This is a genomic window from Aquipseudomonas alcaligenes NBRC 14159 (assembly GCF_000467105.1).
Taxonomy (GTDB): Bacteria; Pseudomonadota; Gammaproteobacteria; order Pseudomonadales; family Pseudomonadaceae; genus Aquipseudomonas; species Aquipseudomonas alcaligenes.
The window spans coordinates 1-109,668 of record NZ_BATI01000008.1 but is presented as its reverse complement, the minus strand read 5'-3'; the positions used below and the strand labels follow the sequence as shown (position 1 = coordinate 109,668).

The 109,668-nt window shown below is 66.0% G+C and carries 113 protein-coding genes and 2 tRNA genes (1 of these 115 only partly in view); 65 read left to right on the top strand and 50 right to left on the bottom strand.

The window, feature by feature from the left end:
- The 3 genes from mutM to PA6_RS06010 all read left to right on the top strand — a co-directional run.
- Positions 1-717: the 3' portion of a bifunctional DNA-formamidopyrimidine glycosylase/DNA-(apurinic or apyrimidinic site) lyase gene (mutM, locus tag PA6_RS06020; protein ID WP_021700001.1), read on the top strand. It extends 96 nt beyond the left edge of the window; the window shows 717 of its 813 coding nt (coding positions 97-813); its start codon lies off the left edge, out of view; it ends in the stop codon at positions 715-717.
- A 38-nt stretch (positions 718-755) separates the two neighbouring features.
- Positions 756-1,334: a lysophospholipid acyltransferase family protein gene (locus PA6_RS06015; protein WP_021700000.1), complete on the top strand. Its 579-nt coding sequence runs from the start codon at positions 756-758 to the stop codon at positions 1,332-1,334.
- 84 nt (positions 1,335-1,418) lie between these two features.
- On the top strand, positions 1,419-1,757 hold the full coding sequence (locus PA6_RS06010) for a multidrug transporter (protein WP_043216332.1): 339 nt from the start codon (positions 1,419-1,421) through the stop codon (positions 1,755-1,757).
- Between the two features lie 60 nt (positions 1,758-1,817).
- Here PA6_RS06010 and ggt read toward each other — a convergent pair whose 3' ends face one another.
- From ggt to PA6_RS05980, 6 genes are all read right to left on the bottom strand, one after another.
- Positions 1,818-3,491 carry a gamma-glutamyltransferase gene (gene ggt / locus PA6_RS06005; protein WP_021699998.1) on the bottom strand — a complete coding sequence of 558 codons (1,674 nt, stop codon included), beginning with the start codon at positions 3,489-3,491 and terminating at the stop codon, positions 1,818-1,820.
- Positions 3,492-3,559: 68 nt separating this feature from the next.
- Positions 3,560-3,811, bottom strand: coding sequence for a YfhL family 4Fe-4S dicluster ferredoxin (locus tag PA6_RS06000; protein WP_021699997.1), 252 nt, complete (start codon positions 3,809-3,811; stop codon positions 3,560-3,562).
- A gap of 124 nt (positions 3,812-3,935) precedes the next feature.
- Complete coding sequence (coaD, locus tag PA6_RS05995; protein ID WP_021699996.1) at positions 3,936-4,415, bottom strand: pantetheine-phosphate adenylyltransferase; 480 nt, start codon at positions 4,413-4,415, stop codon at positions 3,936-3,938.
- A gap of 148 nt (positions 4,416-4,563) precedes the next feature.
- Entirely contained in the window at positions 4,564-6,156 is a 1,593-nt protein-coding gene (locus tag PA6_RS05990; protein ID WP_021699995.1) for a GMC family oxidoreductase, read from the bottom strand.
- 67 nt (positions 6,157-6,223) lie between these two features.
- Entirely contained in the window at positions 6,224-6,769 is a 546-nt protein-coding gene (locus PA6_RS05985) for a hypothetical protein (protein WP_021699994.1), read from the bottom strand.
- A gap of 9 nt (positions 6,770-6,778) precedes the next feature.
- A complete protein-coding gene (locus PA6_RS05980; protein WP_021699993.1) occupies positions 6,779-8,209 on the bottom strand; it encodes a coniferyl aldehyde dehydrogenase in 1,431 nt (476 codons plus the stop codon).
- Positions 8,210-8,352: 143 nt separating this feature from the next.
- Here PA6_RS05980 and PA6_RS05975 point away from each other — a divergent pair, with 143 nt between their 5' ends.
- A complete protein-coding gene (locus PA6_RS05975; RefSeq protein ID WP_021699992.1) occupies positions 8,353-9,015 on the top strand; it encodes a TetR/AcrR family transcriptional regulator in 663 nt (220 codons plus the stop codon).
- On the opposite strand, the gene PA6_RS05970 is transcribed toward PA6_RS05975, so the two are convergent.
- Positions 9,012-9,995 carry a hydrolase gene (locus PA6_RS05970; RefSeq protein WP_021699991.1) on the bottom strand — a complete coding sequence of 328 codons (984 nt, stop codon included), beginning with the start codon at positions 9,993-9,995 and terminating at the stop codon, positions 9,012-9,014. The genes PA6_RS05975 and PA6_RS05970 overlap by 4 nt on opposite strands.
- Positions 9,996-10,195: 200 nt before the next feature.
- On the opposite strand from PA6_RS05970, the gene PA6_RS05965 reads away from it, so the two are divergent.
- Positions 10,196-10,600, top strand: a complete 405-nt coding sequence (locus PA6_RS05965; protein ID WP_021699990.1) for a hypothetical protein — start codon at positions 10,196-10,198, stop codon at positions 10,598-10,600.
- Positions 10,601-10,647: 47 nt separating this feature from the next.
- Here PA6_RS05965 and rsmD read toward each other — a convergent pair whose 3' ends face one another.
- The 4 genes from rsmD to PA6_RS05945 form a co-directional block, all read right to left on the bottom strand.
- The gene (rsmD, locus tag PA6_RS05960) at positions 10,648-11,256 is read right to left on the bottom strand and encodes a 16S rRNA (guanine(966)-N(2))-methyltransferase RsmD (protein ID WP_021699989.1); all 609 of its coding nucleotides are present in this window, start codon (positions 11,254-11,256) and stop codon (positions 10,648-10,650) included.
- A complete protein-coding gene (locus PA6_RS05955; protein ID WP_021699988.1) occupies positions 11,256-12,731 on the bottom strand; it encodes a M16 family metallopeptidase in 1,476 nt (491 codons plus the stop codon). The genes rsmD and PA6_RS05955 overlap by 1 nt, the downstream gene beginning before the upstream one ends.
- Positions 12,728-14,092: a M16 family metallopeptidase gene (locus tag PA6_RS05950; RefSeq protein ID WP_021699987.1), complete on the bottom strand. Its 1,365-nt coding sequence runs from the start codon at positions 14,090-14,092 to the stop codon at positions 12,728-12,730. The genes PA6_RS05955 and PA6_RS05950 overlap by 4 nt, the downstream gene beginning before the upstream one ends.
- 106 nt (positions 14,093-14,198) lie before the next feature.
- Positions 14,199-14,633 (bottom strand): BLUF domain-containing protein, encoded by a 435-nt coding sequence (locus PA6_RS05945; RefSeq protein ID WP_021699986.1) that lies wholly within the window; start codon positions 14,631-14,633, stop codon positions 14,199-14,201.
- 332 nt (positions 14,634-14,965) lie between these two features.
- On the opposite strand from PA6_RS05945, the gene ftsY reads away from it, so the two are divergent.
- From ftsY to PA6_RS05915, 6 genes are all read left to right on the top strand, one after another.
- Complete coding sequence (gene ftsY, locus PA6_RS05940) at positions 14,966-16,381, top strand: signal recognition particle-docking protein FtsY (RefSeq protein ID WP_021699985.1); 1,416 nt, start codon at positions 14,966-14,968, stop codon at positions 16,379-16,381.
- Positions 16,378-17,046 (top strand): cell division ATP-binding protein FtsE, encoded by a 669-nt coding sequence (gene ftsE / locus PA6_RS05935; protein ID WP_021699984.1) that lies wholly within the window; start codon positions 16,378-16,380, stop codon positions 17,044-17,046. The genes ftsY and ftsE overlap by 4 nt, the downstream gene beginning before the upstream one ends.
- Complete coding sequence (gene ftsX / locus PA6_RS05930) at positions 17,046-18,056, top strand: permease-like cell division protein FtsX (RefSeq protein ID WP_021699983.1); 1,011 nt, start codon at positions 17,046-17,048, stop codon at positions 18,054-18,056. Before ftsE ends, ftsX begins: the two co-directional genes overlap by 1 nt.
- 115 nt (positions 18,057-18,171) lie before the next feature.
- Positions 18,172-19,026, top strand: a complete 855-nt coding sequence (gene rpoH / locus PA6_RS05925) for an RNA polymerase sigma factor RpoH (RefSeq protein WP_021699982.1) — start codon at positions 18,172-18,174, stop codon at positions 19,024-19,026.
- A 59-nt stretch (positions 19,027-19,085) separates the two neighbouring features.
- Positions 19,086-19,688, top strand: a complete 603-nt coding sequence (locus tag PA6_RS05920; protein ID WP_043216331.1) for a hypothetical protein — start codon at positions 19,086-19,088, stop codon at positions 19,686-19,688.
- A gap of 90 nt (positions 19,689-19,778) precedes the next feature.
- Positions 19,779-20,465: a lysoplasmalogenase gene (locus tag PA6_RS05915; RefSeq protein ID WP_021699980.1), complete on the top strand. Its 687-nt coding sequence runs from the start codon at positions 19,779-19,781 to the stop codon at positions 20,463-20,465.
- Here the strand turns inward: PA6_RS05915 and mtgA are convergent.
- Entirely contained in the window at positions 20,407-21,144 is a 738-nt protein-coding gene (mtgA, locus tag PA6_RS05910) for a monofunctional biosynthetic peptidoglycan transglycosylase (RefSeq protein ID WP_021699979.1), read from the bottom strand. The two genes, PA6_RS05915 and mtgA, sit on opposite strands and share 59 nt — an antisense overlap.
- Before the next feature lie 65 nt (positions 21,145-21,209).
- Between mtgA and PA6_RS05905 the strand changes: the two genes are divergently transcribed.
- The 5 genes from PA6_RS05905 (at position 21,210) to PA6_RS05885 (ending at position 24,906) form a co-directional block, all read left to right on the top strand.
- A complete protein-coding gene (locus PA6_RS05905; RefSeq protein WP_021699978.1) occupies positions 21,210-21,587 on the top strand; it encodes a DUF423 domain-containing protein in 378 nt (125 codons plus the stop codon).
- A gap of 79 nt (positions 21,588-21,666) precedes the next feature.
- Positions 21,667-21,867 (top strand): sulfur carrier protein ThiS, encoded by a 201-nt coding sequence (gene thiS, locus PA6_RS05900; RefSeq protein WP_021699977.1) that lies wholly within the window; start codon positions 21,667-21,669, stop codon positions 21,865-21,867.
- Between the two features lie 17 nt (positions 21,868-21,884).
- A complete protein-coding gene (locus tag PA6_RS05895) occupies positions 21,885-22,676 on the top strand; it encodes a thiazole synthase (protein ID WP_021699976.1) in 792 nt (263 codons plus the stop codon).
- Positions 22,677-22,685: 9 nt separating this feature from the next.
- Positions 22,686-23,405: a tRNA (guanosine(46)-N7)-methyltransferase TrmB gene (gene trmB, locus PA6_RS05890; RefSeq protein ID WP_021699975.1), complete on the top strand. Its 720-nt coding sequence runs from the start codon at positions 22,686-22,688 to the stop codon at positions 23,403-23,405.
- A 157-nt stretch (positions 23,406-23,562) separates the two neighbouring features.
- Entirely contained in the window at positions 23,563-24,906 is a 1,344-nt protein-coding gene (locus tag PA6_RS05885; protein WP_370453123.1) for a DUF1329 domain-containing protein, read from the top strand.
- A gap of 61 nt (positions 24,907-24,967) precedes the next feature.
- On the opposite strand, the gene PA6_RS05880 is transcribed toward PA6_RS05885, so the two are convergent.
- Positions 24,968-25,432, bottom strand: coding sequence for a hypothetical protein (locus PA6_RS05880; protein WP_021699973.1), 465 nt, complete (start codon positions 25,430-25,432; stop codon positions 24,968-24,970).
- 143 nt (positions 25,433-25,575) lie between these two features.
- Positions 25,576-26,238 carry a GMP/IMP nucleotidase gene (gene yrfG / locus PA6_RS05875; RefSeq protein WP_021699972.1) on the bottom strand — a complete coding sequence of 221 codons (663 nt, stop codon included), beginning with the start codon at positions 26,236-26,238 and terminating at the stop codon, positions 25,576-25,578.
- 92 nt (positions 26,239-26,330) lie between these two features.
- On the opposite strand from yrfG, the gene nudE reads away from it, so the two are divergent.
- From nudE to PA6_RS05860, 3 genes are read left to right on the top strand one after another with little or no spacing between them, the layout of a single operon-like run.
- Positions 26,331-26,897: an ADP compounds hydrolase NudE gene (nudE, locus tag PA6_RS05870; RefSeq protein WP_021699971.1), complete on the top strand. Its 567-nt coding sequence runs from the start codon at positions 26,331-26,333 to the stop codon at positions 26,895-26,897.
- Positions 26,894-27,715, top strand: coding sequence for a 3'(2'),5'-bisphosphate nucleotidase CysQ (cysQ, locus tag PA6_RS05865; protein WP_021699970.1), 822 nt, complete (start codon positions 26,894-26,896; stop codon positions 27,713-27,715). The genes nudE and cysQ overlap by 4 nt, the downstream gene beginning before the upstream one ends.
- A complete protein-coding gene (locus PA6_RS05860) occupies positions 27,715-28,161 on the top strand; it encodes a YiiD C-terminal domain-containing protein (RefSeq protein WP_021699969.1) in 447 nt (148 codons plus the stop codon). Before cysQ ends, PA6_RS05860 begins: the two co-directional genes overlap by 1 nt.
- 117 nt (positions 28,162-28,278) lie before the next feature.
- On the opposite strand, the gene PA6_RS05855 is transcribed toward PA6_RS05860, so the two are convergent.
- From PA6_RS05855 to PA6_RS05770, 18 genes are all read right to left on the bottom strand, one after another.
- The gene (locus tag PA6_RS05855) at positions 28,279-30,162 is read right to left on the bottom strand and encodes a beta-ketoacyl synthase (protein ID WP_021699968.1); all 1,884 of its coding nucleotides are present in this window, start codon (positions 30,160-30,162) and stop codon (positions 28,279-28,281) included.
- 171 nt (positions 30,163-30,333) lie between these two features.
- A complete protein-coding gene (gene arcC / locus PA6_RS05850; protein ID WP_021699967.1) occupies positions 30,334-31,260 on the bottom strand; it encodes a carbamate kinase in 927 nt (308 codons plus the stop codon).
- Positions 31,261-31,399: 139 nt separating this feature from the next.
- The gene (locus PA6_RS05845) at positions 31,400-32,410 is read right to left on the bottom strand and encodes an ornithine carbamoyltransferase (protein ID WP_021699966.1); all 1,011 of its coding nucleotides are present in this window, start codon (positions 32,408-32,410) and stop codon (positions 31,400-31,402) included.
- A gap of 106 nt (positions 32,411-32,516) precedes the next feature.
- The gene (gene arcA / locus PA6_RS05840; RefSeq protein ID WP_021699965.1) at positions 32,517-33,767 is read right to left on the bottom strand and encodes an arginine deiminase; all 1,251 of its coding nucleotides are present in this window, start codon (positions 33,765-33,767) and stop codon (positions 32,517-32,519) included.
- 15 nt (positions 33,768-33,782) lie between these two features.
- Positions 33,783-35,207, bottom strand: coding sequence for an arginine-ornithine antiporter (arcD, locus tag PA6_RS05835; RefSeq protein WP_021699964.1), 1,425 nt, complete (start codon positions 35,205-35,207; stop codon positions 33,783-33,785).
- 339 nt (positions 35,208-35,546) lie between these two features.
- Positions 35,547-36,908: a sigma-54-dependent transcriptional regulator gene (locus PA6_RS05830; protein ID WP_021699963.1), complete on the bottom strand. Its 1,362-nt coding sequence runs from the start codon at positions 36,906-36,908 to the stop codon at positions 35,547-35,549.
- Positions 36,905-38,713, bottom strand: coding sequence for a sensor histidine kinase (locus PA6_RS05825; protein ID WP_021699962.1), 1,809 nt, complete (start codon positions 38,711-38,713; stop codon positions 36,905-36,907). The genes PA6_RS05830 and PA6_RS05825 overlap by 4 nt, the downstream gene beginning before the upstream one ends.
- 94 nt (positions 38,714-38,807) lie before the next feature.
- Positions 38,808-38,883 (bottom strand) — tRNA-Thr (locus tag PA6_RS05820).
- A 305-nt stretch (positions 38,884-39,188) separates the two neighbouring features.
- Positions 39,189-40,394, bottom strand: a complete 1,206-nt coding sequence (locus PA6_RS05815) for a methyltransferase (protein ID WP_021699961.1) — start codon at positions 40,392-40,394, stop codon at positions 39,189-39,191.
- A 69-nt stretch (positions 40,395-40,463) separates the two neighbouring features.
- Positions 40,464-41,153, bottom strand: a complete 690-nt coding sequence (locus PA6_RS05810) for an ABC transporter permease (RefSeq protein ID WP_021699960.1) — start codon at positions 41,151-41,153, stop codon at positions 40,464-40,466.
- Complete coding sequence (locus tag PA6_RS05805) at positions 41,153-41,845, bottom strand: ABC transporter permease (protein ID WP_021699959.1); 693 nt, start codon at positions 41,843-41,845, stop codon at positions 41,153-41,155. The genes PA6_RS05810 and PA6_RS05805 overlap by 1 nt, the downstream gene beginning before the upstream one ends.
- Before the next feature lie 55 nt (positions 41,846-41,900).
- Positions 41,901-42,653, bottom strand: coding sequence for an ABC transporter substrate-binding protein (locus PA6_RS05800; RefSeq protein ID WP_021699958.1), 753 nt, complete (start codon positions 42,651-42,653; stop codon positions 41,901-41,903).
- A 13-nt stretch (positions 42,654-42,666) separates the two neighbouring features.
- Positions 42,667-43,440: an ABC transporter ATP-binding protein gene (locus tag PA6_RS05795; protein WP_021699957.1), complete on the bottom strand. Its 774-nt coding sequence runs from the start codon at positions 43,438-43,440 to the stop codon at positions 42,667-42,669.
- A 263-nt stretch (positions 43,441-43,703) separates the two neighbouring features.
- A complete protein-coding gene (locus PA6_RS05790) occupies positions 43,704-44,354 on the bottom strand; it encodes a DedA family protein (RefSeq protein WP_043216330.1) in 651 nt (216 codons plus the stop codon).
- 87 nt (positions 44,355-44,441) lie between these two features.
- Positions 44,442-44,517, bottom strand: a tRNA-Phe gene (locus PA6_RS05785).
- Positions 44,518-44,641: 124 nt separating this feature from the next.
- Complete coding sequence (locus tag PA6_RS05780; RefSeq protein WP_021699955.1) at positions 44,642-44,914, bottom strand: oxidative damage protection protein; 273 nt, start codon at positions 44,912-44,914, stop codon at positions 44,642-44,644.
- Positions 44,911-45,978 (bottom strand): A/G-specific adenine glycosylase, encoded by a 1,068-nt coding sequence (gene mutY, locus PA6_RS05775; protein WP_021699954.1) that lies wholly within the window; start codon positions 45,976-45,978, stop codon positions 44,911-44,913. Before mutY ends, PA6_RS05780 begins: the two co-directional genes overlap by 4 nt.
- Complete coding sequence (locus PA6_RS05770; protein ID WP_021699953.1) at positions 45,975-48,197, bottom strand: AsmA family protein; 2,223 nt, start codon at positions 48,195-48,197, stop codon at positions 45,975-45,977. The genes mutY and PA6_RS05770 overlap by 4 nt, the downstream gene beginning before the upstream one ends.
- A gap of 275 nt (positions 48,198-48,472) precedes the next feature.
- On the opposite strand from PA6_RS05770, the gene PA6_RS05765 reads away from it, so the two are divergent.
- Together PA6_RS05765 and PA6_RS05760 are read left to right on the top strand one after the other, a co-directional pair.
- A complete protein-coding gene (locus PA6_RS05765) occupies positions 48,473-48,913 on the top strand; it encodes an Hsp20/alpha crystallin family protein (RefSeq protein WP_021699952.1) in 441 nt (146 codons plus the stop codon).
- 101 nt (positions 48,914-49,014) lie between these two features.
- Positions 49,015-50,229: a sterol desaturase family protein gene (locus PA6_RS05760; RefSeq protein WP_021699951.1), complete on the top strand. Its 1,215-nt coding sequence runs from the start codon at positions 49,015-49,017 to the stop codon at positions 50,227-50,229.
- 32 nt (positions 50,230-50,261) lie between these two features.
- Here the strand turns inward: PA6_RS05760 and PA6_RS05755 are convergent, their stop codons facing one another.
- Positions 50,262-50,660 (bottom strand): acetyl-CoA sensor PanZ family protein, encoded by a 399-nt coding sequence (locus PA6_RS05755; protein ID WP_021699950.1) that lies wholly within the window; start codon positions 50,658-50,660, stop codon positions 50,262-50,264.
- Between the two features lie 146 nt (positions 50,661-50,806).
- Between PA6_RS05755 and hisB the strand changes: the two genes are divergently transcribed.
- From hisB to PA6_RS05715, 8 genes are all read left to right on the top strand, one after another.
- A complete protein-coding gene (hisB, locus tag PA6_RS05750) occupies positions 50,807-51,400 on the top strand; it encodes an imidazoleglycerol-phosphate dehydratase HisB (RefSeq protein ID WP_043216328.1) in 594 nt (197 codons plus the stop codon).
- Entirely contained in the window at positions 51,401-52,039 is a 639-nt protein-coding gene (hisH, locus tag PA6_RS05745) for an imidazole glycerol phosphate synthase subunit HisH (RefSeq protein WP_021699948.1), read from the top strand.
- Entirely contained in the window at positions 52,040-52,297 is a 258-nt protein-coding gene (locus PA6_RS05740; RefSeq protein WP_021699947.1) for a DUF2164 domain-containing protein, read from the top strand.
- A 36-nt stretch (positions 52,298-52,333) separates the two neighbouring features.
- Positions 52,334-53,071 carry a 1-(5-phosphoribosyl)-5-[(5-phosphoribosylamino)methylideneamino]imidazole-4-carboxamide isomerase gene (gene hisA / locus PA6_RS05735; protein ID WP_021699946.1) on the top strand — a complete coding sequence of 246 codons (738 nt, stop codon included), beginning with the start codon at positions 52,334-52,336 and terminating at the stop codon, positions 53,069-53,071.
- 11 nt (positions 53,072-53,082) lie between these two features.
- Complete coding sequence (gene hisF / locus PA6_RS05730; RefSeq protein ID WP_021699945.1) at positions 53,083-53,841, top strand: imidazole glycerol phosphate synthase subunit HisF; 759 nt, start codon at positions 53,083-53,085, stop codon at positions 53,839-53,841.
- A gap of 101 nt (positions 53,842-53,942) precedes the next feature.
- Positions 53,943-54,677 carry a substrate-binding periplasmic protein gene (locus tag PA6_RS05725; protein ID WP_021699944.1) on the top strand — a complete coding sequence of 245 codons (735 nt, stop codon included), beginning with the start codon at positions 53,943-53,945 and terminating at the stop codon, positions 54,675-54,677.
- A 227-nt stretch (positions 54,678-54,904) separates the two neighbouring features.
- Positions 54,905-55,660 (top strand): substrate-binding periplasmic protein, encoded by a 756-nt coding sequence (locus PA6_RS05720; protein WP_021699943.1) that lies wholly within the window; start codon positions 54,905-54,907, stop codon positions 55,658-55,660.
- A 144-nt stretch (positions 55,661-55,804) separates the two neighbouring features.
- Positions 55,805-56,563, top strand: a complete 759-nt coding sequence (locus PA6_RS05715) for a substrate-binding periplasmic protein (protein ID WP_043216348.1) — start codon at positions 55,805-55,807, stop codon at positions 56,561-56,563.
- A 57-nt stretch (positions 56,564-56,620) separates the two neighbouring features.
- On the opposite strand, the gene PA6_RS05710 is transcribed toward PA6_RS05715, so the two are convergent.
- The 3 genes from PA6_RS05710 to gpmI all read right to left on the bottom strand — a co-directional run bounded on the left by PA6_RS05710 (position 56,621) and on the right by gpmI (position 60,859).
- The gene (locus tag PA6_RS05710) at positions 56,621-57,934 is read right to left on the bottom strand and encodes a S41 family peptidase (protein WP_021699941.1); all 1,314 of its coding nucleotides are present in this window, start codon (positions 57,932-57,934) and stop codon (positions 56,621-56,623) included.
- A gap of 37 nt (positions 57,935-57,971) precedes the next feature.
- The gene (locus tag PA6_RS05705; RefSeq protein WP_021699940.1) at positions 57,972-59,216 is read right to left on the bottom strand and encodes a murein hydrolase activator EnvC family protein; all 1,245 of its coding nucleotides are present in this window, start codon (positions 59,214-59,216) and stop codon (positions 57,972-57,974) included.
- Positions 59,217-59,323: 107 nt separating this feature from the next.
- Complete coding sequence (gene gpmI / locus PA6_RS05700) at positions 59,324-60,859, bottom strand: 2,3-bisphosphoglycerate-independent phosphoglycerate mutase (RefSeq protein ID WP_021699939.1); 1,536 nt, start codon at positions 60,857-60,859, stop codon at positions 59,324-59,326.
- A gap of 140 nt (positions 60,860-60,999) precedes the next feature.
- Here gpmI and PA6_RS05695 point away from each other — a divergent pair, with 140 nt between their 5' ends.
- Genes PA6_RS05695 through secB form a run of 3 tightly spaced genes read left to right on the top strand, consistent with a single transcriptional unit; the run spans position 61,000 to position 62,177 of the window.
- Positions 61,000-61,413, top strand: a complete 414-nt coding sequence (locus tag PA6_RS05695) for a rhodanese-like domain-containing protein (RefSeq protein WP_021699938.1) — start codon at positions 61,000-61,002, stop codon at positions 61,411-61,413.
- A gap of 1 nt (position 61,414) precedes the next feature.
- Positions 61,415-61,669, top strand: coding sequence for a glutaredoxin 3 (gene grxC / locus PA6_RS05690; protein WP_021699937.1), 255 nt, complete (start codon positions 61,415-61,417; stop codon positions 61,667-61,669).
- Positions 61,670-61,703: 34 nt separating this feature from the next.
- Entirely contained in the window at positions 61,704-62,177 is a 474-nt protein-coding gene (gene secB, locus PA6_RS05685) for a protein-export chaperone SecB (RefSeq protein ID WP_021699936.1), read from the top strand.
- 45 nt (positions 62,178-62,222) lie between these two features.
- Here secB and trmL read toward each other — a convergent pair whose 3' ends face one another.
- A complete protein-coding gene (trmL, locus tag PA6_RS05680) occupies positions 62,223-62,684 on the bottom strand; it encodes a tRNA (uridine(34)/cytosine(34)/5-carboxymethylaminomethyluridine(34)-2'-O)-methyltransferase TrmL (RefSeq protein WP_021699935.1) in 462 nt (153 codons plus the stop codon).
- A gap of 102 nt (positions 62,685-62,786) precedes the next feature.
- Here trmL and PA6_RS05675 point away from each other — a divergent pair, with 102 nt between their 5' ends.
- The 18 genes from PA6_RS05675 to PA6_RS05595 all read left to right on the top strand — a co-directional run bounded on the left by PA6_RS05675 (position 62,787) and on the right by PA6_RS05595 (position 80,816).
- On the top strand, positions 62,787-63,701 hold the full coding sequence (locus tag PA6_RS05675; RefSeq protein WP_237046195.1) for a type IV pilus biogenesis protein PilM: 915 nt from the start codon (positions 62,787-62,789) through the stop codon (positions 63,699-63,701).
- Entirely contained in the window at positions 63,701-64,309 is a 609-nt protein-coding gene (locus PA6_RS05670; protein WP_021699933.1) for a PilN domain-containing protein, read from the top strand. Before PA6_RS05675 ends, PA6_RS05670 begins: the two co-directional genes overlap by 1 nt.
- Entirely contained in the window at positions 64,302-64,973 is a 672-nt protein-coding gene (gene gspM / locus PA6_RS05665) for a type II secretion system protein GspM (RefSeq protein WP_021699932.1), read from the top strand. Before PA6_RS05670 ends, gspM begins: the two co-directional genes overlap by 8 nt.
- Complete coding sequence (locus PA6_RS05660; protein WP_021699931.1) at positions 64,966-65,280, top strand: hypothetical protein; 315 nt, start codon at positions 64,966-64,968, stop codon at positions 65,278-65,280. Before gspM ends, PA6_RS05660 begins: the two co-directional genes overlap by 8 nt.
- A gap of 5 nt (positions 65,281-65,285) precedes the next feature.
- Complete coding sequence (locus PA6_RS05655) at positions 65,286-66,881, top strand: pilus (MSHA type) biogenesis protein MshL (RefSeq protein WP_043216344.1); 1,596 nt, start codon at positions 65,286-65,288, stop codon at positions 66,879-66,881.
- Positions 66,882-66,885: 4 nt separating this feature from the next.
- Entirely contained in the window at positions 66,886-67,818 is a 933-nt protein-coding gene (locus tag PA6_RS05650) for an ExeA family protein (RefSeq protein WP_021699929.1), read from the top strand.
- On the top strand, positions 67,815-69,167 hold the full coding sequence (locus PA6_RS05645) for a tetratricopeptide repeat protein (RefSeq protein ID WP_021699928.1): 1,353 nt from the start codon (positions 67,815-67,817) through the stop codon (positions 69,165-69,167). Before PA6_RS05650 ends, PA6_RS05645 begins: the two co-directional genes overlap by 4 nt.
- Positions 69,164-70,903 (top strand): GspE/PulE family protein, encoded by a 1,740-nt coding sequence (locus PA6_RS05640; RefSeq protein WP_021699927.1) that lies wholly within the window; start codon positions 69,164-69,166, stop codon positions 70,901-70,903. Before PA6_RS05645 ends, PA6_RS05640 begins: the two co-directional genes overlap by 4 nt.
- Positions 70,904-71,078: 175 nt before the next feature.
- Positions 71,079-72,314 (top strand): type II secretion system F family protein, encoded by a 1,236-nt coding sequence (locus PA6_RS05635; RefSeq protein ID WP_021699926.1) that lies wholly within the window; start codon positions 71,079-71,081, stop codon positions 72,312-72,314.
- Complete coding sequence (locus tag PA6_RS05630; RefSeq protein WP_021699925.1) at positions 72,311-72,829, top strand: hypothetical protein; 519 nt, start codon at positions 72,311-72,313, stop codon at positions 72,827-72,829. The genes PA6_RS05635 and PA6_RS05630 overlap by 4 nt, the downstream gene beginning before the upstream one ends.
- Before the next feature lie 17 nt (positions 72,830-72,846).
- Positions 72,847-73,362, top strand: coding sequence for a prepilin-type N-terminal cleavage/methylation domain-containing protein (locus PA6_RS24420; protein ID WP_021699924.1), 516 nt, complete (start codon positions 72,847-72,849; stop codon positions 73,360-73,362).
- 22 nt (positions 73,363-73,384) lie between these two features.
- On the top strand, positions 73,385-73,852 hold the full coding sequence (locus PA6_RS24415; RefSeq protein WP_081693946.1) for a type II secretion system protein: 468 nt from the start codon (positions 73,385-73,387) through the stop codon (positions 73,850-73,852).
- Between the two features lie 36 nt (positions 73,853-73,888).
- A complete protein-coding gene (locus tag PA6_RS05620) occupies positions 73,889-74,290 on the top strand; it encodes a prepilin-type cleavage/methylation domain-containing protein (RefSeq protein ID WP_280000733.1) in 402 nt (133 codons plus the stop codon).
- On the top strand, positions 74,287-74,742 hold the full coding sequence (locus PA6_RS05615) for a prepilin-type N-terminal cleavage/methylation domain-containing protein (RefSeq protein ID WP_021699921.1): 456 nt from the start codon (positions 74,287-74,289) through the stop codon (positions 74,740-74,742). Before PA6_RS05620 ends, PA6_RS05615 begins: the two co-directional genes overlap by 4 nt.
- Entirely contained in the window at positions 74,742-75,623 is an 882-nt protein-coding gene (locus PA6_RS05610; RefSeq protein ID WP_021699920.1) for a PulJ/GspJ family protein, read from the top strand. The genes PA6_RS05615 and PA6_RS05610 overlap by 1 nt, the downstream gene beginning before the upstream one ends.
- Positions 75,613-76,029, top strand: coding sequence for a hypothetical protein (locus tag PA6_RS05605; RefSeq protein ID WP_021699919.1), 417 nt, complete (start codon positions 75,613-75,615; stop codon positions 76,027-76,029). The genes PA6_RS05610 and PA6_RS05605 overlap by 11 nt, the downstream gene beginning before the upstream one ends.
- 2 nt (positions 76,030-76,031) lie before the next feature.
- Positions 76,032-79,847 (top strand): DUF6701 domain-containing protein, encoded by a 3,816-nt coding sequence (locus PA6_RS05600; RefSeq protein WP_052520119.1) that lies wholly within the window; start codon positions 76,032-76,034, stop codon positions 79,845-79,847.
- Positions 79,848-80,081: 234 nt separating this feature from the next.
- The gene (locus PA6_RS05595) at positions 80,082-80,816 is read left to right on the top strand and encodes a substrate-binding periplasmic protein (protein ID WP_021699917.1); all 735 of its coding nucleotides are present in this window, start codon (positions 80,082-80,084) and stop codon (positions 80,814-80,816) included.
- Here the strand turns inward: PA6_RS05595 and PA6_RS05590 are convergent.
- Genes PA6_RS05590 through PA6_RS05580 form a run of 3 tightly spaced genes read right to left on the bottom strand, consistent with a single transcriptional unit; the run spans position 80,797 to position 84,375 of the window.
- Positions 80,797-82,053 (bottom strand): diguanylate cyclase domain-containing protein, encoded by a 1,257-nt coding sequence (locus PA6_RS05590; RefSeq protein WP_021699916.1) that lies wholly within the window; start codon positions 82,051-82,053, stop codon positions 80,797-80,799. The two genes, PA6_RS05595 and PA6_RS05590, sit on opposite strands and share 20 nt — an antisense overlap.
- Before the next feature lie 14 nt (positions 82,054-82,067).
- Positions 82,068-83,441, bottom strand: a complete 1,374-nt coding sequence (gene dbpA, locus PA6_RS05585) for an ATP-dependent RNA helicase DbpA (RefSeq protein ID WP_021699915.1) — start codon at positions 83,439-83,441, stop codon at positions 82,068-82,070.
- 46 nt (positions 83,442-83,487) lie between these two features.
- The gene (locus PA6_RS05580) at positions 83,488-84,375 is read right to left on the bottom strand and encodes an acyltransferase (RefSeq protein WP_021699914.1); all 888 of its coding nucleotides are present in this window, start codon (positions 84,373-84,375) and stop codon (positions 83,488-83,490) included.
- Between the two features lie 143 nt (positions 84,376-84,518).
- Between PA6_RS05580 and PA6_RS05575 the strand changes: the two genes are divergently transcribed.
- The 3 genes from PA6_RS05575 (at position 84,519) to creB (ending at position 88,272) form a co-directional block, all read left to right on the top strand.
- Positions 84,519-85,766 carry an HD-GYP domain-containing protein gene (locus PA6_RS05575; RefSeq protein ID WP_021699913.1) on the top strand — a complete coding sequence of 416 codons (1,248 nt, stop codon included), beginning with the start codon at positions 84,519-84,521 and terminating at the stop codon, positions 85,764-85,766.
- Positions 85,767-86,252: 486 nt separating this feature from the next.
- The gene (locus PA6_RS05570) at positions 86,253-87,365 is read left to right on the top strand and encodes an HAF repeat-containing protein (RefSeq protein WP_147289516.1); all 1,113 of its coding nucleotides are present in this window, start codon (positions 86,253-86,255) and stop codon (positions 87,363-87,365) included.
- 220 nt (positions 87,366-87,585) lie between these two features.
- On the top strand, positions 87,586-88,272 hold the full coding sequence (gene creB, locus PA6_RS05565; RefSeq protein ID WP_021699911.1) for a two-component system response regulator CreB: 687 nt from the start codon (positions 87,586-87,588) through the stop codon (positions 88,270-88,272).
- Positions 88,273-88,314: 42 nt separating this feature from the next.
- Here creB and PA6_RS05560 read toward each other — a convergent pair whose 3' ends face one another.
- Together PA6_RS05560 and PA6_RS05555 are read right to left on the bottom strand one after the other, a co-directional pair.
- On the bottom strand, positions 88,315-89,475 hold the full coding sequence (locus tag PA6_RS05560; protein WP_021699910.1) for a hypothetical protein: 1,161 nt from the start codon (positions 89,473-89,475) through the stop codon (positions 88,315-88,317).
- Between the two features lie 30 nt (positions 89,476-89,505).
- Positions 89,506-92,136: a BTAD domain-containing putative transcriptional regulator gene (locus PA6_RS05555; RefSeq protein ID WP_021699909.1), complete on the bottom strand. Its 2,631-nt coding sequence runs from the start codon at positions 92,134-92,136 to the stop codon at positions 89,506-89,508.
- A gap of 227 nt (positions 92,137-92,363) precedes the next feature.
- On the opposite strand from PA6_RS05555, the gene creC reads away from it, so the two are divergent.
- The 7 genes from creC (at position 92,364) to PA6_RS05520 (ending at position 97,872) form a co-directional block, all read left to right on the top strand.
- Positions 92,364-93,788 (top strand): two-component system sensor histidine kinase CreC, encoded by a 1,425-nt coding sequence (gene creC, locus PA6_RS05550; RefSeq protein WP_021699908.1) that lies wholly within the window; start codon positions 92,364-92,366, stop codon positions 93,786-93,788.
- Positions 93,789-93,897: 109 nt separating this feature from the next.
- Positions 93,898-94,332 carry a CBS domain-containing protein gene (locus PA6_RS05545; protein ID WP_021699907.1) on the top strand — a complete coding sequence of 145 codons (435 nt, stop codon included), beginning with the start codon at positions 93,898-93,900 and terminating at the stop codon, positions 94,330-94,332.
- A 97-nt stretch (positions 94,333-94,429) separates the two neighbouring features.
- On the top strand, positions 94,430-95,779 hold the full coding sequence (gene creD / locus PA6_RS05540) for a cell envelope integrity protein CreD (RefSeq protein ID WP_021699906.1): 1,350 nt from the start codon (positions 94,430-94,432) through the stop codon (positions 95,777-95,779).
- A gap of 50 nt (positions 95,780-95,829) precedes the next feature.
- Positions 95,830-96,132, top strand: a complete 303-nt coding sequence (locus tag PA6_RS05535; protein ID WP_043216340.1) for a hypothetical protein — start codon at positions 95,830-95,832, stop codon at positions 96,130-96,132.
- 118 nt (positions 96,133-96,250) lie between these two features.
- Positions 96,251-96,529 carry a hypothetical protein gene (locus PA6_RS05530; RefSeq protein WP_021699904.1) on the top strand — a complete coding sequence of 93 codons (279 nt, stop codon included), beginning with the start codon at positions 96,251-96,253 and terminating at the stop codon, positions 96,527-96,529.
- Positions 96,526-97,047, top strand: a complete 522-nt coding sequence (locus PA6_RS05525; protein WP_021699903.1) for a hypothetical protein — start codon at positions 96,526-96,528, stop codon at positions 97,045-97,047. The genes PA6_RS05530 and PA6_RS05525 overlap by 4 nt, the downstream gene beginning before the upstream one ends.
- Before the next feature lie 81 nt (positions 97,048-97,128).
- Entirely contained in the window at positions 97,129-97,872 is a 744-nt protein-coding gene (locus tag PA6_RS05520; RefSeq protein ID WP_021699902.1) for a PA3715 family protein, read from the top strand.
- On the opposite strand, the gene PA6_RS05515 is transcribed toward PA6_RS05520, so the two are convergent.
- The gene (locus PA6_RS05515; protein ID WP_021699901.1) at positions 97,873-98,490 is read right to left on the bottom strand and encodes a glutathione S-transferase; all 618 of its coding nucleotides are present in this window, start codon (positions 98,488-98,490) and stop codon (positions 97,873-97,875) included.
- A 113-nt stretch (positions 98,491-98,603) separates the two neighbouring features.
- Positions 98,604-99,164 carry an NADPH-dependent FMN reductase gene (locus PA6_RS05510; RefSeq protein ID WP_021699900.1) on the bottom strand — a complete coding sequence of 187 codons (561 nt, stop codon included), beginning with the start codon at positions 99,162-99,164 and terminating at the stop codon, positions 98,604-98,606.
- 207 nt (positions 99,165-99,371) lie between these two features.
- On the opposite strand from PA6_RS05510, the gene PA6_RS23325 reads away from it, so the two are divergent.
- Positions 99,372-99,530, top strand: a complete 159-nt coding sequence (locus tag PA6_RS23325) for a hypothetical protein (RefSeq protein ID WP_021699899.1) — start codon at positions 99,372-99,374, stop codon at positions 99,528-99,530.
- On the opposite strand, the gene PA6_RS05505 is transcribed toward PA6_RS23325, so the two are convergent.
- Positions 99,527-100,420 carry a LysR family transcriptional regulator gene (locus tag PA6_RS05505; protein WP_021699898.1) on the bottom strand — a complete coding sequence of 298 codons (894 nt, stop codon included), beginning with the start codon at positions 100,418-100,420 and terminating at the stop codon, positions 99,527-99,529. The genes PA6_RS23325 and PA6_RS05505 overlap by 4 nt on opposite strands.
- A 140-nt stretch (positions 100,421-100,560) precedes the next feature.
- Here PA6_RS05505 and PA6_RS05500 point away from each other — a divergent pair, with 140 nt between their 5' ends.
- Entirely contained in the window at positions 100,561-101,634 is a 1,074-nt protein-coding gene (locus PA6_RS05500; protein WP_021699897.1) for a polyamine ABC transporter substrate-binding protein, read from the top strand.
- Between the two features lie 49 nt (positions 101,635-101,683).
- Positions 101,684-102,640, top strand: a complete 957-nt coding sequence (speB, locus tag PA6_RS05495; RefSeq protein WP_021699896.1) for an agmatinase — start codon at positions 101,684-101,686, stop codon at positions 102,638-102,640.
- Here the strand turns inward: speB and PA6_RS05490 are convergent.
- Entirely contained in the window at positions 102,637-103,530 is an 894-nt protein-coding gene (locus PA6_RS05490) for a LysR family transcriptional regulator (protein WP_021699895.1), read from the bottom strand. The genes speB and PA6_RS05490 overlap by 4 nt on opposite strands.
- Positions 103,531-103,628: 98 nt before the next feature.
- Here PA6_RS05490 and PA6_RS05485 point away from each other — a divergent pair, with 98 nt between their 5' ends.
- Positions 103,629-105,416, top strand: a complete 1,788-nt coding sequence (locus tag PA6_RS05485; RefSeq protein ID WP_021699894.1) for an alkyl/aryl-sulfatase — start codon at positions 103,629-103,631, stop codon at positions 105,414-105,416.
- A gap of 268 nt (positions 105,417-105,684) precedes the next feature.
- On the opposite strand, the gene PA6_RS23320 is transcribed toward PA6_RS05485, so the two are convergent.
- Both PA6_RS23320 and PA6_RS22670 read right to left on the bottom strand, forming a co-directional pair.
- Complete coding sequence (locus PA6_RS23320) at positions 105,685-106,110, bottom strand: hypothetical protein (RefSeq protein ID WP_021699893.1); 426 nt, start codon at positions 106,108-106,110, stop codon at positions 105,685-105,687.
- Between the two features lie 50 nt (positions 106,111-106,160).
- Positions 106,161-106,877, bottom strand: coding sequence for a dTMP kinase (locus PA6_RS22670; RefSeq protein ID WP_021699892.1), 717 nt, complete (start codon positions 106,875-106,877; stop codon positions 106,161-106,163).
- Between PA6_RS22670 and PA6_RS05480 the strand changes: the two genes are divergently transcribed.
- Positions 106,877-107,629 carry a hypothetical protein gene (locus PA6_RS05480; protein WP_081693943.1) on the top strand — a complete coding sequence of 251 codons (753 nt, stop codon included), beginning with the start codon at positions 106,877-106,879 and terminating at the stop codon, positions 107,627-107,629. The genes PA6_RS22670 and PA6_RS05480 overlap by 1 nt on opposite strands.
- Here PA6_RS05480 and PA6_RS23315 read toward each other — a convergent pair.
- On the bottom strand, positions 107,622-109,112 hold the full coding sequence (locus PA6_RS23315) for a hypothetical protein (protein WP_147289517.1): 1,491 nt from the start codon (positions 109,110-109,112) through the stop codon (positions 107,622-107,624). The two genes, PA6_RS05480 and PA6_RS23315, sit on opposite strands and share 8 nt — an antisense overlap.
- Positions 109,097-109,668 (bottom strand): hypothetical protein (locus PA6_RS23720; RefSeq protein WP_021699889.1); only part of this gene is annotated, 572 nt, incomplete at its 5' end. The genes PA6_RS23720 and PA6_RS23315, both read right to left, overlap by 16 nt.

Sequence of the window (109,668 nt, the reverse complement as noted above, 5' to 3'; positions counted from 1 at the left end):
CTGCGCTGGCCGATCCCCGAGGAACTCGATGTGCGCCTGTCCGGCCAGCGCATCCAGTGCGTCGAGCGGCGCGCCAAGTACCTGCTGATCCAGGCCGAGAGCGGCACGCTGATCGGCCACCTGGGCATGTCCGGCAACCTGCGCCTGGTGCCGGTGGGTACGCCGGCGGCCAAGCACGAGCATGTCGACATCGAGCTGGAGTCGGGCCTGGCGTTGCGCTACACCGACCCGCGGCGTTTTGGCGCGCTGCTGTGGAGCAGCGATCCGCTGCGTCACGAGCTGCTGGCGAAACTGGGGCCTGAGCCGCTGACCGCGGCTTTCGACGGTGAGCGCCTGTTCCAGCAGTCGCGCGGGCGCAGCATGGCAGTCAAGCCCTTCATCATGGACAACGCGGTGGTGGTCGGCGTCGGCAATATCTATGCGACGGAAGCGCTGTTCGCGGCCGGCATCGATCCGCGCCGCGAGGCCGGCTCCATCTCGCGGGCGCGCTATGTGAAACTGGCTGAAGAGATCAAGCGCATCCTCGCCTATGCCATCGAGCGCGGCGGCACGACCCTGCGCGACTTCATCGGTGGTGACGGTCAGCCGGGTTATTTCCAGCAGGAGCTGTTTGCCTATGGTCGTGGCGGGGAGTTCTGCAAGGTTTGCGGCACGACCCTGCGCGAGGTGAAACTGGGCCAGCGCGCCAGCGTGTACTGCCCGAAATGCCAGCGCTAACGCTTCACCCAGAATAAGAACAAGCAGTAGGAACCAGGATGTACGGCAATTACCTGCCGCCCAACCCGCTCGCCGAGTGGATCGGGCGCACCGCGCTGAAGCTGATGGGCTGGCGCATCGAGGGCGAGCTGCCACGGCTCGACAAGTTCGTCGCCATCGGCGCCCACCACACCTCCAACTGGGACTTCGTGATCTTCATCGCCCTGAAGTTCGTGCTGCGCCTGAACGCCCGCTGGTTCGGCAAGCACAGCATTTTCCGCTGGCCCTTCGGCGGGCTGATGCGCAGCTGGGGCGGCATTCCGATCCAGCGCCACCTCAGCTTGAACATGGTGGAGCAGGCGATCCAGGGCTTTCGCGACAACCGCGAGTTCATTCTGGTGCTGTCGCCGGAAGGTACGCGCAAGAAGGTCGAGCGCTGGAAGATGGGCTTCTACCATATCGCCCTGGGCGCCGGCGTGCCGATCGTGCCCGGGGCGCTGGACTTCGCCAACCGCCGCGTGGTGATCGGCGCGCCGTTCCAGCCGACCGGTGATGCCGAGGCGGATTTGCAGGCGCTGCTGGCATTCTTCCGCCCCTATGTGCCGAAGAAGCCGGAATATGCGTTCTACGGCGATTGACAGGGTTCACGCTGACAATTGCGTGAGCGCTGTTATAGTTAGCTGCAACGCTCTGCCATAACTACATAAATGAAGGACCGCGCCATGAACCTGTTTCGCACTACCGCCGCTGTGTTGGCTCTGACCACTGGCCTGCTGGCACTGCCGGCGCAGGCGGAAGTGGTTCAGCAGAATGCTAGCGGCGACCCCATCTATACCGCCAATGCTCCCAAAGGCTACGCCATGGCGGGTGACCTGCTCATCGCGCGTCCGCTGCTGATTGCGGGTACCGTGATTGGTGCCGGTATGTTCCTGGTCAGCCTGCCGTTCACCGCTGCCGGTGGCAACGTCAAGGAAGCTGGTCAGGCGCTGGTGGTCGAGCCGGGCATGGCTGCCTTCGTGCGTTGCCTGGGCTGCACCGAAAGCGGCTACAAGAAGGACTGATCCTTCCTCGCAGAAACACAGAAGCCGGTCTGATGACCGGCTTCTGTGTTTCTGCGGCGGTTATTTCCACAGTTCGGCTCGCCCCAAGCCACGGGGGTCGCTGGCGGCCTCTACCCGGCCGCTGTCCTTGCGCCACAGCAGCACCTGCTGGTTACCATAGCGGCGCTCCACCCGCTTGAGCCGGTGGCCGCGCATCTCCAGACTGCGCAGCTGGCTGGCGCTGAAGGCGTCGGGCTCGTACTCGACCACATCCGGCAGATACTGGTGGTGATAGCGCGGCGTGGCCGGCCATTGCTGCACCGGCTTGCCATCCAGGTAGTCGAGCGCGGCCAGCAGCACCATGCTGGGAATGCGGCTGCCGCCGGGAGTGCCGAAGGATGCCAGCTCGGTCTTGCTTTCGATGAAGGTCGGACTCATCGACGACAGCGGCCGCTTGCCCGGGGCGATGAGGTTGGCCTGGCTGCCCGTCAGGCCGTAGGCATTGCTGCCACCGGGGTCGGCGGCGAAGTCGTCCATCTCGTTGTTCAGCAGCACGCCGGTACCGGGCGCGGTGAAGGCTGCGCCGAATGGCAGGTTGATCGACAGGGTGGCCGCCACCGCATTGCCCTCGGTGTCGAGCACGGTGAAGTGGGTGGTGTGATCGCCCTCGCGCCAGCCTGGTGCCGGCGGCAGGCTGGTGCTGGGCGTGGCATGCTGCAGGGCAATGCCCTTGGCCAGGTTCTCCAGATAGTCGGGGGCGAGCAGCCTGGGCAGCGGGTTGCGCACCTGGTCCGGGTCGCCCAGCAGGCCACGGTCGCGATAGGCGCGGCGCAGGACCTCCACCACATAGTGGCTGCGCTGCACGGCGCCGGCTTTTTGCCAGGGCAGCTCCTGCAGCATCAGCAGGCTTTGCGCTAGGGCTACGCCGCCGGCCGAAGGGGGCGGTGCAGTGATCAGCTCGCGGCCGCTCTTCAGGCTGATGCGCAGCGGCTGACGCTCGACCACCCGGTAGTCGCGCAAGTCGCGCGCACTCCATACGCCACCGGCGGTTTTGACACCCTCAAGCAGCAAGCGGGCTGTCTCCCCGGCATAGAAGCCGGCATGGCCATCACGCGCCAGGCGTTCCAGGGTGCGCGCCAGCGCCGGCTGGCGCAGCAGGCCGTGCAGGGGAGGAACTTGCCCCTGATCAAGGAAGATGGCCGCGCTGGCCGGGTCCTGCTGCAGTGCCTGCAGGCGCCATTCGGCCCGCTCGCGGTAGACCTGATCGATCCCCACGCCATCGCGCGCCAGGCGGATTGCGGGGGTCAGCGAATCGTTCAGCGGCAGCTTGCCATAGCGCTCGGCCAGATGTGCCAGGGCCGCCGGCAGGCCGGGGATGGCCGCAGCCAGCGGGCCGTTCAGCGACAGCTCGCGCTGTACCGTCCCGTTACGCCGATAGAGGTCCGGGCCGGCCGCCAGGGGCGCGCGCTCGCGGGCATCGACGAAGCGGTACGCGGGTTTCTCGCCGGCCTGGCGCAGCAGGAAAAAGCCACCCCCGCCCAGGCCCGAGCCATAGGGTTCGGCCACGGCCAGCGCGGCCGCGATGGCGACGGCGGCATCGAAGGCGTTACCGCCGTGGGCCAGGGTTTCCAGGCCGGCAACGGTGGCCGCCGGATGGGCGGTGGCGACGGCGGCCTGCTGCGGTTTGGGCGCTGCTGCCTGGGTGGCGAGCGTGCAGGTCAGCAGCAGGCAGGCGAGAAGCGTCTTGTAGGGCATGAGCTCGTTCCGTGCTGGGCAGGTGCATAGCCTAGCGAAGATCGAAGCCTTGCGGTGTGGCGGGCGACTCAGGCCTTGCCGGTGATGCGCCGGTACTTCTCCATCAGCTGATCCTTGCTCTCGACATTGGCGTCATCGAGGGGGATGCAGTCGACCGGGCAGACCTGCTGGCATTGCGGCTCGTCGTAGTGGCCGACGCATTCGGTGCACAGGTTGGGGTCGATCACGTAGATCTCCTCACCCTGGGAGATGGCGCCATTCGGGCACTCGGGCTCGCAAACGTCGCAGTTGATGCAGTCGTCGGTGATTTTCAGGGACATCGGGCAACTCCTGCCAGGCCCGACGGGCATGGCACTTCCAGGCATTCAATGGGCGAATTGTGCCGGATTGCCGGACATCACGCCATGCACGGGCGACTGGGGCGCCCGTGCCGGGGTGTGGCATTCAGCGCTTGAAGCGCTCGGCCAGGGCGTCGGCGACTGCCGGGTGAACGAACTTGCTGATGTCGCCACCCAGTGCGGCGATCTCGCGCACCAGGGTCGAGGAGATGAAGGAGTACTTCTCCGACGGGGTGAGGAACATGCTCTCCACGTCCGGCGCCAGCTGGCGGTTCATGTTGGCCAGCTGGAACTCGTACTCGAAGTCCGACACCGCGCGCAGGCCGCGCAGCAGGATGTTGGCGTTCTGTTCCTTGACGAAATGCGCCAGCAGGGTGGAGAACCCGACCACTTCTACGTTGGGCAGGTGCGCGGTGACTTCCTGAGCCAGTGCCACCCGTTGCTCCAGCGGGAACAGCGGGTTCTTCTTCGGGCTGGCGGCCACGGCGATGATGACATGGTCGAACAGGCGCGAGGCGCGCTCCACCAGGTCGCCATGGCCCTTGGTGATGGGGTCGAAGGTGCCTGGGTACAACACTCGATTCATCGCATCGTCCTGCTCGGAGCGGTTGGGGTGCGCGGATGGTAGCGCAGCGTTTCCCCCGGGGAAAACCCTCAGGCAGTACGCTGCCGCCCAGACGGGGCCTCGGTCGGCACCTCAGGCCCCGTTCTAGAGCGCCGCGAGGCGGCGCACGTCAGGCCTTCAGGCGTTCCGCCAGCAGGGTCGCGAGCTTGGCGGTGAGGCCGTAGATCGACAGCTGCGGGTTGGCTCCGATGCTGGTGGGGAACAGCGAGCCGTCGTGGATCGACAGGTTCTCCAGCTGGTGATGACGGCCGAGGCTGTCGGTCACCGCGCTCTTCGCGTCCTCGCCCATGGCACAGCCGCCCATCACGTGGGCACTGCCCAGGCGGGTCTGGAACAGGCGCAGCTCCAGTCGATCGATCAGGGCCCTGGCCTCGGCCGGGCTCTTCACGTACTCGGCCGCGGCATGGATGGGCAGCACGGCCTTGGCGCCGGCGGCGAACTGGATCTCGGCCATGCTGTGGAAGGCCCGGCGCAGGCCGTCCCAGGTGTAATCGGTCATACGGTAGTCGAGCACCGGCGTGCCATCGCCGCGCAGTTCCACGCGGCCTTCGGCGCTGTCCGGGTGGAAGCCGTCACGCATCAGCGCCAGCATCACGTTGGTATGCGGCAGCTGCTCCATGCGCAAGGCGTTGTCGACACCGAAGCGGCCGAGCAGGGTGGCGGCCAGGGCCGGCTGCATCGGCGGCACCTCGAGCTTGTAGGACATGCGTCCGGCGGTGCCGTCATCCCACTGGAAGTGGTCGGAATAGACCGACTGCGGCGCGCCGTAGAAGGGGTTGATGACCTGCTCGAACTGCGCCGCCGAGAAGTTCACCAGGTGCAGGAAGGTGCGCTTGCCGACCCGGCCATGCGGGTCCGGCGCCTGCGAGCGCAGCAGCAGCGCCGGCGAGTTGATGCCGCCGCCGGCCAGCACGTAGTGGCGGGCCTTGACCATGATGCGCCGGCCGTTGGGGGCAACCGCGCGTTCATCCATGCCCAGGCATTCCAGGCCGGTCACGCGATCGCCGTCATGGATGAGGCGCTCGGCACGGGCCAGGTAGAGCAGGGCGCCGCCCTTGTCGAGGGTGGCCGGAATGGTTGTGACCAGCATCGACTGCTTGGCGTTGACCGGGCAGCCCATGCCGCAGTAGCCCAGGTTCCAGCAGCCGCGCACGTTGCGCGGGATGATCTTCCAGGCGTAGCCGAGCTGCTCGCAGCCGTCCTTGATCACCTGGTTGTTGGCGTTCGGCGGCATGGCCCAGGGGGCGACACCCAGGCGCTGCTCCATCTTCTCGAACCAGGGCGCCATGTCGGCGGCGCTGTGCCCCTTCACGCCATGCGCGTCGGCCCAGTGCTGCAGGGTCGGCTCCGGCGTGCGGAAGCTGGAGGTCCAGTTGATCAGCGTGGTACCGCCCACGGCGCGGCCCTGCATGATGGTGATGGCGCCGTCCTTGCTCATGCGGCCGATGCCTTCCTGGTACAGCTGCGGGTAGGCATCGGACTCCTGCATCTTGAAGTCGCTGCTGGTCTTCAGCGGACCTTCCTCGATCAGCAACACCTTCAGCCCGGCGGCGCTGAGGATTTCCGCCGTGGTACCACCCCCGGCACCGCTGCCGATGATGGCCACGTCGGCCTCCAGCAGCAGATCCTTGTCCAGGCGCGCGCCGTTGTAGGTGGTCCAGCCGCGGGCCAGGCCGTCGCGGAAGATATCGGGTACAGGCATGTTCAGGCTCTCATTCTTGTCATTCTGCCCGGCGTCAGGGGCGAGCGTGTTGGCCGCTGGCCGTTGATCAGAACTGCGGCGGACCGGGGTAGCCGCAATGGGCCCAGGACTGTGGCCGGGCGTACCAGGCCATCAGGATCAGCTGCAGCAGCGAGGCATGGCCCATGCGCAGCAGATCCAGCGAGCTGTGTTCCCAGCGCTTGAGGAACTGCTGGATGTCGGCCTGGGAAGCATTCTCCCAGCTGCCCCAGATACCGGTCAGCGGCCCGCGGGTGACGGCCATGGCCAGCACGTCGAACAGCTGCTGGGTCAGCTTGAGCAGCTCCGGCGAGAGGTGCTGCAGGTTGTTGTCGACGCCCAGCAAGGTCGCGTCCACCGCCGCCTGCAGGGCTTCTGGGCGTACCGCGCCTTCCAGCATTACCGGGATGATTGCACGCAGGCTGGGCAGATCACTGGCGCGCAGCACCTGGTAGCCAGCCGCCGGGACGCTGGCAGAGCAGCCGCTTAGGCTGGCGGTGACCCCGGCGGTGGCGAGGAAGGCGCCACCGAGCAGGCCGACCTTGAGCAGGCCGCGGCGCGACAGCTGCGGCGCGGCGTTGGCGATATCGTTCATCGGCAGCCCTCAGCGGATAAACAGTTTCTGGATCAGCTTCTGGATCGTCGTGCCGTAGGGTGGGTAGATCAGCCGCGCGGCATTGAAGCGCTGCTTGATCAGCACGCCCTTGGCCTTGCTGAAGGTCAGGAAACCCTCGTGGCCATGGTAGTGGCCCATGCCGGAGGGGCCGACGCCGCCGAACGGCATGTCGTCCTGGGCCACGTGCAGCAGGGTGTCGTTGAGGCACACGCCGCCGGAGTGGGTCTCGTGCAGCACGCGCTGCTGCTCGCCCTTGTCATAGCCGAAGTAGTAAAGGGCCAGTGGGCGCGGGCGGTCGTTGATGTAGGCGAAGGCCTCGTCCAGGCGCTGGTAGGGCACGACCGGCAGCAGCGGACCGAAGATTTCTTCCTGCATCAGCTTCATCTCGTCGCTGACGTTGAGCACCAGGCTGTGCGCCAGGCGCCGGCCCTGGTCGCCGGGGAACAGTGGCACCAGTTGTCCGCCCTTGGCTTCGGCATCTGCGATGTAGCCCTTGAGTCGGCCGAGCTGGCGCTCGTTGATGATGGCGGTGTAGTCCGGGTTGTTTTCCAGCTTGGGGTAGAAGCGCTGCACGGCGGCACGGTAGGCGGCGACGAAGCCTTCCAGGCGATCCTGCGGCACCAGCACATAGTCCGGCGCCACGCAGGTCTGCCCGGCGTTCATGGTCTTGCCGAAGGCGATGCGCTCGGCGGCGTCTGCCAGCGGCACATCGGCGGAAACGATGGCCGGCGACTTGCCGCCCAGCTCCAGGGTTACCGGCACCAGGTTCTCGGCGGCGGCGCGCATCACATGCTTGCCGATGCTGGTGGCGCCGGTGAATAGCAGGTGGTCGAACGGCAGGCGGGAGAAGGCCTGGCCAACCTCGGCCTCGCCCAGCACCACGGCGACCATGTCTTCGGGGAAGATGCGCGCCAGCAGCTCCTTGACCAGTTGCGAGGTGGCCGGGGTCGATTCGCTCATCTTGATCATCACCCGGTTGCCGGCGGCCAGGGCGCCGATCAGCGGGCCGAAGGCCAGGTACAGCGGGTAGTTCCACGGCACGATCACGCCGACCACGCCAAGCGGCTGGTACACCACCTTGGCCGCGGCCGGCTGGAAGGCCAGGCCGACGCTGCGCCGTGACGGTTTCATCCACTTGCCCAGGCGTTTGCTGGCGTAGTCGATGCCATGCAGGCTGGGCATGATCTCGGCGAGCAGGGTTTCCTCGGCAGCGCGGTTGCTGAAGTCGCGGGATACCGCCTCGATCAGTGCCTGTTTCTCGCCCAGGATCAGCTCACGCAGGGCCTTGAGCCAGGCGCGGCGCTGCTCGGCGGAGGGCATGGGGTTGGCGCGGTAGGCGGCGCGCTGGGCGGCCAGCAGCGGCTCCAGAGCCTCTATCTGTTGTTGGTTTTGTTGGAGATAGGCAACGTCGGCGACCATGGTGGCGTCCTCTCGGGGAGCGGCGGAATGGAGTGGAATGACTTTTAGAGTAATTGCTCTAAACTGTCAATCGAGGCCTGCGCCGGTCGTCAGATCGGGCGCTTCCCTGTACTTTTAGCCCTTTCCGAGCGCCGAGCCGAACCATGGCCCCGAAGAACAAGACCCGCGACCGCATCGTCGAAGCCAGCCTGGAGCTGTTCAATGCCCAGGGCGAACGCAGCGTCACCACCAATCACATCGCCGCGCACCTGGGGATGTCGCCGGGTAACCTGTATTACCACTTCCGCAACAAGCAGGCGATCATCGCCGAGCTGTTCGCCCAGTACGAAAGCCGCGTCGACGCCTTCCTGCGCCGCCCCGAGGGACGCGCGCTGACCGTGGCGGACAAGACCTTCTATCTGGAAGCCCTGCTGGCGGCCATGTGGCACTATCGTTTCCTCCATCGCGACCTGGAGCACCTGCTGGAGACCGACGAGCAACTGGCCGAACGCTATCGCGCTTTTGCCGCGCGCTGCATGCAGGCCGCCGCCGAGATCTATCGTGGCTTCGCCGCCGCCGACATCCTGGCGATGAACGACCAGCAGATCGAGGCGCTGGTGCTTAACAGCTGGATCATCCTGACCTCCTGGGTGCGCTTCCTGTGTACCGTGCGCAGTAACCCCGGAGACCTCAGCGAGGAGCTGATGCGCCGCGGCGTATACCAGATCCTGGCGCTGGAGGGTGGCTACGTCACCGACTCGGCGCGTCCGGCGGTGCAGGCGCTGTTGCAGCGCCTGCATGTGCCCATGGCGGCGATTACCGGTTAGTCAGCGGCGGCCAGCCAGGCCGGAATGCGCTCTTCCAGGTAGAACCTGGGCTGGCGCGGCGAGCCACCGATGAAGCCGACATGCCCGCCGCGGCTGTGCAGCTCCAGGCGGGTGCAGGCGGAGAGCTCGGCGGCGGTCGGCACGCTGTGTGGAAACACGAAGGGGTCGTCGCTGGACTGGATGATCAGCGTGCGCGTGCGGATTTGCCCGAGGAAGTAGCGGCTGGAGGCGCGCCGATAGTAGTCCTCGGCGTCGGCATAGCCGTGCAGCGGCGCGGTGAAGCGGCCGTCGAAGTCCCAGAAGGTGCGCATGCCCTGCAGCGGGCCGAGCTGCTGCAGCAACGCCAGGCGTTCGTGATGGCCCTCATCGGTGAAGCGTTGCTGCTTGTCACGCACATAGGCGACCAGCGCGCGCATGAAATGCGCCTGGTAGACCTTGGAGAAGCCGCGGTCGATGCGCTCGGCGCAGTGGTCCAGGCGAAACGGCACCGACACCGCCACCGCGGCCTGCAAGCCCGAGGCATCTCCCGACTCGCCCAGGTACTTGAGCAGCACGTTGCCACCCAGCGAATAGCCCACCGCATAGAGTGGCGCCAGCGGTCGTTGCGCCTGCAGGTGGCGCACCACGCGGAACACGTCTTCGCTGACACCGGAGTGATAGCCGCGCGGCAGCAGGTTGGGCTCACCCGAGCAGCCGCGCCAGTTCAGTGCAGCGCTGGCCCAGCCGCGCGCGGCCAGTTGCTGCTGCAGGCCCAGCACGTAGTGCGAGCTGGAGGAGCCGGTTAGCCCGTGCAGCACCAGCACCAGCGGCGCTTCGGCCTCATGCGGGCCATGCCAGTCCAGGTCGAGAAAATCGCCATCGTCCAGCCACAGGCGTTCGCGCCGACGCTGCAGTTCGGGTGCGGTGCGGCACAGCGAGCCCCACAGGGTCTGCAGGTGCGGATTGCATAGCCACCAGGCGGCGTGGAAGGAGTTGGGCATGACGGGCTCGATAACAGCAGGGCTCATGAATTCAGGCTAGAACCTGGATGCGGCAAAGAGAAGCACTATGCATGGATTGAATGCAGCGCTCTGGCTCTCGATCTGGCCCGACGTCTATGTCTTAAGAGATATGGTCAAGCCGCCGGCAGTGGTTACAGTGCAGGTTGTGCTCAACTTTTTGCCCTCGGGAATGCCATGCGATGAATATCACCCAGTTTGCCGATTTGCTCAGTGCTGCCCGGGGGCAGGTGGAACCCCAGCGTCTGCTTTTCGTGTTCGTGGCCGCGCAATTGCCGGATGATGCCACGGAGGCGGAGCGCCAGCGTTTTCAGGAGGGCCAGGGCGGTTCGCTGCAGCCGGTGCTGTGCGTCGACAAGCTGCCGGAGGAAATCGACGACTTCGCCGCCCTGCTGGGCGAGTCCGGGCGTACCGGCATCGCCTGGGATCTGCTATTTGCCGCCTGCCTGTCCGGGCTTGGCGGCATCGCGCCGAGCGCCGGCGAGGCCGAGCAACCGCTGAAGATGATGGTGGGCGCCATCGAGAGCGGCAGCATCGGCAACTTCCTGGCCTTCGACCGGGACGGCCAGGCGGTCGCCTTCTACTGAGGGGAGGGGCGAACGGATCACCGGCCCTGCTGCGCCCTTCGGTTTTTTCACTGCCCCTGAGCGGCGCCGCGCTGCCACAGCGCGTAATACACCTGCCCGGCCTTCTGCTCGCGGTGCAGGCGCCAGTTGCCGGGCATGGCCAGGGTCGAGGGGGCGGTTTCGCTTTCGGTGTAGATCCAGGCGTCCTTGGCCAGCCAGCCTTTTTCTTCCAGCAGCGCACAGGCCGGGGCCAGCAGGTCCTGACCGAAGGGCGGGTCGAGGAACAGCAGGTCATAGGGCGTGGCCGGCTGGCTTTCCAGGTACTGCAGGGCATTGGCCTGCAGTACCTGGCCGTTGCTGCACTTCAGCGTGGCGAGGATCTGGCGCAGGCTGGCCACGGCGTTACTGTTGCTGTCCAGTGCCAAGGCGCTGCTGGCGCCGCGCGACAAGGCTTCGAGAAACAGCGCACCGCTGCCGGTGAAGCAGTCCAGCACATGGGCGCCCTCGACATAGGGCGCCAGCCAGTTGAACAGCGTCTCGCGCACGCGGTTGGGCGTCGGGCGCAGGCCCTGGGCCATCGGGAAGCTGAACTGGCGGCTGCGCCATTCGCCACCGATGATGCGCAGCTGGCCGCTGCCGTTGTGTTCCGTGGGTTTCTTGCCTGGGGACTTGCGCATCAGTGCTCCGGCGGGCCGACGGGTTGCTCGGCCGGTTTGTCGGTGGGAGGTGGCAGCGGCTTCTGCGCGACGCTGGGGCCGGCGGTGACGATCACCAGTTTGTCGACATCCAGGTGCCTGGCCATGGCAGCCTTGACCTGCTCCACGGTGAGGCCCTGCACTTCGCTCATGAAGTCGTCCAGGTAGGTCAGCGGCAGGTCATAGAAACCCATGCTGCCGAGCTGGCCGACGATATCGGCATTGCTCGCGGTGGTCAGCGGGAAGCTGCCGACCATCTCGCGCTTGGCGTCGTCCAGTTCCTTCTGGGTCGGGCCGTTGGCCAGGTAGTCGCGCAGGATGTCCTGCACCAGCTTGAGGGTGCCTTCGCTCAGCTCCGCACGGGTCTGCAGGTTGATCATGAACGGGCCGCGCGCCTGCATGGCGCTGAAGCCGGAGTACACTCCGTAGGTCAGCCCGCGTTTCTCGCGCACTTCCTCCATCAGGCGGGTGCCGAAACCGCCGCCGCCGAGGATCTGGTTGCCCAGTATCAGTGCGGCATAGTCCGGCGCGCGGCGATCGACGCCGAGCTGGGCCAGCAGCAGGTGGGTCTGGTTGGAGGGGAACTCGATATGGCTGGGACCGGCCTTGGGCTCCTCGGGCTGGGCGATGCGCGGCAGTGCCGGGCCCTTGGGCAGGGCGGCGGAGACTTCGGCGGCGATGGCTTCGGCCTCGCTGCGCGAGAGGTCGCCGACCAGGGCGATCACCACGTTACCGGCGGCGTAGGCCTTCTGGTGGAAGGCGTGCAGCTGTGCGACCGAGATGCCGGGAATGGATTGCTCGGTGCCTTCGCTCGGATGCGCATAGGGATGCTTGCCATACAGGCGCTCGAACAGCTGCAGGGCGGCAAGCTTGCCGGGGTTCTGCTTCTGGTATTCGAAGCCGGCCAGCAGCTGGTTCTGGATGCGCGCCAGGGCGTCGGCGGGGAAGGTCGGCTGGCCGACCACCTGTTCGAACAGCTTGAGTGCCGGCTCGCGCTGCGCTGGCGCGCTGAGGCTGCGCAGGCTGGCGATGGCCATGTCGCGGTAGGCGCCGTTGCCGAACTCGGCGCCCAGGCTTTCGAAGCCCTCGGCGATGGCGGTGACGTCCTTGCCGGCCACTCCTTCGTTGAGCATGGCATTGGTCAGGGTGGCCAGGCCGGGCACGTCGTCGTGGCTGCTGCCGGCGGCGAAGGTCAGACGCAGGTCGAACATCGGCAGCTGGCGCGCCTCGACGAACAGCACGCGGGCGCCTTCGGCGGTCTGCCAGCGCTGGATGTCCAGGGTGCGCTTGCTCGGCGCCTGGCCCTCCAGCGCGGCCAAGGATTCCAGCTGGGTCGATGCCGGCGCATTGGTGGTTGGTGCCTGCGCGGTGCGCGTGGCGATGAATGTCAGCAGCCCGACCAGCAGGATCAGGCCGAGGCCGAGCAGGCCGTAGCGCAGGCCGTTACGCTCGCTCATGGCTGGGCTCCTTCAGCAGGGTTCTCGGGCAGGATATGGGCGACCGCCAGGCGCGAGCGGGTGAAGAAGGTCTGCGCGGCTTTCTGTATATCGGCTGGTGTGACCGCTTCCAGGGCGGCGAGGTCCTGGTCCATCAGCGTCCAGGACAGGCCGACGGTCTCCAGCGCGCCAATGGTGGTGGCCTGGCTGGTGATCGAGTCGCGCTCGTAGACCAACCCGGCAATCACCTGGGCGCGTACCCGTGCCAGTTCGGTGGCGCTCGGCGGCGTCTTCTGCAGGGTCTCCAGCTGGCGCCACAGGCCGGCTTCGGCCTGCTCCAGGGTCTTGCCCTTCTGCACATTGGGTGTGGCGGAAAGCAGGAACAGGCTGTCGCCGCGCTGGAAGGCGTCGTAGCTGGCCGAGGCGCCTGACCCCAGCTCCTCTCCACGCTCCAGGTTGGCCGGCAGGCGGGCGCTGTAGCCGCCATCGAGCAGGGCGGCGATCAGGCGCAGCGCTTGCACCTGGCGGGCATCGGCGCTGGTGGCCAGGCCGGGCACGTTGAAGCCCATCAGCAGGCTCGGCAGCTGGGTCTTCACGTGCAGCGTGAGGCGGCGTTCGCCGGGCTCGGCCAGCTCGCGCGGGAGCTTTGCCGGCGGCACGTCACGCCGTGGAATGGCGCCGAAGTACTGCTCGGCCAGGCCGCGTACCTCGTCCTTGGTCACGTCGCCAACCACCACCAGGGTGGCGTTGTTCGGTGCATACCAGGCCTGGTACCAGGCGCGCAGTTCCTCGACGGTCATGCGCTCGAGGTCGGCCATCCAGCCGATGGTCGGGGTGTGGTAGCCGCTGGCCGGGTAGGCCATGGCCTTGAAGCGCTCGTAGGCCAGCGAGGTCGGCTTGTCGTCGGTGCGCAGGCGGCGTTCCTCCTTGATCACCTCGATTTCGCGGGCGAACTCGTCGGCCGGCAGCTTGAGGCTGGCCAGACGGTCGGCCTCCAGCTCGAAGGCCACGGCCAGGCGATCACGCGACAGCACCTGGTAATAGGCGGTGTAGTCGTCGCTGGTGAAGGCGTTTTCCTCGGCGCCGAGGTCGCGCAGGATGCGCGAGGCCTCGCCGGGGCCGAGTTTGCGGCTGCCCTTGAACATCATGTGCTCGAGGGCGTGGGACAGGCCGGTCTGGCCGGGCGTCTCGTAGCTGGAGCCGACCTTGTACCAGAGCTGCGAAACCACCACGGGGGCGCGATGGTCTTCGCGGACGATGACCTTGAGGCCGTTGTCCAGGGTGAACTCGTGAGTCGGCTGGGGTTCGGCGCAGAGGGCAGCCAACGGGATGCCCAGTGCGCCAAGCACCAGGCTCAGGCCATAGCGAACAGCAGAATTCATTGATGATCAGTCCTGTCAGAGAGTCGGGGCGACGTTGACGGTGGGACATCAGAATACCCGATCCGTATCCCGAAGCAGCGAGACTCTCTGCGGCCGAGGCGCCGTGCTAGTCGATCAAGGGGGGCTTGATGGCACTGACGTTGTCCTCCAGTTCCAGCAGCAGCCCGCGAATTTGCTCGGCATGCATGCTGAACGGATCGAAGCGATCACTGCAGGAGTACTTCAGGAACAGCTCCCGGTTGGACTGCTTAGCTCCGGCCCAGCCCATGCTCCAGTTGGCGTAACGGCGGGCGCTGATTTCCGCATAGTCGAGGATGGTCAGGTCCTTGTGGCGATGATCATCGGCTAGCCGGGTGTACAGCTCGTTCACTGCCGCGCGCGGCCCTTCCAGAACCTGCAGGAAGATTTCCGCATTGCAGCAGAGCATGCCCGTCAGCCCCTTGGCAGGGTTGTTGCGCTGAGAGCTGTCGAGGATGTCGCGAATCAGCTGCGAAGAGACGCCATTGGTTGCGCGGCTGGCGTAAGTAAGGCGAATGAGCATGGGGTCACCTGGCGTTGCGAAAGTTAAAACAGTGCAATTCTGCGTTGTTGTACAGGTTTATGTACAGAATTAATGCTGGCGAAGTGGCGCATCGGCCATGACGGCCATCGGATTCCCGTCTCGACGCAGGACGGCGAACGCTGCCCGGTGGCAGCCTAAAGTGATAAAGTCGCGGGCACATCGTGTGTGCTGGTCTCTTCGGTACGTCCATGCAGGCGCCCCGCCATCCCCTGGGCTGCAGAACAGGCACCGAAGTCCGGCAAAGTGAGTGGCTAGCTATTTCGGGGAGAGCCAAGCGCTACGCGGGCGCCTACCCCCTTTGAGATGACCCCATGTTTGGTTCCCAAGACGACAAGCCATCGCCGGAGCAGTCCGGCGAGAAGAAATCCCTGTTTGGCTGGCTGCGCAAGAAGCCGGAGGCTGCTCAGGTAGCGGCCGAGCAGGCCCAGCCTGCGCCGACACCTGAGGCGCCGCCGGCGGAGCCGGTTGCCGCTGCGCCGGCTGCCCCAGTCGAGGCCCCGGCTCCGGCCGTACCCACCGAGGTGGTCGTGGTGCCTGCCGTTACCGAGCAGGTGCCGGTGACCGAGCCCGTGCCGGTTGCGCCTGCCATTGTGGAGCCCACAGACACTGCCCCGCCGACCGTTGCCGTGGATGAGACACCGCGCCCGGCCTTCTCGCGCTTTCGCATCAATGCCGGCACCGCAGTCACTCATCCGGTGCACGAGCAGCCGCTGCCGGTCGAGGTACTGCCCGAGCCTCAGCCGGAGGCCGAAGCCGCACCCGTGCAGGCCGAGCAGAGCAAGCCCGGTGACAACCAGGGCGGCTGGTTCGCCCGCCTCAAGCAGAGCCTGTCGAAGACCAGCGCCAGCCTGGGCGAGGGCATGGCCAGTCTGTTCCTTGGCAAGAAGGCCATCGATGACGACCTGCTCGAAGAGCTGGAAACGCGTCTGCTCACCGCCGACGTCGGCGTCGAGGCCACCGGCGCCATCATCGGCAGCCTGACCAAGCGCGTGGCGCGCAAGGAGCTGGCCGACAGCGGTGCGCTGTACAAGGCCCTGCAGGAAGAACTGGGCGCGCTGCTCAAGCCGGTCGAGCAGCCTTTGCTGATCGCCGCCGAGAAGCAGCCCTACGTGATCCTGGTGGTCGGCGTGAACGGCGTCGGCAAGACCACCACCATCGGCAAGCTGGCCAAGAAGCTGCAGGGCGAGGGCAAGAAGGTCATGCTCGCCGCCGGCGATACCTTCCGCGCCGCCGCCGTCGAGCAGCTGCAGGTGTGGGGCGAGCGCAACAACATCGCGGTGATCGCCCAGCACACCGGCGCCGATTCCGCTTCGGTGATCTTCGATGCGGTGCAGGCGGCCAAGGCGCGCGGTATCGACGTGCTGATCGCCGACACGGCCGGACGTCTGCACACCAAAGACAACCTGATGGAAGAGCTGAAGAAGGTCCGTCGGGTCATCGGCAAGCTGGATGAGACGGCGCCGCACGAGGTGCTGCTGGTGCTGGACGCCGGCACCGGGCAGAACGCGATCAACCAGACCAAGCAGTTCAACCAGGCGGTGGCCCTTACCGGCCTGGCCCTGACCAAGCTGGATGGCACCGCCAAGGGCGGCGTGATCTTCGCCCTGGCCAAGCAGTTCGGCCTGCCGATCCGCTATATCGGTGTCGGTGAAGGCATCGACGATCTGCGCACTTTCGTTGCCGAGGACTTCGTCCAGGCGCTCTTCGCGGAGAAGGAACAGGGATGATTCGATTCGAGCAGGTCGGCAAGCGGTACCCCAATGGCCATGTCGGGTTGCACGAACTGAGTTTCCACGTGCGCCGCGGCGAGTTCCTGTTCGTCACCGGCCATTCCGGTGCCGGCAAGTCCACTTTGCTGCGTCTGCTGCTGGCGATGGAGCGGCCGACCAGCGGCAAGCTGCTGCTGGCCGGCCAGGACCTGTCGCAGATCACTACCGCGCAGATTCCCTTCCTGCGCCGGCAGATCGGCGTGGTGTTCCAGAACCACCAGCTGCTGTTCGACCGCAGCGTGTTCGACAACGTCGCCCTGCCGCTGCAGATCCTCGGCCTGTCCAAGCCGGACATCGCCAAGCGGGTCGGCGCCGCACTGGAGCGAGTGTCGCTGTCGGATAAGGCCGAGCAGTATCCGGCTGACCTCTCGACCGGTCAGCAGCAGCGCGTCGGTATCGCCCGCGCCGTGGTGCACCGCCCGGCCCTGCTGCTGGCGGACGAACCCACCGGTAACCTCGACCCGCGCCTGGCCGCGGAGATCATGGGCGTGTTCGAGGACATCAACCGCCTCGGCACCACCGTGCTGATCGCCAGTCACGACCTGGCCCTGATCGCGCGCATGCGCCACCGCATGCTCACCCTGCAACGCGGCCGATTGATCGGCGATGGGGAGGCCGGCTGATGAGCGACAAGCAACGCAATATCAAGGCTGCCGAGCGTGTCGGCGCCGTGCAGAGCAAGGCCGACAAGCCGATCAAGCAGGGCCCGGACTTCTCCCATCTGTTCGCCGCCTGGGTCGAGAGCCATCGTGCCAGCCTGGTCGACAGTCTCGGGCGCCTGGTCGGTCAGCCGATCGGCAGCTTCTTCACCTGCCTGGTGATGGCCGTGGCGCTGTCGCTGCCCATGGGCCTGGCCCTGTTGCTGGACAACGTCGAGCGTCTCGGCGGCTCCTGGCAGAAGGCGGCGCAGATTTCCCTGTACCTCAAGGTGGAGGCCGGTGATGACGCCGGTCTGCAGTTGCGCGACGAGATCGCCGCGCTGGATGACGTCGCCGAAGCCGAGTTCATCGGCCGCGAGGCCGGTCTGGCGGCGTTCGAGCAGCAATCCGGGCTCGGTCAGGCGCTGCGCGATCTGCCGGAGAATCCGCTGCCGGCGGTGGTGGTGGTGACGCCCAAGGAAATCGACAAGCCGCGCCTCGAGGCCCTGCGTCTGCGCCTCAGTGAAATGCCGGGCGTCGATCAGGCGCAGCTCGACCTGCAGTGGGTGGAGCGTCTGACCGCCATCCTCGGCCTGGGTGATCGCTTCGTCTTCGGCCTGACTCTGCTGCTGGTGATGGCGCTGCTGCTGGTGATCGGCAATACCATCCGCCTGCATATCGAAAACCGCCGCAGCGAGATCGAGGTGATCAAGCTGGTGGGCGGCACCGATGGCTATGTGCGTCGTCCTTTCCTTTATATGGGCGCGCTCTATGGCCTGGGCGCCGGGCTGCTGGCCTGGGGGCTGCTGGCCTTCGGCCTGGACTGGCTGAACGATGCGGTGGTGCGCCTGGCCGGCCTCTACGGTAGCGACTTCGCCCTGGATGGCGTGCCGGTGGCCGATGGTCTGTCGCTGCTGTTGGGAGCGCTGTTCCTCGGCTATATTGGCGCCTGGCTGGCTGTGGCGCGGCACCTGAGCGAGCTTGCACCACGCTAGCAATCCCTTGATTTCGATCAAAAATTGAACATCTGTAAGGGAACTTTTCCACCGGTTCCCTGCTCAGAATCGGCAGTGCTAGACTGCACCAGCCCTGTAATACCGGAGGTTTTTGATGACCACTGCCCTGCAACCTGTCCATGCCCTAGTCCCAGGCGCCAACCTGGAGGCCTACGTGCATGCGGTGAACAGCATCCCGCTGCTGACCGTCGAGCAGGAGCGCGAGCTGGCCGAGAGTCTCTACTACGAGCAAGACCTGGAAGCCGCGCGCCAGATGGTGCTGGCCCACCTGCGTTTCGTCGTGCATATCGCCCGTAGCTATGCCGGCTATGGCCTGTCCCAGGCCGATCTGATCCAGGAAGGCAACGTCGGCCTGATGAAGGCGGTCAAGCGCTTCAACCCGGAAATGGGTGTGCGCCTGGTGTCCTTCGCCGTGCACTGGATCAAGGCCGAGATCCACGAGTTCATCCTGCGCAACTGGCGTATCGTCAAGGTCGCCACCACCAAGGCGCAGCGCAAGCTGTTCTTCAACCTGCGCAGCCAGAAGAAGCGTCTGGCCTGGCTGAGCAATGACGAAGTCCATGCCGTGGCCGAGAGCCTGGGCGTGGAGCCGCGTGAAGTGCGCGAGATGGAGAGCCGCCTGTCCGGTCAGGACATGGCTTTCGATCCGGCCGCCGATGCCGACGACGACACCGCCTACCAGTCGCCGGCCCACTACCTAGAAGACCATCGCTACGACCCGGCGCGCCAGCTGGAAGATGCCGACTGGAGCGACAGCTCCAGCGCCAATCTGCACGAGGCGCTGGAAGGCCTGGACGAGCGCAGTCGCGACATCCTCTACCAGCGCTGGCTGGCCGAGGAGAAGGCGACCCTGCACGACCTGGCCGCCAAGTACAACGTCTCGGCCGAGCGTATCCGCCAGCTGGAGAAAAACGCCATGAACAAGCTCAAGGGCTCGATTCAGGCGTAAGCTGCAGCACCCCGCAAAGCCGCACCCAGGTGCGGCTTTTTTCTGTCCGGAGCCTTTTCGTGAGTCGTCGTCCGCCTGCCTTGCTGTTCACTATCGTCGCCCTGGCCAGCTGCCTGCTTGGCTACTGGTGGCTGCTGCCGCGGGCCGAAAAGACCGCGCCGCTGCCCTGGTGGAGCGAGTGGCAGGCGGGAGTGCTGCAGCCACTGGCCGAAGACCGCCTGACCCTGGGCCAGTTGAAGGCCCGGCTGCCTGCGGCCGAGCTGTGGCTGCAGCCACGTCTCGATGGCCCGCGCCTGGTGCTGCGCGATAACCAGTCCCTGGCTTCGGGCACCTGGGCACTGGAGGCCGAGCTGGCCCTCAGCGATACCCAGCGCAGCAGCCTGGCGGCCGCCAGCGGGGTGAAGCCCAATGATGCGGAGCTGCCGCAATCGGCACAGATGCTCGAGCAGTTGGCCGGGCAGCGCATCGAGGCGCTCAACCTGAAGCCGCAGCAGGCCGTCCCCGCGGCGGGCCTCAGCGCCAGTCTGGGCGAGCCGCGCCTGCGCCTGCAGCTGCAAGAGGGAGAAGCCTGGGTCTATCCGCAGCTGGGCCTGACCGCGCACCTGCGCGGCGAACAGCTGCAGTTGCTGCGAGCAGTGCCGCGACGATTGCTCAGTCGCTGACGTCCTCGGCATTGGCGGCTGGCGTGTCCGGTGTGGCGGGGCAGGGCGCCTTGCCGGCAGGATCCTGTATCCCCCGAGCGAGTGCCCTCCATGTCCGTCTCCCAGCGTTGTTGTTTTATTCTCGCCATCGGCCTGGGCCTGCTCTATCTGGCCCTACTGCCGTTCAAGCCCTACCCCCTCGGCTGGCTGCTCAAGCCGTTGCCCATGCTGCTGTTCGCCTGGCTGGTCTGGCGTGCCTTTCCCGGTGCGCCCGGCCGCTGGCTGGCGCTGGGTTATGGCGCGGCGGCGGCCGGTGACTTCTTTCTCGATTTCGGTGATCGCGACGGCCTGTTCATCCAGGCGCTGCTGGCGTTCCTGGTCAACCAGATCGCCTTTGCCATCGCCTTCATCTTGCTCGGTCGCGGTCGTTGCTGGTCCTGGCCGCGGGTGGCGCCGGTACTGATCTATGGCCTGACGGTCGGTGCCTGGCTGTTGCCAGCCGCTGGCACGTTGCAGGTGCCGGTGGCGATCTACCTGGGGAGCCTGTTGCTCATGGCGCTGCTCGCCACGCGTCTGGAGGCGAAGCCAGGTCCCTTGTGGCTGGGGGCCATGCTGTTCGTGGTGGCGGATTCGCTGATCGGGGTGAACAAGTTCGTCCAGCCGTTCCCGCATGCCGTGCTGGTGATCGTCTGCTGTTACTTCAGCGGCCAGGCGCTGATCGCCTGGGGGCTGGTGCGCCTCAGGGCAGCGGCGGCCACTGCGGCCACCAGTCCGGCGCCCGTCGCGACAGCTGGCTGATGTAGTGGCTGCCGCCGAGCTGGTAGCTCTGCTGGCGGATCCAATTGGCCCGCCGCTGGATGCGCGGCCCCGGGCGGCTGGCGCTCCAGGCGCGCGGATTGGGTAGCACGGCGGCTAGCAGGCTGGCCTGCTGGCGTGACAGGTAGGGCGCGGCGACCTTGAAGTGGTGGCGCGCGGCCGCCTCCGCGCCAAACACACCGTCGCCCCATTCCACGCTGTTGAGGTACACCTCGAGGATGCGCTGCTTCGGCCAGAGCAGCTCGATCAGCCCGGTGAACCAGGCCTCCAGCGCCTTGCGTGGCCAGCTGCGGCCGGACCAGAGGAACAGGTTCTTCGCCACCTGCTGGCTGATGGTGCTGGCGCCGCGCAGGTTGCCACCATCGGCATTGTGCGCCAGGGCCTGACGGATGGCGCTGACGTCGAAGCCCCAGTGCTCGGCGAATTTCTGGTCCTCGGCGGCGATCACCGCGATCTTCAGGTCGTTCGGCAGTTCGTGCCAGGGGCGCCAGGTGCGCTGCAGGTCGATCGGTTTGCCGTCGACCCAGGACTGTACCTTGCGCTCGACCATCAGTGCCGTGCCGGGTGGGTCGATCCAGCGCAGCGCCAGCACCAGCACGGCGCTGAGGGCGGCGAACCACAGCAGCAGTTTGGTCAGGCGGCGGAGCAGGTTGCGCAGCATGGCTTGGCCCGGTTGGAGGGAGCGGCCATTATAGCGGCCGCATTGAATCTGTCTGGGGAGCAATGATGTTACGAGTCTTTCTGCTGCTGGCGGCCGTGGCCGGTTTCTTCGGCGTGGCGCTGGGCGCCTTCGCCGCCCATGGCTTGAAAGGCCAGCTGAGTGCCGAGTACCTGGCGGTGTTCCAGACCGGCGTGCACTACCAGCTAGTGCACGCGCTGGCGCTGTTCGGCGTGGCGCTGCTGGCCGAACGTCTGCCGGGGCGTCTGGTGAAGGCCGCCGGCAGCCTGTTCGCGCTCGGTATCCTGCTGTTTTCCGGCAGCCTCTACGCCCTGACCCTGAGTGGCCTGAGCAAGCTCGGCATGATCACTCCGTTGGGCGGTGTGAGCTTCCTTGCCGGCTGGCTGTGCCTGGGGCTGGCCGCGCTGCGGGGCGGGCGGGCCTGACCGATGGTACGCACGTACCTTGGTCGATCCGGTTGATCGGGCTAGAATGCCGACCCTTTCATGTTCTGACCGCCCAGCCATGCACATCCAGTTGAACGGCCAACCCTTCGAGCTACCCGACGGCGCCACTGTCGCTGACCTGCTCGTGCGCCTGGATGCAGCCGGCAAGCGGGTGGCGGTCGAGCTCAACCTGGACATCGTGCCGCGCAGCCAGCACGGCACCACCGTCCTGCATGACGGCGACCAGCTGGAAGTCGTCCACGCCATCGGCGGCGGCTAGTCGCCCGAGGAACTGCCATGAGCGCCATCATCGACAAGCCCTTTACCCTGGCTGGCCGCACTTACGAGTCGCGCCTGCTGGTCGGTACCGGCAAGTACAAGGACCTCGAGGAAACCCGCCTGGCCATCGAGGCCAGCGGTGCCGAGATTGTCACCGTGGCCGTGCGCCGGACCAATATCGGGCAGAACCCGGGCGAGCCGAACCTGCTCGACGTGATCTCGCCGGACAAATACACCATCCTGCCCAACACGGCCGGCTGCTATAACGCCGAGGAAGCGGTGCGTACCTGCCGCCTGGCGCGCGAGCTGCTCGACGGCCACACGCTGGTCAAGTTGGAAGTACTGGCCGACCAGAAGACCCTGTTCCCCAATGTGATCGAGACCCTCAAGGCCGCCGAAGTGCTGGTCAAGGAAGGCTTCGACGTGATGGTGTACACCAGCGACGACCCGATCATCGCCCGCCAGCTGGCCGAGATGGGTTGCATCGCGGTGATGCCGCTGGCCGGCCTGATCGGCACTGGCCTGGGCATCTGCAACCCGTACAACCTGCGCATCATCCTCGAGGAGGCCACCGTGCCGGTGCTGGTCGATGCCGGCGTGGGCACCGCCTCCGATGCCACCATCGCCATGGAGCTGGGCTGCGAGGCGGTGCTGATGAACAGCGCCATCGCCCACGCGCAGAACCCGATCCTGATGGGCGCGGCGATGAAGCACGCGATCATCGCCGGGCGCATGGCCTACCTGGCCGGGCGCATGCCGAAGAAACTCTATGCCAGCGCGTCCTCGCCGCTGGATGGCCTGATCAAGTAAGAGAACCCCATGAGTGAAGTCATCGAGCCGGTAGACGAAGGCGCCGACGAGCGCCCGCGGCGCGGCATCAAGAGTTTCGTCATGCGCTCCGGGCGCATGACCGAGGGCCAGCAGCGCGGCCTCGATCAAGGCTGGCCGAAATACGGCCTGGAGCTGGCCGACGGCCTGCGCGACTTCGATCAGGTGTTCGGCCGCAGCGCGCCGCGCACCTTCGAGATCGGCTTCGGCATGGGCCATGCCACCCTGGAGATGGCGGCCGCCGCGCCGGAGCAGGACTTCATCGGCGTGGAAGTGCACAAGCCGGGCGTCGGTGCCCTGCTCAACGGCATGCTCACGCAGAATCTTTCCAATATTCGTGTGTATAGCTGCGACGCCCTGGAAGTGCTGCGCGACTGCGTGGCCGATGCCAGCCTCGATCGCGTCCTGCTGTTCTTCCCCGATCCCTGGCACAAGGCCCGCCATCACAAGCGCCGCATCGTCCAGCCGGCGTTTGCCGAACTGGTGCGCAGCAAGCTGAAGATTGGCGGGGTGCTGCATATGGCCACCGATTGGCAGCCATACGCGGAACATATGTTGGAGGTAATGTCGCTGGCGCCGGGCTACCATAATGTGGCGGGTAACGCAGGTTATGTGGAACGGCCGAGCGAGCGCCCGGTGACCAAGTTCGAGAAGCGCGGCGAGCGCCTCGGGCATGGTGTGTGGGATCTCAAGTTCCAACGCTGCGAGTAAAGATTCGACGCTCCGCAGGATGCGGGGCCCAAACGACCGGGTCCACCCGGCGCCAGGAAGGCCAAGCCTCACCCACCGGCAATCTGCATGCGCGACCCGAATGGGTCGTACGAATAAGAACAGCGGCGCCTGAGCGTGCCGCGAGGAGAAAGCTGTGCTGAGAACTATTGCAGTCCTGTCGCTGGCCGCCGCCGTCAGCCTGCCGGCGCATGCCCGCGTCGACGCCGCCCAGGCCGCGCGCCTCGGGCAAGACCTGATGCCGCTGGGCGGCGAGCGTGCCGGCAATGCCGCGGGCACCATTCCGTCCTGGGAGGGCGGTTTGTCCACGCCACCGGCCAACTACCAGCCCGGCATGCACCATCCCGACCCCTACGCTGCCGATCAGGAGTTGTACCGCGTCGACAAGAGCAACATGGCGCAGTACAAGGCCCTGTTGACCCCGGGTTACCAGAAGCTGCTGGAAAAGAGTCCGGACTATTACCTGCGCGTGCTGCCCAGCCGCCGCAGTGCCGCCTCGCCGCAGCGCATCTATGACGCCACCCGCTACAACGCCACCAACGCCGGCCTGATCGCCGGTGGTAACGGCATCGAGGGCACTGCCGCCGGTATTCCCTTCCCGATTCCGCAGAGCGGCCAGGAAGTGATCTGGAACCACATCACCCGCTACCGCGGCGAGCAGGTGCGCATGGTCACCAACCACGCCGCCGTGCTCAAGGGTGGCGACTACGTGCTGGTCAAGCGCGAGCGTGACCTGATGTTCATCTACGGTCGCGAAGGCCTGACGCCGGCGGACCTGGACAACACCCTGTTCTTCTACAAGTACGTGGTGACCGCGCCGAGTAAGCTGGCCGGCTCCGCACTGGTGGTGCAGGAGACCCTCGACCAGGTGCTGGCGATCCGCAAGGCCTGGCGTTTCAACCGCGGCGAGCGTCGCGTGCGTCGCCTGCCGATGCTGGCCTATGACGCCATGCAGCCGGACACCAACGGCATGGCCACCGCCGACGTGGTGGATGCCTACAACGGTGCGCCGGACCGCTACGAGTGGACCCTGGTCGGCAAGCAGGAAATGCTGGTGCCGTACAACAGCTACGCGGTCCACCAGAAGGGCATTGCCTACGAGAAGATTCTCCAGGCGAAGCATGTCAACCCCGAGCTGCTGCGCCATGAGCTGCACCGCGTGTGGGTGGTCGATGCCAAGCTGCGCAAGGGCTTCAGCCATCCGTACGGCGCGCGTCGCTTCTACCTGGACGAGGACAGCTGGCAGATCCTCGCCGTCGACCTGTACGACAAGAACGGCGAACTGGTCGGTCTGCAGGAAGCCCACCCGATCAGCTACTACGACATCCCCATGTTCCTCAGCACCCTGGAGACCATCTACGACTTCAAGGGCGAGCGTTACTTCGTCGACGGCCTGGACAACAACGAGCCGATGTACGACTTCAACGTACAGCTGAAGAAGAGCGACTTCACTGCCGCCGCGCTGCGTCGCGAAGGCATCTGATCGCGCAAGGTTTCAGCGCCGCATAAACACAAGGCCCGCATCATGCGGGCCTTGTCGTTTCTCAGCGGTGCTTCTTGTGCCACCTGTCCTTCTTGTGGCCAAGGGCGCGGCCCGGGTGGCCGTCGTGGTCACGGTAGTAGCCATCGCGATAGCGGCGGTCGTCATCGTCATCATCGCCGCCATAGGCATTGCCGAGCGCGCCGCCGGCGCCACCGCCGACCGCTGCACCGATGACGCCGCCAGTGCTGCCGCCAACCTTGCTGCCGATCACCTGGCCGCCTGCCGCGCCGATGCCGCCGCCTATCGCCGCCTCGGTGCGGCTGCCCTTGTCCGCGCCCACGGCGCTACCCGCCGCGCCGCCGACGCCGGCGCCGATGGTTGCGCCGGTGCTGCCGCCAATCTGCTCTCCAACCACGGTGCCCAGCGCGCCGCCCAGGGCGCCACCGACACCGGCCGAGGTATTGCCGGCGAAGGCGCCAGCACTGGCCAGGCCCAGAGAAAGCAGGAGCAGGGAGGAATACTTCATGGACTACAGACCTCGATGGTTGGATGGCTGCACATGCTGCCAGCGCCGCCGCGCCGGGCAAGAGGCAGATTGCGCTGCTGCGAGGGCGTTCACGGCCTGTGCAAAAAATGGCGCAGAGGGCGAACCGTCGTGCCGGGCGGCTGTCAGGTCGTGGGCACGAGCTGGCGGTAGTCTTCGACCGCAGCAAACTCCTCGGTGTCCTTGGCCTGTCCGCGGCTGTCCGGCTGCCGTACTGCCAGCAGATGGGCCACGCCATAGCGACGTGCGCTGCGCAGGATCGGCAGGCTGTCGTCGATGAACAGGCTGCGCGCAGGCTCGAAAGGGAAGTCCTGCTGCAGGGCGAACCAGAACTGCTGGTCCTCCTTGGGGAAACCGTAGTCGTGGGAGCTGATCAGGCGGTCGAAGTAAGGCGCCAGTTCCACGCGCTCCAGCTTCAGCGACAGCGAATCGCGATGCGCGTTGGTGATCAGCACCACGCGCTTGCCGGCGGCGCGCAGGGCCTTGAGGAAGGTGTCGGCGTCCGGGCGCAGGGCGATCAGGTGCGCTACCTCACGCTTGAGCTCGCGCACCGAGAGCTTCAGCTCGCGGCTCCAGAAGTCCGTGCAGTACCAGGGCAGGGTGCCGGCGTGGGCACGGAACAGCGGCAGCAGCTCGGCATCGGCGGCCGCGCGGCTGATGCCGTGCAGTTCGGCATAGCGCTGCGGCAGGTGTTCCAGCCAGAAATGATTGTCGAAATGCAGGTCGAGCAGGGTGCCGTCCATGTCGAGCAGGACGGTATCGATGTCGGCCCAGGGCAACTGATGCATGGCAAAGTCCGGAAACAGACGGAGAGCGAATATCCGGCGCGGATATTTCGGGGCAGCGGGGTATGATACCCGTTCGAATCAAGGAGCGAGTGATGCGTGAGAAACCCCAGGTGCTGGCCCGCGAGATAGTCGCCAGCAGCCGCCTGTTCCGCGTCGAAGAGCTGCAGCTGCGCTTCGCCAATGGCGTCGAGCGCACCTATGAGCGTCTGGTCAGCAAGGGTTCCGGCTACGGTGCGGTGATGGTGGTGGCGATGCTCGATGCCGAGCATGCGGTGCTGGTCGAGGAGTACTGCGCCGGCACCGACGATTACCAGCTGTCGCTGGCCAAGGGCCTGATCGAGCCGGGCGAGGACGTGCTGGTGGCGGCCAACCGTGAGCTCAAGGAGGAGGCCGGCTTCGGCGCCGAGCGCCTGGAGCTGATCGCCGAGCTGAGCCTGTCACCCGGCTACATGAGCCAGAAGATCCAGGTGGTGCTGGCGCGTGATCTGTACGCGGAGAGCCTGCCGGGCGACGAGCCCGAGCCGTTGCGCGTGGACAAGGTCAACCTGCGCGAACTCAGCGCCCTGGCCCAGCATCCGCAATTCACCGAGGGCCGCGCCCTGGCCGCCCTGTATCTGGTCCGCGACCTGCTGACCCAACGTGGAGAGTTCAAACCGTGAGTCATCCCTATCTGCCGGCGGTGATCGCCCTGGTTCAGCGGGCCGGTCAGGCCACCCTGCCGTACTGGCGCAACGACGTGGCCGTGACCGAGAAGGCCGATGCCTCGCCGGTGACCGCCGCCGACCTGGCCGCCCACGACATTCTCGCCAGCGGCCTGCGCGCGCTGGCGCCGGAGATTCCGGTGCTGTCTGAGGAGGACGCCGGCATTGCCTTTGCCGAGCGCGCCGAATGGCAACGCTGGTGGCTGGTCGACCCGCTGGACGGCACCAAGGAGTTCATCTCCGGCAGCGAGGAGTTCACCGTCAATGTCGCGTTGATCGAGCGCGGGCGTGTGGTCTTCGGCGTGGTTGGCGTACCGGCCAATGGTCGCTGCTATTTCGGTGGCGCCGGCCTGGGCGCCTGGCGTCAGGAGGCCGTTGGCGCGCCCGAGGCCATCGCGGTGCGCCTGGCACCGGCCGAGGCCTTTACCCTGGTGGCCAGCAAGCGTCACTCCAGCCCGGCCCAGGAGCGCCTGCTAACCGGCCTGTCCGAGCGTTTCGGCGATCTGCAGCTGGCCAATATCGGCAGCTCGCTGAAGTTCTGCCTGCTGGCCGAAGGCAATGCCGACTGCTACCCGCGCCTGGCGCCCACCTCGCAGTGGGACACGGCCGCGGCCCAGGGCGTGCTGGAAGGCGCCGGCGGTGAGGTGCTCGACCTCAAGGGCGAAGCCCTGACCTACGAGGCCCGCGAGAGCTACCTCAACCCGTCGTTCCTCGGTCTGCCGCAGGCGGCCGAGTGGCGCGCCGAGTTGATCCAGCTGGCGCGTGCGCTGGACTGATGAATGATCGCGCCTACCTGGAGCAGCTGCTGCACCAGGACATCCCGCTGACCCAGGCCCTTGGCCTGGGTGTGCTGGGTTGGCGCGACGGCGAGCTGCGCCTGGGCCTGCCGCTGGCGGCCAACCTCAATCACAAGAGCAGCATGTTCGGTGGCAGCCTGTATTGCGGCGCGGTACTGGCTGGCTGGGGCTGGTTGCACCTGAGCCTGCGCGAGGCTGGGGTGACGGATGGCCATATCGTCATCCAGCAGGCGCAGATCGACTATGCCGAACCGGTGCTTAGCGATGCGCTGGCGGTATGCACGGCGCCCGCCGCTGCGGAGTGGGACAAGTTTCTTGCCCTCTACCGGCGCCGCGGCCTGGCGCGTCTGAAGCTGCACAGCCGCATTCTGGTCGGCGACATCGAGGCGGTGCGCTTCAGCGGGCACTACGTACTGCACCGCTGATAGCGCCCGCCTGTCTCGGGTAGCCCGGATGCAATCCGGGAGCGGAGCTGCCTGCCCCGGATTACATCCGGGCTACCTCTGAATCAACCCTCTCCCGGAGGGAGAGGAAGCCAAGCGTCACAGCATGTCGCTGTAGCGCTCATCCCTCCGGTACAGCAACGGCTGGGCGAAGCCCGGCACCTGGATGCCCTCGGCGCTGAAACGCAGTTGCTGGTCGTCGATCAGGTCATGTCCGAAGTTGTAGAGGATGTCGAACTGGCCGCGCAGGGCCTGCTGGTCGTAGCTCGCCGCCGCGGCGCGGGTTGCCTCGCGCTTGGCTTGCCAGGCGCTGAAGGCGGCTTCGCCGTGGCGCTTGCGCAGCATGCGTTCGACCACCTGAGGGGCCAGCAGCACGCCGGTGGCGTTGTTGCCGCCGAAGCCCTTGGAGTTGATGAAGCACACTTCCAGGCCCGCGACCGCACGATCTCGAGTTTCCAGGCTCAGGTGCTGGCGATGCACATCGTCGGCGACCCGGTCGATGGTTTTCAGGCCCGGCAGCAGGCCGTGGCGGAAGGTGCCGAGGGCGGCGATGACCTGGTCGCCGCTGGCGGTGGCCAGTGAGTGGCCGAGGAAGGCCTTCACGGCGGTGATCGGCCACTGTTCGATGCCGAAGGCGGCCGCCACGCGGTCCAGCAGCTCGGACTCGGTGACCCGGTTGGCCGGCGTGCTGGAGCCGTGGGCATGCACGAAGCTGCGCTGGCGCACGGCGTCCAGGCCAACCAATTGCACGGCGCTGGCTACGGCCTTGGCCAGCGTCAGGTAGTTGCCCGGGCCGGGGGCCGAGATGGACTTCTTGAAGCCGTCGGCATTGATGAACACGTCCGGTACCGCGCCGTGGATATCGGCGCCCAGCTCCAGGGCCAGGGCGTCGTCCATCAGCACCAGGAACTGGCAGGACTCGGACAGGGTAAAGCCGCAGTTGTCGCCGAACGGCCGGCTGGCACGCTGGAAATCGACCTCCTCGCGGCCCTCGATCTTGCGCAGGCCTTCCTCAGTGGCCAGGGCGCCCATGGCGCCGTAGCCGTCGATGATTTCCGGGGTGATCGGTGCTTCGGCGTTACCAACCAGGGCCACGCGCGCCTTGCCGCTGGCGATCTGCTCGGTGGCCTTCTGCAGGTTGTAGAGGAAGGTGGCGCAGGCGCCGGTGACGCTGCCGGTGGTGCCGACGCTGCCCAGCACATAGGCGTTGATGAAGTCGGCCGGCATGGTGTTGAGGCCCAGCGGGCACTGTTTGGCGGTGACGCGACCGCCCTTGAGGCGCGACTGCAGCATGCCGCCGAAGCCGTACTCGTCCAGCTGGCTCATGATGCTGCCGGCGAACACCGCGACTTCGTCCGGCTGCACATGATCCTGGATGGTGCGCCAGTCGATGCCGGTCGAGCGCAGTGCATCGGTGGCGCCCGTGACCGCCAGCTGCAGGCCGCGCGGATGGAAGTGCGAGTGATACAGCTCGCCCGGCTCGAAGCCGCTGGGCAGCTGGCCCGCGGACTTCACCGGCAGGGCGCGGTAGCTGTCGACCTTGAACTCGCAGCTGTCATTCAGGGTAACGCGGACCTGTTGCTCGTCCAGCGCCTCGATCGTCCAGCTGGCCGGCAGCGGTTCGGGCAGGTGCTTGCGCAGGGTGGTGAACTGGGCGCCGCTGACGGTGAGGTTCTTCTGCCAGTGGGCCGCATCCACGTCCAGGTGGCGCTTGTCGATGCGCCGCACCAGGGTGCCGGCGAGAATCTCGGCGCCGTAGCGTGCCTCGATCTCGGCGGGTGTCAGGGGCTGGTCGGCATGGCTGCGAAACTGGCCGTCGACCACCTGCACCAGCTTCATCATCACGGCCAGGCCGGCCAGGGTTTCCTGGCGGCTGGCGGCATCCAGCGATTCCTGGACGATGCGCCGGAAGCCATGGTGGAACGAGCTCCTGCCAGCAGCGTTGTAGCCGCCGAAGCCGACGATGACGGGAAGACGAGACATCACGCAGAACTCCTGAGGGTCGCATCGGGCAGGCGGGGATCGGCCGGCTGCGTGCAGCGGCAACGGTTATCCAGCCGGGGGCATTGCCGGAGGCGACTCGAAATGAATCGGAATGTCTGAATGACGCAGGTCGTGACCGTCAGGTCACGACCTGGATGCGGCGGACTGACTTCAGCGGTAGCTGAGGCCGGGTTCGGCGGTGCTGATGCGGGTGCCGGATTTGCCCTGCACGATGGCCTCGATATTGGCCAGAGAGCCGATGACCGCGACATTGCCGGTGTTGCGGGCGAACTCGCAGGCGGCCTGCACTTTCGGTCCCATCGAGCCGGCGGCGAAGCCGAGGCGTTCCAGTTCATCCGGATGGGCCTGGGCGATGGCCTTCTGGGTCGGCTTGCCCCAGTCGATATAGGCGGCATCGACATCGGTGGCGATCACCAGCAGGTCACTGTTGAGCTGCTCGGCCAGCAGTGCCGAGCACAGGTCCTTGTCGATCACCGCCTCGACGCCGCGCAGCTTGCCGTTCTCGTACATGGTCGGGATGCCGCCGCCGCCGGCGCAGATCACCACGCTGCCCTTTTCCAGCAGCCACTTCACCGGGCGGATCTCGAAGATCCGCTGTGGCCGGGGGCTGGCCACCACGCGGCGGAACTTGTCGCCGTCCGGGGCGATGCTCCAGCCTTTCTCGGCGGCCAGGCGCTCGGCGTCTTCCTTGCTGTAGACCGGGCCGATCGGCTTGGTCGGCTTTTTGAAGGCGGGATCACCGCAGTCCACCTCGACCTGGGTGAGGATGGTGGCGAAGGGCACCTCGAACGGCAGCAGGTTGCCCAGCTCCTGTTCGATCATGTAGCCGATCATGCCTTCGGTCTCGGCGCCCAGCACATCCAGCGGATAGGGGTTGCTCGGGTCGTAGGCGTTGCCCTGCAGGGCCAGCAGGCCGACCTGCGGGCCGTTGCCGTGGGCGATCACCAGCTCGTTGCCCGGCGCCACCTTGGCGATCTGCTCGCAGGCGATACGCACGTTCTCGCGCTGATTCTCCGCGGTCATGGCCTCGCCACGCCGCAGCAGGGCGTTGCCGCCCAGGGCTATGACTAGTCGCATGGTTCGTTCTCCTTGTTTGTTCTCCCCTCGCCCTTTGGCAGAGGGAGTGGGGGGGAGGGGCTGCCCGTCAGCATCGAATGGCCGGCAACGCCCTCACCCTGAGCCTCTCCCGGAGGAAGAGGGGACTGTCCGCGCGTGGTCAGATATCGGCCAGGGTCGAGACCAGGATCGCCTTGATGGTATGCATGCGGTTTTCCGCCTGCTCGAAAGCGATGTTGTAGGGCGACTCGAACACGTCTTCGGTGACTTCGATACCGTTCTTCAGGTTCGGGTACTGTTCGGCGATCTGCTTGCCGACCTTGGTCTCGCTGTTGTGGAAGGCTGGCAGGCAGTGCATGAACTTGGCGCGCGGGTTGCCAGTGGCCTTCATGATGTCCATGTTGACCTGGTAGGGCAGCAGCTCCTTGATGCGCTCGCCCCAGGCTTCCACCGGCTCGCCCATGGATACCCAGACGTCGGTATGGACGAAGTCGACGCCCTTGACCGCAGCCTTGGCATCTTCGGTGAGGGTGATGCGTGCGCCGCTTTCCTCGGCGAATTTCTTGCAGGCGGCCACGTGCTCGTCGCTCGGCCACAGGGCCTTGGGCGCGGCGATGCGCACATCCATGCCGAGCTTGGCGCCGATCAGCAGCAGCGAGTTGCCCATGTTGTTGCGCGCGTCGCCGAGGTAGGCATAGCTGATGTCATGCAGCGGCTTGTCGCTGTGCTCGCGCATGGTCAGGACGTCGGCGAGCATCTGCGTCGGGTGGTATTCGTCGGTCAGGCCGTTGAACACCGGCACGCCGGCATAGCTGGCCAGTTCCTCGACGATTTCCTGCTTGAAGCCGCGGTACTCGATGGCGTCGTACATGCGCCCGAGCACGCGGGCGGTGTCCTTCATCGATTCCTTGTGGCCGATCTGCGAGGAGCCCGGGTCGATATAGGTGACGTTGGCGCCCTGGTCATAGGCGGCGACCTCGAAGGCGCAGCGGGTGCGGGTGGAGGTCTTCTCGAAGATCAGCGCGATGTTCTTGCGCTGCAGGTGCTGCTGCTCGGTGCCGGTGTACTTGGCGCGCTTGAGGTCGCGCGAGAGGTCGAGCAGGTAGCGCAGCTCGCGGGTGCTGTGGTGCATCAGGCTGAGCAGGTTGCGGTTGTGCATGTTGAACGCCATGGTTCTTTCTCCTTGGCACTGATAGAGGGAATGGCCTTCGTCTTGCGGCAGAAGGCGGCTCGCGTTGGCGCGAGCTGCCCCTCCCGGTTGGGAGGGGCGTGATGGATCAGTAGTCGATCGGGTCGCGGATGATCGGGCAGGTCATGCAGTGGCCACCGCCGCGGCCGCGGCCCAGTTCACTGGCGCTGATGGTCACCACCTCGACCCCGGCCTTGCGCAGCAGGGTGTTGGTGTAGGTGTTGCGGTCGTAGCCGACCACCACGCCCGGTTCCAGGCAGACCACGTTGTTGCCGTCGTCCCACTGCTCGCGCTCGGCCTCGAAGCTGTCGCCGCCGGTTTCCACCACGCGCAGTTTCTTCAGGTTGAGCGATTCGGCGACCACGTTGATGAAGGACTTGTCCTCGCGGCGCACGTCGATGCCGCCGGGCTTGCTTTCGTCCGGTCGCAACACGAAGGGCACGATGTTGTAGGCCACTTCCGGGAAGACCGTGACCAGGTCGCGGTCACAGAAGCTGAACACGGTGTCCAGGTGCATGGCGGCGCGGGACTTGCCGAGGCCGGCGACCACCACTTTCTCCGCGGCGCCCTTGGCGAACAGGGCCTTGGCCACCTGGCCGATGGCCTGGTGCGAGGAGCGCTCGCCCATGCCGATCAGCACGGTACCGTTGCCGATCGGCATCACGTCACCGCCTTCGAGGGTGGCCGAGCCGTGATCCTGGTCCGGATCGCCGTACCAGATTTCGAATTGTTCGTTGATGAAATCCGGGTGGAACTTGTAGATCGCGGTGGTCAGCAGGGTTTCCTGGCGGCGCGCCGGCCAGTACATCGGGTTGAGGGTCACGCCTCCGTAGATCCAGCAGGTGGTGTCACGGGTGAACTGGGTGTTCGGCAGCGGCGGGAAGAGGAAGCTGGACTCGCCCAGGTAGGCGTTGAACATCTTCGCCGCCTCGGAATCCTTGTGCTTGGCCAGATCGGCTCCGGACACGCCACCGATCAGGAACTCGGCGACCTTGCGCGCTTCCAGCCCCTCGATGAAGGAGCGTACTTCGCTCTGCAGGCCGAGACCGACGCTGTTGGCGGTGATCTTGCGGTCGAGGATCCACTTCAGGGCCTCGGGATTCTTCACCGTCTCCTCGAGCAGGTTATGCATCTCGACCACTTCGATGCCGCGTTCGCGCATCTTGGTCATGAAGTCGAAGTGGTCGCGCTTGGCCTGGGAGACCCAGATCACGTCATCGAACAGCAATTCGTCGCAGTTGTTGGGGGTCAGGCGCAGATGGGCCAGACCCGGCGAACAGACCATCACCTTGTGCAGCTTGCCGGCTTCGGAATGAACGCCTAGGGCTTTCTTGGACATGTCGAACTCCTTCTCTTACAGACTGAGGAAACCGTCGTACAGCCCGTAGGCGGCAATGGCGGCACCAATCAGCACGGCGACGAAGATGATCTTCTCGACGCCGGTGAATACGGGTTGCCCCAGTTCGCGCTTGGCCTTGGCGAACAGGATGGCGCCCGGCGCATAGAGCAGCGCGGACAGCAGCAGGTACTGGATGCCGGCGGCATAGACCAGCCAGATGGCGTAGATGGACGAGATCAGCGCGATCAGCAGGTCCTTGTTGCGCTCGCCGCCGGCGTTCTCGTAGGTCTCGCCACGCACCGCCAGCAGTACGCCGTAGGCGCTGGACCAGAAGTAGGGCACCAGGATCATCGAGGTGGCCAGGTACAGCAGGCTCAGGTAGGTGGAGCTGTTGAACAGGGTGATGATCAGGAACAGCTGGATCAGCCCGTTGGACAGCCACAGCGCGTTGGCCGGAACGTGGTTGACGTTCTCCTTGCGCAGGAACTCCGGCATGGTGTGGTCGCGGGCGCTGGCGAAGAGGATCTCGGCGCACAGCAGGGTCCAGGACAGCAGGGCCCCGGCCAGCGAGACGATCAGGCCGATGGAGATCAGCTGGGCGCCCCAGGGGCCGACCACGTGCTCAAGCACGCCGGCCATCGAGGGGTTCTTCAGCCCGGCCAGTTCGGCCTGGGCCATGATGCCCTGCGACAGCACGTTGACCAGCACCAGCAGCAGCACGCCAACGAAGCCGATCACGGTGGCCTTGCCCACATCGCTACGCTTCTCGGCGCGCGCGGAGAAGATGCTGGCGCCTTCGATGCCGATGAACACCCAGACGGTGACCAGCATCATGTTGCGCACCTGGTCCATCACGCTGCCCAGTTCGGTATTGCCCGCACCCCAGAAGTCACTGGTGAATACGTCCATCTTGAAGGCGATGGCGGCGATCACGATGAACAGCACCAGCGGCACCATCTTGGCGATGGTGGTGATGGTGTTGATGAAGGCGGCTTCCTTGATCCCGCGCAGCACCAGGAAGTGCAGCAGCCACAGCAGTACCGAGGCGCAGATCACCGCCGGCAGGGTGTTGCCCTCGCCGAACACCGGGAAGAAATATCCCAGGGTGGAGAACAGCAGCACCATGTAGCTGACGTTGCCGATCCAGGCGCTGATCCAGTAGCCCCAGGCCGAGGAAAAGCCCATGTAGTCGCCGAAACCGGCCTTGGCGTAGGCGTAGACCCCGCCGTCGAGCTCGGGCTTACGGTTGGCCAGGGTCTGGAAGACGAAGGCCAGGGTCAGCATGCCCACACCGGTGATCAGCCAACCGATCAGGGTGGCGCCGGCGCCGGCGCTGTTGGCGATGTTCTGCGGCAGGGAGAAGATCCCGCCGCCGACCATCGAGCCGACCACCAGGGCGATCAGTGCGCCCAGTTTGAGTTTGTTTGCCGAGTCGGACATCTAACACCTCCAAATGGTGTAGAGAAGTTGAGAACCATTGGGCTCTCTCAGGGAGGAGGGGGTATTGATCTTGATCAATAGCCTGCTATCCATCGATTCGTCTTACTGTCCCTGTACTGCGGATGTCGCTCAGGGCCACCCCAGTGATTCGCAAGCGCGCCGATCCAGAGGGCTGCGTCAGTGTTTTCGATGCGGCGTGGAGGAAAAGCTAGTTGAGCTTTTATCGCTTGCAAGTTGCAGAAGTAAGACGCTTATTCGTAATGGCTCAATGCCGTTGCAGCATTGGCGAATAGCTCTTGGGCTGAATATTTCGAATGGGTATAGGCGGGTAGCGAGTACCTAGTCGTCTTCGCCGCCCGAGTCCAGCCCATGCTTGCGCAGCTTGTCGTGCAGGGTTTTGCGTGGCAGGCCCAGCGCTTCGGCCAGGCTGCGCAGGGAGGTATGCCCTTTGGCCATCTCGGCGGCGATCAGCGCCTTTTCATAGGCTTCCACGCGTTCGCTCAGGCTCTGCTCGCCGGCGTTGCTGGGCGTTGCACCGGGCGGCAGGTCCAGGCCCAAATCCAGGCCCATGGCGAAGCGTTCGGCGGCGTTCTGCAGTTCGCGCACGTTGCCCGGCCAGGCGTGGCTGAGCAATTGCGCGCGCTGGCCGTCCTGCAGTTCGCGGATCGGCAGGCCATGGCGCTGTGCGGCGGCCTCGGCGTGGTGGCGGAACAGCAGCAGGATGTCGGCACCGCGCTCGCGCAGCGGCGGGATGCGCAGGGGCGCCACGTTGAGGCGGTAGTAGAGGTCGGCGCGGAAGCGCCCCTGGTCGGCGGCCACGCGCAGGTCTTCCTTGGTCGCGGCGATCACGCGGATATCCAGGGGGATCAGCTGGTTGCCGCCAAGGCGCTCGACCACCCGCTCCTGCAGCAGGCGCAGCAGCTTGACCTGTACGCCCGGGCTCATGCTCTCGATCTCGTCGAGGAACAGGGTGCCGCCGTTGGCGAACTCGAACTTGCCGATGCGGCGCTTCTGCGCCCCGGTAAAGGCGCCCGGCTCGTGGCCGAACAGTTCGCTTTCCACCACCGACTCGGCCAGCGCGCCGGCGTTGATCGCGACGAAGGGGCCCTTCTTGCGCGCCGACAGATCGTGCAGGGCGCGCGCCACCACTTCCTTGCCCGCGCCGGTTTCACCGAGGATCAGCACGTCGGTGTGAATCGCCGCCAGTGCGCCGACCTGCTCGCGCAGGCGCAGCATCGGCGCGGACTGGCCGATCAGGCGCGCGCTCAGCTCATTGCGGTCGGCCAGGGCCAGGCGCAGGCTGCGGTTCTCCAGCACCAGGCGGCGCAGCTCCAGCGCGCGATGCACGGCATCGAGCAGTGCCTCGCTGGCAAAGGGTTTCTCGAGGAAATCGTAGGCACCGGCGCGCATCGCCTGCACCGCCAGCGGCACATCGCCGTGGCCGGTGATCAGCAGCATCGGCAGATCGGCGTCCTGCTGGTGCAGCTGCGCCAGCAGCTGCAGGCCGTCGATGCCGGGCATGCGGATGTCGCTGACCACTACGCCCGGCCAGTCCGCGGTGATGCGTTCGGCCACGCCGCGGGCATCGGCCAGGGTCTCGACGCGCAGGCCGGCCAGATCGAGGGTCTGCGCCAGGGCCTGGCGCAGGTGCTCGTCGTCGTCGATCAGCAGGACCTGGGTGCGGGCATCAATGGCCGTCATGAAAACTCCTCGGGCGGTTGCAGGTTGGCACCTGGGGTGCTGTTGCGCAGTCGCAGGGTGATCAGCGCGCCGCCTTCCGGGTGGTTGGCCAGCAGCAGCTCGCCGCCCAGGGCGCGCATCAGGGTCTCGCAGATGGCCAGGCCGAGGCCGAGGCCCTGGGTGCGTGTCTTGGTGGTGAAGAACGGCTCGCGGGCATGTTGCAGCGCCTGTGCGGAAAAGCCCGGACCATTGTCGCGCAACTGTAGATCGACGCCCTCGGCGGTGACTTCGGCACTGATCCAGATACGTCTTGGCGGCGCCTTCTCGCTCAGGGCATCGAGGGCATTGGCCAGCAGGTTGCCAAGTACCTGGCGCAGGCGCGTTTCGCCGGCCTGTACCCAGAGGGTGGCATCCGGCAGGTCGCGGACCAGTTCCACTTCCAGGGCGCGCCGGCGTTTGGCCAGCAGGGCCAGGGCGTCGTCGATGGCCGGCTGCAGCGCGACGCTCTCCGGCGCATGCCGGTCGCGCCGGGCGAAGGCGCGCAGGTGCGCGATGATCGAGGCCATGCGCCCGGTCAGTTCGCTGATCTGCTTGAGATTGCCGCGCGCATCGTCCAGGCGCTGGTGGTCGAGCAGCACGCCGGCGTTGTCGGCATAGCTGCGGATGGCCGCCAGGGGTTGGTTCAGCTCGTGGCTGATGCTCGCGCTCATGGTGCCCAGCGCCGTGAGCTTGCCGGCCTGGACCAGCTCGTCCTGGGTGCGCACCAGCTCCTGCTGGGCATGCTCGCGCACCAGTACCTCGTCTTTCAGGCGGTTGTTGAGCATCTCCAGGTCGCGGGTGCGTTCCAGCACGCGCATTTCCAGCTCGCGGCGGGCTCGGGCATCGAGGGCGATGCGTTCGATGTAGTGACGGCGGCGTTGCAACAGCAGGCCGAGCAGCAGCAGGCCGACCAGCAGGGCGGCAGCGCCGATCACCAGCGTGGTGCGTACCTGGCGGTCGATCAACTGGCGAGGGGCGAGGATGCTGGCGGTCAGCCCGGCTTCCTGCAGCTCGCGGCTCTGGGTCAGCCAGGCGCGCTCGTCCAGGCGCAACGGCGCGGGCGCCTGGGTCGGGTAGGGCTGGTTGGCAGCGATGGCGGTGCGTTCGGCGTTGTCCAGCTCGCGGGTGGCGCGGAAGCGCCAGTCCTCGCGCGAGGAGATGATCACCACGCCGTTGCCGTCGGTAACCATCAGCTGTTCCGGCGTGTTGCCCCACAGGGCCTCGGCATCGTCGAGGTCGACCTTGACCACCAGGATGCCGACTACCTGCGTGCCATCGCGCACCGGGCTGGAGAAGAAGTAGCCGCGCTTGCGCGAGGTGGTGCCGAGGCCGAAGAAGCGTCCCGGCTTGCCGGCCAGGGCCTCGCGGAAATAGGGGCGGTAGCTGAAATCGCGATCGACGAAGCTGTCGGCCTGGTCCCAGTTCGACGAGGTCAGGGTGAGGCCTTGCGGGCTCATCAGGTAGATCACGTCGGCGCCGGTTTCCCTGCGCACCTGGGCGAGCAGCAGGTTGGCGCGGTTGCGCAGATCGCCGTCGGCCGGCGCGGCGAGCAGGGCGCGCAGCGGTGGCAGCTCGGCGAGGATGTTCGGCAACACTTCGTAGCGCTGCAGGGTACCGAACAGCGTGGCGACGTACAGGTCGAGGGTCTGGCGATTCTGTTCGAGCAGTTCCTCGCGGTAATAACGTTCGGCGAAGAACTGCAGCGGCCACAGCAGCGGGGCGAGCAGCAGGGCCAGCAAGGCCAGGCTGCGCCAGCGCGGGCGGTGGGGAGTGGGAGCTGCGGTCATGCTGCGATCTGCGCCAGGGGAGTCGCCCTAGTATGCCAGCGCACAGGCTGCAGAAACGACAAAGGCCCGCATCGCTGCGGGCCTTCGTTTTGTATGGTGCCGGCACCAGGAATCGAACCCGGGACCTACTGATTACAAGTCAGTTGCTCTACCAGCTGAGCTATACCGGCAAGGGGCCGCCATTATAGCCATTGCTTCGACCCTGTAAACCGAGGCGTGCAGTCTGTTTTGAACCCGCTGGGCACGGGCCCGGCTATCAGCAGCCTTGTGTTTATGCACAAAGAAGAGCTGGGCGTATGGCGTGCTGCACGGATTTTGTGCGCTGTGCCCTTGTTTCGCATAACAATCTGTTTTTTATAGATTTTTTATCTTTGATCAAAAAATCGGCAAGCGCTTGCGGAGTAGACGGAGTCCGCTTTGCAGCGAGTTCTGCAGAAACTGCGCACAGAGTTATCCACAGCTTCTGTGGATGAGCTCAGTCCCGCTCGGCGAGCAGTAGCAGGTTGCGCGGGGTCAGCTCATGGGCGCAGAACGTACCCAGGCGCACCTGGTAGCCCTGCTCTTCGAGGAACAGCGCGCGGTCGAGCAGCAGCCACAGTTCCAGCGGGCGACGGAACAGGCCGCGGACCAGCTCGAGGTTGCGCACCTGGGCCAGGCGTTGCCAGCCGGCGTCTTCCAGCGCAGGCCAGTCGACCGGGCCTGACACCGTCACGCCCCGCAGATCGGCCAGGTCGCGGCAGTAGCTGGCGAAGTCCTTGTCCAGCCAGCTGGTCGGTAGCGAGGGGGTTGGCAGGTAGTCATCCACCCCGCGCTGCTGGCGCTGCAGCAGGTCGAAGGCCAGGCGCCGGGCCATGGACAGGTCGCGTTGGCGGCGCATGCGCTGGCCGGCGGTGACGGTCTCGGCCAATGGCAGGCGCAGATCATCCCGCGACAGTTGCAGGGTCGAGGCCCGGGCAGGCGCCGACAGCGCCTGGTAGTGCTCGGCGGCGATGCGGTTGTAGCAGCAGGGCGCCACCGCCAGTTGGGCGCAACCGGCCGCGCTGGCCAGGCGCAGCAGGCGCACGTGCAGGTCGCCGCAGGCGTGCAGGGCCACCGGGCTGTGCTCGGCAGTGAGGCGCGTGCCGGCATCGTCGGCCAGCACGTCCTGCTGCAGGTGGCTGGCGGCCAGCTGCAGGCGCTCGCTCAGGCGCTGCCCGGCCTCTACCAGCTGCGGGTCGTATTCCAGGCAGGTCAGGTGCTGGCCGCCCTGGGCCAGCAGGCGGCCCAGATGGCCCTTGCCCGAGCACCAGTCCAGCCAGTGAGCCGGTGGTCGCTGGAACTGCAGGCGTTCGGCGAAAGCGCTGATCTGCTGCCACTTGCGCCCCGGCACGTCGACGCTCAGGCGCTCGGGCAGCGGGCCAAGTTCACGGCTGGGCAGCTGGTCCAGCGCGGAGAACTCGGCGGCGCGCCGCGCCAGTGCCGGGAAGGGGGCTGGTGCCGGCAGTTCTGCGGGCTGATTGTGCTCGGCGTCGGCCTGCGCCAGGCTGCGGCGGCGCAGCCAGGCGGCCAGCTCGGCATGCTCGGCCTCCCAGGGCAGCACCGGACAGGTGAAGGGCTTGGGGCGCCACAGGGACTGATGACTGACAAGGAAGTCGTCCAGGGCCTGAAAGCGTTCGCGCAGGGCGTGGCCGGTGAGGATCATGCGGGCAGTGGGGTCTGGATGGTGCGGCGCAGTTTATCCCTCTCCCGGGCGGGAGAGGGATAGGCGACATCAGCGGCCCTGGCAGGCGTCGACGCGCAGCATGCGCTCCAGCAGTTTGAAGGCGCGCACCATGACGTAGGCGATGACCAGGTAGAACACCCCGGCGGCAAAGAAGATCTCTACCGGCAGATAGGTGCGGGCGATGATCGTGCGCGACATGCCGGTCAGCTCGAGCAGGGTCACGGTGCTGGCCAGGGCGCTGGCCTTGAGCATCAGGATCACTTCGTTGCTGTAGGCCGGCAGGCCGATGCGCGCGGCGCGCGGCAGGATGATGTAGAGCATGGCCTGCGCCCGCGACATGCCCAGCGCGCGGGCCGCTTCGATCTCGCCGGGCGGCACGGCCTGGATGGCGCCACGCAGGATTTCCGCGATGTAGGCGGCGGTGTGCATGGTCATGGTGATGACGGTGCACCAGTACGGGTCGCGCAGGTAGGGCCAGAGCGGACCGTGGCGCACGATGTCGAACTGCGCCAGGCCGTAGTAGACCAGGAACAGCTGTACCAGCAGCGGCGTGCCGCGGAAGAAGAAGATGTAGCCGTAGGGCAGGGCGCGCACATACCAGTGCTTGGATGCACGGGCGATACCCATGGGCAGGGCAAGGATCAGCCCGGCGATCACGGCGAAGGCGACCAGTTCGATGGTCAGCGCCGCGCCTTCGAGCAGGCGTGGCAGGTACTTGATGATCACTTCCCAGTTCATCAGGCGCTCCTAACAAATCCGCGGCTGGCGCGCTTTTCGAGGAAGTGCATGCCGGTCATGGCAATGACGGTCAGGCCCAGGTAGATGAAGGCCGCGACCATATAGAAGGTGAAGGGCTCCTTGCTGGCGGTTACGGCAATCTGCGAGCGACGCATGATTTCTTCCAGGCCGATGACCGAGACCAGTGCGGTGTCCTTCATCAGGATCATGAACAAGTTGCCCAGGCCGGGCAGGGCGATGCGCCACATCTGCGGCAGGATCAGCTTCCACAGGATGCGTGCCTTGGATAGGCCGAGCGCCATGCCGGCCTCGCGATGGCCCTTGGGGATGGCCAGGATCGCGCCGCGGAACACCTCGGTGGCGTAGGCGCCGAAGCACAGGCCGAGGGCGATGGTGCCAGCGGCGAAGGGGTTCAGTTCCAGGCTGCCGACGCCGAGGAACTCACCGAGAGCGGCCAGGCCGCTGACGGTGCCGAAATAGATGAGCAGGACCCAGAGCAGCTCAGGAACGCCGCGTACGATGGTCGAGTAGGTTCCGCCAAGTCCCTGCAGGAACTTGTTCGGGGAAGTCTTGGCCAATGCGCCGAGCAGCCCGAGCACCAGGCCGAGGGCCAGGGAGGACAGGGCCAGCTGGATGGTCACCAGCGTGCCGGCGACAAGGGCGGGGCCGAAGCCGTGCAGGTCGAAGATCATGGGAGGCTACTGCAGAATGACGGCCGCCGCCCGAAGGCGGCGGCGGTCGGACGCATCAGTAGATGCTGAACGGGAAGTACTTGTCGTTGATCTGCTTGTAGGTGCCGTCTTCGACGATGGCCTTCAGCGCGGCATTCAGCTTCTCGCGCAGCGGGTCACCCTTGCGCACGGCGATGGCGATCTTGTCGTTGTCGAACACCGGCTCGCCCTTGAACTCGAAGTCCTTGCCGGCATCGCTCTTCAGCCATTCCCAGTTGACGAACTTGTCGGCCAGTACGCCGTCCAGACGGCCGGAGGACAGGTCGAGGTAGGCGTTTTCCTGGGTGTCGTACAGTTTGATTTCGACGGTGTCTGCCAGGTTGTCTTCCAGCCAGGTGCCGGCGATGGTGGCGCGCTGGGCACCGATCACCTTGCCTTTCAGGCTGGCCTTGTCGGCTTTCAGATCGCTGCTTTTCGGGGCAATGAACTGCAGCTTGTTGGTGTAGTAGGCGTCGGTGAAGTCAACGGCCTGCTTGCGCTCCTCGGTGATCGACATGGAGGCGGCGAGGAAGTCGAACTTCTTGGCGTTCAGGGCCGGAATGATGCCGTCCCAGTCGGAGGTGACCACTTCGCACTCGGCGCCCATCTTGGCGCACAGGGCTTGGGCGATCTCGACGTCGAAGCCGCCGACCTTGCCGCTGGCGTCGATCAGGTTGAAGGGTGGGTAGGCGCCTTCGGTGCCGATTTTCAGCTTGTCGGCGGCCATGGCCTGGGTACCGAAAGCCAGGGTGGCGACGGCGGCCAGCAGGATCTTCTTATAGTTCTGCATGCGTGTTGCTCCGTTAGTGATTGCTGGACATGAATTGTTTACAGCGTGCCGATTGCGGGTTGTTGAACACCTGCTCGGGCGACCCTTGCTCCTCCACCAGACCCTGGTGGAGGAACACCACTTCGCTGGACACCTGCCGGGCAAAGTTCATCTCGTGGGTGACCAGCAACATGGTGCGGCCTTCCTCGGCAAGCGCGCGGATCACGTTAAGCACTTCCTGTACCATTTCCGGGTCGAGGGCCGAAGTGGGCTCGTCGAACAGGATCACCTTGGGCTGCATGGCCAGGGTGCGGGCGATGGCGGCACGCTGCTGCTGGCCGCCGGAAAGCTGGTTGGGATAGGCGTGGCGCTTGTCGGCGATGCCGACCTTGGCCAGCAGCGCCTCGGCCACTTCGGTGGCTTCGGCCTTGCTCTGGCCGAGCACGCGACGGGGAGCCTCGATGATGTTGTCGAGGATGGTCATGTGTGGCCACAGGTTGAAATTCTGGAAGACGAAGCCGATCTCGCTGCGCAGGCGATTGATCTGCTTGTTGTCGGCGGCCACCAGATCGCCGTTCTTCGCCGCCTTCAGCTTGAGTTCCTCGCCGGCCACCAGGATCTGGCCCTGATGCGGGTTCTCCAGCAGGTTGATGCAGCGCAGGAAAGTCGACTTGCCGGACCCGGAGGAACCGAGGATGGAGATCACGTCGCCGTCGCGGGCGGTCAGCGAGATGCCCTTGAGCACTTCGAGGTCGCCATAGCGTTTGTGCAGGTTGCGGATTTCCAGCGCGGGCGGTGCCTCGGCCATCGGGGGGTCCTCTTGTTATGCGGATGCGCTCCGGCTGCTGACCGCCTTCCTAGCGTGCGGCTGAACCTAGCATAGCGTTCGCGGCAGCGCCAAGCGGGCATCTGCCGGGGGCGGCGCCGGCTGTGGCCAGTTGTCGCATCGTGACAGTTGTGTGTCGCGCCGAAACAAAAAGCCCGATACATGGATCGGGCTTTGGGGTGTTGCTGGCGGGGCGCATTGTACTGAAGCGCCCCAGGCAGGTGAAGGGTCTCGGTTTGCCGCTATCAGGTGTTGCCTTGGGTTGCCCGGTGATGGCGCAGGATCTCGATCACCCCCGGCAGGATCGAGACGAAGATGATCGCCACGATCAGGTAGTGCAGGTTGCTCTGCACCATCGGCAGGTTGCCGAAGAAATAGCCGGCGTAGCTGAACAGGGTGACCCAGGCGATGGCGCCGACCACGTTGTAGGCGGCGAAGCGGCGGTAGGGCATGTGGCCCATGCCGGCGACGAAGGGGGCGAAGGTGCGCACGATGGGCACGAAGCGGGCGAGGATGATGGTCTTGCCGCCGTGTCTGGCGTAGAAGGTCTGGGTGATCTCCAGATGGCGGCGGCGGAAGATCTTCGAGTCCGGGTTGGCGAACAGCCTGACGCCGAAGAAGCGGCCGATGCTGTAGTTGACGGCGTCGCCGAGAATGGCGGCGATGATCAGCAGAATCACCATCAGGTGGATGTTCATCGCGTCCTGGGTGGCGATGGCGCCAGCGACGAACAGCAGCGAGTCGCCCGGCAGGAAAGGCGTCACCACCAGGCCGGTCTCGCAGAAGATGATCAGGAACAGGATGCCGTAGATCCAGGGCCCGTAGGCCGCGGTCAGCTCCGCCAGGTGGCGGTCGATGTGCAGGATGAAGTCGATGACGAGCTGGACGAATTCCATCGGGGGCTCCGCGTTCACCGGCGCGCTTCCTGCGCCGCAGATAGCAAAAACCCCTGAGACCTTGCGGAATCAGGGGTTTCGGTATTTTGGTGCCCAGGGACGGAATCGAACCGCCGACACGGGGATTTTCAATCCCCTGCTCTACCGACTGAGCTACCTGGGCAACGGGGCGCCATTAAACGGATTTGGCTTTGCAGTGTCAAGCGAGAGAATGAAAAAAATTTGAGTGCAGACGGGCGGTTACGCATTTTCGGGAGGCGGCGGGCGGTTTCCGGCCCGCCCTCGCGTCAGGCGCTCGGCGGCACGTAGCCGTCGGCCTTGGCGTAGTCCTCGCCGGAGAGGAACTTGTCCATCTCGGCCTGGAGGAACTTGCGGTCCTCGGCGTTCATCATGTTCAGCCGACGCTCGTTGATCAGCATGGTCTGGTGCGCCTGCCACTCGTCCCAGGCCTTCTTCGACACGTTGTCGTAGATGTCCTGGCCCTTGGCGCCAGGGTAGGGCGGGCGGTCGAGGCCGGGTAGCTGTTCGTTGTACTTGCGGCAGTGGACGGTGCGGCTCATGAGGCTTCTCCTGCATTCAGTTCTTGCGCGGCTCGCTTGAGGAGCTTCTTCACCGGGGCGGCCAGGCCCAGGCGCGGCGGGGTGGCGAGGTTATACCAGAGCCAGTCGCCCTCGGCCACGGCGCTACCGGCCTGCTCGACACGCACCAGCCAGGGTTCGATGGCCAGCTGGAAGTGGCTGAAGGTGTGGGTCAGCCCGGCCAGCGCGCGCGGCTCGTCCAGGTGCAGGGCGTGCTGGCGTGCCAGTTCGCCCAGGGCATCGAGGTCGTCCAGTTCCGGCAGGCTCCACAAACCGCCCCACAGACCGCTGGAGGGACGGCGGTAGAGCAGGATGGCGCCCTCTGCGTTGGCCAGCAGCGGCATCAGCGTGCGTTTCTGCGGCAGCGCCTTGCGTGGCTTGGGTTCGGGGAAGTCGGTTTCACGGCCGAGCAGGTGGGCGCGGCAGTCCTCGCGCACCGGGCACAGCAGGCAGCTCGGCTTGCTGCGGGTACAGAGGGTGGCGCCCAGATCCATCATCGCCTGGGTATAGTGGTTGACCCGCTCGTGCGGGGTCAGCTGCTCGGCCAGTTGCCACAGCTGCGCGGCCACCTTGGGCTCGCCCGGATAGCCCTGCTGGGCCTGGTAGCGGGCCAGCACGCGCTTGACGTTGCCGTCGAGGATCGGCGCGCGCAGGCCCATGCTCAGGCTGGCGATGGCGCCGGCGGTGGAGCGGCCGATGCCGGGCAGCTCGGCCAGTTGCTCGACCGAGCGCGGGAACTCGCCGCCGTGTTGTTCCACCACCAGCTTGGCCGCCTTGTGCAGGTTGCGCGCGCGGGTGTAGTAGCCGAGGCCGGTCCACAGGTGCAGCACTTCATCCTCGGCGGCTGCGGCGAGGGCCTGTACGCTCGGCAGGGCCTCCATGAAACGGTCGAAGTAGCCGAGCACGGTGCTGACCTGGGTCTGCTGCAGCATGATCTCCGAGACCCACACCCGATAGGGGGTGATGCCCTGCTGCCAGGGCAGGTCCTTGCGCCCGTGCTGGTCGTACCACGCCAGCACAGCGCCGTTGAACTGCTCGGGACTCATCGGTTGAACAGGCCCTTGAGTGCGTCCTTCAGCTCGGGGCTGACCTTGTCGCCGAGCTTCTCCTCGATCTTTTGCTCCAGCTTGTTGCCGGCCAGCTTGGCGGCGATCTTGCCGAGGCCGTCCTTGTCCAGACGGCAGGCCTTGGCGCCGAGCTCCAGCGGGCCGCGGCAGCGCAGCGGCCACTCCAGGCCGACATAGCGCTCGTTGACCTGGCAGGCCGGGTCCGGCATGGCGGTCTTGTCGCCCTCGATGATGATGCCGACGCGGTAGTCCATGCCCAGCACGCGCAGGTCGACGGCACCGTCGCCGTTGACCGTCAGGCCGGGGATGCGCGCCTTGAGGTCGGGGTTGCTGGCGACACCGTTGGTGAACTTCAGATTGCCGTGCAGTTCCTCGAACGGCGTGTCCTTGCCGCGCGGCTCGCCGGACAGCGATTTGCGGTTGAGCGTGGCGATGCCCTGGCACAGCTGCTGTTCCAGGTTGGCGTCGACCAGCACGCCGTCGCTCAGGCTGAAACTGGCGTTGCCATTCAGCGCATCGACCCAGGCCTTTTCGCTGTTGCCCTGGGTGCGCACGTCGGCGTTGAGATCAAGCAGGCCGCGCACCGGTGCCTTCTCGCCGCGGGCCTCGAGCAGCTTCTCCAGCGGGATGCGCTTGATCTGCTTGCTGGCGGTCAGCAGCGGGATGGCTGGGCGCGCGTCGAGCTGCGAGCGCACGGCGAACTCGCCGCCGTGCAGGTCACCGCGCAGTTCCTTGAGATTGATCAGGCCGCCCTTGGCGGTCAGGGCGAGGCGCGCATCCTCGATCGGCAGCTTGCTGAGGGTCAGCTGGCCGAGGCCGATGGCGGCCTCGATGTCGAGTTTGCGCAGGGTTTCCAGCGGCAGTAGCGGCGTGCTGCTCCAGGCCTGCTGGGTCGGCGCGCCGGGCAGCGGGGTGGTGCCGCTGTTGCCGGCGGCGGCCACGGCCTGCTTGACCTCGTTCTGGCGCGCCGCGCCGGCGTTGGCGTCCTTGTTCTCCGGCGGCAGGTAGCGGTCGAGGTCGAGCTTGTCGCCCTTGAGCTGCAGGCGCAGGGCCTGCTTGGCGATATCGCTGAGCGCCAGGTTGCCGCTGAAGGTGCTGTCGTCCAGCTTCAGGCTCAGGTCGTTGAAGTTGATGCTGGTCGGCGTACCCGCCAGGCGGGTGGACATCTCGAAGCGGCTGAGGGTGGTGTTGTCGCGCATGGCTGGCAGGACGATGCCGATGCCCTCGAGGAACTCGCGCAGGTTGAATTGCGCCAGCGACAGGTTGCCCTCCAGCTGGGCGGTCTTGTCCAGGTCGCGCAGTTTCAGCTCGCCGAGGGCGCGCAGCTGGTTGGCGGAGAGCTTGATGCCGGTCCACTCGGCCACCTGGGCTGACTGGTCGAGCAGCAGCTGGCCCTGGCTGGCGAAGGTCAGGGTCTTGCCGCCCAGGGGCTCGCCCGAGGCTTCGCCGGCCAGCTTGAGGTCCTGCAGCTGGTAGCGCTTGAGGGTGCGGTCAAAGCGCAGCAGGCCCTGCAGCTCGGTCTTGGCGCGCAGCACCGGCTGGTTGCTGCCGAGGAAGGCCAGCAGTTTGACCGGGATATCGGCGCCCTCGCGGATGGCGCCGGTGGACAGCTCGATGCCCTCGGCACTGAACTGCTGGCCGCTCTTGGCATCCTGGTAGTCCACCCGCGAGTTGCTGATGGTCAGGCTGTCGATGTCCAGTTTGAGCGGCTGGCCGTGTTGCGCGGTTGCGTCGGCCACCGGCGGCTGGGCTGTTGGCTGTGCGGGAGCGGCGGTCGGATCAGTCTCGCGCTTGGCTGGCTGGCCCACGCCTTCCCAGTTGCCGCGGCCCTTGTCGTCGCGCTGCAGGGTCAGGTCGAGGCCATCGACGCGGATATCGCTCATCTGCACTTCGCGGCGCAGCAGCGGCAGCACACGCACGGAGAGGCCCAGCAGGCGCAGGTTGGCGAAGGGCTGGTCCGGGGTCTCGGCGCTGGCCAGGGTGGCGTCGGTCAGCTCCAGGCCGAGCCAGGGGAACAGGCTCCAGCCGATGTCGCCCTTGAGCTGCAGCTCGAGGTTGGCCTTGTCGCGGGCCAGCTGCTGGATCTCGTCCTTGTAGTCGTTGGGATCGAACAGGTGGGTGAGGGCGAAGCCGAGGCCGATGACGATCAGCAGCAGGCCGAGCATTACCAGACCCAGGATTTTGCCTAAGGCTTTCATGGACCAGTCCTTGTGTGGGAGTTCTTCTGTCAGGCGCGGGAGTATAACGCCGCTGTGCTTCACCGCGCGGTGGCGACCTGCTGGTCGTGCTGGCCGCCGGCAGGGGCTTGGATGGGCAAGTCGGCGCCCGGTTCCTTGGCGCCGGCGCCGATGATCAGGTCGCCCACTGCGTCCATGGGGGCTCCTTGATGCAGGTCAATATCGCCGGCCGGCGCTGTTCTAGCGTGACAGGGCGGCCGGCGTGGCCGCTTCGTGGATCACTCAGGAGGCCCATCATGTCGCTTGCACGTTGGAATCCGTTTCGCGAGTTCGAGGAATTCTTCAATCACTATCCGCGCCTGGGCAAAGGCCTGGGCGGCGCCAGCCAGGAGCTGATGACCGCGGCCGACTGGGCGCCGGCGGTGGACATCAGTGAAACCCCGCAGGCTTACCTGATCAAGGCCGAGCTGGCCGGTGTGCGGCGCGAGGACATTCAGGTCAAGGTCGAGGGCGGCCAGCTGCGCCTGAGTGGCGAGCGCAAGTTCGAGAAAGAGGAGAAGGACAAGAAGCAGCACCGCGTCGAACGCTTCTACGGCAGCTTCTCGCGCAGCTTCAGTCTGCCGGACGACGCCGACGAGGCGCAGATCAAGGCCGAGTACCGCGACGGCGTGCTGCACCTCACCCTGCCCAAGCGCGAGACGGCGACGCCGCGGGCGCGCGAGATCGCGGTCGACTGACGCCGCTGGCACGGCCTGCGCGCCACTTTGGCGGAATCCGCCGGGTTGGCGCGCGCCGGCCGCGATAGTCTTGGGTAAAAGCCTGCGGATGAGGTTCGCCCATGAATGTCGCGGTAATGGCCGTGCCGCTGTATATCCTGCTGATCCTGCTGGAGCTCGCCTACGAGCGCTGGAGCGGGCGGCACACCTATCGCCTGGCCGACGCGGTGACCAGCATCGACACCGCCGTGTTGCGCATGTTGCTGGAAGGGCCGTTGCGTCTGCTGCTGGTCGTCCCCTACGCCTGGCTGTACGAGCATGCGCGGCTGTGGACGCTGGATCCGGCCTCGCCCTGGACCTGGCTGCTCGGCTTCGTCGCCGTGGACTTCTGCTTCTACTGGGCGCACCGCAGCCTGCACCGCTACAACCTGCTGTGGGGCGCGCACCAGCCGCACCATTCCAGCGAGGACTTCAACCTGTCCACCGCGCTGCGCAAGGGCGCCTTCCAGACCGCTTTCGATTGGCCCTTCTACCTGCCGCTGGCGCTGCTCGGCCTGCCGCTGCCGCTGTTCCTGGTGCTGCTCGGCGCCCAGCTGGTCTACCAGTTCTGGATTCACAGCCAGCATGTGGGGCGGCTGGGGATGCTCGAGTGGTTCATGGTCACGCCGAGCAACCACCGCGTGCACCACGGCCAGAATGATCGCTACATCGACAAGAACCACGGTGGCGTATTCATCGTCTGGGACCGCCTGTTCGGCACCTTTGCCGACGAGACGGAGGCGGTGCGCTACGGCGTGACCACCCCGGTGCGTACTTTCGACCCGCTGCGCCTGCAGTTCTCCTGGTGGCGCCTGCTATGGGCCGATGCCGTGGCGACCCGCTCCTGGCGGGACAAGCTGCGCCTGTGGTGGATGCCCACCGGTTGGCGCCCGGCTGATGTACGCGCGCGGCCGTGGCCGAAGATGGGCTCGGAGAAGTTCGACTGCCCCAGCCAGGCCGGGCTGCGCTGGTACGCCTTTGCCCAGTTCGTGGCGATCAATGCCCTGACTCTGGTCTACCTGGCCAGCGTCAAGCAGGCGGGCTGGCTGCTGCCGCTGCTGCTCGGACCGCTGATCCTGTTCGGCTGTGTCAGCCTGGGTTGGCTGTTCGAGGGGCGGCGCGCGCTGTGGCGGCTGGAGGCCGTGCGTCTGGCACTGCTGGCAGCGTTCGCCCTGGCCTGGGGGCTGTGGCTGGCGCCGGCGCAGTGGCTGTTCGGCATGGGCCTGGCCGGATTGTGCGCGGCCAGCCTGCTGTGGCTGGTCTGGCTGGCGGCGCGGCCGCAGATGGCGCAGGCGTAGCCCGGATGCAATCCGGGCTCTAGGGCTCGTTCCTACAGGGCGTCCAGCGGCAGGCCGGTGCGCGCGGCCAGGGCCTGGCTTTCCAGGTGATCGCGGGGTGCCGCCAGGTGCAGCGGCTTGCCAGCCTCGCTGGACAGGCGTCGCGCCTCGTCGAGGATGCGCCGACCCACGCCACGCTTGCGCGTGACCTTGCGCACGCACAGGTGCGACAGGCGCCAGTGCGTGTCGCCGCGCTGCAGCAGGGCGGCGCCAAGCAGGCGGTCGTTGAAGCGTCCGGCGATCAGCTGGCCGCTGCCGATGCCTTCGGCCAGCAGGGCGTCGACGCTGGCATAGGGCGCCAGCAGCCAGTCGGGGGCATCGGCATAGACCTTGCCCAGGTCGGTGTGATCCTGGGCGGACGGGCGGCTGACGGTTTCGACCAGAACGGGCATGGTGACCTCCTTGGGAGTGGGTGCGCAGTGTAAGCGCCCGTCAATCGCGCCGATAGCCGGGGCGGCCGACCGCTGCCGGTAGCCGGCCAAGCCACGGCCCGCCTATAATGGCGGCCTTTTCCCGTGAGCAGCCTGTGGAGCTGGAGATGGCCGAACGTACGGCATCCGTCGAGCGCAACACCCTGGAGACCCAGATCAAGGTCTCGATCAACCTGGATGGCACCGGCAAGGCCAAGTTCGATATTGGCGTGCCCTTCCTCGAGCACATGCTCGACCAGATCGCCCGTCATGGCCTGATCGACCTGGACATCCACTGCAAGGGCGACCTGCACATTGACGACCACCACACCGTGGAAGACGTCGGCATCACCCTCGGCCAGGCCTTTGCCAAGGCGGTCGGCGACAAGAAGGGCATGACTCGCTACGGCCACTCCTACGTGCCGCTGGACGAGGCGCTGTCGCGCGTGGTGATCGACTTCTCCGGTCGCCCTGGCCTGCAGATGCACGTGCCCTTCACCCGCGCGGTGGTCGGTGGCTTCGACGTGGACCTGTTCCAGGAATTCTTCCAGGGCTTCGTCAACCACGCCCAGGTGTCGCTGCACATCGACAACCTGCGTGGCACCAACACCCACCACCAGATCGAAACGGTGTTCAAGGCCTTCGGTCGTGCCCTGCGCATGGCCGTCGAGCTGGACCCGCGCATGGCCGGGCAGATGCCTTCGACCAAGGGCTGCCTGTAAATGCAGACGGTTGCTGTCATTGACTACGGCATGGGCAACCTGCACTCGGTAGCCAAGGCGCTGGAGCACGTTGGCGCCGGCCGGGTGCTGGTCACTAGTGACGCCGCGGTAATCCGCGAGGCCGACCGCGTGGTGTTCCCCGGCGTCGGCGCGATCCGCGATTGCATGGCCGAGATCAAGCGCCTGGGCTTCGACGAGCTGGTGCGCGAAGTCAGCCAGGATCGTCCGTTCCTCGGCATCTGCGTCGGCATGCAGGCCCTGCTGGAGCGCAGCGAGGAGAACGGCGGGGTCGACTGCATCGGCCTGTTCCCCGGCCAGGTGCGCTTCTTCGGCAAGGATCTGCGTGAAGACGGCGAGCACCTGAAAGTGCCGCACATGGGCTGGAACGAGGTCGAGCAAGTGGTCGACCACCCGCTCTGGCACGAGATTCCGGACATGGGCCGCTTCTATTTCGTGCACAGCTACTACATCGAGGCCGGCAACCCGGTACAGGTGGTCGGTGGCGGTCACTACGGCAAGGATTTCGCCGCGGCGCTGGCCGAAGGTTCGAAGTTTGCCGTGCAGTTCCACCCGGAGAAGAGCCATACCCACGGTCTGCAACTGTTGCAGAACTTCGTCGGCTGGGATGGCCGCTGGTAAATGAGCCGGGGCAAGAAGGTCGTGCTGCTGGAGCTGGAAGGCGGTCAGCAGCAGGCCGCTCTGCAAGTGCTGAAGAATTTCCTGGAAGACCGCTTCGAGCTCGAACTGGGCTCGTTCGAGGTGCAGGAGGTGCTCGACCTGATCGGTCGCGAGATCGCCCCGCACTACTACAACAAGGCGATTGCCGACACGCAGGCCCTGCTGGCCGAGCGTTTCGCCAGCCTGGAAAGCGATTTGTGGGCGCTCGAGAAGAGCTGACCCATCCCGAATTCACGATTTGAGCAGGTTCAAGCGATGCTGATTATCCCCGCTATCGATCTCAAGGACGGCGCCTGCGTGCGTCTGCGCCAGGGCCGCATGGAAGACTCCACGGTGTTCTCCGATGACCCGGTGAGCATGGCCGCCAAGTGGGTCGAGGGCGGCTGCCGTCGCCTGCACCTGGTCGATCTCAATGGCGCCTTCGAGGGCCAGCCGGTCAACGGCGAAGTGGTTACCGCCATCGCCAAGCGCTACCCGAACCTGCCGATCCAGATCGGCGGCGGCATCCGCACGCTGGAAACCATCGAGCATTACGTCAAGGCTGGTGTCAGCTACGTGATCATTGGCACCAAGGCCGTTAAAGAGCCGGAATTCGTCACCGAGGCCTGCAAGGCCTTCCCGGGCAAGGTGATCGTCGGTCTGGACGCCAAGGACGGCTTCGTCGCCACCGATGGCTGGGCCGAGGTGTCGAGCGTGCAGGCCACTGATCTGGCCAAGCGTTTCGAGGCCGACGGCGTCTCCGCCATCGTTTATACCGACATCGCCAAAGACGGCATGATGCAGGGCTGCAACGTCGAGGCTACCGCCGCGCTGGCTGCTGCCAGTCGCATTCCGGTGATCGCCTCCGGCGGCATCCACAATCTCGGCGATATCGAGAAACTGCTGCTGGCCCGTTCGCCCGGCATCATCGGCGCCATCACCGGCCGTGCCATCTACGAAGGCACCCTGGATGTGGCCGAGGCGCAAGCCTTCTGCGATTCCTTCAAAGGCTGAGGACTGCTGAGATGGCGCTGGCAAAACGCATCATCCCGTGTTTGGACGTGGACAACGGCCGCGTGGTCAAGGGCGTCAAGTTCGAGAACATCCGCGACGCCGGTGATCCGGTGGAGATCGCCCGCCGCTACGACGAGCAGGGCGCCGACGAGATCACCTTCCTCGACATCACCGCCAGCGTCGACGGCCGCGATACCACCCTGCACACGGTGGAGCGCATGGCCAGCCAGGTGTTCATCCCGCTCACCGTCGGTGGTGGCGTGCGCACCGTGCAGGACATCCGCAACCTGCTCAATGCCGGCGCCGACAAGGTCTCGATCAACACCGCCGCGGTGTTCAACCCGGAATTCGTCGGTGAGGCCGCCGCGCGCTTCGGCTCGCAGTGCATCGTCGTCGCCATCGACGCCAAGAAAGTCGCCCCGGGCCGCTGGGAAATCTTCACTCACGGCGGGCGCAAGCCGACCGGCCTGGATGCCGTGCTCTGGGCGAAGAAGATGGAAGACCTCGGCGCCGGCGAGATCCTGCTGACCAGCATGGATCAGGATGGCGTCAAAAGCGGCTACGACCTCGGCGTGACCCGCGCCATCAGCGAGACCGTGGGTATCCCGGTGATCGCCTCCGGCGGCGTTGGCAACCTGGAGCATCTGGCTGCCGGCATCCTCGAAGGCAAGGCCGATGCTGTGCTGGCCGCCAGCATCTTCCACTTCGGCGAGTACAGCGTGCCCGAAGCCAAAGCCTATCTGGCCAGCCGCGGCATCGTGGTGCGCTGAAACTTGCTGTGCGGGAGTCGCTAACCGGTCTTTGCTTCGCCGGCTAGAATAGGAAGGTCTGTTTGCCATACGGCGAACCCCTTCCTCGACAAGGAGTCTCTATGTTGTTCCCCAGGCTGCTGACCCTGTTCCTGCTGTTGGTCGGCACCGCGCAAGCACGTGCCGAATCCCTGGTGCTGCTCACGGAAAACCTACCGCCCTTCAATATGGCCGTCAGCGGCGGCAACTTCGCTCGCGACGACGGCATCACCGGCATCAGTGCCGAAACCATGCGTCTGGTCTGCCAGCGCGCGGGCGTCGAGTGCCAGCAGATCCTTCGCTTCCCCTGGGAGCGTGTCTATAACCAGGCGCTCAACGATGCCGGCTACGGCCTGTTCTCGGTAGCCCGTACGGCGGAGCGCGAGACGCTGTTCAAATGGGTCGGTCCCATCGCCAGCGAAGACTGGGTGCTGCTTGCCCGTGCCGATTCGCCGATCCAGCTGAGCAGCCTGGAACAGGCCAAGCAGTATCGTCTGGGTGGCTACAAAGGCGATGCGCCGACCAACAAGGTGGTCGAGTCGGGCCTGGACGTGCAGCAGTCGCTGTATGACAAGGAAAACCCGGAGCGCCTGGCCAAGGGCCAGATCGACCTGTGGGTGACCTCCTCCGTCGCCGGTCAGTATCTGGCGCGCCAGCAGGGTTATCAGGACTTCCGCGTGGTGCTGACCTTCGGTCGCGGCGATCTTTACCTGGCGCTCAACCAGCAGACCACCGATGCCACCGTGGACAAGCTGCGTGCGGCGCTGGAACAGCTGCGCAGCGAGGGCGCGCTGCAGGCTGTGATGCAGAAGTACTGAGCCCGGCTGCGTTTGTCGCTGATTGGTTCGTTTCTTGCGAGCGATTGGGCGCGAGCGACTACCGGCGTGACGCAGTTCAACGCAGTCGGCCTGGCGCGTGGCACTATGCCCGCTCGCCACTGCGCCGGACTGCGTGCCGGTCGAAGACCACTCCGGGGTGCAATGCCCCGCAGTGGCCACTTGCAGAGAAGTCGCCCAAACAACCATAAATCTGGAGCTGTACTGCAATGTTGAAGTATCTGCACAAGGGGCTGCTGTGCGGCCTGCTGTTACTGGCCGGCGGCGCGCATGCCGAGCTGTCCGACGATTACAAGGTGATCCTGCTGACGGAGAACTTCCCGCCGTTCAACATGGCCATCGACGAGAAGAACTTCGCCCGCGACGACAACATCGACGGCATCAGCGCCGATCTGGTGCGTGAGGTCTTCAAACGCGCCGGTATCGGCTACAACCTGAGCCTGCGCTTCCCCTGGGACCGCATCTACCGACTGACCCTGGACAAGCCCAACTACGGCCTGTTCTCCACCACCTACACGGACGAGCGCAAGCCGCTGTTCAAATGGGTCGGGCCGCTGGCCAAGAGCGAGTGGGTACTGCTCGCCGCGCCGGGCAGCACCATCAAGGTCGGCAGCCTGGAAGAGGCCGCCAAGTACAAGATCGGTGCCTACAAGAACGATGCCGTCAGCCAGCACCTGGAAAGCAAGGGGCTGAAGCCGGATAACTCCCTGCGTGACCAGGAGAACGTGGCCAAGCTGATGAGCGGCAAGATCGACCTGTGGGCCACCACCGACCCGGTCGGCCGCTACATCGCCAAGCAGGAAGGCGCCAGCGGGCTGCAGGTCGTGCTGCGCTTCAACAGTGCCGAGCTGTTCCTGGCGCTGAACAAGGAGACGCCGGACGAGGTGGTCGAACGCCTGCAGAAGGCGCTGGACGAGCTGCGCAACGAAGGTTTCGTCGACGAAATCACCAGCAGCTACCTGTAATACCCCGGCGGCCAACCGCCACAGTACCGGCGGCTGGCCGCCGGTACTGCGTTTCCCAGCGCGCTTCTGCTACCCTTTGGCCGCCCCCGGGTTGGCGATGCCGTTGCGCCGCGGGCGTCCCCGACTGTCAAGGATACGGATATGCTGTTGAAGCGACTGAGCATGCTGTTGCTGGGCGTAGGCCTGCTGTTCTCCTCTGTGGTGCGCGCCGAGCTGCCCGCCGATTACAAGGTGGTGTTGCTCACCGAGAACTTCCCGCCCTACAACATGGCCAATAACGGCAAGAACTACGCTCGCGAGGAAAACCTCGAAGGCATCGCCGTGGAGGTGGTGCGCGAGACGTTCAAGAAGGCCGGCATCAACTACCACATGACCCTGCGTTTCCCCTGGGCGCGCATCTACAAGATGGCCCTGGAGAACGCAAATCACGCCGTGTTTGTCGCGGCCAAGCTGCCCGAGCGGGAGAAGCTGTTCAAGTGGGTCGGCCCGATCGGCCCGGATGACTGGGTGATGCTGGCCCGTGCCGACAGCAGCATCAGTCTGATCAGCCTGGAGCAGGCCAAGTCCTACCGCGTCGGCGCCTACAAGGGCGACGCCATCGACGAGCACCTGCGCAAGCAGGGCCTGGAGCCGATCAGTTCGCTGCGCGACCAGGAAAACGCGCACAAGCTGCAGGAAGGCAAGATCGACCTGTGGGCCACTGGCGACCCCGCCGGCCGCTACCTGGCCAAGCAGGAAGGCATCACCGGCCTGAAGACCGTGCTGCGCTTCGACAGCGCCCAGCTGTACCTGGCCCTGAACCCGGAAACCCCGGACGAGGTGGTCGAGCGCCTGCAAAAGGCGCTGGACGAACTGCGCGCCAGCGGCAGGGTCGACCAGATCTTCCAGAGCTACGTGCAGTAAGCGCGCCGCGCATGAAAAACCCGGGCAAGCCCGGGTTTTTTGTTTCTGCGCCGCGGGTTACTCGCCGCGGGTGACGTTCAGCCCCTTGAGCAGGTTGAGTGCCTGGCTCAGCTGGTAGTCATCGTCCTGCGGACGCGGGGCCTGTTGCTGCTTGCTGCCGCTGGGTTTGTCCGCACCGCCGTTGCCGTTGCCCAGGTGGCCGGCCAGGTCGGCTTCCTTGATCAGCTCGCCGCCGTCCTCGCGGGTCAGCTTGGCGCGTGCCACCTCGATGTCCGGGACGATGCCCTGGGCCTGGATGGAGCGCCCGTTGGGAGTGAAGTACAGCGCGGTGGTGAGCTTCAGGGCGCGGTCGTTGTTCAGCGGCAGCACCGTCTGCACCGAGCCTTTGCCGAAGCTGTCGGTGCCCATCAGCACGCCGCGCTTGTGGTCCTGCAGGGCACCGGCGACGATCTCCGAGGCCGAGGCGCTGCCACCGTTGATCAGCACCACCAGCGGTACGCCTTCGCTGGCGTCCGCCGGGTCGGCATTGAAACGCAGCTCGGAGTTGGCGATGCGGCCTTCGGTGTAGACGATCAGGCCCTTCTTGAGGAAGTGGTCGGCCACTTCCACCGCTGCCTGCAGCACGCCGCCAGGGTTGTTGCGCAGGTCCAGGACCAGGCCGCGCAGCTTCTTGCCGTTGTCCTTGCGCAGCTTGGCCAGGGCCTTGCCCACCTCCTCGCCGGTGTTGACCTGGAACTGGCTGATGCGGATCAGTCCGTAACCGTCTTCCAGTAGCTGGCTGCGCACGCTCTTGACCTTGATCACGGCGCGGGTCAGCTCCACGTCGAAGGGTTTGCCGCCCTCGCGTACCAGGGTCAGGTTGATCTTGCTGCCGGCCTTGCCGCGCATCTTGTCCACCGCTTCCATTAGCGACAGGCCCTTGGTCGGCTGGCCATCGATCTTGACGATCAGGTCGCCCGGCTGGATGCCGGCTTTGGACGCGGGGGTGTCGTCGATCGGCGACACCACCTTGATGAAGCCATCCTCGGTGCCGACTTCGATGCCGAGGCCGCCGAACTCGCCGCTGGTGCTTTCCTGCAGCTCGGCGAAGGCTTCGGGCTCCAGGTAGGCGGAGTGTGGGTCGAGGTTGCCGAGCATGCCCTTGATGGCATTCTCCAGCAGGGTCTTGTCGTCCACCGGTTCCACATAGGCCGCCTTGATGCGGTCCATCACCTCGGCGAAGGTGCGCAGCTCCTCCAGTGGCAGCGGCGCCTTGCCGTTCACGGCTTCGACGGCTGGCACTTCGACAGCCTCGGCAGCCAGCAGGGTGGGGCTGCCGAGCATCAGGCCAAGAGCCAGGGCGAGGGGGGTGAGGCGACGGAATTGCTGCATGTGAACTCCCAAAATGATGAGGCGACAGCCTCGGCTGTCATCCCTGAGCGCGGCACCACTGAGCCGGGTCGCTGGGGCGGCCCTGCTGGCGGATGGCGAAGTACAGCGCCGGGGTGTCCTGGCCACCGCTGGTGCCGACCGTGGCGATGGCTTCGCCGGCGCTGACGATGTCACCGGCGTCCTTGAGCAGGCTTTGATTATGGCCGTACAGGCTCAGGTAGCCATTGCCGTGGTCGAGAATGACCAGAAGGCCGGCACCGCGCAACCAGTCGGCGAACACCACGCGGCCGCCGTGCACGGCATGCACCTGGCTGCCGGCGCTGGCGCCGATCAGCACGCCGTCCCAGGTGGCGCGGGCGTCGCCGGCGCGTGGCGAGCCGTAGCGCGCGACCAGGCGGCCGTTGACCGGCCAGGGCAGCTTGCCCTTGGCCTTAGCGAACGGGCCGCCGAAGCTGGCGCCCTCGCTCGACACCGCGGGCCCCAGCGGCAGCGGCTTGCGGTTCGGGTCGCGGGCCTGCTGGGCTTCCAGGGCGGCCAGGCGGCGCGCCTCCTCGGCTTCGCGGGCCTGGCGGGCGAGGGTTTCCTCGATGGTCTTGAGCACGCGGGCGAGCTCGGCCTGTTCCTGCTCGCGGGCCTTGAGCTTGCGGTCGCCGGCGCCGTATTCCTTGTTCAGCTTGGCCAGTGCCGCCTGGCGTTGCTTGCGCACCTCGGCCAGCTCGCTGCGGCGGCTGTCGAGGGAGCTTTTCTGTGCCAGCAGCTGGCTCTGCTGGTTGGCGATGTCGCTTTCCACATTGGCCAGCTGACGCAGGGTTTCGTTGAAGGCGTCGAGCTGTTCGACCCGGGCCTTGCCCAGGTAGTCGTAGTAGCTGAGGGTGCGGGCGAACTGTTCCGGCTGTTGCTGGTTGAGCAACAGTCGCAGGGGTTCCTGCTGGCCGCTCTGGTAGGCGGCGCGGGCCTGGATGGCGATCAGGCGTTGCTGTTCAAGGCGCGATTGCTGGAGTTTTTTTTTCTCCTGATCGAGGCGCTTGAGCTCCTCCTCGCTCTTTTTCAGCTCGCCTTCGAGGCCCTTGACCTGTTTCTCCAGGCCGCCCATTTCCTTCTCGGTGCGCTGCAGTTCCTTCTGCACGCCGGATTTCTCCTGCTGCAGCTTTTCCAGCAGCTTCTTCAGCTCGGCCACGTCGGCACGGGCGGCTTCCAGCTGCTTCTGGGTTTGCGCCTTGTCGTCGGCAAAGGCCGGGACGGTCAGGCTGGCGAGGAGAACGAGGGCGAGGGCGCGGAACATGGAGGGTGCGGCACCTGGAGCGAAGAAGGGCCTAGTATGCCCGCGGTGTGGCGCAAAAAAAACGCCCGCAGGCGGCAGCCGGCGAGCGCTTCACGGATTACTCCGGGTTATTGCAGCTGGACGATGGTCTTGCCGGTCATTTCTGCCGGCACCGGCATGCCCATCAGGGTCAGCAGGGTCGGTGCCACGTCGGCCAGCACGCCGCCTTCGCGGATGGTCGCCGGGCGCTTGCCGACATAGATGAAGGGCACCGGCTCGCAGGTGTGCGCGGTATGCGCCTGGCCGGTGCATTCGTCTTCCATCTGCTCGACGTTGCCGTGGTCGGCGGTGATCAGCGCTTCGCCGCCGACCTTGTCCAGCGCCTCGACGATGCGGCCGACGCAGCTGTCGAGGGTCTCCACGGCCTTGACCGCCGCCTCGAACACGCCGGTGTGGCCGACCATGTCGCCGTTGGCGTAGTTGACGATGATCACGTCATAACGCTGGTGCTCGATGGCGTCGACGATCCTGTCGGTGACTTCCGGCGCGCTCATCTCCGGCTTCATGTCGTAGGTGGCGACGTTCGGCGAGGGGATCAGGATGCGCTCTTCGCCGGCGAAGGGCTCTTCGCGGCCGCCGGAGAAGAAGAAGGTGACGTGGGCGTACTTCTCGGTCTCGGCGATGCGCAGCTGGGTTTTTCCGTTGTTGGCCAGGTACTCGCCGAGCACGTTGGTCAGCGCTTCCGGCTTGTAGGCGCTGGGCGCCGGAATGCTGGCCGCATACTGGGTGAGCATGACGAAGCCTGCCAGTTGCGGCACGCGCCGGCGCTGGAACTCGTTGAAGTCGGCCTCGACGAAGGCGCGAGTCAGCTCCCGGGCGCGGTCGGCGCGGAAGTTCATGAAGACGATGGCATCGCCGTCTTCGACCTTCACCGGCTCGCCGATGGTGGTGGCTTTGACGAACTCGTCGCTCTCGTCGCGGGCGTAGGCGGCCTGCAGGCCTCCGACGGCGCTGGCGGCATTGAACTGGCCCTGGCCGTCGACGATCAGGTGGTAGGCCTGCTCGACGCGGTCCCAGCGGTTGTCTCGGTCCATGGCGAAGTAGCGGCCGGTGAGGCTGGCGATGCGGCCCTTGCCCAGCCTGGCGAAGGTGGCGTCGAGCAGCTCGATGGACGGCTGCGCCGACTTCGGCGGGGTGTCGCGGCCGTCGAGGAAGGCGTGCAGGTAGATCTTCTCGGCGCCGCGCTGGGCGGCCAGCTCGGCCATGGCGACCAGGTGGTCCTGGTGGCTGTGCACGCCGCCGTCGGACAGCAGGCCGAGGATGTGCACGGCCTTGCCGGCGCCGACGGCCTGGTCCACAGCCTTGGTGATCTCGGCGTTGTCGAAGAACTCGCCGTCGCGGATGGCCTTGGTCACCCGGGTGAGGTCCTGGTACACCACGCGGCCGGCGCCGAGGTTCATGTGGCCGACCTCGGAGTTGCCCATCTGCCCGTCCGGCAGGCCGACGTCCATGCCCGAGCCGGAGATCAGGCCATGCGGGTAGGTGGCGCGCAAGCGGTCGTAGACCGGGGTCTGCGCCGCGTAGATGGCGTTGTGCTCGGGGTTCTCGCTGTGGCCGAAGCCATCGAGGATGATCAGGACCAGGGGTTTGGGCGTTGCGCTCATGGCGGCTGGCTCGCTCGTGGTGATCAAAAAAGGTCGCGCATTTTACCGATGCAGGCCCGCCGCGTCACCGCTGGGCGGGGCTTGGCCGACCTGTGGGGCTGTGTATACTGGCCGCCATTTTAAGGCTATGGAACCGCGCGATGTTGGCCCACCTGATTGAATTTGCCACTAACCACTATGTACTGAGCGGATGCTTCGTGTTCCTGCTGGTGCTCCTGATCGTCACCGAGCTGCGCAAGGGCGGCAAGAGCCTGAGCAGCCGCGAGCTGACGGCGCTGGTCAACAGTGAGCAGGGCGTGGTGCTGGATGTGCGCAACCACAAGGACTTCAGCAGCGGCCACATCGTCGATGCGCTGAACATTCCCTTCGACAAGCTGGCCGAACGCATGGTCGAGCTGGAGAAGCACAAGGCCAAGACCATCATCGTGGTCGATGCCATGGGCCAGCACGCCGGCATGGTCGCCCGCGACCTGAAGAAGGCCGGCTACACCGCGGCCAAACTGGGCGGCGGCATCGCCAGCTGGCGCGGCGACAACCTGCCGGTAGTTAAGTGACATGCCCGAGGTCCTCGTCTACTCCAGTGCCTGGTGCCCCTACTGCATTCGCGCCAAGCAACTGTTGACCAGCAAGGGCGTGGCGTTCCGCGAGATCAGCGTGGACGGCCAGCCCGATGTGCGTGCCGAGATGAGCCGCAAGGCCGGGCGCACCTCGGTACCGCAGATCTGGATCGGCAGCACCCATGTCGGTGGCTGCGACGACCTCTACGCCCTGGAGCGCGCCGGCAAGCTCGACGCGCTGCTGCAGGCCTGAACCCTTTCAGCAACCCGCAACAAGAAGAACAGCCATGACCGAACAAGCGAACAACGGCGCCGCCCAGAACAACGAAGGGCCGCAATTTTCCCTGCAGCGCATCTATGTGAAGGACCTGTCCTTCGAAGCGCCGAAGAGCCCGGAAATCTTCCGTCAGGAGTGGGCGCCGAGTGTGGGCCTGGATCTCAACACCAAGCAGAAGCAGCTCGATGGCGACTTCCACGAAGTGGTGCTGACCCTGTCCGTGACCGTGAAGACCGGTGAGGAAATCGCCTTCATCGCCGAAGTGCAGCAGGCTGGCATCTTCCTGATCAAGGGTCTGGACCCCGCCTCCATGGGCCACACCCTCGGCGCGTTCTGCCCGAACATCCTGTTCCCCTACGCCCGCGAGGCGCTGGACGGCCTGGTGATCCGCGGTTCGTTCCCGGCCCTGATGCTGTCGCCGGTGAACTTCGACGCCCTGTATGCCCAGGAACTGCAGCGCCAGCAGCAGTCTGCCCAGGCCTGATCGGCTGCCGGCAGGACAAAGCCGCCTTCGGGCGGCTTTTGCGTTTCAGGAACCGGCGAAATCCAGCTGGCGCCAGGCCTCATAGACCACCACGGCCACCGCATTCGACAGATTCAGGCTGCGGCATTGCGGGCGCATCGGCATGCGCAGGCGGCGTTCGTCAGGAAACTGCTCCAGCACCTCGGCGGGCAGGCCGCGACTTTCCGGGCCGAACAGCAGCATGTCGCCGGCGCGGTATTCCATTTGTGCGTAGCTGTGACTAGCTTTGGTGGTGAATGCCAAGATTCTGTCGGGCTGAACAGACGTGATACAGTCGGCCAAGGAATAGTGGCGCTTTAATGTCGCGTATTCGTGGTAGTCCAGTCCGGCCCGACGCAGGCGCTTGTCGTCCAGCTCGAAGCCCAGCGGCTCGATCAGATGCAGATGGCAGCCCGTGTTGGCGCAGAGGCGGATGATGTTGCCGGTGTTCGGAGGAATCTCCGGCTGGAACAGGACGACATGGAACATTGATCGGGCTCAGCTAGGTCTGTAGCCACCATTCTACAATGCACCTGACGCGACTGGCCCATGCAGGGCGGCGACGGCAGGACGCAGGGGGATTTGCAGTTGGTGTGGTTCGCGAAAAGAAGAACTACAGCGGACGGCCTGCTGGGCATCGAAACCGGCCCGGAAGGCATAGCGCTGGCGCGCGTGCAGCGCTTGCCCGGTGAGGCGCCGCGCCTGCTCGACTGCCTGTTTCGCCAGGCGACCCCCGCCGAGCAGCCGGCGCTGCTGAAGAGCCTGGTGGCCGAGCGCGCCCTGGGTGACATGCCGGTCAACCTGGTGTTGCACCCCGCGACCTACCAGATGCTCCTGCTCGATGCTCCCGACGTGCCCGCCGAGGAATTGCGCGATGCCATGCGCTGGCGGGTCAAGGACCTGATTGCCGAGCCGCTGGAGCAGGTGGTGGTGGATGCCTTCTGCCTGCCCGACGACGCCTATCGCGGCCGTTCACGCATGGCCTACTGCGCCGTGCTGAGCAAGGCGCGCATGCAGGCCTGGGGTGATCTCTTCCGGCAAGCCGGTCTGCGCCTGCGCAGCATCGATGTCACCGAGATGGCCTTCCGCAACCTCGGCCTGCTGGCGGGTGCCGAAGGCATGAACGTCGCCCTGCTGCGGCTGCGCTCCAGCGAGGGCCTGATCAGTGTGCAGAACGGTGCCGACCTGTACATGGCGCGGCGTATCGAGCATGGCCTGGATGGCGCCGCCGGCGACTACGGCACCCTGACCCTGGAGATCCAGCGCTCGCTCGACTACTTCGAGAGCCAGCTGGGCAAGGGCTATATCAATCGTCTGTTGCTGTTGCCGAGCAAGCGCGATGGCGCTGCCGTGCAGCAGGCCATGGGCGGCGGCCTGGCGGTCAAGCTGCAGGCGCTGGACCTGCGCGAGCTGTTCCCCGGCCAGGCCAGCGCTGAGCTGGATACCGTGCAGCAGGCCTACTGCATGACCGCGGTCGGCGCAGCCCTGCGTCAGGAGGCCGACTGATGCAGAACCTCAACCTTTACCAGGTCGAGCGGCGCCGTCGCGGCGGCCCTCGGCAGACGCACATGCTCCTCGGCCTGGCTCTGCTGGCGCTGTTCTGCCTACTGCATGCCGGCTGGCAGTACTGGCAGCTGCGCGATGCGCGGCAGCAACTGCTGCTGGCCGAGGCGCAGGCTGGCGAGCAGGAGAGCCTGCTGGCCACGGCCAAAGCCGGCTTTGTCGAGCCGCAGCTCGATCCGCAGTTGCCCACCGAAGTCGCTGCGCGCCAGGCGGAGAACAGTCAGCTGCAGGGGCTGCTGAATTACCTGCGGGTGCTGGCCGAACAGCAGAACGCCGGTTTCGTCGCGCCGCTGCAGGCCCTGGCCGAGCATCATCCGCAGGGGCGCCTGTGGCTGACCGGCATCCATCTGGATCAGGGCGGCACCCAGCTGCGCCTGCAGGGTCGCGCGCAGAGCCAGCAGTTGCTGCCCGGCTACCTCGACGCGCTGGGGCGCAGCCCGGTATTCAGCGGGCGCGAGTTTGCGCGCCTGGATGTCGAGCGGGGCGAGGATGGCCTGCTCGACTTCGACCTGTCTTCGCGTCCCGCCGATCAGGAGAAGGCCGATGAATAAGTGGCTGCAACGCTGGCAGGGCATGGCGCCGCGTGAGCAGTGGCTGACCTATGGCGTCGGCCTGGCGCTGCTCGGCATGCTCTATCTGCTGCTGGTCGGCGACCCGCTGAGCGCAGCGGTGGCGCGCACGGAATCGTCCATCCGCCTGGCCGAAGGGCGTAGCGCCGAGGCCGCCGTCGGCCTGGAAGAACTCAAGGCCAGGCTCGCCGCCGACCCCAACATTCCCTATCGCAGTGCCCTGCTGGCGGCATCGGCCGACCGCGAGGCGCTGCTGCGGCAGATCGACGAAGGCACCGCCGCGCTGATCACCCCGGAAAAGATGAAAGCCGTGCTGCAGAGCCTGCTGCAGGCCCAGCAGGGGCTGAGTCTGACCGGCATGCAGAGCTTCAGCGAGCCGGTACGCCTGGCCGAGGCCTCGGCAGCGACATCGACCGGCGCCACCAAGACGGAGCTGCCGACGGTGCTGTACCGACACGGCCTGGTGCTGCAGCTCGAGGGCGGCTATTTCGACCTGCTGCAGTATCTGCAGGCGGTCCACGCCAGCGGTTGGAAGCTGAACTGGGACAGCCTCGACTACCGCGTCGGCGAAGCCGGCCCGGGGCGGGCGAAGATCAGCCTGAAACTCTTCACCTTGAGCCGCAAGGCGGGATGGGTCGGTGTCTAGAACCTTGCTCTTCGTCCTGCTGCTGGGCTGCGCCAGCGCACACGCGACCGTCGACCCGACCCGGCCGCCGGCCGACCTGCTGCCTGCGGTGGATGCCACAGCAGCGCCGGCCGCACTGCAGTTGCAGGCCATCCTGCGCGGTGCCCAGGGCAGCCGCGCGGTGATCGACGGCCAGACCCTGCGCGTCGGCCAGGAACATGGCGGCGTGCGCATCCTGGCCATCCAGCCGCATGCCGTACTGATCGAACGCCAGGGCCAGCGCGAACTGCTGCGCCTGGTCGAACCCGTAATCAAACCGAGCCGATGATGCCGATGACTCCGACCCTGCCGAAACGCGGCCTGCTGCTGGGCCTGGCCTTCCTGCTCAGTGCCTGCCAGACCTTCATCGATGGCGACAAGCAGCTCTACGAGCAGAGCGGCAAGCTGCTCGACGAGAGCCTGCAACAGGCCCAGACCAGCGCCAAGGTGACCCCGCCGCCGGCGGTACAGGCCGCGCTGTTGCCGCCCCTGAGCAGTTCCGTGTTTGCCGGCGGGCCGCGCTTCGACGTGGCCGCCAAGGACATGCCGGCCCGCGATTTCTTCCTCAGCCTGATGGAGAGCGCCGGGCAGAACCTGGTGGTGCACCCCGCCGTGAGCGGCAACATCACGTTCAGCCTGCGCCGGGTGACCCTCGAGGAAGTGCTCGCCGCCGTGCGCGACAGCTATGGCTATGACTTCCGCCACACCAGCTACGGTTACCAGATCCTGCCGAACGAGAAAGTGACCCGCAGTTACGACCTCAACTACCTCAATCTGCAGCGCCTTGGCGAGTCGGATACGCGGGTCAGCTCGGGTCAGGTGGAGAGCTCCGAGACCGACACCAGTTCGGACAGCAGCGGCAGCACCAGCAGCGACCGCTCGGTGACCACGCTCAATGCCAGCAAGGTGATCACCACCAGCAACGTCGATTTCTGGAAGGAGATTGAGGGTGTGGTGCGCGCCGTCGTCGGCGGCGAGGAAGGCAACAGTGTGGTGGTCAACCCGCAGGCCAGCCTGCTGGTGGTGCGCGCCAGCAGCGCCGACCAGGAGAACGTCGCGCGCTTCCTCGAACAGGCCCAGCGCAACCTGCAGCGTCAGGTGGTGCTGGAGACCAAGATCCTCGAAGTGCAGCTCAAGGACGGTTTCCAGGCCGGCATCAGCTGGAGCCAGATCGGCAGCGAGGTCGGCGGTGTGCTCGATGGCGAGAACCTGACCGGCCCCGACGGCATCGGCGGAGTATTCAGCGGCATTCTCAACCTCGGTGACTTCACCGGGCTGATCCAGCTGCTGCAGACCCAGGGCGAGGTGCGGGTGCTGTCCAGCCCGCGCATTTCCACGCTGAACAATCAGAAGGCGGTGATCAAGGTCGGTACCGACGAATTCTTCGTCACCGACGTTTCCTCCAACAGCAGCACCTCCACCGTGGCCGGGGTCACCCAGCCGACCCAAGACGTGACCCTGACGCCGTTCTTCTCCGGTATCTCGCTGGACGTCACCCCGCAGATCGACCAGAACGACGTGGTGACCCTGCACGTGCGCCCCACCGTGAGCCGCGTGCAGGACCAGAACAAGACCATCGTGCTCGGCGAGGACAATGTGTTCAACCTACCGCTGGCGCTGTCCACCTCGCGCCAGTCCGACTCCATCGTGCGTGCACGCAGCGGCCAGGTGGTGGTGATCGGGGGCCTGCTGCAGAACAACAACGAAAACACCGACTCCGAAGTGCCCTGGGCCAGCACCCTGCCCATCGTCGGCAACCTGTTCAAGCAGCAGCGCAAGGCCATGCAGAAGAGCGAGCTGGTCATCCTCATGCGCCCCCAGGTGGTCAGCGACGAGGTGTGGCTGGATGAAATCCGGCGCAGCGCGGAATCTTTCAAGGAACTGAGGTAAGGCGATGTACGAGGCCTTCTTCGGCCTGCGCGAGAAACCTTTCGCGCTGACGCCCAACACCGGCTTCCTGGTGCAGTTGGCGCCTTATCAGGCCTGCCTCAACCTGCTGCGCGTCGCCCTGGGCGAAGGCGAGGGTTTCATCAAGGTGACTGGCGAGGTCGGCACCGGCAAGACCCTGCTGTGCCGTGCGCTGCTCAACACGCTGCCGGCCGAGCGTTACCAGCTGGCCTACCTGCCCAACCCCGGCATGAGCCCGGTCGGCCTGCGTCAGGCCCTGGCCCGCGAACTGCTGGTGGAGAACCTCGACGAGCTGGATGCCCAGGGTGTGCTCGATGTCCTGCACTGCCGGCTGATCGAGCTGGCCGCCGAAGGCCGCAGCACGGTGCTGCTGATCGACGAGGCGCAAGCGCTGCCAACCGCCACTCTGGAGGCGCTGCGCCTGCTGACCAATCTGGAGACCGAGCAGGCCAAGCTGCTGCAGGTGGTGCTGTTCGGCCAGCCGGAACTGGATGCCACCCTGGCGCGTGACGAGTTCCGCCAGCTGCGCCAGCGCATCACCTTTTCCTACCAGTTGCGCCCGCTCGACGTGAAGGACTGTACCCGCTATATCAACGAACGCCTGGCCGTGGCCGGCTACCGTGGCGAGCCGCTGTTCGCGCCGCGCGCCATTCGCCGCCTGGTGCGCGGCAGCGGTGGCATCCCGCGGCTGATCAATATCCTCGCGCACAAGGCGCTGATGGTGGCGTTCGGCGAAGGTCGCCGGCAGGTGAGTCCCGCTCATGTGCGGCGCGCCCAGCTGGATACCGAGGGCGCGCAACCGTTCCTGGCGCGCCGCCCGGCCTGGTTCGGCTGGGGGCTGGCGGCCGTGAGCCTGTCACTGCTGGCGCTGGTCGGTGCCTGGCCCTGGCTTGGCCAGTGGCGGGAGTTGCTGCCATGAGCCTGGTCAACGACATGCTGCGCGACCTCGAGGAGCGTCGCGCCGCCCCCGCCGAGCGCCTGGCGCTGGAAGGCCTGCAGGCGGTGGACGAGGCCGCCGCGGCGCGCCGCGAGCGTATCGAGCGCCTGCGCCGCGGTTCCATCTGGTTCATGGCGGTGATGCTGATCGCCGTGCTGGTCGGCATGATGATCGGCCGGGTGGTCAACGGCCAGATTCCCTGGGGCGGCGTCGTGCCCAAGCCCGCGGCGCCGGTGGTTGCGGCCCCCGTGGTGAGTGCGCCGCGCCTGCTGGAGGTGTTGCCGCAGCACGATGCCCGTGGCCTGACCCTGCAACTGCTGCTGGAGCGCTCGGTGCCTTACCAGCGCACTGAGGAAAGTGGCGCGGTCAGCCTGCGTCTGCCTGGCCTGCAGCTCGCGGGGGAGGCGCAGTCCGGGCGCCTGCAGCGCAATGGGCGCAGCCTGTCCTGGCGTGTCGAGCAGCAGGGCGCCGACGTGCAGGTGCTGCTGGTCGGCCTCGCTGGCGAGCTGGAGGTGCGTGACCGCCTGGAGCCCGCCGGTGAGCGCTGGCTGCTGTGGATCGAGGTGCCGCTGGCGGACGTCGCCAGCGAGGTCGAGGCGCAGCCCGCGGCAGAGCCGTTGCCGGTCGCCGCGCCGGCCGAGACGCTGGCAGTCGAGCCGGACCTGCCGGCCTGGGCCACGGCCCCGGTGGCACCAGCCGATGCCGCGCCGGCGGCGCCGCCAGCCGAGCCGGTCAGCGCCCCCGAACTGAAGATCGAGCCTTACCGTCCCGATGCCCTGACCCTTGCCCGCCAGGCCATTGCGGCCGGCGATTACCGCTCGGCCATCCGCGAGCTGGAAGCGCTGCAGCAAAGTCGTGGGCGCGATCCCGAGGTGCTGCGCTGGTTAGCTCGCGCCTACCTGGCCGACGGTCAGCAGCAGCGTCTGCTCGGCTGGCTGCCGGCGCAGCTGGCGCAGATGCCGCAGGACAGCGAGCTGCGCCTGCTGCTGGCGCGCACCCAGCTGCAGGCCGGCGACACCCAGGGGGCCGTTGCCACCCTGGAGCAGAACGCCCCGGCGCTGGTGCAGGAACCCACCTATCACAGCTTGCTGGCCGCCAGTTATCAGCAGACCGGGCAATGGCAGCAGAGCGCCGCGTCGTATCGGCAGCTGGTCGCTCTGCGCCCCGGCCAGGCCACCTGGCAGCTGGGCCTGGCCATCGCCCTGGAGCAGCTCGACCAGCCGGCCGAGGCTGCCCGTCACTATCGCCTGGCCCTGCAGGGGTCGGGGCTGGACGACAGCGCCAGGCGCTTCGCCAGCGAACGCGCCGCGGCGCTGGGAGGTCGAGGATGACAGAGAACAGTCACCAGTCCGGCGATCTGGCACAGCGCAAGGTCCGCCTGGGCGATCTGCTGGTGCAGACCGGGCTAATCAGCGAGGCACAGCTGCAGCTGGCTCTGCAGGAGCAGAAACGCACCGGTTCCAAGCTCGGCCGTACGGTGATCGACCTGGGCTTCGTCGCCGAGGTCAAGCTGCTCACCGCGTTGTCCGAGCAGCTGAAGATTCCCTTTATCGAGCTCAAGCACTTCAAGTTCGACCAGAACCTCGTGCAGACCCTGCCGGAGGCCATGGCCCGGCGCTTCCGCGCCATCCCGCTGTCGCGCGAGGGCGGTGGGGTGCTGGTCGGCATGTCCGACCCGCTCGATCTGTTTGCCCAGGACGAGATGGAACGCCTGCTCAAGACCCGCGTGCACCCGGCGGTGGTGCGCGAGGCGGAGCTGCTGGCCACCCTCGACCTGGTCTACCGGCGTACCAGCGAGATCGCCTCGATCGCCGGCGAGCTGGAAGGCGAGCTGCAGGACAGTGACTTCGACCTGTCCAAGCTGGGCGCCGACAACGTCAGCGACGCGCCGGTGGTGCGCCTGCTGCAGACCCTGTTCGAGGATGCGGTGCAGATGAAGGCCTCGGACATCCACATCGAGCCGGACGAGGGAGTGGTACGTATCCGTCAGCGCATCGACGGCGTGCTCAACGAGCAGGTGATGAAGGAGCAGCGCATCGCCTCGGCGCTGGTCATGCGCCTGAAGATCATGTCCGGCCTGGACATCTCCGAGAAGCGCCTGCCGCAGGACGGTCGCTTCAACATCCGGGTGAAGAACCGCAACATCGACGTGCGGGTGTCGACCATGCCGGTGCAATTCGGCGAGTCGGTGGTGATGCGCTTGCTCGACCAGAGCGCCGGCATCGCCAGCCTGGATGCCGGCGGCATGCCGGCAGACATGCTGGCGCGCTTCCGGCGCCTGTTGCAGCGGCCCTACGGCATGGTGCTGGTGACCGGCCCCACTGGCTCGGGCAAGACCACCACGCTGTATGCGGGCCTCGCCGAGCTGAACAGCCCGGAGAAGAAGATCATCACCGTGGAGGACCCGGTCGAATACCGTCTGCCGCGGGTCAACCAGGTGCAGGTCAACACCAAGATCGAGCTGACCTTCGCCCGCGTGCTGCGCGCTGCCCTGCGCCAGGACCCGGACATCGTGCTGATCGGCGAGATGCGTGACCAGGAAACCGCCGAGATTGGCCTGCGTGCCGCGCTCACCGGCCACCTGGTGCTGTCCACTCTGCACACCAATGACGCCCTGACCTCGGCCATGCGCCTGGTCGATATGGGCGCCGAGCCCTTCCTGGTCGCCACCTCGCTGAATGCCGTGCTGGCCCAGCGCCTGGTGCGCCGGGTGTGCGAGAACTGCATGGAGGAGCACCATCCCGAGCCGCAGCAGCAGGCCTGGCTGGAGAGCCTGTATGGCGCCTCGCTGGCCGGCCGCTCCTTCAAGCTGGGCGCCGGTTGCCACCAGTGCCACAACAGCGGTTACGCCGGGCGTATCGGCGTCTACGAGCTGCTCGAGATGGACGAGGCGATGATCGCCGCACTGCGCCGCAGCGATCCTCAGGCCTTCGCCGAGGCGGCCAAGGCCAGCGCCGGCTACCGACCGCTGGCCGCCTGCGCGCTGGACTACGCCCTGGCCGGGGTGACCAGTGTGGAAGAGGTGCTCAAGGTCTGCGCCACCCTGACCGACGAGGTGCTGGTGTGAGTGGGTGGTTGCGACCGGCAGCCACCGCTCCCTCTCCCATTCATGGGAGAGGGTTGGGGAGAGGGCGCACCTGTAGCCCGGATGCAATCCGGGGCCGGAGCCGCCTGCTTCCCGGATTGCACTTCGGCGCCGCTGCCCCCAGCCCCTCTCCCGAGGGGAGAGGGGAGTCTCGGCCATGAGCCAGTTCCGCTACACCGGCCGCGACGCCCAGGGTGCCAGGGTCACCGGCACCCTGCAGAGCGCCAGCAGCGACAGCGTGGCCAGCGAGCTGCTGGCGCAGAAGATCACCCCGCTGACCATCGAGGAACAGCGCGAGCAGGGCGGCGACGACCTGCTCGCGACGCTCACCGAGAAGCTGCGGCGCCGGCGTGTCGACCTCGAGGAACTGATCATCTTCTGCCGCCAGATGTACAGTCTGAGCAAGGCCGGCGTGCCGATCATCCGCGCCATCGGCGGCCTCGCCGAGTCGCACCGCAACCTGTATTTCCGCGAGGTGCTGCAGCAGGTGCGTGCCGACCTCGAAGGTGGCATGAACATGGCCGTGGCCCTGCATGCCCACCCCAAGGTGTTCACCACCCTGTTCATCAGCATGGTCAGTGTCGGCGAGAACACCGGCCAGCTCGACCAGGCCTTCCGCCAGCTGGCCGGCTACCTGGAGCTGGAGCGCGAGACGCGCAAGCGCATCAAGCAGGCCACCCGTTACCCGCTGTTCGTGCTGATCGCCATGAGCGTGGCGCTGGTGGTGATCAACCTGCTGGTGATCCCGGCGTTCGCCAAGGTGTTCGAGCAGTTCAAGGCGGACCTGCCCTGGCCGACCCAGGTGCTGATCGGCACCTCGCAGTTCTTCCAGGACTTCTGGTGGCTGCTCCTGCTGCTGTTCGGTGGCGGCCTGTATGCCTTCTTCAAGTGGATCGAGACCGACGCCGGCGCGCTCAAGTGGGACGCCACCAAGCTGCGCCTGCCCATCGTCGGCGGCATTTTCGAGCGCATTGCCCTGGCCCGTTTCACCCGCACCTTCGCCATGATGTACAAGGCCGGCGTGCCGCTGCTGCAGACCCTGTCGATCAACAGCGCCAGCGTCGGCAACCGGCATATCGGCCAGGCCATCCTCGGTATGCGCGAGGGGGTGGAGCGTGGCGAGGCATTGACCCGCACCGCGTCGAGCAGCGGCCTGTTCACCCCGCTGGTGCTGCAGATGATGGCCGTGGGCGAGGAAACCGGCGCCCTGGATGACCTGTTCGTCGAGGTGGCGGACTTCTACGAGCAGGAAGTAGACTACGACCTCAAGCAGCTGGCGTCGGCCATCGAGCCGATCCTGATCGTGGCCATGGGGGTGATGGTGTTGATCCTCGCGCTGGGCGTGTTCCTGCCGATGTGGGAACTGGCCTCGGTGGCCAAGGGCGGCGCGTGAGCCCGGACTACCAGGCCGATTACTGGGTCAGGCGCGCGCGCCTGTTTGGCTGGGGACTGATCCTGGTCATGGCACTGGCGGTGGTGCTGGCGCTAGGCTGGAAAATAGCCGAGGTCAGCGAACTGCGGGCCATGGATGCCACCCGTGCCCACCTGGCTGCCAGCCTGAGTGGCCTGGCGGCGGAGCAGATGGCGAAGGACCGGGTGCTGGACGAGGCCTGGAAACGCAAGAATCCGTTCGTGCTGCTGCGCTGGCGGCAGGACAACTACTGCGGCGAACTGACCGCGCCTGGCGAGCCGCGGGCCGGCTGCTGGTACTGGTTGCCACCGCAGGCCTGGGTACTCTACCGCCCCCGGTTCGCCGACGGATGGAGGGGAAGGAGGCACGAGCTGCATGCCTGGCGCCTGTCGACGGTTCCCGAGGGGCTGTCGACTGCGTCACAATCCAGGGGCGCCCCCTTTGCCCTGGAGCTTGAAGAAGTTCCCGCCGCGGAACTGTCCGCGCAGGGTTTTTGAGTCACAGAGGAAGCAAGATGAAGAACAGCAAAGGTTTTACCCTGATCGAACTGGTGGTGGTGATCGTCATCCTCGGCATTCTGGCTGCGGTGGCGCTGCCGCGGTTTATCGATACCACCAAGGATGCGCATGAGTCCGCTGTCCGCGGTGCTGGTGGTGCACTGGCCTCGGCGGTGCTGCTGGTACGGGCTCAGTGGGAGGTCAATCGCAGCAAAGGGGTAGCAACTCCGAATATCAACGTGGCCGGATTCGGCGCCAATAACGTCGATGTGAATGCTTCTGGCTGGCCGGTGGGCATTGATGATGGTGCCACCCTCGGTAGTGCCAGCGACTGTGTGGATATCTGGACCAACGTTTTGCAAGGCTCCGCGCCCAGCGTGTCGGCAGCCACTGGTAGCGACTATCAGGCCAGCCTGGCGGGGCAGGTTTGCACTTATACCTACCAGCGTGATCCTTCTGCCGCCGGTGTGGCGGACGATCTGATTGTTTACGATGCAGCTAATGGCACCGTTACTACTACCTACGTCGAATAACTGACCCTCGGGGACTGTGCGTATGAAAAGGCAACAAGGTGGCTTCACCCTGATCGAACTGATCATGGTCATCGTGATTCTGGGCATTCTGGCGGCGTTTGCGCTGCCGCGGTTTGCCAATCTAGGCGGGGATGCTCGTCGCGCAACGATCCAAGGGGTTGAGGCTTCGATGAAGTCAGCCTCTGCCATTGTTCACTCAGCTTTTCTGGCGCGTGGTGGCACTGCTGCTACAACCACAGTTGCGGTTGAGGGCGCGGATATTGCCGTGACCAACGGTTATCCATCCTCTTCGGCTGCAGGCATTGAGGCTGCCGCTCAGATTTCTAACACTGAGTTCACCGTCACGCACACGGCTACTACTACGACCGTGCAGGCTATTGGCGCCACCACAGCGGCTTCTTGCCAGGTGGTATACACCGCAGCTACTTCCACTGGTACTCCGCCAGTTGTTACCCCTCCGGGAATTACTGCAACTACTGACGGCTGCTAAACCCCAATGCGCGGCTTTACCCTGGTCGAGCTAACGATGGTCATCGTGATCATCGGCATCCTCGCCGCCGTGGTGGGGCCGCGTTTCTTCGACCGGCGGGTGTTCGACGAGCGCCTGTTCTACGAAGAGTCCCTGGCCGCCGTGCGCTATGGGCAGAAGCTGGCAGTGGCCAGCGGCTGCCTGATCCAGGTCAGCCTGGATGGCAGTGGCTACCGCCTGCGCCGCGCCGCCAACTGCACCTCCGGTGGCTTCACCAGCGAGGTGCAGGGGCCGGATGGCCAGTCTCCTTTCGCCGCGCCTCTACCCAATGGGGTCAGTGTCTCGGCAAACACCTTTCCCGTGGTATTCGACTCCCTCGGCCGTCCTTCGGCCGCGGCGAGTGCCACCCTCGGCAGCTTCACCATCAACGTGACTGCCGACACCGGCATGGTGCGATGAAGCGCCAGGCCGGCATGACCCTGGTCGAGCTGGTGATCACCATCGTGATCATCGGCATTGCCGCCGCCGCGCTGTATAGCGCCATGGCCGCCATCACCGGGCGTTCCGCCGACCCGCTGCTGCGTCAGCAGAGCCTGAGCATCGCCGAGGGCTATCTGGAGGAGATCCTCCTGCAGCCGTTCCTCGACAGCAGCAACGCGGTCTGCCCGCCGCCGCCGGCCAGTCGCGCCAGCTTCGACAATGTCTGCGATTACAACGGCCTGAACGACAACGGCGTGCGCGATGCCCGTGGCCAGGCCATTGCCGCGCTGGCCAACTATCGGGTGCAGGTCGCCGTTACGGCCCAGGCCTTGGTCGGCCTGGCCGCCAGCGATGTGCTACTGGTGCGCGTGACGGTCACTGACCCGGCGGGCCAGACGCTGGCGCTCGACGGCATCAGGACGCGCTACTGATGCGGCGCCTGCGCGGTTTTACCCTGGTCGAACTGGTCATGGTCATCGCCCTGGCCGGGCTGGTCGGGGTGATGATCAGCACCGTGCTGTCACGCCCGATGGAGGGCTTCATCGGCCAGAGCCGGCGCGCCGAGCTGGTGGATATCGCCGCCGGCGCCCTGCAGCGCATGAGCCGCGATGTGCGGCTGGCCATACCCAACTCGCTGCGCGTCTCCGCCGATGGTCAGGCGGTGGAGCTGCTGCTGATCCACAGCGCGGCGCGTTATCGTCCCAATCGTATCGGCGAGCCGGGCCTGCGTTTTTCCAGCGACGCGGCCGGCACCTGCAACAGCACCACCCAGGGTGGGCGTTGCGACAGCCTGCAGGTACTGGACGGCGCGTTCAACCCCGCCGGCGCGCGCTGGCTGGTGCTGTACAACATCGGCGCCGAGTCCGGTGGTAGTCCGCAGCAGGGCAGCAATGTATGGAAGTACGGCAATCCGGGGGTGATCACGCCGACCGGCACCAGCTTCACCAGCCTGGCCGGCGCCCCGGCCGGCGAGAGCCATATCGCTCTGGGCAACCTGCCGGTTGGCGGTTTCCGCTTTGCCTTCGCTTCGCCGCAGCACCGCCTGTACCTGGCCGAGACGGTAGTGGGTTACCGCTGCCAGGGCGGCCAGCTGGTGCGCTACAGCTACAACGCGCTCAACGACACCCTGCCAGCCAGCCCGCCGCCGGGCTCCAATCCACAGCCGGTGGCGCGCAGTGTGGCCAACTGCAACTTCACCTATCAATCCGGCAGCACCCAGCGCGCCGGGCTGCTCACGCTCAGCCTGGGCATCGCCCAGGACGGAGAAAACCTGCAACTGCTGCAACAGGTCCATGTCGACAATGCGCCGTGAACCTCACCTGCGTCGCGCGTCGGGCTTCGGCCTGGTGGCGGCGCTGTTCCTGATCATCGTGGTGACCCTGCTGGTGATCACCATGGCGCGCCTGTCCACGGTGCAGCATGGCAGCACCAGCCTGGCCATCCAGCAGGCGCGCGCCTACCAGGCCGCGCGTGCCGGGCTGGAGTGGGGCATCAGTCAGGCGGTGCAGAGCAACCTGTGCGCCGCCGGTACCCCGAGCATGACCGGTACGGGGCTGGCCGAGTTCAGCGTCAGCGTCAGCTGCAACAGCGCCAGCTATACCGATAACGAGGGTAATCCGGTGCAGATCTTTCGTTTCACCGCCGAGGCGCAGAACGGCACGCCAGGCGGGCGCCCGGATTATGCCTATCGCCGACTGACTGCCACGGTGGAACGATGATCATGCGCCCGAGCGGACTGCTCAGGAATCTGCTGCTGAGCATTGCGGGCATGCTGATCGCGGCTCAGGCGCAAGGCGCCGCCTATACGCTGCCGAGCGCATCCTTTGCACCCTGCCAGGGAGCGGGCAACTGGAATCAGGCGACTAATACCTGCAGCGGGCAGATCAGATTTGCCAGCGGCGACACCCTGACCAGCAGCAGCGCGCTGACCCTGACCGCCAACGGTGGTTTCACCCTGCGCGGCAACACCATAGGCACGGCCAGCAACCCGATCACCCTGCAGGCTGCCTATAACGCAATCGAGACCATTGCGCCGCATGCCGCGACCATCATCAACGGCTCTGTCAGGAATGACAGCGCTGCGATCACCCTGACCAACGTCACCATCAACGGCTCGCTCGAAACGGCCAGCGGCAGCGTCACCCTGACCAACTCCAGCGTCACGGGTAATGTCATGGGTACCGGCAACGGCAGCTTGAGCAACACCAATGTCGGCGGCAATGTGAGTTTCAGAAATGGCCTGAGCATCACCGGCGGCATCCTGTCTGGCGCGGCCAGTACCAATGGCAATGCGTCCTTCACCAATACCAGTGTGATCGGCGCGGTCACCGCGACCAACGGCATTACGGCCAGCAACAGCAATTTCAGCGGCACTATCACGGCCACCAATGGCGCCTCGTCCTTCACCGGCGGCACCATCAATGCGGATATCAACGGCGACTGCTGCAAGATCACCATCAGCGGCGCCTATGTCACCGGCAATATCAGCTCGGCCAACGAGCTGGAGATCAACAACAGCACGATTACCGGTACCATCAGCAACGACAATAGAATCACTTTCAACAACAGTACGGTGTACGGCAATGTCACGGGCGGCGGCTGGAACAACTCCATCAGCGGTACCGGTAGTAGCAAGGTCTACGGCACCTGTACGCCCAGCGTGACCAGCCCGACCACCCTGTGCGACAGCTCTCCCGTCACGGCCTGCTTCACCGACAACTTCGACCGCGCCAGCTTGGGTACCGACAACTGGGCGGTGACCAGCCGCAATGGCAGCTTCGGCGTGCCGCGAACGGTCGGTAACCGTCTGCGCCTGACCGACAACACCGGCAACGTGGCGACTGGCGCGACGCTGCAGCGGCTGCTGCCGGCCAGCGGCAACTTCGTGCAGGTGCAGTTCAAGTACTACGCCTACAACGGCAATGGTGCCGATGGCGTGGCGGTGATCTTCTCCGATGCCTCGATCACGCCGCAGCCTGGTGGCTACGGTGGCTCGCTGGGCTATGCGCAGCTCAACGGCACCAGCGGTTTCGCCGGTGGCTGGGCGGGCATCGCCCTGGATGAATACGGCAACTTCTCCAACCCCACCGAAACCCGCGTCGGCGGGCCCGGGTTGCGCCAGGACTCGGTATCGATCCGCGGCTCCGGCAGCGGCACCACGGGCTATCGCTACGCCGCCGGTACGGCCGCCAATCTGAGCCCCGGCATCGATGTGTCGGGCAGCACGGCTGGCCCCGGGCATACCTACCGGATCACCCTGGACAGCCGGGTCAGCGGCAGAACCATGGTCATGGTCGAGCGCAATACCGGCTCGGGCTTCACCACGCTGATCCCGTCCTTCGATATCCGCACCGTCACCAACCAGGCGAGCTTGCCGAGCGACTTCTTCCTGTCCCTGACGGGCTCGACGGGGGGCTCCAACAATATCCACGAACTGGACGACCTGCAGGTGTGCGCCACGCGGATCAACCCGATTGGCGCGCAGATTGATCACTTCGAGTTCAGCTACTCGGGCACGGCGCTGACCTGCAACCCGCAGCCGGTGACCATCCGCGCCTGCCTCAACAGCAGTTGCAGCAGCCTGTACACCGACCCGGTAAGCGTCACGCTGAATCCTGCGAGTTCCTGGTCCGCGATTGCCCCGGCCAGCGTCAGCGGCAGCACCATCACCTTCACTGGCGGTACGGCCCAGGTTCGCCTGGGCAGGCCCACGGCCGGCACGGTCAGCCTGGGGGTACAGTCCTCGGTGCCGGCGACCAAGCCGCTGAGCGTGCCGGTGTGCTCCACCAGCGGCTGCCAGATCAGCTATGCCAACAGCGGCCTGTTGCTGCAGGTGCCGAACATGCTGGCGGCCAAGCCGACGGCGGCGACGCTGAGCGCGGTGCGCAAGGCGGACAACGCCCTGCAGTGCGTGCCGGCCTTCGCCAATGTCACCCGCAGCGTCAGCTTCACCTCGGCCTACAGCAATCCGAGCAGCGGCACCCAGCCGGTGGTGGTCAACGGCAGCAATGTCGGTGCCGCCGCCGTTAGCCTGAACCTCAACTTCGACGCCACCGGCACCGCGCCGCTGACCGTGCGCTACGACGATGCCGGGGAGATGAAGCTGAGGGCCCGCTATGTGGGCGGCGCCGGCAGTGGTGACGAGGGGCTGGTGCTGGACAACAGCAATACCGACGATCTGTTCGTCAGCAAGCCCTATGGCCTGTGCCTGCAAAGGCCGGCGTCCATCACCGGGGACCTCAGCAATTGCAATGGCGCCGGTTGTGCCGTGTTCCCCGGCGGCATTCGTGCTGGGGATAGCTTCCCGCTGAGCATTCGTGCCGTGGGCTGGCAGGCCGATGGCGAGGCGCTGACCGCGGCGCAGCTGTGCAGCGGCAATATCACCACCCCCAATTTCCGCCACGATGGCATCAAACTGACCAGTGCGGTGGTGGCGCCGAGCGGTGGCGACAATGGTGTGGTGACGCCACTCAACTACAACCACGCGCTGGGCAATGCGACGCTGTCGAACCCCGCGGTTTCCGAAGTCGGTGTGTTCACCATCACCGCCACTCCACCCGCCAATGGCTATCTGGATGGGGAAACGGTCAGCGGCGGCAGCAGCGACCTGGTCGGCCGCTTCATCCCCGCCTATCTGCGGGCCGAGGGCAACGCCAGCCTGACGCCTAGCTGTGGTAGCGCCTTCAGCTACCAGGGCCAGCCGATGGGGTTTTCCAGTGGCCGCCAGCCCACGCTGACCGTCACCGCCCGCAATCGCAGTGGCGTCGTGACCCGCAACTATGACCGGGGTGCCTTCTGGCGGCTGGGTGCTCCCGCAGCAGGCGCCTATGCCTCCATTACCGGCATTGCCACGCTGGATGCGCGCCTCGCCAGTGATGGCACGGCAACCTTGGCCGTCGCTGAGGCGGACAATGGCGATGGCAAGCGTATTTACAGCTGGACCGGCGAGCGGTTGCTTTATAAGCAGGCCCTGCTGCCCAGCGTCGATGACTATCCCTTTGATGCCAAGGTAGAGCAACGCTTCCCGGCGGCCAGCCTGACCGATGCCGATGGCGCCTGCCACGGCACGGGGGGCGCCTGTCAGGACTATGTCTATACCTTTTCCGATCAACCGGGCAGCGAAGTCCGCCTCGGCCGTCTGCGCATCGGCAATGCCCATGGCTCCGAGCTGCAGAGCCTGAGCCTGCCGCTGGTCGTGGAGTCCTGGCAGAACATCGCTGGTGGCAGCTTCCAGCGTGAGGGCATGGATACCTGCACCAACTTAGGGACGCCTGCACTGGATATGTTCACCGGCAACCTGGCCCTCGGAGAGACCACGCCGACCCTGGTGGGTCTGTCTGCCGGTGGCGGCAGCGTGTCGCTGAGCGCCCCGGGCGCCGGCAATGACGGCTCGGTGCAGGTCAGTTTCCCCGCCTCGCCGAGCTGGCTGCAGTATCCCTGGGATGGCGCCAATCGCCAGCTGGCGCGGGGCCTGGCCAGCTTCGGCATCTACCGGGGCGCTGCGCCGCTGATTTTCCGCCGCGAGCTGTACCGCTAGAACGCGAAAAGGCCGCCTTTGGGGCGGCCTTTTTGCCTGGGGTGTAAAAGAGGGGATTCCCCGGCCTGCCTGTACCAAGGTCCCCAAAACTGGAGTTACCTGATACTAAGCAGAAGCTGTGCCAGTTTTATTACGGCAGCCAAATTTTGCCTGTGCAGGGCGCGCCGGGTGGACGCGCGCAGGCCCGCGCGACTGACTAGTCTTGTGGGTGTCTCCAGTAGTCGGAACGCGTTCATGAAAGGTATCGCCACGCTGATGCTATGGGGCGGATTGCTTCTGGCGCCGCTCACCTCGGCCGAGCATGTGCGCCTGGTCGGTGATGTCTGGCCACCCTTCACCGACCAGCGCCTGCCCGGCAACGGGCTGGCGGTGGAGCTGGTGAGCACCGCCCTGCAGCGCGCCGGGCATAGCACCGAGTATGTCGAGGTGCCCTGGGCCCGCGTGCTGCGCGGGCTGCAGCAGGGCGACTATGACGTGATAGTCGCGGCCTGGTACAGCAACGAACGCAGCCGCTATGGCTTCTATTCCAGCGCCTATCTGGTCAACCGCATCCGCTTCCTGCGCCGCACCGGCATGCCTATCGAGTTTGCCGGCCTGGACAGCCTGCGGCCGCACAGCATTGCCGTGGTGCGGGGCTACAGCTATGACTCCGCTTTCGACGCGGCCCAGGGACTGAGCAAGGTGCCGGTGCTGGAGTTCGCCATGGGCGCACGCATGCTGGCGGCCGGCAGGGTGCAGCTGACCCTGGAGGATGAGCTGGTGGCGCAGTACCACCTCAACCGTGATCTGCGCGAGATCCGCAATGCGGTGGAGTTCGTCGAGAAGCCGCTGAGCGAGAACGGCCTGCACATCCTGATGCGGCGCAGTCATCCGTTGCACCGGCAGATAGTCGCGGACTTCGATCGCGAGCTGGCGGCGATGCGCGAGGACGGCACCTACCGGAAGATTTTCAGCCGCTATGGGCTGTAGCCGTGGCGCCCAGGGTGCGCCCGCGGCCGCTGCGCTTGGCCTGGTAGAGCTGCATGTCGGCCTGCTGCAGCATGTTTTCCAGATCCTCCGGCTGGCCGTGGCAGATGCCGGCGCTGAAGCTCAGCGCGGGGGCGCCGGGGGCATAGTTGAGCGTGCTGCACTGCTGGCGTAGTGCGTCCAGGCGTGCGCCCAGCGTGGCGCCGTCGAGCTGGCTGACGAGGGCGAACTCCTCGCCACCCAGGCGTCCGCAAAGGGCGTCGGGAAAGGCCTGCTGCAGGGCGTTGGCGAACAGGACCAGGGCGTTGTCGCCGCTGGCATGGCCGAAGCTGTCGTTGATCTGCTTGAAGTGGTCGAGGTCGAGCATGGCGACGCCCGCCGTGCGCTTGCCCTTGTGCGCCAGGCGCAGCAGTTCCGTGCCCTGCTCGTAGAAGGCGCGGCGGTTGCACAGCCCGGTCAGCGAGTCGAACAGTGCCGCCTGCTTGAGCGCCTGCAGCATGTCGCGACGTTCCAGGCTGGACATCACCCGGCAGTTCAGTTCCTCGGGGCAGAAGGGTTTGCGCAGGAAGTCGTCGGCGCCGTGCTTGATGAACATGGCGCTGAGCGAGCCCTTGGCGTCGGCGGACAGGCCGAGAATGATCAGCTCGTTGCGCTTCATCTTCTGCCGCAGCAGCTTGACCAGCTCGAAGCCGCTGATGCCCGGCATGCTGTGGTCGACCAGGAACAGGTCGATATCGGGCTGTTCCTGCAGCAGGCGCAGCGCTTCGTCGCCGTCGCAGGCGTCGATGATCTGGTACAGGTGCGGGGTAAGGATGCGGCGGATGAAGTGGCGCGTGGCGTCCGAGTCCTCGGCGACCAGGATCTTCACGTGGCTGTTGCGCTCCAGCCGGTGGATCAGGCGGAAGGCGTACTCGTAGGAGTGCTGGCTCTCCTTCAGCACATAGTCGACCACGCCCTTGAGCAGCAGCTCGTCGCGGCGGTGTTCGTCATAGGAGCCGCTGAGCACGATGCAGGGCACGCTGTACTGCAGCACCAGGTCGACGATCTCGCCGTGCGGCGCGTCCGGCAGGTTGAGGTCGACGATGGCGGCGAAGAACAGCGCCGAGGAGGCTTCGAGCAGGACCTGGGCTTCGCCCAGGGAGGCACAGAACAGCGGCTGCAGGTCCGGCTCCTGGCGGAACAGGTGCTCGAGAATCTTCAGCACCAGCGGGCTGTCTTCCACCACCAGAACGTTACGCATCAGCCGCTTTCCCCCTAGAGCATCCGTACCTTGACCGCGCGTCCCTTGATCTTGCCGCTTTGCAGGCGCTGCAAGGCCTCGCGGGCCACGCTGCGCTCCACGGCGACATAGGCCTGGTAATCGAAGATGGCGATCTTGCCGACCTTGTCGCCGGGGATGCCGGCGTCACCGGTGAGGGCGCCGAGGATATCACCGGGACGCAGCTTGTCCTTGCGCCCGGCGGCCAGGCACAGGCTGTGCATCGGCGGCAGCAGCGCCTCGCCCTTGTCCTTCAGCTCGCCGAGCAGCTGCCAGGTCAGCGGGCTGCCCTGCAGCTCCTCGATGGCCTGGGCGCGGTAGGCCTCGCTCGGGGCCACCAGTGACAGCGCCAGGCCTTTCTCGCCGGCGCGGCCGCTGCGGCCGATACGGTGGATATGGATCTGGGCGTCGCGCGCCAGTTCGACGTTGATCACCAGCTCCAGGCCGGCCACGTCCAGGCCGCGGGCGGCCACGTCGGTGGCCACCAGCACGCTGAGGCTGCGGTTGGCGAACAGGGTCAGCACCTGGTCGCGGTCGCGCTGTTCGAGGTCGCCGTGCAGGGCGGCGGCGGAAATCTTTTCCGATTCGAGCAGGGCGGCCAGTTCGTCGCATTGCTGGCGGGTGGCGCAGAAGGCCACTGCCGGCTGCTTGCGGAAGTGCCGCAGCAGGCGGATCACCGCGTCCATGCGCTGCTTGGGGTCGATCTCGTAGAAACGCTGCTCGATCTGCCCGTCATCGTGCATGGCCTCGACCTGCACGCGCTCCGGATCGCGCAGGAAGCGTGCGGCGAGCTGCTCGATACCGGCCGGGTAGGTGGCGGAGAACAGCAGGGTCTGGCGCTTGGCCGGGGTTTGCTCGATGACTTCGGCGATGCTGTCGAAGAAACCCATGTCGAGCATGCGGTCGGCTTCGTCCAGCACCAGGGTATTCAGCCCGTCCAGCTTCAGGGTGCCCTTGCGCAGGTGCTCCTGGATGCGCCCCGGGGTGCCGACGATGATGTGCGCGCCATGCTCCAGCGAGCCGATCTGCGGGCCCAGCGGCACGCCGCCGCAGAGAGTTAGGATCTTGATGTTGTCCGCCGCGCGCGCCAGGCGGCGCAGCTCCTTGGCCACCTGGTCGGCCAGCTCGCGGGTCGGGCACAGCACCAGCGCCTGGCAGCCGAAGAAACGTGGGTTCAGCGGGTGCAGCAGGCCGATGCCGAAGGCGGCGGTCTTGCCGCTGCCGGTCTTGGCCTGGGCGATCAGGTCGCGGCCCTTGAGGATCAGCGGCAGGCCGGCGGCCTGGATCGGCGTCATTTCGGCGTAGCCGAGCGCGGCGAGGTTGTCGCGCATGGCAGCGGACAGCGGTAGGGAGGCGAAGGCGGTGGTCACGGAGCGAACCTGAAGGGGAGGGCGGTGGCCGATTGTAGCAGGCCCCTCAGAGCTCCCGCTTCAGCTCGGCGATGCGCGTGTCCTTGTCCTGCCACAACTGACTGACCCAGCTCTGGACGTACTGGCGGAATTCGGCATCGCCCTGGTAGTCGCCGGCCCAGAGTGCCGGGTCCAGCTCGCGGGTGCGGATGTCCATGATCACCTTGGGCACCTGGCCGCTGATCAGCTTCCAGAAGCCTGGTGCGCGCTGGCCCGGATAGACCAGGGTGACATCGAGCAGGGCGTCCAGCTGCGGCCCCAGGGTGGCGAGGGTAAAGGCCACGCCGCCAGCCTTGGGCTTGAGCAGGTGCTGGTAGGGCGAGCCCTGTTGGGCCTGCTTGGCCGCCGTGAAGCGGGTGCCCTCCAGGTAGTTGACCACCGTGACGTTGAGGTCCTTGAAACGCGCGCAGGCGCGCTTGGTGATCTCCAGATCCTGGCCGGCCATCTCCGGGTGCCTGGCCAGGTAGGCCTTGGAATAGCGCTTCATGAAGGGGTAGTCGAGAGCCCAGAAGGCCAGGCCGAGGAAGGGCACCCAGATCAGCTCCTGCTTGAGGAAGAACTTGAAGTAGGGCGTCTTGCGGTTGAACGCCTGGACCAGGGCCGGGATGTCCACCCAGGACTGGTGATTGCTCACCACCAGGTAGGAGCGGTCGCGGCGCAGGCCCTCGCCACCGCGGATATCCCACACCGTGGGGGTGAGGGTGGCGAAGATCAGCTTGTCGATCTCGGCCCAGGTCTCGGCGATCCACATCACCCCGCGCGAGCAGGCCGTGCGCAGGGCCTTGCCGGGCAGTATCAGCTTGAGCAGGGCGATCAGCATCATCGGGCCGATCAGGATCAGGGTGTTGAGCAATAGCAGCAGGATCACGCTGCCGGCGATGAACAGTCGACGCATGGTTTCTCCTTGTCGCGGGCACGGCCATGATAGCCAGCGCGTTTGTCGTCCGGCGCAATAAATAGTGTCTGCTGGCAATGTGCCTTGCCTGCGCCTGGCGTATCCTTGTTCACTGAAACAACCAGACCATTGGCTCCCCCATCGTGCTCAAACGTATAGCAGTCACCGAGCTGTGCCTCGGCATGTACATTCACGAGTTCTGCGGTTCATGGATGGACCATCCGTTCTGGCGAGGACGTTTTCTGCTCGATAACGAGCGCGACCTGCAGCGCGTGCTCGACAGCGAAGTGCACGAGGTGTGGATCGACGTCAGCAAGGGGCTGGATGTGGCCGCCGGGCAGGCCAGCCAGACCGTCGAGGAAGTCGAGGCCGAGACCGAGGCGCGCCTGCAGGCCGTGGCCGAGAGCCGCACGCCGCCGCCGCGCGCCAGCCTTGAGGATGAGGTGCAGCGCGCCCTCAAGCTCTGCGCCCAGTCCAGGGCCGCCGTGGTGCAGATGTTCAGCGATGCGCGCATGGGCCAGGCGATCCTGCTGGACCAGGTAACCCGGCTGGTCGACGAGATTTCCGACTCGGTCCTGCGCCACCCCAACGCGCTGATCAGCCTGGCCCGGCTGAAGACCAGCGACGAATACACCTACATGCACTCGGTGGCGGTCTGCGCCCTGATGATCGCCCTGGCCCGCCAGCTCGGCCTGCCCGAGACGCAGGTGCGCGAGGCGGGCGAGGCCGGCCTGCTGCATGACATCGGCAAGATGGCGATTCCCGACAGCATTCTCAACAAGCCGGGCAAGCTGACCGACAGCGAGTTCGGCACCATGCGCAGCCACCCCGAAAAGGGCGCCCAGATGCTGCTGGAGTGCGGCCAGATCAGCGCGCTGGTACTCGACGTGTGCCTGCACCACCACGAAAAGTTCGATGGCTCCGGCTACCCGCACCGCCTGACGGGCGAGCAGATCAGCCTGTTCGCGCGCATGGGCGCGGTCTGCGACGTGTATGACGCGATCACCTCGGACCGGCCCTACAAGAAGGGCTGGGACCCGGCCGAGTCGATCCGCAAGATGGCCGAATGGAAGGGCCACTTCGATCCGCAGGTGTTCCAGGCCTTCGTCAAATCGGTGGGCATCTACCCGGTAGGGGCGCTGGTGCGCCTGGAGAGTGGCCGCCTCGGCGTGGTCATGGAACAGCACGATAAGTCGCTGCTGACGCCGCGGGTCAAGGTGTTCTTCTCGGCCCGCTCCAGGCTGCCGATTCCCCAGGAAGTGGTCGACCTGGCCAAGCTGGTCGGCCGCGACAAGATCGTCGGTCGCGAGTCGGCCGAGGAGTGGGGCTTCAAGAACATCGAGGAACTCTGGTCCGGCCTGGCCGCACGCAGCGGCTCCTACTTCGACTGACCCCCTCTCCTGGCGACCGTTCGTCGGTCGCCATCCATTGCCTGTTTCCTGCGAACGAATCGCGAACGCCCCCTGCGCACAGTGACAGCCATGCCTGCCGACATCGACCCGTCGGCGGCATGGCTGGCCACCAGCGGGGAAGTCGGTGGCGCAATTCTTCAGGAAAGAGGACCTACCCCATGTACCCGAAACTCACCACCATCCTGCTGGCCCTGTCGTTCAGCATCGCCTGCCAGGCCGCCGGAAACCACCACGCCGGCCACACCCGGAGCCAGCGCCGAACTGCCCAGCCCGCCGCCGCGCAGCGAGGGCAACGCCGACAAGGCGCGCGTCGAGCCGCACCGCCCGACCTCGGTACATGCGCCCAAGCCCCAGGGCTAGTGACGCGCAACGGTGCGAACGCTGGGCGAACGCTGCCGTGGAAAATCGTCGCTGCAGGTGGCCATGAGCCGCCTGCGCCTTTCGACAGATCAAGTGGTGACAAGGATGAAGGACATGCAGTACCAGGCCAGCCCCGTCAGCTCTGCGCTGACCGCCCGGCTGCTCGCGGCGGAGCCCGAGTTCGTGGGGCTGGAGCGAATCAGCGGGGCGGCCGGCGACGGCTACCTGAGGGTGACCGCGGTGAGTGCCGACGGCCAGCACGTGGTCGGCATGTTCGCCGACCCGGCCGATACCCTCAGCCTCAGTGCATTTCTCTGGACCCGCGCCGGCGGCCTGCAGCGCCTCGGCAGCCTCAATGGCGGGCGCTACTGTTCGGCCGAAGGCATCAGTGCATACGGTCGGGTGGTGGTGGGCACCGCCGAGGACGGTGCCGCCGAGGGCGCCGACCGTGCCTTTCGCTGGACCCGCCAGGGCGGCCTGCACGACCTGGGCACGCTCAACTACGGCCGCTACTCCCATGCCTACGCCTGCAGCGCGGATGGTCTGGTGGTGGTCGGTGATGCCGCCGACGGTGCCATCGGCCATGCCAGTCGGGGCTTCTACTGGACCTTCGCCAGCGGCATGCGCAGCCTCGGCGTGCTCAATGGCGGCCTGACCAGTCACGCCTGTGCGGTCAGCGCCAATGGTCGGGTGATCGCCGGCTACGCCGATGACGGCGCCCATGACAACGCCCGCCGCGCCGTGCGCTGGACCGAGCAGGACGGCCTGCGCAGCCTGGGCACGCTGAACGGCGGCCACTACTCGACGGCCACGGCAATCAGCGCCGACGGCCGCACCATCGTCGGGGTGGCCAGCGACGGTCACGCCGGGGAGGCCCTGCGGGCGTTCGTCTGGCGCGAGGACAGCGGCATGCGCAGCCTGGGCGGGCTCAACGGCGGCCTGGTCTCGCGGGCCAACGCGGTCAGCGCCGACGGCGCGGTGGTTGTCGGTGTCGCCAGCGATGGTGAGGCCGGCAACGAGGAGCGTGGTTTCGTCTGGACCGCCGAAGGCGGCATGCGCTCGGTCGAGAACTGGTTGTACGAGCATGGGCTGGCCGCCGCCGCGGTGCCCGTGGTGCAGGCCAATGGCGTCAGCGCCGACGGCCAGCTGCTGGTCGGGCAACTGGACGGTGAGCGCGCCTTCATCGCCAGCGTGCGTCCGCGCTGGCTGCAGTTCTGAGTTCGGGCGCCAGGGATGGCGCCCTTCCTTTGCACGCGTTGTCACGGGCCTACAGGGATGTTGCCCACCTTTATCGGGAGCATGAGCCATGGAGCACTGGCTGATCGCTGGCGCGCTGCTGCTGGTGTATGTCAGCGGCCTGTATGTGGCCGGGCGCAATTGACGCGCCCGGCGCCATGCGGCACCGTGCCGGCAAGTTCCAACCTGCAGCACGGATGCCATGCCGCACATTCTCATAGTCGAAGACGAAGCCGCCATCGCCGATACCCTGGTGTTCGCCCTGCAGGGCGAAGGCTTCACCACCACCTGGCTGAACCTGGCCGAGGCTGCCCTGGAATTCCAGCAGCGCACGCCCGCGGACCTGCTGATTCTCGACGTCGGCCTGCCCGACATCAGCGGTTTTGAGGCCTGCAAGCGACTGCGCCGCTTCTCCGACGTGCCGGTGATCTTCCTCACCGCGCGCGATGCCGAGATCGATCGGGTGGTGGGCCTGGAGATCGGTGCCGACGACTATGTGGTCAAGCCCTTCAGCCCACGCGAGGTGGCGGCACGGGTCAAGGCCATCCTCAAGCGCATGGCGCCGCGCCCGGTCGAGCCGCAGGGCGAGGCGGGCGGGCCGTTCCGCGTGGATGGCGAGCGGGTGCAGATCCACTATCGCGAGCAGCTGCTGGTGCTGACGCGCCACGAGTTCCGTCTGCTGCAGGCGCTGCTGGCGCAACCGGAGCGGGTGTTCTCCCGCGAGCAACTGCTCGACGCCCTGGGCGTGCCGGCCGACGCCGGCTACGAGCGCAATATCGACAGCCACATCAAGAGCGTGCGCGCCAAGCTGCGCCAGGTGGCGCCGCAGGCCGAGCCGATCCAGACCCATCGCGGCCTGGGCTACAGCTACAGCCCGAAGAGTGCCTAGCGCTTGCGGCAACCCCGCACCCGCTGGGAGAGGGGGCAGGAACTAGCGCATGGCCCGCAGCAGGTCGCGGGCTGCCTGCTGGTCGAGATCATCGTGGCCTCCGTCGATGGCGGCCAGGCGCGTCTCGACCAGTTGGCGCAGCGCGGCACCGCCCTGCCAGCGCGCACGGGTCATGGCCAGGCGCAGCTGCAGGGCGCGCGCCTGTAGCCATTCGGCCAGCTGCTCGGCTTCTTCCAGCAGCGCCGCCACCTCCTCCTCCAGGCCGCTGGCCAGCAGGGCCTCGGCCTTCAGGCGCAGCAGATCGGCCATCATGTAGTTCTCCCCCCGCCGGCGCGCGGTGGCGAGCACCGGGTCGACCAGCGCCAGCAGCTCGTCGTGGCGGCCGAGGTGGGCGTAGGCATCGAGCAGGAACAGCTGCATGGTCACCTCGATGCTGGACATCGAACTGCGGTTGCCGGCGATGCCTTCGTGCATCAGCTGCAGACCCGTCTCGTCACCTTGCAGGACCCGGGCCCAGCCGGCCTGCACATTGGCGATGTCCTGCCAGACCCGCAGACCGTGGCGCTCGGCCTGCAGCAGGCACTCCGCAGCCAGCGTGGCCACCGTGGCCGGCTCGCGCAGCATGAAGTGCAGCATGTTGCTGGTGACCAGCGAGAAGCACAGGGCATTGGCGAAGCCGTCGCCCCGGGCATGCGCCAGCAGCTCGGCGCTGACCTGGCGGGCCCGCTCGGGCTGGCCGTGCAGCCACAGGGCCATGGACATGAAGGTGCGCCCGCTGACCAGGGGGTCCTCGCCGTAGTTCTGCCGGCACTCCAGGCGCGCGGCGGGCTCGCTCAGGGCCAGGATGCGCTCGGACACGGCGATGGTCTCCGCCATCGGCCGCACCCAGAAGCTGCCACCGACGAAGCAGATCATGCCGATCAGACGGTGGCTGAGCCGGCCGCTCTGTTCGCCGGCCTGCATCACCTCGCGGCCCAGTTCCATGGCGCTGATATGGCCGCCCAGCGAGCCGGTACCGGCCCAGATGCCGACCAGCGCACCGAAGCGCTCCTCGATGTTGCTGGTGCGCTCGCTCAGCTCGCGGGCGCGTTCGAAGGCGCGCACCGTGCGCTGCGCGCCATAGCCGTCGGCGGCATTCAGGACCACGCCGAGGGCCAGTTGCAGGGCCAGCTCCTGGCTGTCGCGCTGGCTGCCGGGTGGCACATCGCCCAGGCAGTCGAGCGCGCGCTGGTACTACTGGGCGGCCTCGCGGTAGGCCGAGATGCGCTGGGCATGGGCGCCGGCACTCTGCCACAGGGGCACGGCGGCCGCGCCCTGGCCGGCTTCGCTGAGGTGGTGGGCGACCTGTGCGGGGGCGTGCAGGGCGCGCGCCGGAAAGCGCTGCTGCAGGATTTCGGCAATGCGCGCGTGGGTTTGTCGACGCAGCGCCCGGGGCTGCGACAGATAGGCGGCCTGCTGGATCAGGGCGTGCTTGAACTGGCTCAGGCTGGCCTGGCTGCCCGGGTTGATCAGGCCCGCGCGCAGCAGCTCGCCGAGGTGCGCCTGCAGTTCGGCGGGGCTGCCCGGATACAGGGCCTCGAGCAGCTCGATGGGGAACTCGCGGCCGATGCAGGCGGCCAGCTGGGCGGTGCCGCGCGCGGCACCGAGCAGGTCGATGCGCGCCATCAGCAGGTCGTTGAGGGTCAGCGGGATGCCCTGCTGGCCATGGCCACTGGCCGCCCACTGGGCCAGTTCCTCGATGAACAGGGGCACACCGTCGGCCATCTCCAGCACGCGCTGCAGATCGTCCCGGTCGAGGCTGGCGGCCAGGTCGGCGACCATGCTCTGCGCCAGCGCCGGGCTCAGGTGCGGCAGTTGCAGCAGATGGGCGCCGGCTTCCAGCCAGGCCTGCGTGGCGAACTCCGGGCGCGCGGTGATCAGCAGCATCAGCGGCCGTAGCTCGGGTTCGTGGAGCAGGCGTTCGAACAGGCGCAGGGTCGAGGCATCGGCCCAGTGGGCGTCCTCCAGCACCAGCAACAGCGGTTGCTGGCGGTTGGCGCGGATGATCGCCAGCAGGGTTTCCAGCATGCCCTCGTGCCACTGCTCGCCACGCAGACCGTGCACCGGCGAGCCCTCCGGCAGCGGCAGGCCGAGCAGGTCGGCGACCAGGTCGCAGCGCGGCCCGTCCAGGCCGAATGCCTGCAGCACCTCGCACAGGCGCTGGTAGCGCTGTGCCGGTGCGCTGTCCGGGGCAAAGCCGGTCAGGCTGCGGATCAGTTCGGCACAGGGGAACAGCGGGTCGCTGCGGTGCTGTTCCAGGCAGCGCAGCTCGACCTGGTGGCCGGGCAGGGTCACCGGAATCTGCTTGCTCAGCTCGTGCACCAGGCGTGACTTGCCCACGCCGGGGTCGCCACACAGCAGCAGGGCCTGGCCGCGCTGCTGCTGGTGCACCTGTCGCCAGATATCGTGCAGGCGGGCCAGCTCGTCGCGGCGACCGACCAGCGGGGTCAGGCGCGGTTGCGCGGCCAGGCGATGGCGTGCCGAGCTAGCCGCCTCGGCGCGGTAGATGGTGCCGGCGCTGGCGCCGCTGCCGAGCAGGCACAGCTGCAGGGGCAGGCAGCGGAAGTAGCCCTGCACCAGGCGGAAGGTGGCACTGCTGAGGGTGACTTCCTGATAGCCGGCGAGCTGGCGTACCTGGATCGCCAGGTCGGAGGTGATGCCGGTGGCGTCGGGCATCGCCTGGCCCGGTGCGGTGACGATCTGTCCGGTGTGCAGGCCGCAGCGCACCTGCGCTGGTTCGCAGGCCGCCGCCAGCGACAGCGCGGCCAGTACGGCGATGCGCGCGGCATCCTCGCGCGCCTGCGGGTAGCCGAAGTAGGCCAGCAAACCGCCACCATGGGCCTGCACCAGGTAGCCGCCGTGCGCGCGGATGACCTGGGCGCACTGTGCCTGCGGCTCGGCCAGCAGGGCCAGGGCCTCCTCGGGGTCGATGCTGTCCGGGGTGGCGATCTCGCAATAGAGCACCGTGACCTGGCGCAGCTCGGCCGGCGGTGGTGGCAGCGCCACCGGGCGCGTCGGTGAAGGCCTGGGGGCGGCGCTCAGCTCACCCTGGCGAATGCTCTGCTGCAGGGCCTGGCAGGCTTTGCTCGGGTGCACGCCGAGCTCTTTCCACAGCTGGTGGCGAAAGCTTTCGTACTGCGCCAGGGCGGCGGCGCTCTGGCCATTGCGCGCTAGCAGGCGCATCAGGCGCTGCTGGCCGCTTTCCTGCCAGGGGTCGAGCTCCACCAGGCGCAGGGCATGGGGCAGGGCGCGCTGCAGCTCGCCCTGCTGTTCGAAGTGATTGCTCAGGTGTTCCAGCAGGGCCAGGGCGTGGCAGCGCAGCGATTCGCGTTGCAACAGCAGCCATTCTTCGAAGTCCGGACAGTCGGGCAGGTCGAGGCCGGCGAGGAAGTCGCCGCGGTACAGCGCGACGGCTTCGGCCAGTTCGGCGATGCAGTTCGGGCACTGCTGGCAGGCCGGGCTGGCGCTGCAGTGCTGCGGCGGCTGGCGGAAGCGCAGCACGTCGATGTGCCCGGCCGGCAGGAAGCGCAGGCTGTTCTTGCCGGCCTCGAACAGCGCCAGGCCGGTCGGTGTCTCCAGTACCCGGCGCAGGTCGGACAGGGTGCGCCGCAGGTTGCCGCGCCAGGTGTTCGCCGGGCTGGCCTCCCAGAGCAGGGCGGCGAGCGTCTCGCGGCTGTGTTCGCGCTGGTGCTCCAGGCTCAGGTAGGCGAGCAGCGCGCGCATCTTGTCGTAGTTGAAGCCGTCCAGTGGCTGATCGCGCCAGGTGACGGCGAAGCTGCCGAGCAGGTTCAGGCGCAGCGGCGCGGCGGAGGTGACAGCGTCCATGTCGGGCTTCCCGGCCTTGGCGGCGCGGGCTCGGTGGCGAGTGGGGCAGATCCGGTTCGGTTGTGCGGTATGCTGGCCTTGTCGTTCACGCTGGCAGGGTCGGCCGTGACCGCGGCACCATTCTGCCATCCTTGCCGGGCGGCGGCGACACCCGCTCCGAGCGTCCATCCAGCCACAGGGAAGTCATCCATGCAGCAGCGTTTTGCGCGTCACCGGGGAGGGCGGCCATGCCGCTAGGCGTTCGTATTTTCCTGGTGTACTTCCTGTTCGTCGGCCTGGCCGGCTGGTTCGTTCTCAGCACGGTGATGGACGAGATCCGCCCCGGCGTACGCCAGTCCACCGAGGAAACCCTGGTGGATACCGCCAACCTGCTGGCCGAGATCCTGCGTGACGAGGTGAAGAACGGCAGCCTGGCCCAGGGCCGTCTGCCCGAGCTGCTCAAGGCCTATGGCCAGCGCCAGCCGCAGGCGCAGATCTGGGGCGTGGAGAAACGCGCTGTGAGCCACCGCATCTACGTCACCGATGCGCGCGGCATCGTGCTGCTCGACTCCAGCGGCGGCGCCGTCGGCCAGGATTACTCGCGCTGGAACGATGTCTATCTGACCCTGCGTGGCGAGTATGGCGCCCGCTCCACCCGCGAGGACCCGGCCGACGAGGACAGCTCGGTGATGTACGTGGCGGCGCCGATAAGGGATGGCGCGCAGATCATCGGGGTGGTTTCGGTGGCCAAGCCGAACCAGTCGCTGCAGCCCTATATCGAACGCTCGCAGCGGCGCCTGGGTTGGCTCGGCGCCGGGTTGATCGTGCTCGGCCTGCTGATCGGCGGGGCGCTGTCCTGGTGGCTCAGCGGCTCGCTGCGCCAGCTCACCCGCTATGCCGGTGCGGTCAGCCGCGGCGAGCGCGCCGAGCTGCCGGAGCTGCGCGGCGGCGAGCTCAAGCAGCTGGCCGCCGCGGTGCAGAAGATGCGCACCGAGCTGGAGGGCAAGGCCTACGTCGAGCAGTACGTGCATACCCTGACCCACGAACTGAAGAGCCCGCTGGCGGCCATCCGTGGCGCCGCCGAGCTGCTCGAGAGCGAGATGCCGGCCGAGCAGCGGCAGCGCTTCGTGGCCAATATCGCCAGCGAGGGCGCGCGCCTGCAGCAACTGATCGAGCGCCTGCTCAACCTGGCCCTGGTGGAGCAGCGCCAGGGTCTGGAAGAGCGTGTGGCGGTCGATCTGCATGGCCTCGCCGAAGAGCTACTGCAGGCCCAGGCGGCGCGCATCCAGGCCGCCGGCCTGCGCATGGAGAACACCATCCCGGCCGGGTTGCTGATGCAGGGCGAACGCTTCCTGCTGCGCCAGGCACTGGCCAACCTGCTGGACAACGCCCTCGACTTCACCCCTGCCGGCGGCCTGCTGCGTTTCAGCGCAGAGACGCATGACGGTCGCGTGGAACTGGCCCTGTACAACCAGGGTGCGGCGATTCCCGACTATGCGTTGCCGCGCCTGACCGAGCGCTTCTACTCGCTGCCGCGCCCCGCCAGCGGGCGCAAGAGCACCGGCCTGGGGCTCAACTTCGTGCAGGAGGTGGCCTTGCTGCACGGCGGCGAACTGGCCCTGCGCAATGTCGAGGGCGGCGTGCGCGCCAGCCTGCATTTGCCGTTAACCTGATGGTGGCGGGCTCGGTGGCGAGGTGGACTATGCTTCGTCGCAGAACCCAGCAGGCGCCTGCCAGGAGCATCGCCTGACGAGAAGACGACAACAGCCGGGGAGGCGTTGCATGAAGACCGTTGCGGAACTGCTCAGAACCAAGCCCAGCACCTACGTGCATCACATCAGTCCGGAGGCCTCGGTGCTGGATGCGGTCAAGCTGCTGGCCGAGAAGAAGATCGGCGCCCTGCTGGTGATGGCCGGGGGACGCCTGGTGGGGATCGTCAGCGAGCGTGACTATGTGCGCAAGCTGGCCGAGCTGGAACGCGCCGCCTTCGACGCGCGGGTTGCCGACATCATGACCGCCGAGGTGATCACCGTCGGCCCGCGTGACAGCGTGCAGCACTGCTTGCAGATGATGACCGACCACCGCCTGCGTCACCTGCCGGTGGTGGCCGAGGGCGAGCTGATCGGCATGCTGTCGATCGGTGACCTGGTCAAACAGACCATCGACGACCAGGCCAGCCTGATCCAGCAGCTGGAGCAGTACATCCGCGGCGGCTGAGTTCACACAAACTCCACACAGACTCCACATCCCTCGCACGGCGCCGCCACGGGCGCCGTCGAGACTCTCCCCACGGTCCAACCCAAGGAGAGTCCCAATGAATCGCAACCTGTTGATCAAGCTCGGCGCCATTGCTGCGCTGATATTGCTGCTGATGGTCCCGATCCTGATGATCGACGGCATGATCGAGGAGCGCCAGAGCCTGCGCGACGGCGTGCTGGAAGACATCGCGCGCAGTTCCAGTTACAGCCAGAAGATCGTCGGCCCGCTGCTGGTGGTGCCCTACCGCAAGACCGTGCGCGAGTGGAAAACCCACGACAAGACCGGCGAGCGCTATCTCGAGGAAAGCGAGGTTGGCGGGCGCCTGTACTTCCTGCCGGAGCGCCTCAGCGTCGGCGGCGACATCCGTACCGAGCTGCGTGCGCGCGGCATCTACCAGGCCCGCCTGTTCCACAGCGACAGCCACCTCGCCGGCCACTTCGAGCTGCCCGCCAACTTCGGCGTGACCGAGGACCTGGGCGACTATCGCTTCGGCGAGCCTTTCGTCAGCGTCGGCATCAGCGATATCCGCGGCATCAAGAACAACCTGGTGCTGCAGCAGGGCGAGCGCAAGCTGCCGTTCCAGCCCGGCAGCGCCGACCCGCTGCTCGGTGCCGGCGTGCATGCGCCGTTGCCGATGGCGGTGGCCGACGTGCATCAGGGGCAGCGCCTGGAGTTCGCCTTCGACCTGCTGCTGCAGGGCACGGGCGAGCTGAGCATCGCCCCGGTCGGCCGCGAGACCCAGGTCGATCTCGGTGCCGACTGGCCACATCCCAAGTTCATCGGCGAGTACCTGCCGAGTGAACGCGAGATCAGTGGTGACGGCTTTACCGCGCGCTGGCAGACCAGCTTCTTCGCCACCAACATGGAGGAGGCCCTGAGCGAGTGCGCCTACGGCGGTGAGTGCAACGCCTTCCTGGGGCGCCAGTTCGGCGTCAGCTTCGTCGACCCGGTGGACCAGTACCTGAAGAGCGACCGCGCGCTGAAGTACGCACTGCTGTTCATCACCCTGACCTTTGCCGGCTTCTTCCTCTTCGAGGTGCTCAAGCGCCTGGCCGTGCACCCGGTGCAGTACGGCCTGGTCGGCCTGTCGCTGGCGATGTTTTACCTGCTGCTGCTGTCGCTGGCCGAGCACATGGCCTTCGCCCGCGCCTATGCCCTGGCGGCCTCGGCCTGCGTGCTGCTGATCGGCTTCTACGTCAGCCATGTGCTGCACAGCTGGCTGCGCGGCGGCGGCTTCACCGCGGCCCTGGCCGGGCTCTACGCCATGCTCTATGCCCTGCTGTCCGCCGAGGACTACGCCCTGCTGATGGGCTCGCTGCTGGTGTTCGGCCTGCTTGCCGCGGTGATGGTGCTGACCCGCCGTCTCGACTGGTATGGCCTGGGCAAACCGGCCGTCGCCGCCTGATATCGACCGGGCGCGGCGTCGGCCGCGCCCCCTGCGAGGAGATCGCCATGTTGCGTTTGCTGATGCAGTTTTCCGCCTGCTTCGCCCTCGGCCTGGTGGTGGCCGGGATGCTTCTGATCGGCCTGATGTTCTTCGGCCAGTTCGACCTGATCCACGGCCTCAACCTCAGCGGCCGGCCGCTGGCCAGCGTCGCTCTGACGCTGCTGCCGGGCGGTTTCTGGGACGGCCTGACCGGCGTGCCGGATGCCGCCGGCAATGCCCATATCCAGTCGTTCCTGCAGCTGTGCGTGGCCCTGGCGCAGGTCGCCCTGCTGCTGGGCGCCGGCTTTTTCCGCCTGTGGTACCGCACATGAGCGGCCGCGTCGGACTGCGCGAGGAGTCGCGCCTGGGGCACCTGCTGGCGTGGCGTATCGCCCGCCTGTTTCCACGGCCCTTGCAGCCCTTGACGGAGCTGCGCCGGGAGCCTGCACCATGGCGCTGAAGGCAGGCACTCCCTGGTATTTCACGGTGGGCCTGAGCGGCGGTATCACCCTGGCCTACCTGCTGAGCGTGCTGCTGGGGCTTTGGCTGCCGTCCTGGCCGTTCAACGCCCTGTTCACCCCGCTGGCCGTGCTCAGCCTGGCGCTGCAGACGCCGTACCTGTGGCGCCCGCAGGCCGCCAACCTGGCGAGCTGGCGTCTGGGAGCACTCCTGGGGGCCGCCGTGCTGGCGCTGGCCTGGCTGTTGTATGGCTACGGAGGGGCACTATGAACCCGTTGACGAGTGCTCTGTATGTCGTCGCACAGCTGCTCTATCGCGCCGTGCTGCTGTGGTTCTGCCTGCTCCTGCTGCTCTACCTGTGCTACAAGCTGGCCGAGCGCAGTTATGCGATCGATGCGCTGCCGGCTCCGCTCGAAGTGGATGGCCTGGTGCTGGTCGGCGGTGAGAGCGGCTTTCGCGAAGGCTGTGGTGTCGCCGTGCTGCGCATGTCGCCCGCCCTGCGCGCGCGCCTGCAACGCGAGGGCCTGGCGGCGTTGCAGCAGGCGCGGCAGGCACGCGGCTATGCGGACGATGACTACTACCGCTACGAGCCCTGGCAGGCGCTGCCGGCGCAGGGCGATGGCGACGGGCTGGCGCCGATTTTCCTCGGGCTGCAGTGCGCCGACGCCGATGACGAGCTGAGCGCACGGATCGGCCGGGCCAGCCAGGGCTATTACACCACCAAGCACGAAGGTGCCCTGCTGGTCCTGCCGCGCGAGGGGCTGATCGTGTTCGGTTACTTCGGGTGAGCTCTGGGTCTGCGCAAGGGGGACGCCGACACCTTAGAATCCTCCGCTCAATACAGGCGAGGGTGTTCAGGGATGAAGTCGATGGGAAGAGGACTGGTCACGGTGGCCGCTCTGCTGGCCGGTATGGCACAGGCGCAGGATTGTCGCGAGCAGTTGCCGCAGATCCTGGCCAGTGCTTACGGAGCGGCACCGCCCGTGGCGCTGGAGCAGGTGATCTGCAAGGTCTGGCCGGCGCGCTCCGAGCTGACGCTGGTGGCGGTGCCGCTGCCGCGGGCCGAGCATGACGGCTATGGCGAAACCGATCTGGAGCTGCTGGTGGCCGGCAGCGCCAGCGGCCAGGTGAGTGTGAGGAAGTTGCTGCCGGGTGAGCTGGACTGGGATGCGGTCTATGTGTCTGGCATCTCGTTCGATACCGCGCCCTACTGGGTAAGCGAGAGGCGGCTGGCCTTCGGCGTGCGGGTTTCACGAAATGGTAGTTCGCGGGCCAATCCATTCTTCGAGCAGTCCTTGAACCTCTATGTCCTGGATGGCGACGCTATTCGCCCGGTGCTCAGCGATCTCGTGATGGCGGAGGGCTCCGGTGAGTGGGACACCAACTGCGCGGGCGAGTGGAACGATATGAAGCGGACCCTGGCGCTGGCCGAGCAGGCCGGGCCCAATGGCTATAACGACATCATCCTGCGTGAGAAACGCACCTTCAGCAGCGCTGAGGTCCGCGGTGATGAGTGTGTGTCGGTTGATGAAAACAGAGGGCAGCAGCGCTACCGCCTGACCTACGACGGCGAGCGCTACGGGGTGCCGAAGGAGCTGCAGCGCCTGCGCTGATCAGCGCGGTAGCGTGGCCTGCATCGACGGCCGCTGGCTGACATCGGCAAACCAGCCGGCCAGGCCCGGGAAGCGCCCGCGCCAGCCCAGCTGCGGCTGGCGCAGGTCGAGGTAGCCGAGGGCGCAGGCCAGGCCGATGGCGGCGATATCGAAGCGGCTGGCGAGTTCGGCCAGGCAGTCCTGCTCGAAGTAGGCCAGGGCGCGCTCGATCTTGTCCTGCTGGGCGGCCTGCCACTGCTCCCAGCGCTTGTCCTCGGGGCGCAAAAAGGTCTCGTAGCGCAGCAACACGGCGGCATCGAGGATGGCATCGGCCAGCGAGGCCAGGGTCAGGCGCCGCCAGCGCGCGCTACCGGTGGGGATCAGCGGCTCGCCGACATGCTGGCTGTCGAGGTAGTCGAGGATCACCCGGCTGTCGTGCAGCACGTTGCCGTCGGCCAGGCGCAGGGCCGGGATCTTGCCGGCCGGGTTGCCCTCCAGTACCGCCGCGCTGGGCGCCACCGGGCTGAGCTGCACCTCATGCAGGGCCACCCGCTCGGTCTGTCCGGTCTCATGCAGCAGCACCATCACCTTGCGCACGAACGGCGAGGCGGGGGAGTGGAACAGGGTCATGGTGCTCATGGTGGTTCTCCGTGAGGGGCTGCGGCGCGTCGGGCGCCCCGAACAAGGCCTGGTGCTTCCAGCGTCCGGCGCAGAGCGTGCAGTCGCGCCCCGTGCCGGTACGCTGACGCCGCTCAGCGGCCGAGGTGACGCTCGACCCAGGCGGCATAGGCATCGATGAACTTCTGCAGGAAACCCTCGATGCCGGCGTCCAGTTTACCGCTGTCGTCGAAGAACTTGCCGGCGCCACCCAGGTAGGCCTCCGGCTGCTGCAGCACGTAGACGTCGAGGAACACCAGGCACTGGCGCAGATGGTGATTGGCGCCGAAGCCGCCGATGGCGCCCGGCGAGGCGCTCAGCACGGCGCCCGGCTTGCCGCTGAACACGCTCTGCCCGTAGGGGCGCGAACCGACATCGATGGCGTTCTTCATCGGCGCGGGAATCGAGCGGTTGTATTCGGGAGTGACGAACAGCAGGGCGTCGGCGCCCCTGACCTGCTCACGGAAACGGCTATAGGCCTCGGGCGCCGGGCTGACGTCGATGTCCTCGTCGTACAGGGGCAGGTCACCGATCTCGACCAGCTGCAACTGCAGCGAGGGCGGTGCCAGTTCGGCCAGCGCCAGGGCCAGCTTGCGATTGATCGAGGCCTTGCGCAGGCTGCCGACCAGGACGGCGACCTTGTGGATCTTGCTCATGGGAGGCTCCTTTGCCACAGCGGACGGAAAGTGGAGCTGAAACTATAGGGCGCGGTTGACGAATCGGCCCGTTGCGCAGAAATTGACCAGACGTCGACGCAAGGCCGGCGTCCGCACAACGGTCATCCGCCTCCGGCAGGCTGGCCTCACAAGAACAAGTCCGAAGATTCCCCGACTGCCGACAGCCACCCTGTTGAGGAAATCGCCATGGCCCTGTTCGACCCGCGTTATCAGCTCGAAGCCGAAGACCCTCTCGCTCAGTGCCGCCGTGCAGCGCTGAGCCATCAGGAAATCCAGCGCACCCTGCACGCCCTCGATCGCCTGGCCTGGCGCCTGCGCGGGCGCTTGCGCGCGCACAGGCGCTAGGCGAAAGCCGCCAGCAGGTCCTCCTCCAGCGCGCGCTGTGCTTCGCTGGGCTGCCGCGCGCGATGGCGTGCCAGGCGAAATTCCACCGCGAAGCCCAGCTCCTCGGGCAGCAGGGCCCGCAGCTGGCCGCGTGCCTCCCAGGGCGCGGCGATGTGCTCAGGCAGGTAGCCGATGTGGGCGCCGCTGAGGATGAACGCCAGGCTGCCTTCGACCTGCTCGCTGCGGGCGCTGCTGGCGCCGGCCTGCCAGGGTTCGTCGGCGGCGATGAAACGGTAGGGGTGCAGCACGCCATCGCACCCTTGCAACTCGGCCGGGTCGATCCGCGTCCTGGTGAACAGGGCATGGCCACGGCCGCAGTACAGGTGCTGCGGTTCGCTGAACAGCGGCCGGTAGTCCAGCGCCGTCTGTCTGCCGGAGAAGTAGCCGATGGCCAGCTGCAGCTGGCCCTGCAGCAGGCGGCGCTCCAGCTCGGCGGGCATGGCGCTGAGCAGTTCGATCTGCACCGCCTGGTTGCGCTGGCGAAAGGCGCCGATGGCCGCGCCGAGCTTTTCCAGCACCTGGTCGGCCAGGGCCTCGGACAGGCCGATATGCAACTCGCCGAGCAGCTTGTCGGCCATGCCTTGGGCTTCGCCCTTGAAGGTTTCGATGGCGGCGAACAGCTTGCGCGTGGCGACCAGCACCTGCTCGCCCTTGGGCGTCAGGCGAAAACCCGACTTGCCGCGCTCGCACAGGCGAAAGCCCAGGCGCGTCTCCAGCTTGGCCATCTGCGTGCTGATGGTCGACTGGCCGATGCCCAGCTCGCCCTGAGCGGCACTGAAGCCGCCGCTCTCCACCACGGTGACGAACAGACGCAGCAGTTGCAGATCGAGGTCGCGCAGCTGGCTGAGCATGCCGGCTCCATACATTGATTTTTGTTGATGTCAGAGTAGATCACTTCGTATTTATCCGAAGCAATGGCCGGCGCAGGATGCCGCTATCCGCAGCCCCCGACAGAGGGGCGCGGCCAACCGATCCTGCTGAGGAATTGATCATGCGCTTGGTCGCCAGCTTGCTTGTGTGTGCCTTCGCCCTGCCGCTGCAGGCCGAGGAAAAAGTGCTCAACCTCTACAACTGGGCCGACTACGTGCCGCAGCAGGCGCTGCAGCGCTTCCAGGCCGAGACCGGCATCCGGGTCAAATACGACAGCTTCGACAGTACCGAGGTGCTGGAGAGCAAGCTGCTCACCGGGGGCAGCGGCTACGACCTGGTGTTCCCTTCCTCCAGCGTGCTGGGCCGGGCCATCTCGGCCAAGGCCCTGCAGCCCGTCGGCGAGCTGGCCAACCGCGGCAATCTCGATCCTGAGTTGCTGGCTAAACTGGCGGGCATAGACCCCGGCAATGCCTATGGCGTGCCCTACACCTGGGGCACGGTGGGCCTGGGGATCAACCGCGAGGCTGTCGAGCAGCGCCTGCCGGGCGTCGCCCTGGACAGCCTCGACCTGCTGTTCAAGCCCGAGTACGCCAGCAAGCTCAAGGATTGCGGCATCAGCGTGCTCGACTCGCCGCAGGAGGTGATCGCGGTCGTGCTCAACTACATGGGCAAGGACCCGTACAGCACCGCCGAGGCCGACCGAGAGGCCGCCAAGGCCCTGCTGGCGCAGCTGCAGCCGAACCTGCGTTACGTTGGCCAGAGCCGGCAGATCGATGACCTGGCCAAGGGCGAAATCTGCCTGGCGCTGACCTACACCGGCGATGCCGGCATGGCGGCCGCGCGTGCCAGCGAGGCGCAGCAGCCGTTCTCGGTGGTCTACCGCATTCCGCGCGAGGGCACGCTGATCTGGTTCGACACCCTGGCCATCCCCGTGGATGCGCCGCATCCCGAAGCCGCGCGGGCCTTCATCGACTACCTGCTCAAGCCCGAGTCGATCGCCGAGCTGACCAACTCGCTGTACTTCGCCAACGCCAACCGTGCGGCCACGCCGCTGTTGGACGCGGCGGTGAGTGGCGACCCGGACATCTACCCCGGCCCCGAGTTGCGTGCCCGGCTGTTCGCCGAGCAGGCGCTGCCGCTGCGCGAGATGCGCCAGCGCACCCGCCTGTGGACGGCGTTCCGCACCCAGTACTGACAACCGTTTGGCTGCTCCGGCACCGAGCGGCCCGTTCGAGACTACGACCATGGACCATGCATTCGACAACGACCAGGCGATCACCCGCGACAGCCTCTATGGCACCGCAGCCGAGCCGACCTACGCCGGTATCACCAGCTTCATGCGCCGCCGCTACACGCGCGACCTGCGCGGCTTGGACCTGGTAGTCAGCGGTGTGCCCTTCGACACCGCCACCACCAACCGTCCGGGCAGCCGCTTCGGGCCGCGGGCGATTCGCGCGGCCTCGATCCAGTCGGCCTGGGCCCGCCACTATCCCTGGGAGTTCGACCCCTTCGATCTGCTGGCCTGCGTTGACTACGGCGACTGCCACTTCGACCACGGCACGCCGCAGGACACCCCGGCGGCCATCGAGGCCCACGCCGAAAGGATTATCGACGCCGGCTGCGCCATGCTCACCCTGGGCGGCGACCACTTCATCAGCTACCCGCTGCTCAAGGCCCATGCGAAGAAGCACGGCCCGCTGGCGCTGATCCATTTCGATGCGCACAGCGACACCTGGCCGGACGAGGAAGTCCAGCGCATCGACCACGGCACCATGTTCTACCACGCCGCCCGCGAGGGCCTGGTCGATCCGGCGCGCTCGGTGCAGGTCGGCCTGCGCACCACCAACGACGACGTGATGGGCTTCCAGGTGCTGGATGCGCGCCAGGTCAACCGCAGCACTCCGGAGCAGATCGCCGAGCTGATCCGCGCTCGCGTCGGCGATCAGCCGGTGTACCTGACCTTCGACATCGACTGCCTCGACCCGGCCTTCGCTCCCGGCACCGGCACGCCAGTGTGCGGTGGGCTGTCCAGCCACCAGGCGCTGGAAATCCTGCGCGGCCTGCGTGGCATCAACCTGGTCGGCATGGACGTGGTCGAGGTGGCGCCGCCCTATGACCACGCCGAGGTCACCGCACTGGCCGGCGCCACCCTGGCGATGGAGATGGTCTGCCTCTACGCCTACCGCCACAAGCGCGGCTAGTCGGCGGCATCCTGCGCCAGCAGGATCAGCCGCAGCTGCGCGGCCCCCGGCGACAGGCTGTGGCCGGCGCGGCTGACGATGCCGTAGGCCGAGTGCTGGCTCAGCGCCACGCTGATCTGCAGCGGCGCCAGGCGCCCGTTGGCCACGTCCTGGGCGATCACGTCCCAGGGCGCCAGGCTGACCACGTGGCTGCTGGAAACCAGTTCCTTGAGCACCATGAAGTTGTCGCACTGGATGGTCAGCGGGCTGGCGCCGGCGCCCAGGTTGCGCAGGGCGGCGCTGACCTCCTCGGGCAGCTGGGTGCCGGCCAGCGGGTAGTCCAGCAGGTCCTGCAGCCCCACCGGCTGGCGCTGCAGCAGCGGGTGCTGCGGGTGGCAGAACAGCACGCCGGGGTGCACCCGCAGCGGCTCGATGTGCAGCTGCGGGTCGCCCTCGAACTCGCGGATATCGGCGACGAACAGTTCGATCTCGTCATCCAGCAGGCGCCGGCGCAGCTGCTGCCAGTTGTCGATCAGCAGGTGCAGGCGCACCCGGGGGAAGCGCTCGGCGAAACTGCCCATGGCCTGCGGTACCCGCCGCGCGGCAGGGTAGGGGCCGGCGCCCAGGCGCACCTCACCGCTGGCCAGGTTGCCCAGCTGGCTCACCGCATTGCTCAGCGCCTGGCTGCCGGCCAGCAGGCGTCGTGCATGTTCCAGCACCAGCTGGCCATGGGCGGTGAGGCTGATACCGCGACTGTGGCGGTTGACCAGCGCGCAGCCCAGGCTGCTTTCCAGGGCCTGAATGCTGCGGCTCAACGCCGGCTGGCTGAGGTGCACGGCTTCGGCGGCGCGGGCGAAGTGGCCGTGCTCGGCGAGGGCGACGAAGTGGCGAAGCTGGCGTAGATCGTTCATGCGTATCTCGCATCGGTATTTCGAATGGAATGCATTGGAATTATCACAAGGCCTTTGCCAGTCTGCCAGGCGAGATAACAACAACGAGTTCGCCTCCCATGTCTGCACTCCGTCGTTTCAGCGGCCTGCTCCTGGCCGCCACCCTGTCTCTCGGTGCCCTGGCCGCGCTGCCCGAGGAACAGATCACGCCGAGCATCCACCCCGAGCTCAAGGCGCACACCGCGCATTTCAACCAGAAGCTGTATCGGGTGGCCGACAACGTCTGGTCGGCGGTGGGCTGGCAGCTCGGCAACGTGGTGGCCATCGAGGCGCCCGAGGGCCTGATCATCGTCGACACCGGCGAGTCGGTGAGCGAGTCGCGCAAGATCATGGCCGAGCTGCGCAAGGTCAGCGACAAGCCGGTCAAGGCGGTGGTCTACACCCACTTCCACCCGGACCACATCAACGGCGTGCAGGCGTTCGTCAGTCCCGAGCAGGTGGCCAGCGGCGAGGTGCAGATCTACGCCCATGAAACCCTGCTGGCCAACGTGGTAGCCCAGGGCGCGCAGGTCGGTCCCATCCTCGGTGTGCGCTCGGCCTACAGCTTCGGCAGCTTCCTGCCGGCCGCCGACAACCAGGACATGAACGCTGGCATCGGCCCGCTGGCCAAGGCCGAGCCGTCAACCTTCATCGCGCCTACCATCACCTTCAAGGAGCGCCTGGACACCCGGGTGGCGGGCCTGCCGGTGCAATTCCTGCATGCACCCAGCGAGGCGCCGGACGAAATCGTGCTGTACCTGCCCGACAACCAGGTGCTGATCAGCGCCGAGGTCGATCAGGGACCGACCCTGCCGAACATCCACACCCTGCGCGGCACCAAGTTCCGTGATCCGGTGCAATGGGTGGCCAGCCTCGACCTGCTGCGCTCGCTCAAGGCCGAGCACATGGTGCCGCTGCACGGGCGGCCGGTCAGCGGCGCCGAGCAGGTCGAGGAAGTGCTGCGCATGACCCGTGACGGCATCGCCTATATCCACGACCAGACTGTGCGCTGGATGAACAAGGGGCTGACCCCCGACGAGCTGGTCGAGAAGGTCAAGCTGCCGCCGCACCTGGCCGGCTACACCCCCTACCTGCGCGAGTACTACGGCACGGTCAAGCACAGCGTGCGGCAGATCTACAACGGCTACCTGGGCTGGTTCCAGGGCGACCCGGTGGACCTCGACCCGATCCCGCCGAAGGACAAGGCACAGCGCCTGATCGCGCTGATGGGCGGCCGCGAGAAGGTCCTGCTGGCCGCCGGCGAGGCCTACCTCAAGGGCGATTACCAGTGGGCCGCGGAGCTGTCCGGATATGCCATCCGAGTGGACAACGAAGACGCGCTGGCCCGCGACATCAAGGCCCGCAGCCTGCGCAAGCTGGGCTACGCCAGCATGAACATCAATTGGCGCAACTGGTACCTGAGCAGCGCCATGGAGCTGGAAGGCAAGTTCGACGGCGACGACGTGCGCGAGCAGTCCCAGGTGCTGCGCGGCGTATTCCTCTCACCGCAGATGGTGAAGAACTTCACGCCGCAGGCCTTCCTCGGCAACTGGGTCACCCGCATCGACCCGGAGAAGGCCGGCGATGTGCAGATGACACTGGGCTTCGAGTTCCCCGACGTGGGCGAGCAGTGGGCGCTGGAGGTACGCCGCGGCGTCGCCCAGTTGCATCGCGGCATCCCGGAGGGCACGTCGCTCAGGCTGACCATGAACAAGAGCTTCATGGACACCCTGCTGACGGGGGAAGGCGGGCTGGTCAAAGGCGCACTGCTGGGCGACGTCAAGGTCGACGGCAGCCTGCTCGATATCAAGACCTTTCTGGGGTGCTTTGACTTCGCCGAGGAACCCTTTGGCCTGACCGTGCGCTGATTGCTAGTCATCAAGCTCTTGCCGCCGGTGTAGCAGGCGCCGGCACTACAAAGACGAAAGCCGCGCAGTGCGCGGCTTTGAAGATGGTGGGCCCACACGGACTCGAACCGTGGACCAAAGGATTATGAGTTGCCTAGAAACGCTGCAAGCCCAGTGAAATCGGGCGTAGCTTGGTGCAGGTACAGTGAGCTGAAAGTAGCGTGTTTCTTGATGTTGAGCGTAATTTGGCGAAATGGGTAGAAGCTGGTCACTGTACCGCTGGTGTACCTCATTCAAGATTGGACGAGGACGCTGATATCAATGGTCTGAGGCCATTTTGGCCGAGAATTACGGCTTCTCGGACGACGTCAATGGAAAAGCCAGTCTGTTCTGACCAGCTCTTCAAACAGCGCTCTCGTGAGTCTCGTGATACATCCGAGAGGCTATCCGCGTCGTACATCGCAAAGTACAGCAAAAGAAGAGAGTTTTGATTTGAGCGGGGTTCGACCGAGGCAGAAGCATCGTCGGCGATGTTGGATACGCTGCCTGACGTAAGGTTCGAGCGTGCGGTCGCACGGGCTTGAATGTTTTTGAGAACCTCTCGTATTACGGCCTTGGTGTCATCTTGTAGTGCCTGGCTAAGCTCTTCTGTCCGACGTATCGGATTTTCCGACTGCCAGATGTCGCGGATGAGATCCTCGATGTTCTGATTCATTGCTTTTTCCAGGTGGCCGTGAGTTTTTCAAAGCTCTATTGTGCGGAGGATCAGCCCCGCTGGCTAGGCTGTATTGCGGCCTTTACTGCCCCCCAAATGATTGCTGCCATTTCCTCAACGCTGCGCCTGTTTCCTTCGGTGTCTTCAATGTCTACTTTTCTTAGAGCTGGGGTCTCGTGCAGGCTCCGAAAGTAGAGATTAACCGCTCGCTGAAGATCTGATGACGCCTCGTGAATGTCCGCTTGGCCTTCTGCGTAGGCCCGTGTGGGGTCATTTGCTCTCACAAGATGAGCCCCTTCCAGGTAGTGTCGATCAGAGGCTGTCAGAACAATTTCAAGGTCGGGGCGTGGTAGCTCATAAACGTCATACTCAAGCCAGCGCAGTAGGTCGTCCAGCTGCGCTCGGCGCTGGTCGTCGGGAATTTTGGCTCCTTGGAATGCAATGTTAGATGCAACGTATCGGTCACATAGCACGACAGTACCGGCGCTTAATGCTTCTATGATGCTTTTACGCGCGACAAGACGATCAGCAGCGAATGCGAGCCCCAGGAATTCTGGTGTGACTTGCCCAAAACGGCCTCGCAGAAAATCACCAATCAGTTGGCCGATAGGTGTACCTGATTTGTTGGGGAAGTCGTAAGTCACTGTACGTCGACCTTGTGATTCGAGCTGGTTTTTCAGCATGTTCAGCTGCGTGGACTTGCCAAGCCCGTCACCGCCCTCGATGATTACCAAGTAGCCTGGCTGAATTTCTGAAAGGGATGGCATTGAAAATTACTCCGGATAAATTTGCGCTCGCCGATGCGCGTCACTTGTTCTTCAGGTCGCGCACCACGGTTGCACTTGTTTTTGCCTTTTTCCTGGTGCTAGGGATTTATCTAGCTACGCTCGACAACGCATTCGCACTGTCTATCGGAACGTCGTTGATTGCAGGGGGCCTGATGTCTCTCGCCACGCTATGGATAGAGCAGATAAGAAATGGCGAAGAGATCAGGATAAAGGATCTCATCCAGACGGGGCTGGTTGCCGCCTATCCCCGAAGGAACCTGACAGAAGAATACGATGCGCTTGTTGCTGATGCCAAGGTTATTGACGTCACTGGCTACACGCTTAAGTCGTTTAGCGAGCAGAATGAAGCGGTGCTTAGGGCAAGGGCCGCGAAAGGAAAACCAATCAGGGTTCGTATCCTTTTGGTTGACCCCGATTCGGAGGCTTCTCAGATCATGGAGGCAGCTGAGAATCAATCAGCTGGACAGTATTTGGGCTCTCGGAATGCTTTGCTCAAGGCGCTTGGTAACATTGAGGGTGTAGAGGTAAGGCTATCAAAGCGCCATCTCTCCATGATGGTTTATAGAATTGACGATACGCTTTTTACTGGCCCATATCCCGCATCTGCTAAAAGTGCCACAGCATTTACTCTGAAGCTTGGTAAGGGCTGGCTGTTTGAAAAGCAGATGGAGGATTTTGATGCGCTTTGGCAGACGGCAAGTGTAGCTATGCCATCCGTGGACGCTAAGTAATCGTCATCGCGCTTGATAGTATTCTTGCTGCTGTTTCTGAGCTTTCTCCGTAGACTATAGCCAGCGGGTCCCCTTCTTGTATTTGTGTGCCGTCCTGTGCAATAAGTTCGATTCCTCCTTGGTTTATCGTGTCGCTGAGTTGGCTATTCTGTACATATGAATTTATTATATTGTTTGCTATGTCTGCTATTGATACTGCATTCCACATTAGTGTGCCTGGGCGTGAGGCCAGTACTGTCGTTTTCTTAAGGTTGCCGAGAACTGTATTTCGTGGATTGTTAGCGAAAGAGCGTATGTAATTGTGGTCTGCGCCATGGTCTGCAAATAGGGCGAGCATTGCATCGAATGCCTCTCCATTATTGAGGGCTATTTCGGCTCTCTTACATACTTTCTCTGGATCTAAGTCAAGCTCCTTCGCAAAGGTCTTAATAAATCCTAACGAGGTTGTAATCTCTCTTTGGCCTGATTTATCGCGGATGTCTCCTCGTAGTAATTCGGACGCTTCAACTAGTTCTGTGCTTGAGCCTATTGATCGGCCAAGGATGTTTGCGGATTTTCTGAGTTTTGTGACGATTTTGACATCGTTTGATTTTCCGATCATCTCACACATAATTCCGAACTTCTCAGCCTCTAAGCGGGTTTGCAAAAAAGCTGTAGGGCCGTGCAGTATGTCTAAAATAATGACGTCAGCGGGTAATGCGATTTGCTTAGACATTATGCTAGATGACATCAAGCCAGTGTCTGCTACGGTTCCGGTTTCACCGCGAATGCGGTACATCATTGCATCACGAGGGCATAATTCTGTACCTGCTGAGAAATAGCGAACTGGGCGATCTACTCCATCCCATATCGGAAGTTCGGCCGCACTAGCAATCTTGAATCCAGGGATTACCGCAAGCTTGTCACGAGTACCTCCGGTATGGGCTAGTTTAGCTGCGACTAGAAAGGGAGAGCACCAGCGGAACTCATGCGCAAGAGCGCGCATAAGTGGGGGAAGTAGCAATGCTTGTTTTTCTGATATTCCACCAGTTGGATATCGTCTGGCTGAGATTGTTCTGTTCTGATAGCGGACTGCGGGAGGTCCTGCTAAGAAGCGTGTAAGGTTCGTTGCCTCTGATAGAGTAACCCCGCGTATGAATGCATCTGCAAGCCAGTAGCCGGCAGCTGTCTCACTGCAAACATCCTTTAGTTCTGGGGAAAACCAGCGCCCAGCAACTCTTTCGAGAGTTTGCAAAGAAGTTGCTTGGCCGAGCATTGTTGCTGCTTCACTACCTTTGCTGAAAGTCTGCTTAATTATAGTTTCTGCATTAATTACTGCTTGAGTTGCAGCGGCTTCAGTGGTTAACCCGCCGGCTTGGATAAGTCTGAGGGCGCAGCCCGATTGCGCGGGTGTAAGAGGCGAGGAGAGCAAAGCTGTTGAGTTGTCTCCTCGGCGGATTGCTGCGGTGGTTTGGGCAAGAGTCAGAGCTACTGATGCGGACATATTGCTATTCCAATGGAGGCGGCTACTTTGCGAGCAGTGATCTCTGGTGTCGCTGATGTCTGATTAATAATTATTAAGCGAGTGCCGTGATCTTCTGCTGCTTTCCTGCAAGCTTGCTCCATTTTGGCTTGCATCTCGAAGTGCTTAGTTAGTTCTGCCGTGCGGTCAAAGTCCCTGTCACGGCGATCCATGAATTCATGCCAAGTTTTCTCGTCTAGTCGGAGAAAGATTAATAGATCCGCTTTGGGGAGATTTTTCCAGTCTGCTTGAACCATTGCGTGCGCGGTGGGAAAGTAGGGGTCGTCTCTAGATAGCAGCCACTCAAAAGAATCGTCGCCAAGATAACAGGCGATAAGAATATCGTAATAGCTGTCAATTACAGACAGCCTGCCGCTCTTCCTGGTCTCGTTTGCTTTGAATAACTGAGGTACACGCACTGTTCGGAACCAAGTCAAAGCAGTAAAAGCACCGACAGTAGCTCTTTCCCTGACCAGCTCTGGCCACGCTGACTCTTCTGGCTCAAGGTGCACTTCAGCATTAATCAACCGCCCTAGGG

What these genes read in the sequence shown, in the direction of transcription:
- PA6_RS05515 (WP_021699901.1), bottom strand. Translation starts at nt 98,490, where the DNA reads ATGAGCACCATGACCCTGTTCCACTCCCCCGCCTCGCCGTTCGTGCGC.
- mtgA (WP_021699979.1), bottom strand. Translation starts at nt 21,144, where the DNA reads ATGCTGCGCAACCTGCTCCGCCGCCTGACCAAACTGCTGCTGTGGTTC.
- PA6_RS05545 (WP_021699907.1), top strand. Translation starts at nt 93,898, where the DNA reads ATGAAGACCGTTGCGGAACTGCTCAGAACCAAGCCCAGCACCTACGTG.
- PA6_RS05605 (WP_021699919.1), top strand. Translation starts at nt 75,613, where the DNA reads ATGCGCCGTGAACCTCACCTGCGTCGCGCGTCGGGCTTCGGCCTGGTG.
- hisA (WP_021699946.1), top strand. Translation starts at nt 52,334, where the DNA reads ATGCTGATTATCCCCGCTATCGATCTCAAGGACGGCGCCTGCGTGCGT.
- PA6_RS05670 (WP_021699933.1), top strand. Translation starts at nt 63,701, where the DNA reads ATGCAGAACCTCAACCTTTACCAGGTCGAGCGGCGCCGTCGCGGCGGC.
- PA6_RS05650 (WP_021699929.1), top strand. Translation starts at nt 66,886, where the DNA reads ATGTACGAGGCCTTCTTCGGCCTGCGCGAGAAACCTTTCGCGCTGACG.
- rsmD (WP_021699989.1), bottom strand. Translation starts at nt 11,256, where the DNA reads ATGCGCAAGTCCCCAGGCAAGAAACCCACGGAACACAACGGCAGCGGC.
- arcC (WP_021699967.1), bottom strand. Translation starts at nt 31,260, where the DNA reads ATGCGACTAGTCATAGCCCTGGGCGGCAACGCCCTGCTGCGGCGTGGC.
- PA6_RS05905 (WP_021699978.1), top strand. Translation starts at nt 21,210, where the DNA reads ATGTTACGAGTCTTTCTGCTGCTGGCGGCCGTGGCCGGTTTCTTCGGC.
- grxC (WP_021699937.1), top strand. Translation starts at nt 61,415, where the DNA reads ATGCCCGAGGTCCTCGTCTACTCCAGTGCCTGGTGCCCCTACTGCATT.
- PA6_RS05970 (WP_021699991.1), bottom strand. Translation starts at nt 9,995, where the DNA reads ATGCCCAACTCCTTCCACGCCGCCTGGTGGCTATGCAATCCGCACCTG.
- PA6_RS05520 (WP_021699902.1), top strand. Translation starts at nt 97,129, where the DNA reads ATGGGAAGAGGACTGGTCACGGTGGCCGCTCTGCTGGCCGGTATGGCA.
- PA6_RS05860 (WP_021699969.1), top strand. Translation starts at nt 27,715, where the DNA reads ATGAATGATCGCGCCTACCTGGAGCAGCTGCTGCACCAGGACATCCCG.
- PA6_RS05505 (WP_021699898.1), bottom strand. Translation starts at nt 100,420, where the DNA reads ATGCTCAGCCAGCTGCGCGACCTCGATCTGCAACTGCTGCGTCTGTTC.
- PA6_RS05770 (WP_021699953.1), bottom strand. Translation starts at nt 48,197, where the DNA reads ATGAAAGCCTTAGGCAAAATCCTGGGTCTGGTAATGCTCGGCCTGCTG.
- PA6_RS05800 (WP_021699958.1), bottom strand. Translation starts at nt 42,653, where the DNA reads ATGCAGAACTATAAGAAGATCCTGCTGGCCGCCGTCGCCACCCTGGCT.
- creD (WP_021699906.1), top strand. Translation starts at nt 94,430, where the DNA reads ATGAATCGCAACCTGTTGATCAAGCTCGGCGCCATTGCTGCGCTGATA.
- PA6_RS05975 (WP_021699992.1), top strand. Translation starts at nt 8,353, where the DNA reads ATGGCCCCGAAGAACAAGACCCGCGACCGCATCGTCGAAGCCAGCCTG.
- PA6_RS05765 (WP_021699952.1), top strand. Translation starts at nt 48,473, where the DNA reads ATGTCGCTTGCACGTTGGAATCCGTTTCGCGAGTTCGAGGAATTCTTC.
- PA6_RS05615 (WP_021699921.1), top strand. Translation starts at nt 74,287, where the DNA reads ATGAAGCGCCAGGCCGGCATGACCCTGGTCGAGCTGGTGATCACCATC.
- PA6_RS05895 (WP_021699976.1), top strand. Translation starts at nt 21,885, where the DNA reads ATGAGCGCCATCATCGACAAGCCCTTTACCCTGGCTGGCCGCACTTAC.
- creC (WP_021699908.1), top strand. Translation starts at nt 92,364, where the DNA reads ATGCCGCTAGGCGTTCGTATTTTCCTGGTGTACTTCCTGTTCGTCGGC.
- PA6_RS05795 (WP_021699957.1), bottom strand. Translation starts at nt 43,440, where the DNA reads ATGGCCGAGGCACCGCCCGCGCTGGAAATCCGCAACCTGCACAAACGC.
- PA6_RS05915 (WP_021699980.1), top strand. Translation starts at nt 19,779, where the DNA reads ATGTCCGTCTCCCAGCGTTGTTGTTTTATTCTCGCCATCGGCCTGGGC.
- PA6_RS05580 (WP_021699914.1), bottom strand. Translation starts at nt 84,375, where the DNA reads ATGCGTCGACTGTTCATCGCCGGCAGCGTGATCCTGCTGCTATTGCTC.
- PA6_RS05990 (WP_021699995.1), bottom strand. Translation starts at nt 6,156, where the DNA reads ATGCCTGTACCCGATATCTTCCGCGACGGCCTGGCCCGCGGCTGGACC.
- ftsY (WP_021699985.1), top strand. Translation starts at nt 14,966, where the DNA reads ATGTTTGGTTCCCAAGACGACAAGCCATCGCCGGAGCAGTCCGGCGAG.
- creB (WP_021699911.1), top strand. Translation starts at nt 87,586, where the DNA reads ATGCCGCACATTCTCATAGTCGAAGACGAAGCCGCCATCGCCGATACC.
- PA6_RS05760 (WP_021699951.1), top strand. Translation starts at nt 49,015, where the DNA reads ATGAATGTCGCGGTAATGGCCGTGCCGCTGTATATCCTGCTGATCCTG.
- PA6_RS05590 (WP_021699916.1), bottom strand. Translation starts at nt 82,053, where the DNA reads ATGCGTAACGTTCTGGTGGTGGAAGACAGCCCGCTGGTGCTGAAGATT.
- PA6_RS23325 (WP_021699899.1), top strand. Translation starts at nt 99,372, where the DNA reads ATGGCCCTGTTCGACCCGCGTTATCAGCTCGAAGCCGAAGACCCTCTC.
- PA6_RS23315 (WP_147289517.1), bottom strand. Translation starts at nt 109,112, where the DNA reads ATGTCCGCATCAGTAGCTCTGACTCTTGCCCAAACCACCGCAGCAATC.
- hisB (WP_043216328.1), top strand. Translation starts at nt 50,807, where the DNA reads ATGGCCGAACGTACGGCATCCGTCGAGCGCAACACCCTGGAGACCCAG.
- PA6_RS05620 (WP_280000733.1), top strand. Translation starts at nt 73,889, where the DNA reads ATGGTCATCGTGATCATCGGCATCCTCGCCGCCGTGGTGGGGCCGCGT.
- PA6_RS05740 (WP_021699947.1), top strand. Translation starts at nt 52,040, where the DNA reads ATGAGCCGGGGCAAGAAGGTCGTGCTGCTGGAGCTGGAAGGCGGTCAG.
- PA6_RS05640 (WP_021699927.1), top strand. Translation starts at nt 69,164, where the DNA reads ATGACAGAGAACAGTCACCAGTCCGGCGATCTGGCACAGCGCAAGGTC.
- PA6_RS05980 (WP_021699993.1), bottom strand. Translation starts at nt 8,209, where the DNA reads ATGGTCGCCGACGTTGCCTATCTCCAACAAAACCAACAACAGATAGAG.
- PA6_RS05510 (WP_021699900.1), bottom strand. Translation starts at nt 99,164, where the DNA reads ATGAGCAAGATCCACAAGGTCGCCGTCCTGGTCGGCAGCCTGCGCAAG.
- PA6_RS05945 (WP_021699986.1), bottom strand. Translation starts at nt 14,633, where the DNA reads ATGCTCATTCGCCTTACTTACGCCAGCCGCGCAACCAATGGCGTCTCT.
- PA6_RS06015 (WP_021700000.1), top strand. Translation starts at nt 756, where the DNA reads ATGTACGGCAATTACCTGCCGCCCAACCCGCTCGCCGAGTGGATCGGG.
- PA6_RS05955 (WP_021699988.1), bottom strand. Translation starts at nt 12,731, where the DNA reads ATGAGCGAGCGTAACGGCCTGCGCTACGGCCTGCTCGGCCTCGGCCTG.
- hisF (WP_021699945.1), top strand. Translation starts at nt 53,083, where the DNA reads ATGGCGCTGGCAAAACGCATCATCCCGTGTTTGGACGTGGACAACGGC.
- gspM (WP_021699932.1), top strand. Translation starts at nt 64,302, where the DNA reads ATGAATAAGTGGCTGCAACGCTGGCAGGGCATGGCGCCGCGTGAGCAG.
- PA6_RS24420 (WP_021699924.1), top strand. Translation starts at nt 72,847, where the DNA reads ATGAAGAACAGCAAAGGTTTTACCCTGATCGAACTGGTGGTGGTGATC.
- PA6_RS05815 (WP_021699961.1), bottom strand. Translation starts at nt 40,394, where the DNA reads ATGATCCTCACCGGCCACGCCCTGCGCGAACGCTTTCAGGCCCTGGAC.
- PA6_RS05780 (WP_021699955.1), bottom strand. Translation starts at nt 44,914, where the DNA reads ATGAGCCGCACCGTCCACTGCCGCAAGTACAACGAACAGCTACCCGGC.
- PA6_RS05610 (WP_021699920.1), top strand. Translation starts at nt 74,742, where the DNA reads ATGCGGCGCCTGCGCGGTTTTACCCTGGTCGAACTGGTCATGGTCATC.
- PA6_RS05810 (WP_021699960.1), bottom strand. Translation starts at nt 41,153, where the DNA reads ATGAACTGGGAAGTGATCATCAAGTACCTGCCACGCCTGCTCGAAGGC.
- thiS (WP_021699977.1), top strand. Translation starts at nt 21,667, where the DNA reads ATGCACATCCAGTTGAACGGCCAACCCTTCGAGCTACCCGACGGCGCC.
- PA6_RS05555 (WP_021699909.1), bottom strand. Translation starts at nt 92,136, where the DNA reads ATGGACGCTGTCACCTCCGCCGCGCCGCTGCGCCTGAACCTGCTCGGC.
- PA6_RS06010 (WP_043216332.1), top strand. Translation starts at nt 1,419, where the DNA reads ATGAACCTGTTTCGCACTACCGCCGCTGTGTTGGCTCTGACCACTGGC.
- PA6_RS05705 (WP_021699940.1), bottom strand. Translation starts at nt 59,216, where the DNA reads ATGTTCCGCGCCCTCGCCCTCGTTCTCCTCGCCAGCCTGACCGTCCCG.
- hisH (WP_021699948.1), top strand. Translation starts at nt 51,401, where the DNA reads ATGCAGACGGTTGCTGTCATTGACTACGGCATGGGCAACCTGCACTCG.
- PA6_RS05880 (WP_021699973.1), bottom strand. Translation starts at nt 25,432, where the DNA reads ATGAAGTATTCCTCCCTGCTCCTGCTTTCTCTGGGCCTGGCCAGTGCT.
- PA6_RS05805 (WP_021699959.1), bottom strand. Translation starts at nt 41,845, where the DNA reads ATGATCTTCGACCTGCACGGCTTCGGCCCCGCCCTTGTCGCCGGCACG.
- PA6_RS05570 (WP_147289516.1), top strand. Translation starts at nt 86,253, where the DNA reads ATGAAGGACATGCAGTACCAGGCCAGCCCCGTCAGCTCTGCGCTGACC.
- PA6_RS05695 (WP_021699938.1), top strand. Translation starts at nt 61,000, where the DNA reads ATGTTGGCCCACCTGATTGAATTTGCCACTAACCACTATGTACTGAGC.
- PA6_RS05845 (WP_021699966.1), bottom strand. Translation starts at nt 32,410, where the DNA reads ATGGCGTTCAACATGCACAACCGCAACCTGCTCAGCCTGATGCACCAC.
- PA6_RS05985 (WP_021699994.1), bottom strand. Translation starts at nt 6,769, where the DNA reads ATGAACGATATCGCCAACGCCGCGCCGCAGCTGTCGCGCCGCGGCCTG.
- PA6_RS05710 (WP_021699941.1), bottom strand. Translation starts at nt 57,934, where the DNA reads ATGCAGCAATTCCGTCGCCTCACCCCCCTCGCCCTGGCTCTTGGCCTG.
- PA6_RS06000 (WP_021699997.1), bottom strand. Translation starts at nt 3,811, where the DNA reads ATGTCCCTGAAAATCACCGACGACTGCATCAACTGCGACGTTTGCGAG.
- yrfG (WP_021699972.1), bottom strand. Translation starts at nt 26,238, where the DNA reads ATGCATCAGTTGCCCTGGGCCGACATCGATACCGTCCTGCTCGACATG.
- PA6_RS05595 (WP_021699917.1), top strand. Translation starts at nt 80,082, where the DNA reads ATGAAAGGTATCGCCACGCTGATGCTATGGGGCGGATTGCTTCTGGCG.
- PA6_RS05825 (WP_021699962.1), bottom strand. Translation starts at nt 38,713, where the DNA reads ATGACCGCAGCTCCCACTCCCCACCGCCCGCGCTGGCGCAGCCTGGCC.
- PA6_RS05720 (WP_021699943.1), top strand. Translation starts at nt 54,905, where the DNA reads ATGTTGAAGTATCTGCACAAGGGGCTGCTGTGCGGCCTGCTGTTACTG.
- arcD (WP_021699964.1), bottom strand. Translation starts at nt 35,207, where the DNA reads ATGTCCGACTCGGCAAACAAACTCAAACTGGGCGCACTGATCGCCCTG.
- PA6_RS05645 (WP_021699928.1), top strand. Translation starts at nt 67,815, where the DNA reads ATGAGCCTGGTCAACGACATGCTGCGCGACCTCGAGGAGCGTCGCGCC.
- rpoH (WP_021699982.1), top strand. Translation starts at nt 18,172, where the DNA reads ATGACCACTGCCCTGCAACCTGTCCATGCCCTAGTCCCAGGCGCCAAC.
- trmB (WP_021699975.1), top strand. Translation starts at nt 22,686, where the DNA reads ATGAGTGAAGTCATCGAGCCGGTAGACGAAGGCGCCGACGAGCGCCCG.
- PA6_RS05530 (WP_021699904.1), top strand. Translation starts at nt 96,251, where the DNA reads ATGGCGCTGAAGGCAGGCACTCCCTGGTATTTCACGGTGGGCCTGAGC.
- trmL (WP_021699935.1), bottom strand. Translation starts at nt 62,684, where the DNA reads ATGTTCCATGTCGTCCTGTTCCAGCCGGAGATTCCTCCGAACACCGGC.
- ftsX (WP_021699983.1), top strand. Translation starts at nt 17,046, where the DNA reads ATGAGCGACAAGCAACGCAATATCAAGGCTGCCGAGCGTGTCGGCGCC.
- ggt (WP_021699998.1), bottom strand. Translation starts at nt 3,491, where the DNA reads ATGCCCTACAAGACGCTTCTCGCCTGCCTGCTGCTGACCTGCACGCTC.
- arcA (WP_021699965.1), bottom strand. Translation starts at nt 33,767, where the DNA reads ATGTCCAAGAAAGCCCTAGGCGTTCATTCCGAAGCCGGCAAGCTGCAC.
- PA6_RS05755 (WP_021699950.1), bottom strand. Translation starts at nt 50,660, where the DNA reads ATGCCCGTTCTGGTCGAAACCGTCAGCCGCCCGTCCGCCCAGGATCAC.
- PA6_RS05855 (WP_021699968.1), bottom strand. Translation starts at nt 30,162, where the DNA reads ATGTCTCGTCTTCCCGTCATCGTCGGCTTCGGCGGCTACAACGCTGCT.
- PA6_RS05655 (WP_043216344.1), top strand. Translation starts at nt 65,286, where the DNA reads ATGACTCCGACCCTGCCGAAACGCGGCCTGCTGCTGGGCCTGGCCTTC.
- PA6_RS05725 (WP_021699944.1), top strand. Translation starts at nt 53,943, where the DNA reads ATGTTGTTCCCCAGGCTGCTGACCCTGTTCCTGCTGTTGGTCGGCACC.
- PA6_RS05965 (WP_021699990.1), top strand. Translation starts at nt 10,196, where the DNA reads ATGAATATCACCCAGTTTGCCGATTTGCTCAGTGCTGCCCGGGGGCAG.
- PA6_RS05635 (WP_021699926.1), top strand. Translation starts at nt 71,079, where the DNA reads ATGAGCCAGTTCCGCTACACCGGCCGCGACGCCCAGGGTGCCAGGGTC.
- PA6_RS05525 (WP_021699903.1), top strand. Translation starts at nt 96,526, where the DNA reads ATGAACCCGTTGACGAGTGCTCTGTATGTCGTCGCACAGCTGCTCTAT.
- PA6_RS05485 (WP_021699894.1), top strand. Translation starts at nt 103,629, where the DNA reads ATGTCTGCACTCCGTCGTTTCAGCGGCCTGCTCCTGGCCGCCACCCTG.
- PA6_RS05950 (WP_021699987.1), bottom strand. Translation starts at nt 14,092, where the DNA reads ATGAATTCTGCTGTTCGCTATGGCCTGAGCCTGGTGCTTGGCGCACTG.
- PA6_RS23320 (WP_021699893.1), bottom strand. Translation starts at nt 106,110, where the DNA reads ATGAATCAGAACATCGAGGATCTCATCCGCGACATCTGGCAGTCGGAA.
- PA6_RS05600 (WP_052520119.1), top strand. Translation starts at nt 76,032, where the DNA reads ATGCGCCCGAGCGGACTGCTCAGGAATCTGCTGCTGAGCATTGCGGGC.
- mutY (WP_021699954.1), bottom strand. Translation starts at nt 45,978, where the DNA reads ATGAGTCCCGAGCAGTTCAACGGCGCTGTGCTGGCGTGGTACGACCAG.
- gpmI (WP_021699939.1), bottom strand. Translation starts at nt 60,859, where the DNA reads ATGAGCGCAACGCCCAAACCCCTGGTCCTGATCATCCTCGATGGCTTC.
- ftsE (WP_021699984.1), top strand. Translation starts at nt 16,378, where the DNA reads ATGATTCGATTCGAGCAGGTCGGCAAGCGGTACCCCAATGGCCATGTC.
- PA6_RS05790 (WP_043216330.1), bottom strand. Translation starts at nt 44,354, where the DNA reads ATGGAATTCGTCCAGCTCGTCATCGACTTCATCCTGCACATCGACCGC.
- nudE (WP_021699971.1), top strand. Translation starts at nt 26,331, where the DNA reads ATGCGTGAGAAACCCCAGGTGCTGGCCCGCGAGATAGTCGCCAGCAGC.
- secB (WP_021699936.1), top strand. Translation starts at nt 61,704, where the DNA reads ATGACCGAACAAGCGAACAACGGCGCCGCCCAGAACAACGAAGGGCCG.
- PA6_RS05500 (WP_021699897.1), top strand. Translation starts at nt 100,561, where the DNA reads ATGCGCTTGGTCGCCAGCTTGCTTGTGTGTGCCTTCGCCCTGCCGCTG.
- PA6_RS22670 (WP_021699892.1), bottom strand. Translation starts at nt 106,877, where the DNA reads ATGCCATCCCTTTCAGAAATTCAGCCAGGCTACTTGGTAATCATCGAG.
- PA6_RS05830 (WP_021699963.1), bottom strand. Translation starts at nt 36,908, where the DNA reads ATGACGGCCATTGATGCCCGCACCCAGGTCCTGCTGATCGACGACGAC.
- PA6_RS24415 (WP_081693946.1), top strand. Translation starts at nt 73,385, where the DNA reads ATGAAAAGGCAACAAGGTGGCTTCACCCTGATCGAACTGATCATGGTC.
- speB (WP_021699896.1), top strand. Translation starts at nt 101,684, where the DNA reads ATGGACCATGCATTCGACAACGACCAGGCGATCACCCGCGACAGCCTC.
- PA6_RS05490 (WP_021699895.1), bottom strand. Translation starts at nt 103,530, where the DNA reads ATGAACGATCTACGCCAGCTTCGCCACTTCGTCGCCCTCGCCGAGCAC.
- coaD (WP_021699996.1), bottom strand. Translation starts at nt 4,415, where the DNA reads ATGAATCGAGTGTTGTACCCAGGCACCTTCGACCCCATCACCAAGGGC.